104 protein-coding genes, 1 pseudogene and 3 other annotated features (1 of these 108 running past the window's edge) are annotated in these 115,343 nt (G+C 43.4%); of the genes and pseudogenes, 11 read left to right on the top strand and 94 right to left on the bottom strand.

The features are described from left to right. Positions 1-137: 137 nt before the first annotated feature. The 17 genes from trxA to FFM77_RS04545 all read right to left on the bottom strand — a co-directional run bounded on the left by trxA (position 138) and on the right by FFM77_RS04545 (position 19,612). Positions 138-452 (bottom strand): thioredoxin, encoded by a 315-nt coding sequence (trxA, locus tag FFM77_RS04460; RefSeq protein ID WP_137634553.1) that lies wholly within the window; start codon positions 450-452, stop codon positions 138-140. 149 nt (positions 453-601) lie between these two features. Continuing rightward, entirely contained in the window at positions 602-2,968 is a 2,367-nt protein-coding gene (locus tag FFM77_RS04465) for an endonuclease MutS2 (protein WP_137634554.1), read from the bottom strand. Positions 2,969-3,021: 53 nt separating this feature from the next. After that, positions 3,022-3,273, bottom strand: a complete 252-nt coding sequence (gene zapA, locus FFM77_RS04470; protein WP_137634555.1) for a cell division protein ZapA — start codon at positions 3,271-3,273, stop codon at positions 3,022-3,024. Positions 3,274-3,498: 225 nt separating this feature from the next. Continuing rightward, positions 3,499-3,996: a hypothetical protein gene (locus FFM77_RS04475; protein WP_137634556.1), complete on the bottom strand. Its 498-nt coding sequence runs from the start codon at positions 3,994-3,996 to the stop codon at positions 3,499-3,501. Between the two features lie 676 nt (positions 3,997-4,672). Then, positions 4,673-5,695, bottom strand: a complete 1,023-nt coding sequence (locus FFM77_RS04480) for an acyltransferase (protein ID WP_171001557.1) — start codon at positions 5,693-5,695, stop codon at positions 4,673-4,675. A gap of 848 nt (positions 5,696-6,543) precedes the next feature. Then, the gene (locus FFM77_RS04485; RefSeq protein ID WP_137634558.1) at positions 6,544-8,118 is read right to left on the bottom strand and encodes a lipopolysaccharide biosynthesis protein; all 1,575 of its coding nucleotides are present in this window, start codon (positions 8,116-8,118) and stop codon (positions 6,544-6,546) included. 568 nt (positions 8,119-8,686) lie between these two features. Further along, complete coding sequence (locus tag FFM77_RS04495; RefSeq protein ID WP_137634559.1) at positions 8,687-9,817, bottom strand: CDP-glycerol glycerophosphotransferase family protein; 1,131 nt, start codon at positions 9,815-9,817, stop codon at positions 8,687-8,689. Next, a complete protein-coding gene (locus FFM77_RS04500; RefSeq protein WP_171001558.1) occupies positions 9,814-11,073 on the bottom strand; it encodes a glycosyltransferase family 4 protein in 1,260 nt (419 codons plus the stop codon). Before FFM77_RS04500 ends, FFM77_RS04495 begins: the two co-directional genes overlap by 4 nt. After that, positions 11,066-11,962 carry a capsular polysaccharide synthesis protein gene (locus FFM77_RS04505; protein WP_137634561.1) on the bottom strand — a complete coding sequence of 299 codons (897 nt, stop codon included), beginning with the start codon at positions 11,960-11,962 and terminating at the stop codon, positions 11,066-11,068. The genes FFM77_RS04500 and FFM77_RS04505 overlap by 8 nt, the downstream gene beginning before the upstream one ends. 55 nt (positions 11,963-12,017) lie before the next feature. Then, the gene (locus FFM77_RS04510; RefSeq protein ID WP_137634562.1) at positions 12,018-13,208 is read right to left on the bottom strand and encodes a hypothetical protein; all 1,191 of its coding nucleotides are present in this window, start codon (positions 13,206-13,208) and stop codon (positions 12,018-12,020) included. Between the two features lie 15 nt (positions 13,209-13,223). After that, the gene (locus FFM77_RS04515) at positions 13,224-14,315 is read right to left on the bottom strand and encodes a glycosyltransferase family 1 protein (protein WP_137634563.1); all 1,092 of its coding nucleotides are present in this window, start codon (positions 14,313-14,315) and stop codon (positions 13,224-13,226) included. Next, complete coding sequence (locus tag FFM77_RS04520; protein ID WP_171001559.1) at positions 14,312-15,403, bottom strand: glycosyltransferase family 2 protein; 1,092 nt, start codon at positions 15,401-15,403, stop codon at positions 14,312-14,314. The genes FFM77_RS04515 and FFM77_RS04520 overlap by 4 nt, the downstream gene beginning before the upstream one ends. Before the next feature lie 102 nt (positions 15,404-15,505). After that, positions 15,506-16,639 carry a glycosyltransferase gene (locus FFM77_RS04525; RefSeq protein ID WP_171001560.1) on the bottom strand — a complete coding sequence of 378 codons (1,134 nt, stop codon included), beginning with the start codon at positions 16,637-16,639 and terminating at the stop codon, positions 15,506-15,508. Between the two features lie 10 nt (positions 16,640-16,649). Then, positions 16,650-17,318: a sugar transferase gene (locus FFM77_RS04530; RefSeq protein ID WP_137634566.1), complete on the bottom strand. Its 669-nt coding sequence runs from the start codon at positions 17,316-17,318 to the stop codon at positions 16,650-16,652. Between the two features lie 49 nt (positions 17,319-17,367). After that, on the bottom strand, positions 17,368-18,138 hold the full coding sequence (locus FFM77_RS04535) for a tyrosine-protein phosphatase (RefSeq protein WP_137634567.1): 771 nt from the start codon (positions 18,136-18,138) through the stop codon (positions 17,368-17,370). After that, positions 18,128-18,844 (bottom strand): CpsD/CapB family tyrosine-protein kinase, encoded by a 717-nt coding sequence (locus tag FFM77_RS04540; protein ID WP_137634568.1) that lies wholly within the window; start codon positions 18,842-18,844, stop codon positions 18,128-18,130. The genes FFM77_RS04535 and FFM77_RS04540 overlap by 11 nt, the downstream gene beginning before the upstream one ends. 6 nt (positions 18,845-18,850) lie before the next feature. Further along, a complete protein-coding gene (locus FFM77_RS04545; protein ID WP_223876779.1) occupies positions 18,851-19,612 on the bottom strand; it encodes a YveK family protein in 762 nt (253 codons plus the stop codon). Between the two features lie 411 nt (positions 19,613-20,023). On the opposite strand from FFM77_RS04545, the gene FFM77_RS04550 reads away from it, so the two are divergent. Continuing rightward, a complete protein-coding gene (locus FFM77_RS04550) occupies positions 20,024-20,587 on the top strand; it encodes a tyrosine-type recombinase/integrase (RefSeq protein WP_137634570.1) in 564 nt (187 codons plus the stop codon). A 146-nt stretch (positions 20,588-20,733) separates the two neighbouring features. Here the strand turns inward: FFM77_RS04550 and FFM77_RS04555 are convergent, their stop codons facing one another. The 16 genes from FFM77_RS04555 to ruvA form a co-directional block, all read right to left on the bottom strand. After that, entirely contained in the window at positions 20,734-21,450 is a 717-nt protein-coding gene (locus FFM77_RS04555) for a CpsD/CapB family tyrosine-protein kinase (RefSeq protein WP_137634571.1), read from the bottom strand. A 9-nt stretch (positions 21,451-21,459) separates the two neighbouring features. Further along, positions 21,460-22,224, bottom strand: a complete 765-nt coding sequence (locus FFM77_RS04560) for a YveK family protein (protein WP_137634572.1) — start codon at positions 22,222-22,224, stop codon at positions 21,460-21,462. Positions 22,225-22,983: 759 nt separating this feature from the next. Further along, positions 22,984-23,493, bottom strand: a complete 510-nt coding sequence (locus tag FFM77_RS04565; RefSeq protein WP_137634573.1) for a hypothetical protein — start codon at positions 23,491-23,493, stop codon at positions 22,984-22,986. A 60-nt stretch (positions 23,494-23,553) separates the two neighbouring features. Continuing rightward, a complete protein-coding gene (locus tag FFM77_RS04570) occupies positions 23,554-24,471 on the bottom strand; it encodes a serine hydrolase (RefSeq protein WP_137634574.1) in 918 nt (305 codons plus the stop codon). A 194-nt stretch (positions 24,472-24,665) separates the two neighbouring features. After that, on the bottom strand, positions 24,666-24,959 hold the full coding sequence (locus tag FFM77_RS04575) for a DUF1292 domain-containing protein (RefSeq protein ID WP_137634575.1): 294 nt from the start codon (positions 24,957-24,959) through the stop codon (positions 24,666-24,668). 14 nt (positions 24,960-24,973) lie between these two features. Further along, positions 24,974-25,408 (bottom strand): Holliday junction resolvase RuvX, encoded by a 435-nt coding sequence (gene ruvX, locus FFM77_RS04580; RefSeq protein ID WP_137634576.1) that lies wholly within the window; start codon positions 25,406-25,408, stop codon positions 24,974-24,976. After that, positions 25,405-25,674 carry an IreB family regulatory phosphoprotein gene (locus tag FFM77_RS04585; RefSeq protein WP_137634577.1) on the bottom strand — a complete coding sequence of 90 codons (270 nt, stop codon included), beginning with the start codon at positions 25,672-25,674 and terminating at the stop codon, positions 25,405-25,407. Before FFM77_RS04585 ends, ruvX begins: the two co-directional genes overlap by 4 nt. Before the next feature lie 116 nt (positions 25,675-25,790). Continuing rightward, entirely contained in the window at positions 25,791-28,433 is a 2,643-nt protein-coding gene (gene alaS / locus FFM77_RS04590) for an alanine--tRNA ligase (protein ID WP_137634578.1), read from the bottom strand. Positions 28,434-28,734: 301 nt separating this feature from the next. After that, positions 28,735-30,078: a DEAD/DEAH box helicase gene (locus FFM77_RS04595; protein WP_137634579.1), complete on the bottom strand. Its 1,344-nt coding sequence runs from the start codon at positions 30,076-30,078 to the stop codon at positions 28,735-28,737. 2 nt (positions 30,079-30,080) lie between these two features. Beyond that, positions 30,081-31,037 (bottom strand): DHH family phosphoesterase, encoded by a 957-nt coding sequence (locus FFM77_RS04600; protein WP_137634580.1) that lies wholly within the window; start codon positions 31,035-31,037, stop codon positions 30,081-30,083. Positions 31,038-31,129: 92 nt separating this feature from the next. Continuing rightward, complete coding sequence (gene dinB / locus FFM77_RS04605; RefSeq protein ID WP_137634581.1) at positions 31,130-32,263, bottom strand: DNA polymerase IV; 1,134 nt, start codon at positions 32,261-32,263, stop codon at positions 31,130-31,132. A 430-nt stretch (positions 32,264-32,693) separates the two neighbouring features. Continuing rightward, the gene (gene yajC, locus FFM77_RS04610) at positions 32,694-33,125 is read right to left on the bottom strand and encodes a preprotein translocase subunit YajC (RefSeq protein ID WP_223876780.1); all 432 of its coding nucleotides are present in this window, start codon (positions 33,123-33,125) and stop codon (positions 32,694-32,696) included. 72 nt (positions 33,126-33,197) lie between these two features. After that, a complete protein-coding gene (gene tgt / locus FFM77_RS04615; RefSeq protein ID WP_137634582.1) occupies positions 33,198-34,340 on the bottom strand; it encodes a tRNA guanosine(34) transglycosylase Tgt in 1,143 nt (380 codons plus the stop codon). A 144-nt stretch (positions 34,341-34,484) separates the two neighbouring features. Beyond that, entirely contained in the window at positions 34,485-35,519 is a 1,035-nt protein-coding gene (gene queA, locus FFM77_RS04620) for a tRNA preQ1(34) S-adenosylmethionine ribosyltransferase-isomerase QueA (RefSeq protein WP_137634583.1), read from the bottom strand. 21 nt (positions 35,520-35,540) lie between these two features. Next, positions 35,541-36,551: a Holliday junction branch migration DNA helicase RuvB gene (ruvB, locus tag FFM77_RS04625; RefSeq protein WP_137634584.1), complete on the bottom strand. Its 1,011-nt coding sequence runs from the start codon at positions 36,549-36,551 to the stop codon at positions 35,541-35,543. A gap of 11 nt (positions 36,552-36,562) precedes the next feature. Further along, positions 36,563-37,171, bottom strand: coding sequence for a Holliday junction branch migration protein RuvA (gene ruvA / locus FFM77_RS04630; protein ID WP_137634585.1), 609 nt, complete (start codon positions 37,169-37,171; stop codon positions 36,563-36,565). A 177-nt stretch (positions 37,172-37,348) separates the two neighbouring features. Between ruvA and FFM77_RS04635 the strand changes: the two genes are divergently transcribed. After that, the gene (locus FFM77_RS04635; protein WP_137634586.1) at positions 37,349-37,861 is read left to right on the top strand and encodes a DUF1015 family protein; all 513 of its coding nucleotides are present in this window, start codon (positions 37,349-37,351) and stop codon (positions 37,859-37,861) included. A gap of 225 nt (positions 37,862-38,086) precedes the next feature. Here the strand turns inward: FFM77_RS04635 and FFM77_RS04640 are convergent, their stop codons facing one another. The 11 genes from FFM77_RS04640 to yfmF form a co-directional block, all read right to left on the bottom strand. Further along, positions 38,087-41,164 carry a YfhO family protein gene (locus FFM77_RS04640; protein WP_137634587.1) on the bottom strand — a complete coding sequence of 1,026 codons (3,078 nt, stop codon included), beginning with the start codon at positions 41,162-41,164 and terminating at the stop codon, positions 38,087-38,089. 246 nt (positions 41,165-41,410) lie between these two features. Next, positions 41,411-43,438, bottom strand: coding sequence for a DNA mismatch repair endonuclease MutL (gene mutL / locus FFM77_RS04645; protein ID WP_137634588.1), 2,028 nt, complete (start codon positions 43,436-43,438; stop codon positions 41,411-41,413). Between the two features lie 26 nt (positions 43,439-43,464). After that, positions 43,465-46,098, bottom strand: a complete 2,634-nt coding sequence (mutS, locus tag FFM77_RS04650) for a DNA mismatch repair protein MutS (protein WP_171001562.1) — start codon at positions 46,096-46,098, stop codon at positions 43,465-43,467. A gap of 54 nt (positions 46,099-46,152) precedes the next feature. Further along, positions 46,153-46,959, bottom strand: a complete 807-nt coding sequence (locus FFM77_RS04655) for a TIGR00282 family metallophosphoesterase (protein WP_137634590.1) — start codon at positions 46,957-46,959, stop codon at positions 46,153-46,155. Positions 46,960-47,117: 158 nt separating this feature from the next. Continuing rightward, entirely contained in the window at positions 47,118-48,677 is a 1,560-nt protein-coding gene (gene rny, locus FFM77_RS04660; protein WP_137634591.1) for a ribonuclease Y, read from the bottom strand. Between the two features lie 226 nt (positions 48,678-48,903). Continuing rightward, positions 48,904-49,989, bottom strand: a complete 1,086-nt coding sequence (gene recA, locus FFM77_RS04665; protein WP_137634592.1) for a recombinase RecA — start codon at positions 49,987-49,989, stop codon at positions 48,904-48,906. Positions 49,990-50,080: 91 nt separating this feature from the next. Further along, positions 50,081-51,343: a competence/damage-inducible protein A gene (locus tag FFM77_RS04670; RefSeq protein WP_137634593.1), complete on the bottom strand. Its 1,263-nt coding sequence runs from the start codon at positions 51,341-51,343 to the stop codon at positions 50,081-50,083. Positions 51,344-51,452: 109 nt separating this feature from the next. Continuing rightward, positions 51,453-52,037: a CDP-diacylglycerol--glycerol-3-phosphate 3-phosphatidyltransferase gene (pgsA, locus tag FFM77_RS04675; protein WP_137634594.1), complete on the bottom strand. Its 585-nt coding sequence runs from the start codon at positions 52,035-52,037 to the stop codon at positions 51,453-51,455. 22 nt (positions 52,038-52,059) lie between these two features. Further along, positions 52,060-52,953 (bottom strand): helix-turn-helix domain-containing protein, encoded by an 894-nt coding sequence (locus FFM77_RS04680; protein ID WP_137634595.1) that lies wholly within the window; start codon positions 52,951-52,953, stop codon positions 52,060-52,062. 102 nt (positions 52,954-53,055) lie between these two features. After that, on the bottom strand, positions 53,056-54,357 hold the full coding sequence (yfmH, locus tag FFM77_RS04685; protein WP_137634596.1) for an EF-P 5-aminopentanol modification-associated protein YfmH: 1,302 nt from the start codon (positions 54,355-54,357) through the stop codon (positions 53,056-53,058). A 1-nt stretch (position 54,358) separates the two neighbouring features. Continuing rightward, on the bottom strand, positions 54,359-55,621 hold the full coding sequence (gene yfmF / locus FFM77_RS04690) for an EF-P 5-aminopentanol modification-associated protein YfmF (RefSeq protein ID WP_223876781.1): 1,263 nt from the start codon (positions 55,619-55,621) through the stop codon (positions 54,359-54,361). 213 nt (positions 55,622-55,834) lie between these two features. Between yfmF and FFM77_RS04695 the strand changes: the two genes are divergently transcribed. After that, positions 55,835-57,187: an aspartate kinase gene (locus FFM77_RS04695; RefSeq protein WP_137634598.1), complete on the top strand. Its 1,353-nt coding sequence runs from the start codon at positions 55,835-55,837 to the stop codon at positions 57,185-57,187. A gap of 76 nt (positions 57,188-57,263) precedes the next feature. Here the strand turns inward: FFM77_RS04695 and FFM77_RS04700 are convergent, their stop codons facing one another. The 17 genes from FFM77_RS04700 to FFM77_RS04780 form a co-directional block, all read right to left on the bottom strand. After that, on the bottom strand, positions 57,264-57,524 hold the full coding sequence (locus tag FFM77_RS04700) for a helix-turn-helix domain-containing protein (protein WP_137634599.1): 261 nt from the start codon (positions 57,522-57,524) through the stop codon (positions 57,264-57,266). 5 nt (positions 57,525-57,529) lie between these two features. Further along, positions 57,530-57,892 (bottom strand): type II toxin-antitoxin system RelE/ParE family toxin, encoded by a 363-nt coding sequence (locus FFM77_RS04705; protein WP_137634600.1) that lies wholly within the window; start codon positions 57,890-57,892, stop codon positions 57,530-57,532. Between the two features lie 157 nt (positions 57,893-58,049). Then, positions 58,050-58,886, bottom strand: coding sequence for an amino acid ABC transporter substrate-binding protein (locus FFM77_RS04710; RefSeq protein ID WP_137634601.1), 837 nt, complete (start codon positions 58,884-58,886; stop codon positions 58,050-58,052). Positions 58,887-58,897: 11 nt separating this feature from the next. Then, positions 58,898-59,539 (bottom strand): amino acid ABC transporter ATP-binding protein, encoded by a 642-nt coding sequence (locus FFM77_RS04715; protein ID WP_137634602.1) that lies wholly within the window; start codon positions 59,537-59,539, stop codon positions 58,898-58,900. A 12-nt stretch (positions 59,540-59,551) separates the two neighbouring features. After that, positions 59,552-60,193 (bottom strand): amino acid ABC transporter permease, encoded by a 642-nt coding sequence (locus tag FFM77_RS04720; RefSeq protein WP_137634603.1) that lies wholly within the window; start codon positions 60,191-60,193, stop codon positions 59,552-59,554. 163 nt (positions 60,194-60,356) lie between these two features. Beyond that, positions 60,357-60,589 (bottom strand) — a binding site (T-box leader). 47 nt (positions 60,590-60,636) lie between these two features. After that, on the bottom strand, positions 60,637-61,443 hold the full coding sequence (gene minD / locus FFM77_RS04725) for a septum site-determining protein MinD (RefSeq protein ID WP_137634604.1): 807 nt from the start codon (positions 61,441-61,443) through the stop codon (positions 60,637-60,639). Continuing rightward, positions 61,443-62,111, bottom strand: a complete 669-nt coding sequence (locus tag FFM77_RS04730) for a septum site-determining protein MinC (protein ID WP_137634605.1) — start codon at positions 62,109-62,111, stop codon at positions 61,443-61,445. Before FFM77_RS04730 ends, minD begins: the two co-directional genes overlap by 1 nt. Positions 62,112-62,132: 21 nt before the next feature. Beyond that, positions 62,133-62,651: a rod shape-determining protein MreD gene (gene mreD, locus FFM77_RS04735; RefSeq protein ID WP_137634606.1), complete on the bottom strand. Its 519-nt coding sequence runs from the start codon at positions 62,649-62,651 to the stop codon at positions 62,133-62,135. Positions 62,652-62,666: 15 nt separating this feature from the next. Then, positions 62,667-63,512 (bottom strand): rod shape-determining protein MreC, encoded by an 846-nt coding sequence (gene mreC, locus FFM77_RS04740; RefSeq protein ID WP_137634607.1) that lies wholly within the window; start codon positions 63,510-63,512, stop codon positions 62,667-62,669. A 70-nt stretch (positions 63,513-63,582) separates the two neighbouring features. Continuing rightward, the gene (locus FFM77_RS04745) at positions 63,583-64,587 is read right to left on the bottom strand and encodes a rod shape-determining protein (protein ID WP_137634660.1); all 1,005 of its coding nucleotides are present in this window, start codon (positions 64,585-64,587) and stop codon (positions 63,583-63,585) included. 220 nt (positions 64,588-64,807) lie between these two features. Next, complete coding sequence (locus FFM77_RS04750) at positions 64,808-65,449, bottom strand: JAB domain-containing protein (RefSeq protein WP_137634608.1); 642 nt, start codon at positions 65,447-65,449, stop codon at positions 64,808-64,810. Positions 65,450-65,488: 39 nt separating this feature from the next. Continuing rightward, positions 65,489-66,808, bottom strand: a complete 1,320-nt coding sequence (locus FFM77_RS04755) for a bifunctional folylpolyglutamate synthase/dihydrofolate synthase (RefSeq protein WP_223876782.1) — start codon at positions 66,806-66,808, stop codon at positions 65,489-65,491. Positions 66,809-67,236: 428 nt separating this feature from the next. Further along, on the bottom strand, positions 67,237-69,906 hold the full coding sequence (locus tag FFM77_RS04760) for a valine--tRNA ligase (RefSeq protein ID WP_137634609.1): 2,670 nt from the start codon (positions 69,904-69,906) through the stop codon (positions 67,237-67,239). 60 nt (positions 69,907-69,966) lie between these two features. Further along, positions 69,967-70,319 (bottom strand) — a binding site (T-box leader). 39 nt (positions 70,320-70,358) lie between these two features. Then, positions 70,359-70,853, bottom strand: coding sequence for a thiol peroxidase (tpx, locus tag FFM77_RS04765; protein WP_137634610.1), 495 nt, complete (start codon positions 70,851-70,853; stop codon positions 70,359-70,361). Between the two features lie 117 nt (positions 70,854-70,970). Next, entirely contained in the window at positions 70,971-72,215 is a 1,245-nt protein-coding gene (locus tag FFM77_RS04770; protein WP_137634611.1) for a hypothetical protein, read from the bottom strand. 172 nt (positions 72,216-72,387) lie between these two features. Beyond that, positions 72,388-73,161: an ABC transporter permease gene (locus FFM77_RS04775; protein ID WP_137634612.1), complete on the bottom strand. Its 774-nt coding sequence runs from the start codon at positions 73,159-73,161 to the stop codon at positions 72,388-72,390. A 3-nt stretch (positions 73,162-73,164) separates the two neighbouring features. Next, a complete protein-coding gene (locus FFM77_RS04780; RefSeq protein ID WP_137634613.1) occupies positions 73,165-74,067 on the bottom strand; it encodes an ABC transporter ATP-binding protein in 903 nt (300 codons plus the stop codon). 142 nt (positions 74,068-74,209) lie between these two features. On the opposite strand from FFM77_RS04780, the gene FFM77_RS04785 reads away from it, so the two are divergent. Next, the gene (locus tag FFM77_RS04785; protein WP_137634614.1) at positions 74,210-74,794 is read left to right on the top strand and encodes a helix-turn-helix domain-containing protein; all 585 of its coding nucleotides are present in this window, start codon (positions 74,210-74,212) and stop codon (positions 74,792-74,794) included. A 286-nt stretch (positions 74,795-75,080) separates the two neighbouring features. On the opposite strand, the gene thiI is transcribed toward FFM77_RS04785, so the two are convergent. The 3 genes from thiI to ezrA form a co-directional block, all read right to left on the bottom strand. Next, complete coding sequence (gene thiI, locus FFM77_RS04790; protein ID WP_137634615.1) at positions 75,081-76,298, bottom strand: tRNA uracil 4-sulfurtransferase ThiI; 1,218 nt, start codon at positions 76,296-76,298, stop codon at positions 75,081-75,083. Positions 76,299-76,316: 18 nt separating this feature from the next. After that, positions 76,317-77,471 carry a cysteine desulfurase family protein gene (locus tag FFM77_RS04795; RefSeq protein WP_137634616.1) on the bottom strand — a complete coding sequence of 385 codons (1,155 nt, stop codon included), beginning with the start codon at positions 77,469-77,471 and terminating at the stop codon, positions 76,317-76,319. Between the two features lie 623 nt (positions 77,472-78,094). Continuing rightward, a complete protein-coding gene (gene ezrA, locus FFM77_RS04800) occupies positions 78,095-79,804 on the bottom strand; it encodes a septation ring formation regulator EzrA (RefSeq protein ID WP_137634617.1) in 1,710 nt (569 codons plus the stop codon). Between the two features lie 171 nt (positions 79,805-79,975). Between ezrA and FFM77_RS04805 the strand changes: the two genes are divergently transcribed. Both FFM77_RS04805 and rpsD read left to right on the top strand, forming a co-directional pair. Next, complete coding sequence (locus FFM77_RS04805; protein ID WP_137634618.1) at positions 79,976-80,437, top strand: GAF domain-containing protein; 462 nt, start codon at positions 79,976-79,978, stop codon at positions 80,435-80,437. Positions 80,438-80,637: 200 nt separating this feature from the next. After that, positions 80,638-81,246, top strand: a complete 609-nt coding sequence (gene rpsD, locus FFM77_RS04810) for a 30S ribosomal protein S4 (RefSeq protein WP_137634619.1) — start codon at positions 80,638-80,640, stop codon at positions 81,244-81,246. 86 nt (positions 81,247-81,332) lie between these two features. On the opposite strand, the gene FFM77_RS04815 is transcribed toward rpsD, so the two are convergent. Both FFM77_RS04815 and FFM77_RS04820 read right to left on the bottom strand, forming a co-directional pair. Beyond that, entirely contained in the window at positions 81,333-81,953 is a 621-nt protein-coding gene (locus FFM77_RS04815; RefSeq protein WP_137634620.1) for a DUF1054 family protein, read from the bottom strand. A 14-nt stretch (positions 81,954-81,967) separates the two neighbouring features. Continuing rightward, positions 81,968-82,396 carry a hypothetical protein gene (locus tag FFM77_RS04820; protein WP_137634621.1) on the bottom strand — a complete coding sequence of 143 codons (429 nt, stop codon included), beginning with the start codon at positions 82,394-82,396 and terminating at the stop codon, positions 81,968-81,970. A gap of 136 nt (positions 82,397-82,532) precedes the next feature. Between FFM77_RS04820 and FFM77_RS04825 the strand changes: the two genes are divergently transcribed. Continuing rightward, a complete protein-coding gene (locus FFM77_RS04825) occupies positions 82,533-82,994 on the top strand; it encodes a YueI family protein (protein WP_137634622.1) in 462 nt (153 codons plus the stop codon). A gap of 69 nt (positions 82,995-83,063) precedes the next feature. Here FFM77_RS04825 and gshAB read toward each other — a convergent pair whose 3' ends face one another. Next, a complete protein-coding gene (gshAB, locus tag FFM77_RS04830; RefSeq protein WP_137634623.1) occupies positions 83,064-85,313 on the bottom strand; it encodes a bifunctional glutamate--cysteine ligase GshA/glutathione synthetase GshB in 2,250 nt (749 codons plus the stop codon). A 201-nt stretch (positions 85,314-85,514) separates the two neighbouring features. On the opposite strand from gshAB, the gene FFM77_RS04835 reads away from it, so the two are divergent. From FFM77_RS04835 to FFM77_RS04845, 3 genes are all read left to right on the top strand, one after another. Continuing rightward, positions 85,515-86,795 carry a replication-associated recombination protein A gene (locus FFM77_RS04835; protein WP_137634624.1) on the top strand — a complete coding sequence of 427 codons (1,281 nt, stop codon included), beginning with the start codon at positions 85,515-85,517 and terminating at the stop codon, positions 86,793-86,795. A gap of 463 nt (positions 86,796-87,258) precedes the next feature. Next, positions 87,259-87,543 carry a hypothetical protein gene (locus FFM77_RS04840; RefSeq protein ID WP_137634625.1) on the top strand — a complete coding sequence of 95 codons (285 nt, stop codon included), beginning with the start codon at positions 87,259-87,261 and terminating at the stop codon, positions 87,541-87,543. 66 nt (positions 87,544-87,609) lie between these two features. Beyond that, positions 87,610-88,092, top strand: coding sequence for a universal stress protein (locus FFM77_RS04845; RefSeq protein WP_137634662.1), 483 nt, complete (start codon positions 87,610-87,612; stop codon positions 88,090-88,092). 53 nt (positions 88,093-88,145) lie between these two features. Here the strand turns inward: FFM77_RS04845 and FFM77_RS04850 are convergent, their stop codons facing one another. From FFM77_RS04850 to FFM77_RS04880, 8 genes and pseudogenes are all read right to left on the bottom strand, one after another. Beyond that, complete coding sequence (locus tag FFM77_RS04850; RefSeq protein WP_137634626.1) at positions 88,146-89,309, bottom strand: hypothetical protein; 1,164 nt, start codon at positions 89,307-89,309, stop codon at positions 88,146-88,148. 37 nt (positions 89,310-89,346) lie between these two features. Then, on the bottom strand, positions 89,347-90,516 hold the full coding sequence (locus FFM77_RS04855; RefSeq protein WP_137634627.1) for a hypothetical protein: 1,170 nt from the start codon (positions 90,514-90,516) through the stop codon (positions 89,347-89,349). A 35-nt stretch (positions 90,517-90,551) separates the two neighbouring features. After that, on the bottom strand, positions 90,552-91,766 hold the full coding sequence (locus tag FFM77_RS04860) for a hypothetical protein (protein WP_137634628.1): 1,215 nt from the start codon (positions 91,764-91,766) through the stop codon (positions 90,552-90,554). Between the two features lie 21 nt (positions 91,767-91,787). Then, complete coding sequence (locus FFM77_RS04865; protein ID WP_137634629.1) at positions 91,788-92,459, bottom strand: hypothetical protein; 672 nt, start codon at positions 92,457-92,459, stop codon at positions 91,788-91,790. Positions 92,460-92,487: 28 nt separating this feature from the next. Continuing rightward, entirely contained in the window at positions 92,488-93,150 is a 663-nt protein-coding gene (locus tag FFM77_RS04870) for a zinc-ribbon domain-containing protein (protein WP_137634630.1), read from the bottom strand. Positions 93,151-93,177: 27 nt separating this feature from the next. Next, positions 93,178-94,188 carry a PrsW family glutamic-type intramembrane protease gene (locus FFM77_RS04875; protein ID WP_171001561.1) on the bottom strand — a complete coding sequence of 337 codons (1,011 nt, stop codon included), beginning with the start codon at positions 94,186-94,188 and terminating at the stop codon, positions 93,178-93,180. Between the two features lie 6 nt (positions 94,189-94,194). Continuing rightward, a pseudogene (locus FFM77_RS14295) lies at positions 94,195-94,269 on the bottom strand (zinc-ribbon domain-containing protein); the annotation flags it as partial. 9 nt (positions 94,270-94,278) lie between these two features. Further along, on the bottom strand, positions 94,279-94,941 hold the full coding sequence (locus FFM77_RS04880; protein WP_137634632.1) for a DUF805 domain-containing protein: 663 nt from the start codon (positions 94,939-94,941) through the stop codon (positions 94,279-94,281). A gap of 226 nt (positions 94,942-95,167) precedes the next feature. Here FFM77_RS04880 and FFM77_RS04885 point away from each other — a divergent pair, with 226 nt between their 5' ends. Then, the gene (locus FFM77_RS04885; RefSeq protein ID WP_137634633.1) at positions 95,168-95,884 is read left to right on the top strand and encodes a helix-turn-helix domain-containing protein; all 717 of its coding nucleotides are present in this window, start codon (positions 95,168-95,170) and stop codon (positions 95,882-95,884) included. A gap of 64 nt (positions 95,885-95,948) precedes the next feature. Here FFM77_RS04885 and FFM77_RS04890 read toward each other — a convergent pair whose 3' ends face one another. The 19 genes from FFM77_RS04890 to atpD all read right to left on the bottom strand — a co-directional run. Further along, complete coding sequence (locus FFM77_RS04890; RefSeq protein WP_137634634.1) at positions 95,949-96,845, bottom strand: helix-turn-helix transcriptional regulator; 897 nt, start codon at positions 96,843-96,845, stop codon at positions 95,949-95,951. Between the two features lie 456 nt (positions 96,846-97,301). Further along, the gene (locus tag FFM77_RS04895; protein ID WP_223876783.1) at positions 97,302-98,825 is read right to left on the bottom strand and encodes a glycerophosphodiester phosphodiesterase; all 1,524 of its coding nucleotides are present in this window, start codon (positions 98,823-98,825) and stop codon (positions 97,302-97,304) included. A gap of 124 nt (positions 98,826-98,949) precedes the next feature. Next, positions 98,950-100,062 (bottom strand): D-alanine--D-alanine ligase family protein, encoded by a 1,113-nt coding sequence (locus FFM77_RS04900; protein ID WP_137634635.1) that lies wholly within the window; start codon positions 100,060-100,062, stop codon positions 98,950-98,952. A gap of 101 nt (positions 100,063-100,163) precedes the next feature. After that, a complete protein-coding gene (locus FFM77_RS04905) occupies positions 100,164-101,192 on the bottom strand; it encodes a zinc-binding alcohol dehydrogenase family protein (RefSeq protein ID WP_137634636.1) in 1,029 nt (342 codons plus the stop codon). An 18-nt stretch (positions 101,193-101,210) separates the two neighbouring features. Further along, a complete protein-coding gene (locus FFM77_RS04910) occupies positions 101,211-102,185 on the bottom strand; it encodes a DUF2785 domain-containing protein (protein WP_137634637.1) in 975 nt (324 codons plus the stop codon). 139 nt (positions 102,186-102,324) lie between these two features. Then, the gene (locus tag FFM77_RS04915) at positions 102,325-103,260 is read right to left on the bottom strand and encodes an L-lactate dehydrogenase (RefSeq protein ID WP_137634638.1); all 936 of its coding nucleotides are present in this window, start codon (positions 103,258-103,260) and stop codon (positions 102,325-102,327) included. 538 nt (positions 103,261-103,798) lie between these two features. Then, positions 103,799-104,623 carry a MetQ/NlpA family ABC transporter substrate-binding protein gene (locus tag FFM77_RS04920; protein WP_137634639.1) on the bottom strand — a complete coding sequence of 275 codons (825 nt, stop codon included), beginning with the start codon at positions 104,621-104,623 and terminating at the stop codon, positions 103,799-103,801. 39 nt (positions 104,624-104,662) lie between these two features. Next, on the bottom strand, positions 104,663-105,352 hold the full coding sequence (locus tag FFM77_RS04925) for a methionine ABC transporter permease (RefSeq protein ID WP_137634640.1): 690 nt from the start codon (positions 105,350-105,352) through the stop codon (positions 104,663-104,665). Then, positions 105,345-106,379: a methionine ABC transporter ATP-binding protein gene (locus FFM77_RS04930; protein ID WP_137634641.1), complete on the bottom strand. Its 1,035-nt coding sequence runs from the start codon at positions 106,377-106,379 to the stop codon at positions 105,345-105,347. Before FFM77_RS04930 ends, FFM77_RS04925 begins: the two co-directional genes overlap by 8 nt. A 62-nt stretch (positions 106,380-106,441) precedes the next feature. Next, positions 106,442-106,680 (bottom strand) — a binding site (T-box leader). Positions 106,681-106,744: 64 nt separating this feature from the next. Beyond that, positions 106,745-107,041, bottom strand: coding sequence for a glycine cleavage system H family protein (locus FFM77_RS04935; RefSeq protein ID WP_137634642.1), 297 nt, complete (start codon positions 107,039-107,041; stop codon positions 106,745-106,747). Positions 107,042-107,066: 25 nt separating this feature from the next. Then, positions 107,067-108,272: an FtsW/RodA/SpoVE family cell cycle protein gene (locus tag FFM77_RS04940; RefSeq protein ID WP_137634643.1), complete on the bottom strand. Its 1,206-nt coding sequence runs from the start codon at positions 108,270-108,272 to the stop codon at positions 107,067-107,069. A gap of 90 nt (positions 108,273-108,362) precedes the next feature. Beyond that, positions 108,363-108,590, bottom strand: a complete 228-nt coding sequence (locus FFM77_RS04945; protein WP_137634644.1) for a DUF2969 domain-containing protein — start codon at positions 108,588-108,590, stop codon at positions 108,363-108,365. Positions 108,591-108,592: 2 nt separating this feature from the next. Then, entirely contained in the window at positions 108,593-108,847 is a 255-nt protein-coding gene (gene yidD / locus FFM77_RS04950) for a membrane protein insertion efficiency factor YidD (RefSeq protein ID WP_137634645.1), read from the bottom strand. A gap of 6 nt (positions 108,848-108,853) precedes the next feature. Then, on the bottom strand, positions 108,854-109,849 hold the full coding sequence (gene mreB, locus FFM77_RS04955; protein ID WP_137634646.1) for a rod shape-determining protein: 996 nt from the start codon (positions 109,847-109,849) through the stop codon (positions 108,854-108,856). A gap of 693 nt (positions 109,850-110,542) precedes the next feature. Beyond that, complete coding sequence (locus FFM77_RS04960) at positions 110,543-111,097, bottom strand: GNAT family N-acetyltransferase (RefSeq protein WP_137634647.1); 555 nt, start codon at positions 111,095-111,097, stop codon at positions 110,543-110,545. Positions 111,098-111,210: 113 nt separating this feature from the next. Next, on the bottom strand, positions 111,211-112,527 hold the full coding sequence (murA, locus tag FFM77_RS04965; protein ID WP_137634648.1) for a UDP-N-acetylglucosamine 1-carboxyvinyltransferase: 1,317 nt from the start codon (positions 112,525-112,527) through the stop codon (positions 111,211-111,213). A 27-nt stretch (positions 112,528-112,554) separates the two neighbouring features. Next, positions 112,555-112,788, bottom strand: a complete 234-nt coding sequence (locus FFM77_RS04970; protein WP_137634649.1) for a DUF1146 family protein — start codon at positions 112,786-112,788, stop codon at positions 112,555-112,557. Positions 112,789-113,981: 1,193 nt separating this feature from the next. Beyond that, positions 113,982-114,410, bottom strand: coding sequence for a F0F1 ATP synthase subunit epsilon (locus FFM77_RS04975; protein ID WP_137634650.1), 429 nt, complete (start codon positions 114,408-114,410; stop codon positions 113,982-113,984). A gap of 11 nt (positions 114,411-114,421) precedes the next feature. After that, positions 114,422-115,343, bottom strand: the 3' portion of a protein-coding gene (atpD, locus tag FFM77_RS04980) for a F0F1 ATP synthase subunit beta (RefSeq protein ID WP_137634651.1). Its footprint extends 482 nt past the window's final position; the window shows 922 of its 1,404 coding nt (coding positions 483-1,404); its start codon lies beyond the right edge, outside the window — the gene reads right to left on this strand; the stop codon is at positions 114,422-114,424.

Raw genomic sequence — 115,343 nt, forward strand, 5'->3', positions numbered from 1 at the left:
TACAAAAAAGAAACCAATTCGAAAATGAATTGGTTTCTCATAGGATCATTCATCAACAGCCGTTGACAAAGAGCCTATTTTAGTTATGAAAAAAACACGACCGTTTTAAGCGGCCGTGTTTTCATCCTACAATCAATTTAAGCTAAATATTGATCTAAGGTCTTTTTAATTTGTTCTTTGGAATGATAACCAACCAAAGTATCAACCACTTCGCCGTCTTTTTTAACTAATAAAGTTGGGATACTCATAATACCAAAGTTGCTGGCAGTTTCAGGGTTAGCATCGACGTCCATCTTGTTGAAAGTGACTTGGTCACCCATTTCACCATCTAGTTGTTCAACGACAGGTGATTGCATCCGACATGGACCACACCAAGTTGCCCAGAAATCAGTTAACGTGACCCCTTTAGCAGTATCGCTTTCAAAAGTCTTATCAGTAGTTGCTACGACCATTTTGATCGGCCTCCTTAAATTTTATCCATTTACTTATAGTAAGTATATCAGTAAATGACCAAAGCACAAACAATTTGTTCACAATCGATTACCGATTTATTACCTTAAGTTTAACGTGAAACGACACTCACGACCAGCAAAACGCTAAGCTACTTGAACGTCACTTCTGTCGCCCCATTACCACCATGGTTCGGCGCCGCAAAGTGAAAGTCTTTGACTTGCCGATTCGTCTGCAAGTAGTTGGTAATCCCTTCACGTAATGCCCCGGTACCTTTACCATGCACGATAGTAACCGATGAATAGCCTGCCAATAAGGCTGCGTCAATGTAACGATCAACTTGCATCATGGCGTCTTCATAACGGACCCCACGCAAATCCAAATTAGGCGAAACATGGCTGGCGTTGGCACTCTTGACCACGGCGCGAGCCTGTTTCGGTTCCGCTTCAGGCTTAACCCGTTCCATGTCACTGGTTTCAATCTTCATCTTCAAGATACCCAACTGAACTTCCCAAGTATCTTTACCCATTTGCTGCATCAGGACCCCGCGTTGTCCATATGATTTGACGAGCACATCGTCACCCGTATGGAAATCTTGTTTGGCCTTTTCATGCCGCAAAACGCGGTTTTTCTTGAGCTTAGGTTGTTGTTCAAGGGCATTTAACGCGCCCTTGGCATCAATCAATTCATTTTCTTTAACATTAACCGTCCCGCTAGCTAATTGCTTCTTCCGCAAATCACTAATAATGGCATCGGCCTTCGTCTTACTCTTCTCAACAATTGCATTAGCTTGTACTTTGGCATCTTCAATCAATTGATCCTTACATTGTTGATAGGCATTGAATTCACTCTTCAATTGCTTGTGCAACTTGTCCGAATCAGCCACTTCCGCCGTTAAATGCAGTTGTTCGTCTTCGACTTGCTTCCGCTTAGCCACTAAGTCCGCAATCATCGCATTCAAGTCCTGACTATCAGTATCGGTCAGTGACCGCGCTTGATCTACGATTTCAACGGGAATTCCTAGACGTTGCGCAATATCTAACGCATTACTACGCCCCGGAATCCCGACCAATAAGCGATACGTTGGCTTTAAGGTCTGCTCATCAAACTCCATGCTGGCATTAATCGTATCTGGCCGATTGAACCCATACGCTTTCAGTTCTGGGTAATGGGTCGTGGCGACCACTTGACTGCCGTGTGACCCGATTGCATCCAAGATGGCAATCGCTAGCGCAGCCCCTTCTTGCGGATCGGTCCCAGCGCCAAGTTCATCGACTAACACTAAGCTGTGTGCATCAATTTGCTTCAAGAAGCTTTCAATGTTTTCCATATGGGAAGAAAAAGTACTCAAGTTTTGCTCGATTGATTGTTCATCACCGATATCGGCAAAAATCTCATGATAAATGCCGATCCGACTACCTTCATCCACCGGAATAAACAACCCAGATTGGCCCATTAATTGCAGTAAGCCTAACGTCTTTAACGTGATGGTCTTTCCACCAGTGTTGGGCCCCGTAATCACAATCGCCTGATAGTCCGTGCCTAACGTAATGTCATTCGCAACGACTTTTTTTTGATCAATTAAAGGATGGCGTGCTTGCCGTAAATAAACCTGATTCTCCGTCGATACAGCTGGCTCGGTTGCCTTCATATCATGGGCATACCGCGCTTTGGCGTTGATGAAGTCAAAATGACCTAAGATCGCCGCATTTTGCATAATCTCATCTTGATATGGTGAAATCAAGTTTGATAATTCTTCCAAGATACGTTGTTCTTCGGCTTTTTCGGCGACTTGATTCTGCCGTAAGCGGTCATTTAACGCCATTACGGCTTGCGGTTCAATGAATAACGTCTGCCCACTCGCACTTTGGTCATGCACGATGCCGCCAAAACGACTGCGATTCTCAGCCTTGACCGGAATCACATACCGATCATTTCTAATGGTAATAATCGGATCACTTAAATACTTCGCATCCTTACCACGGGTGTATTGTTCCATCTTCGAGCGAATCTCACCCTCGGTCTTGCTGATATGGCTCCGAATGCTGCTGAGTTCTGGTGACGCGTCATCGGTGATGTGCCCATCGCCTTCAATCGCCGTTGCCAGTCGCTTAGTCACTTCTGGCAACGTGACTAGTTCCTGAACTTCATCGAACAAGTGACGAATGCCGTTCTCCGGTGAGTCTTCTAAAAGGTCATCAAAGAACCGGACAATTGCACGGGTGGTCTTTAAAACACGCCCAACTTGCCCTAATTCACTCCCATTTAAAGTCGCCCCAATTGCTAGTCGCTTCATATGCGGTGCAATATCGGCTAACCGGGCAATCGGAATGCCCCCCTTTAATCGGTAGACTTCGGCCCCATCATTGGTTTCATCTAATGCTAATTGGACCGCTGCCACGTCACTCATCGGTTGCAGCTCACTTAATTCTTTTTGACCAGCCGCTGACACTAAGTAAGGTGCCAACTGCTGCTTAACTTGCTGGTATTCTAATGTTTTTAAAACTTTTGGATTCAACTTAACCCTCCTAGTTGCATCGTGTTCGCAAGCCGTAAAAAAAGATGCTGTCGCTAAGCTTCAGCATCATCTGCTTGCATTTTTAATAACTCCGCTTGCTTATCCACCTGATCAGAAATGGCATTGAATGCAAGTAAAATGGCAATCTGCTCATTCGTTAGATCTGGTGATAGTTTTCTTAACTGTTTAATTTGCGTATTCATCATTTCAGTCACGGTCTGCATATGTTGATCGGACGCACTGCCGATAATCGTATATGCATGGCCGTCAATGGTCGCCTTGAATCGGCGTTTACTGGCTGTCATAAGTCTTCAGCTCCTTTTTCGATAACAGTTAATATTTTAGCATGTTGGCGGGGTTTATGCGACTTTTGGGGACGATGTGTCGATTTTGAGCTGCTAAAAATAATTTTTAACAAAAAAAGCCCGCCCAGTTACCATATATCGGTTACTGAACAGGTTGACTATCATGATTTAAATCGATTTTTCTAACTGCCAAAAAGGATTAGCAAGCTTAATTTGCTAAGTTCCCTACTTCATCCGCTTATAGTCGAGGCCTTCCATATGGATACTAAAGTATAGCTGACCACGATGATGCTTCATCGTCTCAATTTGAGCATATCCGACTTGACCATTGCCATCATTTTTTCGATAGTGCTTTGACGGTGTAAACGCATATTGACCTTTATATTTCGTATGATAGACTTTGTTAAAATGCTGCTTATCAAAGAGATGCTGATATGGATGCTTTTTGGTACCAGACCAGTGTTTGTAGTATGATCCTTTACCACTCCGGGTCAACTTCACTCGCCAAGTTACCATACTACCATGCTTTGTTCCCAAGTCCTTGGCCGAATAATAGTGCTTAAACTGCCAAGTACCCATTAATTTTTTAGGTGTTTTAGTCCGTTTGGTGACATTTATATTTTCTTCACCCGCATGGACATTCAGATCAGTCATCGACAATCCGAATAACACAACTAGTAATGCTAGTACCGACATAATTCCAAAACGTTTAAATCGTTTCATTTGTACAGCTTCCATTCCATTTATTTAAACTCAGCCACTGCCGTTACTAAAATACATAACGGCAGGATTCCTAGATATATTTTACTACCAAATTATATGTCTATAAAGTCATCAAAGCTAGCCAGAATTACTATTCATTCGCTCAAATTAATCGATTATTTAGCCTAGATCCATGTACTGTAAAAAAATTTAAACGATAGTCTTCATCCTCACACAAAAAAGACAAGTTAACCATGCTCTACTACCATTGCACCAGAGCTAAGGGCCTTGAACAAATTAGGATATAGCAATCGACTCATTTATAACCGTCTAGTTGCCCAAGGTTACTTTAAGCCTCTTCTTCTATTTCGTTATTTTGTCTGAAAACTACCATTTAAAAAGCCTGGACACTTGGCCGAAAACAGTTCAAACAACTCTGAGGTTGACAAAAACTGCATGGACATTAAACAAGACTACCCATTAATACAGAACTCGATTATATCTCAAAAGTATTCCAATGAAACAAATGCAGGTAAAAAACACGAAGATTAAATTTATTAAACACACCATGTTTGCGACGTAGCTATTTTGATACGCTTAGAGCTAAGATACTTTTACTGAACGTACTTGTAATGATATGCACCAAGAGCTGGAAAGAGAACTTTCAACCATACTCTTGACAAATAATAAACCAAATTCACCTATTTTTAAAATTTAGGACTAAATTAAACAATTTAATTCTGAAAAAATCAAGCATAATAAAAATACTAAACATAGCAACAGAGCATCCTAATAATGAAAAAGTGCCGCTAACTATATTTAGATTTCTAATAAAAGAAAAGTTTTGATATATTATATGATTAAAGAAATATGGATTAGCATCAATTAAATAAACTGCAAAAGTAAATGGCGCAATCTTTTTTAAAAAATTTCTTGCAAATTCAGCTTTTATATTCAATTTACTTAACGCTAAAAATAATGAAATGGATTGTGTTGCTACAATCGGTGAATTATAGTTAATCCAATATTCAACATGTCCAAACTTTACTATAGATAAATACTCTCCAACTAAAGATATCACAGCGCCTAAAATGTATATAGTCCACAACCACACAGAACTATTGAAAATAATTTTTGTGTCATTCTGTTTAATTGTGCCACCAATTAAGTACATCATTAACAACCAAAGAGCTGAATATCCCTTTTCTAAGAATAAATTGTTTATAAATCCAACTGTTACAAATAATATCAATAGTCCAGCGACTAACTTATTTTTTAAATCTCTATCAATTAGATTGAAACCTGCGTTTAAAAAAGGAATTAATAAAAATAGTACTAAGTATGCATTAAAATACCAATACTGCCCAAAGACAACTGGGAAAATAGATTTTACCATATATTTTATTTCAAATGCATGAAGCACTAGCATCGTCACCAATGATGTTACAACTGACCAAAACCAAACAACTATCCATAATCCAAAAATTTTCTTTAAATGAAATTTACGATTTATCATTAGATATCCAGTGATCATTGCAAACATATTTACAGCTACAATCGTTAAATTTTCGATAAACCAAAAGAAAAGGTTATTACCACCCGTACTAGATAGGCTCAGAACTCCCCCATTCAATAAATTATGCAAAATCACTACCATCAGCATTGATAACACTCGTGCTAAGTCTATTCCATAATTCCTATTATGGCTAATTTCACTCATGTTTAAATCCATCTCATTTCAGAAGATGTTTTTTAATCAACAGCGTTTATTTTGCTAGAAGGGTGACCATTAAATCTACACAGTATCCATATAGTATGTCGCGCATGGACTAAGTATATAGTGAATTCGAGCCTAAAGTATGCAAGATACAATCCAGTTCAAGTCTCTACCATGAAATTCTTGCCAATCATCAATGCATATACATAAAGCTGCCTTAAAAGTTCCGATATCATCGTAACTATCATGAGCTGAAGGCTAGTAATCTCGTCATTTTAGCTTGTAAGTTGACTTAAATTGAACAACGAGAGTCCTCCGAGTTTCACTTTTACAAATTAGTAGTGGCTTCGGGCTTTTTCTCAATTCCAGAAAACTGTCGTTGTATCAGCTGAAAGAGACATTGAAACTAATTCGACTCTGGATCTTGAAAAAATTTGTTCATAGATTGACTTATAAAATCATCGACAGCACGTCGATTACATCAGTTTCGGCACGATGCGATTATCAAACGTTGGACTCAGAATCAATGATTGCTTTCTTTTTACAATAGCGGGCTCCTACTTGTTTATAATCAATACTTGACTTATTTTTATCTGATACATACCAACAAGACAACAAATCAAGTTTCCTGAGTAATGTATCTAATCTGGAATTCATCGCTTGTTCCACACCATTTCTTTTAAAAAACTCAAATTCCTTTTAAAAAATGATTGAAAAGACACCCCCATGGAACTAAAAATAGCCCCCGTTTGGCTGAACAAATTAACAAATTCAAGCAGATCAGGAATCCACAAGTCAGTAACATCCCTTACTCAGTTATTTTATTTTTAAATTTCTTTTTTTAGCTAGTATCATATCTTTCGCAATAACTTGCTTTTGACTTTACAGTAGAAGTTTTGACATACATTAAAGAAATAATGAAATTCTGGCAATCCTAAAGTTAACAGCATAAAAATAGTTATACTAACAATTTCAACTATTACGGTATAGAAGAACAACTTAACAAGTCCAGCATGAATCATCAATGGTGAGATAATGGATAATACAACTATTACAACAATTATATAGATTTCATAACACGTATACTTAAAAAGATACATTTTAGGTGATCCCAATCCACCATCATAAAAAACAATATATGGTTCCCAAATAATATTAACTAAAATATTACTCCCTAGAGTTCCCAAAATAACACCCATAATTCCAAAATTGAGAACTTGTACAAAAAATAATGATAAAAATAGATTAATTGCGGCTTCAATTAATGACTTCCATCTAAGAGACCAATATAACCCCATACCTGAAATGAAACATTGAGCAGCATATCGAGACTGAGTTATCGAGTAATTTAATACAATTCCGATCGTTATATTAGTTGATAATAAATAATCATTACCTGCCCAGACACTTATAAATCCATTGATTGCAAATGATAAACCGACGGAAACAAATAAATTAATCAACATATTCATATACAATAACTGGTATAAAACCGCTTTTTGTCTTTCCTTTGGAGCAGTAACATGCAGATTACCAATACTACCAACTATAGAACCCATTACCTGAGAAAAGACACTACTAATACTTTGTACAATTAACATATAATTTGAATATTTTGCAACGGCCATAAGACCAACAAAAGTAGATAATATCAAGTTATCTGTTCCGAACACAATAATACTTCCTACTTTACTGGAAATTGCACCAACCACATTGTGTTTGATTGACTTCATAGTTACAGAGTCTAAATGATTCTTCCATATTAAATTGTTTTTAAGGAATACATTAGGATATCTACTATCAGCCACTTTAGAAATTTGCCAATTTCCAAGAATTGCTACACCAACTTGTAAAATTAAAAACCATAGAAATGAATGAAAAAATACAAGCACTAATATTTGTAACGTTTGTTGAACAGCCTTAAAGACAAAATCGTTCAAAGAGTTTAAATACCCTTGCTGAGTAGCCATCAGAAATGATCTTTTATTAGCACTAAAGTACGTTGCTAAAGTACTTAACAAATATAGTAAGAACCAACTAGTCAACTGAAAATTGGAAAACACAGGTTTCTTTATAAAAAGATAAATCCAAGGTGAAATTCCCAAACCAATTATAAAAACAACCAATATTATAATTAGATACGTTTTACGGTAGAAATTAATTAGTACACGGAGTTTTTTAATATTTCTATCTGCGATAGGTTCGTATAATGCAACCGTGATTGCCGTGCCAATTCCCAAATCGGCAAAGCTTAAAAAACTAATTATGTTAGAAAATAATCCATTCAACCCAAGATAATTTTGAGATAACTCATGAATAAACGCCGTTTGAACACCAAATCTTAACAACAAGCTCAAAATTTGCGTTACCAATATCGTTACAGCGTTCAAAGAAGCCGCTTTCGTCCGATTCGATTCATTCTTCATTTTATTTCCTCACATGTCTAACAGCCCTAAATTTTACTAACAAATCAGCCGATTATACACTAAAGTATTTATTGTACTAAGGTGTCTTCAAATCATATGGATAGCTCAAACACTACCAATCCTTTTATCATAAGTTTAAAAAGTTGATAGTCATCACAGCCTATTTCAACGAGTTGACTGACGAACAACGATTTCAAATTAAGCATTGCTTTACTAAAAGACATGCTGGTCACCCTAACAAGCGTATCTCGAACCATATTTATATAGTGTCATGCCACGACGAGGTTTAAAAAAACGCTACGGTAATTGTAAGTCAGTTTACATCTTGAAGAAAATGGCGGTAGTTACACAATCCCACCTAAGGCCAACACTAAGAATCCTTGGGAAACTGACTAGTAGCTCTATAAAGAACGCCATTTAATCGGGTGTTATTTCAATAAATTAAAGCATTTTAGACATATTGCGACGCGTTTTGATAAGTTAGCGTCGTCGTTTTTAGCATTTGTTCAAATTGCGACTATATTTTTACTCACAAAATAATTTGAAGACACGTACTAGATGATTAAATTCAAAAAATATACTTTCTCATAATATCCACAACCCTATTACTTGCAAATCCATCCTCTAAAATATTTAGCTTTTTGTAAAATTGTTTAATTAACTGTTTGTATCTTTGATCATCAAAATTCTTTATATTTAAACTTAATCCTTGTAAATCTTTATTACTACTGAATGGTAACTCATCCATTTTAAAATATGTCGGTCTATTCAATAAATACTCCTCTAAATCTGGAACATACAAAAATACAGGCTTACCAGTTAAGGCAAAATCAAACATTGTTGAAGAATAATCAGTAATTAAAATTGAACAAAGCGCATACAGTTCCATAATATCAGGGTATTTGGAAGCATCAATTACACTATCAGATACAACAACTTTCTCCTTTTCGATATTGGGATGTAACTTTAATACTACTTGCCACTTCCCACCAAACCGCACTTCAGCCGCCTTAACTATCTTTTGAAAATCAATGTTATATACTTGAGTATCTCCGTTGTCTCTAAAAGTTGGTGCATATAAAATATATTTCTTAGTTGAGTCCAACCCCAATCGATCCAGTGCGCTATTTGCTAACAGTGGGTTTTTTCTCACCAATTGGTCTAATCTTGGTGAGCCAGTCACAACAATTTTTTGGGGATTCCAAAAAGCACTCTGATAAACAACCTGTGCAAATTTACAATTAACTAATAAAAAATCAATCATCTTCGAATCATTCTGTGCTGTATGGAGATATGTTTTACTTAAATATGATTCAATATCTTTTTCTATCTTTTTAAACGCAATCGATCCATGCCAAGTTTGTATATATATCTGGTTTTTACGTTTAACTACAAAATCTTGCTTTCTAGTATTGTCTACCCATACTTTTGAAGTTGCTAGTTCATACAGATATCGAAAACTATTATATTTAACAAGTTTAATACCATTTGGAACATGTGTATTCTCAGGATTGCGAACAACAAAAATACATTTTACCTTTAACTTATGACTCAATACCTCTTCAGCTATATACTTTGGATTATCTCCATATACTCGCGCCGAAAAAGCTGAAAAAAGGATTTTATTTTGAATAGGTAATAATCCCAAAAACCGTATAACTAATGTTAAAAGTGGCTTAATACATTGCTTTAAATTCAATTTAAATTCTCCACATCTATTTTATTCAACAAAGTCAACAATCTCACTGCATATCCATCTTGATTATATGAACTGCTAATCAAATTTAGGCCATTATTTACATACCATTCGTACAATTCATCATCATCAATCAGTCTTAGAATAGAATTTGCAATATGCTCCGGTAATCTCTTGTCACGCTCCAGTACTATTGCACAATCACCAACATACTCTGGAATCCCACCGGCATCAGTTGTAATCACTGGTGTACCACACGCCATTGACTCTAGCATAGTGAGACCAGCAGGCTCTTCCCACATGGAGGGTAGTACAGTTAACCTCGCAATTTGATAGTAATATTTCAATTCCAGTTGATCAATATAACCAGTAAAAATCACTGCATTTTTAAGGCCATTGTTTAACTTTTTTAAAGATGTTTCAAACTCAGTATTTTTACTTTTTTCACCATGTATATAACTACCAACAACGAGTATTTTGAATTTTTTGCTGTGAGATATTATTTGCATAGCTTTTAATAGTTGATCTACACCTTTTTCAATAGAAATTCTTCCCGAAAATAATATGACTTGATCGTCATCTTTAATTCCATACCTAGATTTGATTTCTTCTATTTTTACATCAACTGTATTTATATTAAAAACTGCAGAATCTATACAGTTTCTCAAAATTTTTACTTTGTCTTTTGGTATCGGTCCAATAGGGTTTTTATTGTCTTCTATCTGCTCTGCAACATAATTACTTACACATAAGTATCCACTTGCGGAATTCAATATCTTTCTAGCATAACCATTCACTCTCGGTACATTATGTAGATGATAAAAATATTTTCTCGATTTTGATTTAAACAACCCTTTTAATGCCCACGATAGTATGATATTGTTTTCAACTAATACCGTTGCGCTAGTGTGCTTTATTTTTTTCCTTGCTTTAACTACATAGAACAGTAACGAAAAAACACTCCTATATGATATCGATTTTTTAGAAGGGAAAAAAGCTCTTACAATATTGAAAAATAATTTATCTAACCATTTAATCTCTACAGGTACTTTTATCCATTGAAAAACTGTATTTTGATACTTTTGCGCTTTCATCTTAGCTTTTTTATTGTATAGCGATACAAGTTCAATTTTAAAACATTGTCTATTTTCGTTATCGTCGATAAGGTGCTCAACCAAGGTTGACACTGCCCCACCTCGAACCGCTGGAACAGGATATCCACCATTAGAATCTGCTGTTAAGATGATCAAACTATCCATATTTACTATCTCCATTCAATATATGGTATAAATTCGTACGTTTATCATTAATATCACAACCATCTAGCTTATACGTTAATTTTTGAATACTAGAAACATTAATTATCTGCGTAAACCTTTTATACTTATATGGTTGAAATAACTCATGTTGTAATATGTGTGGACCAACATTACTGTAATAGGGAATGCCATCCCAATACTCCTTGTATGCAGGGGTATCAGCTAAAACAGTTACAAAATCATGGAATAGATAATAATCCGGGTTTTTATCATTAGCTCTCCAATAGTTTAATAATGAATCCCGTATACCGCCAATAAATGGATGCTGCGATTTTTTTACAAAGATCAACCAACTAGATATACTTGGAATTGAATCATCCAAGAATGAACTTTTGAACAAAAATAAAGACGTATCACTGATAAATTCTGGTACTTGATCAAAAATCATAACAGTCGCATCAAGCCACCATCCACCAAATTTGTATAACAATAAAATTCTTAAAATATCAGAAAAATGGGCATCTCCCATTGCACCGCTCTTCCATTTTGCTAAGATGTAGTCTGGAATGTCTATATACTTACCCATATTTTTCTTAGTAATCACTACAACATCTTTATTTGGAAAACACCTACGTATCGAATCAATACATTTTTTCACAATCGCTGGTGCTTGATCATAACCCTGAAACCAACAAGTAAACACGTATTCTTCCGATGAATTGACTTTATTCTCATGTACTTTTGATAAATCAAGTGTATATCGTTTTAAACTAGTCCGATACTTCCTACGCCACAATTTATTTTTCTCATCTCGATCTAGCATTAACGGCGCACAATAGGCATAAATTAATGCTTTCCTTAAAAACTCATGAAATGTATACTTTTTCACCAATAGACCTCCTCAAGCTATATGATGTTATTTATTCAAATATTAGAATCGACAATTAAAAATTCAGTTGTTGATATGTGTGACCACCAAAATAGTAAATCAAGCTTACAATTGCCATGATCCAATTTGCAAACACAAATAGATTTACTCGTTTTATGGATAAAACATGTAGTTTATTGGACTTTGAGATTACTAATAATACTATTGGTACCACAAACAACATAAACAAAACACTTCGATTAAAAATATTAAATGACCAAAGCGAGCCAAGCGAAAATGCAATTAATAGCTTTCCGAATACTAAAAGTTTTTCCACTGGCAAACTTTCCTTTATTCTCGGCTTCTTTTGAATTATTCCATTTGCCCAATAAATTAGCAAAGCAAAATATAAGATCCTAATCAAGTCTATAATTACCATCTCTTTATTTGCTATAATTGCACTCATTCCTACATCTTGACTTGTAGAATATAGATTTACCTTTTCTAAGACACCACTAATAATCGAGCCCACACCACTAAACTTCGTTAATAAAAAAATAACTGGGTTTACCAGCATGGAACTAAACAACATGACTGGTATGAAAAAATTAGCAATCTTTTTTGGAATCACAGTTACCAAAATTTTTATACATAAGTAAATAAACATTCCATTGTGTAATAAGCAAATCAAAAAATATGCTGGGAACATCCACATTTCAAGCTTCCCCTTGTATACCTCAACACACCAGACAAGTATAAACAGTGCAATGGCTAGTGGCATTCGAATATTCGCTATCACTCGAGAATAATCATTGATAATCACAAAAAAGACAAATATTGAAGTTGAAACAAAGTTGCTTATCTGCATTCTCTTTCCAACTAAAGAAATACCTACAGCTATCGCCCCATTAGTCAATAACACATTGGCTAACACTAACAAATGATTATTACTTGTTACCGTTGCAAAAACGTACATATATAATTTTGCAACGATTATAGGATTATAATTAGTCGTAAATAATGTTGAATCATAATAGCCTGGCTGTATGGACCAACCGTATTTTCTAAACACATCAAGTTCATTAAAAATTCTGAACAAGTCCGTATAACCTTGATTTAGCAAATGTGAAGTGATTGGATCATATGCCATTCCAAGTATGCCTAAGCACAAAACTAAAATAAAAATAAATACTCTTCTGAAATTTGCAGCTGTTGTGAATGAAAAAAAAAGGCCACCAAACAGTATTGCTGCTAATACTACATCCATGACAACCTCTTCCTCCTAATTACCATACATTTTTTCTATCTGTTTTATAGTGGATTTTATTGAATATCCATTTACTTGAAATGCAGCTATTATATCTTCACGTTTTTCCCTAACTTTACTATGCGTAAAAGTTCTCCATAAAATTTTCGCCCACACCAAGTTACTTGCGCTTAATGAATGAAAAATCATATTGCCAGTAATATTACTCATTTTATCTACTGTATCTGAAGCAAGAACGGGTAGTCCAACCGCCTGTGCCTCTAGGGCAACAAATGGGAGTCCTTCATATAGTGAGGGCATTAATAATACATCAAAGAGCTGTAGCAATTCAGATATATCGTTACGATTATGTAGAAGAATAACCCTATCTTCTATATTTAAGTTTCGAATCTGACTAATAACTTTTTCTTTTAAAGTTCCCTCTCCAATCAAAATTAATATCGAATCTGGACATATCTTCAAGTATTCCATAAAAATTTGTATTAAACGCTCATGATTTTTTTGCTTCTCAAACCTTGCTATGCTCCCAATCACACATACATCAGAGTTTATGTGAAAGCGTTTCCGATATTTAAGCCTTACACAATTTGAAAAGAAGTACTTATCAATATCAATTCCATTTTTAACTATTCTTATTGGTTTGGACTTTTCATTACCAAACATCCACCTACTTGCTTCTTTTGAGCAACTCCATAACTCCGTGGCAAACCGATTCTGAATTGGAGCAAGAAATCTATGTGTAATGCTAAACTTCCCATTACCATTGTGACTGTGTATTATTAGCTTCGTTTGTCTCTTAAAAATCACCGGCCAACAATATACAAAAAGTTTCGCAGTACACTCATTAACATGCACCACATCATAATCATTATCTCTGTAAAGGCAAATTATATCCTTTAAATATCGAAATGGACTTTTATTTATTGCATTCACATGATACACATGTGACGCCTCTCGTAAAATTGAATTATACTTAATATTAGCATCCTGAAAAAGTAATACATCTACTTGAAATCTTTTGTGATCAATATTATGAACAATATTCGTTATAAAAGTCTCTACCCCACCAACACCAGCTGTCATACCAATCAGCAATACTCTCTTCATCTTCGTCTCCTATCACAAATTTGGCCAATTATCAAAAAGACTATTGCCAACCGTAACTTACCGGTTAATGCAATGAGAAATTGTTTTCTGTTTTTTAGCATTAATGAAGCTTGCTCAAATGCTCTCCTGTAAATATCCTGTTTAAGCAGCTTCCTTATTTGCTTATACTTATTGCATTTATTAGCTTCTGGATTAGCGACGATTCCAGAAATAACAGATCTCCAAAAACATTCGATAACTTTGAAATCCACAAATTGATGAAAACTATCGTCAAAATCATTTTTAAAGGACGTAAGTCTCTTTGACAATTCTAGATTGTCTTTTACAGCTCTAGGATTGAAATTTTGATGAGTAACTGATTTATCATTATTATAATAACGATAAAAAATTTCATCAGATATTATCATTTCGTTTACCTGATTAAATAGCATGTACACTAAAACCAAGTCTTCACACATGCCCAACTTTTCATCAAATTTCAAATTATCAAAAAGCTTCTTTTTAAAAAACTTCGAACATACTGATCCTATCCTTAATCCATTCATATTTGCTTTCCCATTAATTAATATTGGGGCCGGAAGTTCTTGAAACATGTTGGGATTTCTTTCAAGAGTCCATCTTTTCAATAGGCAAAGATTTTCATTAGAATATATATCAAAACTTTTCGTCGTACCAAAATCAGCAGTTTCAACTCTTACTGTGCTACCTAATATTTCTTCAATGCCACCCATAATGATGTCAAAGCGGCCATATTCGGATAATCTCATAGCCGTAATAAACGCGCTAGGTAAATAAGTATCATCAGCGTCTAAAAAACAAAGATAATCTCCCGTCGCTAAACCAATTCCTCTATTTCTAGAGGCAGACACTCCTTGATTATTCTGTGTAAACACATTAATAAATTCGTATTTTGTAGCAAATCTTTTACATATTTTAAGGGTATTATCCAATGAACCATCATCAACAATAATCACTTCTACATTTCGATAATTCTGCTTGACTATGCTCATAATACACGCATCTAATGTATCCTCATCGTTATATGCCGTTATTATTACAGAAATCTTTACTCTCTCTTTTAATCCCACTTTCCCAAATCTCCTTGATTTTACACATAACAAAAACATCTTGATTCTTCATCATACTCAACGATAACTATACATTTCTTCACAAAATAGATAATTGCCAATTCATTGTTCATACTTTTCACTACTAATTATAGTATAATCTCGTTTTCCAACCGGATTAAGCTTGTATATCTGCATCAATCGTGAATGCAGCTCTGAGAAGTTGTATTTGCTGGAAAATATATCTTTACCATGATGCCCCATTAATTTAATTTTAGGGTTACCCATACCAGCAAACTTTGCAATTGCTTCATTTAATTTTTGAGGAGAGCCAGCTTTGAAAATTAAACCACTATAATTATTAACAATAATTTCAGATAAGCCACCTGCATCTGAAGCAATCACCATTTTTTCATTTTTCATTGCTTCTACCGCTACTAGACCAAATCCTTCCCATTTTGAAGGAACAATTACTGCGTCGCAAATAGATATATACGAGTCAATATACTTATTATCTATCCAACCTAAAAAGGTAACATTAGTAACATTTGATGCTATTTTGCTACTTTCTAAAACATTTGAACCTATCACTACTAATTCCACGCCATAATTTTCAAAATCTACATTTTTCAACAGAAACTTGAGTCCTTTTTGCTCATCAAACCTACCCACAAATAATAGCTTCTTTGTAGGTAGATTACTAAAGGGGCTAGGTATTGGAAATAGTTCACGTTTATTTGGAATAGTATTGTAAACTAATTCCATTTTATCCTCGGGTAAGTCATGTGCTACTGCTGCTTGCTGCTCACTTCTCGAAATATTAATTATAGTATCTGTCTTTAACGCGGCCAGTCTTTCAATTACTTCATACACTTTTTTCTGTAATCTTGATTTGTTTTTCTGAAGAAAGCTCCATCCATGTGCACAGTAAACTACTTTATAATGACTAAGCTTCACTAAGTATGTCAGTCTAATTATACCTGCAAAGCTACTATGAAAATGTACTACATCAGGGTCTAATGAATCGATTATCTTCCTAACTTTAAGCAGCCGAATTATACCGCTAATGGAACGACTATAATCAAATGTTATATGTCGAAATTTGTTTGAATTAAAATCTAATTTTTCAGAATTCTTCTTTGAATTTATTAACACTATCTCATCGACTGAGCTGTCTTCTATTTGACTTGCAACAATGTTACGTAAATACGTAGCCACTCCTCCTGAAGCATACTCTGCAACATGAACTATTCTCATATTTATCCTTTCAATAAGCACTATTCGGTCTCATAAATACAATACAAGTACGTAAAATTATATATATATCCAATTTCCAACTACTCCGTACTATATATTCCAAATCTAAATGTACCATTCCGCGAAAACCTACATCATTTCTCATAGTAACCTGCCACAGTCCCGTACAACCTGGCTTCACAGCTAGCCGTTGCTTGTCATATTGCGTATAATATTTAACTTCTCTTGGCAACGGTGGTCTTGGACCAACTAAACTCATATTTCCAATAAAAACATTCAATAACTGCGGTAATTCATCAATACTATATTTTCTAATGAACTTTCCAATCTTTGTGACACGCGGGTCTTTCTTGATCTTAAACATTGCTCCATCGACTTCATTCTCTTTCAGTAAGGTCGGCAATAATTCATCTGCATCTGACACCATTGATCGAAATTTAAACATTCTAAAGGGTTTCTCATTTTCACCAATTCGTGTTTGTGAATAAAAAACTGAACCTTTTGGATCCTCCACCTTTATTGCAAAAGAAATAATTAAGAACAAAGGAGCTAGTAACACCAATCCAACACTACTAAAAAAGAGATCAAAACAACGTTTGCATGAATGATAAATAACTCGTTGTTGCTGTAAATGCTCATCTATAATTATCTTTTTTGTGTCATAACTAATGTATTCCATTAACCCAACATCCTTTACCTGGTAACTAAACCTGAATATGCCAACTAACTTAAAATAGACTAAACTTTCGTTTCTTTCGTGGCATTTCGATAGTCTCCACACTAACGTCGCCACCATTCAACAAATCCCGTGCATTGTTCGCAAATTGCTCGGAAAGTATTGGATCAATTTTTGTTAATTCATGATAAGCAGCCGTCATTGCAAATTGACGTTTCGGAAGATGATGTGCATCCGAAGCGACCACTTGTACGAGACCGCATTTAACCAACTCTTTTGCCGTTCGTTGAACTTGCCGACCAAAAGTACCGACTAAGCTTGTCGCCGTTACTTGCGCTAATGCACCCTGCTTTACAAGCTCATATAGACGCTGAGGCTCAGCGATAATCTGAGCATTTCGCTCCGGGTGAGCAATCACTGGCGTAATCCCTTCACATGATAGTTGAAAGATAACTTCATCAACATAACTAGGTACCATTTCATGTGGTAGTTCTAGTAATAAATAACGACGTCCAGTATCAATTCCTAATAAATCGTCCAAATGATCCATTAAATGACCATTCAAATGGACTTCCTGGCCAGGAAAAATTTTTAAATCAATCTGTGCACGATCAAGTTCGGCTTGAAACGCTGAAACAGCTTGTCGAACTGTTTCAGCCGAATTAACATAATGCCGGTCAAGATGATGCGGCGTCGCCAAAATATAGCCAATTCCATCCAAAACCGCTTGGCGTGCTAAATCCAATGACACCGCTAGTGATGCCGAACCATCATCTAATGCCGGTAAGATGTGACAATGCAGATCCACATAATTAGCTTTCATCACTGTAGTACCCATTACTATATCCGTAATAACCATTTTGATGATGCTTACTTTGTACATCATTCAATACAGTTCCCAATATCGTAGCATGTGCCTGCTTCAACGCTGCCACAGCATCACGAACTGCCACTTTTTGCGCAACATTTTGGCGAACTACCAACACCGTGCCATCAATTTTGTTAGCTAATAACTGTGAATCGGTTACTGGCAGGATTGGTGGGGCATCAACAATCACAACTCCAAACTGCTCACCAGCAGCTTTCAAAAAAGCACCCATCAACTTACTTCCTAGTAACTCGGCCGGATTCGGTGGCTTAGGGCCGCTTGGCATCACAAACAAATTACCTACAGCAGGATGAATCGCCTTATTCACATCTTGAATCTGGTGACCTAACCAAGAACTCAAGCCACGCTGATTTGAAATACCAAACGTTTTATGAACAGTTGGTCGTCGCAAATCGGCATCGACTAACAGTACCTTCAACCCTTCGTTAGCATATTCAACGGCTAAATTTGCACTAACCGTTGACTTTCCCTCACCTAATGTTGCTGACGTCACCATTAAAGTTTTTAACTTTTGGTCAGTCGCTGCAAAATTGATGTTGGTTCGTAACGTCTTAATCTGTTCTGTTATGACAGAACTTGGATCATTAATTGTTGTTAAATTAATTGGTGCCGTTAATGTTGTCTTTTTTCGTTTAAACATCTGAAATCACACCCGCCTTTCAGCTGACTCATGATGATGTTCACGTTTTTTTCGTGAATTTTGGCTCGTCTGTATATTTTCAATCTGATCATGGTGCCGATGATGATGCTGATGATTGACTTGACCAAGATTCGTCAAACCAAGTTCATCCGTCAAAAAGTCACTATCATGGACCCGCCGATCCGTTAGCATCCTGATGCTGGCGTAGAAAAAGCCCAATAATAAACCAGCAACTAGCCCCGCTGCCAAATAAACTGGTTTTCGTGGTGAAACAGCATTAGTAGCCGGAACCGCCGCAGATACAATTGTCACATTATTGACTTTAATAATTTCTTTTACTCGCTTTTTAAATGTCTGGGCTATTTGATTAGCAATCATCGCAGCCTGTCGTGGATGGGAATCTAACACATCAATGGAAAAGACTTGCGAATTCTGTGTACTAGAAACACTAACCTCGTTTTTTAACATTCCTAACGTACCGTCATAACCTTTACGTTTAGCTAAAGCTCGCTGGGTAGGCTTCAAAATCACCTGGTTCGTAATCAATTCCTTATAAGTGGTGATCATCTGAACATCCGCCTGTTGAGTTGCATACTGAGTCGCAGCATTTTCGCTATGGCGACTGACTAATATCTGAACACTCGCTTTATACTTCGGCGTTACTACAAAGAAAGCTAAACTACCGGCAACTAATACCCCTGCGATGGTCCACAGTATGATGCCGCGCCAATACTTTCGAACTAATCGAACAAAAAAAGTAAAACTCACTGCCTGATCCATCATTCACGCTCCACTCAGTTTCTTTAAACGACACTTAACAGATTTAACTGATACATATATTAAGTATTAATGTCACTTTTTTGAAAAGAATCGTTCCATAATAAGTATTTTGCTGTTAGTTAAAGGCTTACTCCAAATAAAATGGGACGAAATATGACAGTTCTATAACAATTTTATGATTCTATATTGACAAACATCACATTCATGGTAGGTTTGAATATAGATTTATTTATAAAACGGCATTATTTTTTTCAAAATAGTGCCGTTTTGTTTTACTGAGATCGGCGTTAAAATAAAATTAAAGAAATTTAGTTTCTCTTGATAAACTTTTCATATCATATAAAATTTAAGTGTTGATATCACTTTATTTAGCATTAAATTTGAAAGCAGGCATTTTAAATGCAATACAATGTAGAACCATTACGTACAAGCCAAGATATAGACACTTTTTTACATCTGGCTATGACTGGTACTCATGGCGCAAGAAATCAGTTACTGATTTTGATTGGATTAAATACAGGACTACGTATGAGTGATATTTTAGGTTTGACGGTCGGTCAAGTTAAAAATGATGACCTGATCGTTATTATTGAGAAGAAAACAAAGAAACGACGACTAGTTCTCCTAGCTAAACTACGGTCTCAAATTAACAACTACATCGTCGATTTAAACGAATCCGACTACTTATTTACCGGAAAAGATACGACACGTCCACTTAGCGTCAATGCAATTTATAAAGTGTTCCAGACAATTGCGCGTAAAATGCATCGCCAGGACATTGGAACCCATACACTTCGAAAAACGTTTGGTTATCACTATTACCAAGAAACCCACGATATCGCCACATTAATGATGATCTTCAACCATTCTAGTGAAGCCGTCACCAAACGTTATATAGGACTCAATCAAGATGTCATTCTTAAAAGTCTAGCCAACTTTTCTTTAGGGTTAAGTTCAAGTTAAATTAATAACTAATCAACCATTGTTTGAATAATGCTAATCAATTTATTACAGACAAATCATTTTATTACAATTAATTACTGCGTTATGTATCATACCGTAGCTAATGTAAGCTACATTCAGCTAAAAACTGATACTCCCCGATTCAACTAATCTGACTTAAATTCATAACCACCACTATATCGATAATATTTATTCGATGACTGTTTGCTTTGAACATCATTTAAAACCGCGCCTAAAATGACCGCATGTGACCGTTCCAAAGCCGCGACTGCTTCACGAGCAACGGCTTTTTGCGTCATATTTTGACGAACAACCAAGACCGTCCCATCCACTTTATTTGCTAATAACTGTGAATCCGTAACTGGCAAAATTGGCGGTGCATCAACAATGACAATGCCAAACTTTTCACCAGCTGCGGCTAAGAACGACGTCATCAGTTCACTACCCAGTAACTCAGCGGGATTCGGTGGCTTTGGACCACTAGGTAATACATATAGATTGCCAACTGCCGGCTGAATAGCCTGATTAATATCCTTAATTTGATGACCTAACCAAGAGCTAAGCCCTCTCTGATTAGTAATCCCAAAAGTTTTATGCACCGTTGGCCGCCGTAAATCAGCATCAACCAGTAGTACTTTCAACCCTTCATTGGCGTACTCAATGGCTAGATTGGCACTAATAGTCGATTTACCCTCACCCAAAGTTGCTGATGTCACCATAACAGTGTTCAAATCACGGTCAGTGGAAGCAAAATTAATATTCGTTCGCAAGGTCTTGATTTGCTCAGTAATCACCGAACTGGGTTCATTAATCGTCGTTAAATCAATGGCAGTCGTCGCATTTTTCGTCTTTCGTTTAAACATAAGGTCCTCCTAAATACGTTTGGGAGTTCGATGAACGTCCAGGTTGCTAGTTTGCTTAGATTGTAAGTGTCTGAGCTGCTTATCAACGTGTAAATGTTTTGTTTGATGATTAACTTGCCCTAGATTGTTCAATTTCAATTCATTGGTTAAGTCATAACTACTATGAATGCATCGGTCAGTTAACGCCCGCATACCCGCATAAAATAACCCCAATAATCCACCAATTAACAGACCAGCAGCTAAGTACACTAATCGACGCGGTGAGACGGCACTTTGGGCTGGAGTCGCCGTCGAAACAATCGTGACATTATTAACCTTGATAATATCCTTAACACGATCTTTAAAAGTTTGCGCAATCTGATTAGCAATCTTAGCCCCGCGTTGTGGGTCCGCATCCAAGACATCAATTGAAAAGACCTGCGAATTTTGATTACTCGTAACACTAACTTCTTTTTTTAATAGCCCTAAAGTTCCATCATAATCAGACCCAGCCGCCAAAACTTCTTGGACCGGCTTTAAAATAACCTGATTCGTAATTAACTCTTTATAAGTCGTAATCATCTGGACATCCGCTTGCTGCGTCGCGTATTGAGTCGCTGCATCCTGCGCATGGCGACTAACTAAAATCTGAACGCTAGCTTTATACTTAGGTGTGACGACATAAAAAGCCAATCCACCAGCAACCAAGAGTCCCCCGATAGTCCACAATAGAATCCCCCGCCAATATTTACGGACAAACCTGATAAAGAAAGTGAAATTTACTGCTTGATCCATTACTCACGCTCCACTCAATTACTGTAAGTTCCAACCGACCAAATTATTTGATTTAAAAGTGACTACAGACTAATCAAAACGACTTTCAGAAAACGTTTAGTAGTTTCTTTCCAGGTATGTACATTTCAAATAATAAATAAGCAATTTGCTTGCACCTATAATCACCATTAATTTCTAGTCTACTTTTTTATTTCAAGTTATACTAAACCAAATTCTCAAAGCCATGTCAATCAGCGAGTTTCAAGCCTTTTAGCAGTTTTTTTATATTTAAAAATTGATTTGTGCAAGTCCTAAATTGGTCCAAATTGATTAAATATAAACTTTTTTTGTGTCTCAAGTAACCCTGGTTAGTTGACATAAATAATTAACATGAATATTTTTGTATCAAGTCTTTTAACTAATTTTGAAACAAAGTCCGCCTGTTTTCATAATTCAATCTATTAACTCGTTATAACAGCACAATCAATAAAAAGGGTAACTTCAAAATTTATTTAACATTTAAAAATAGATTTTTTATAGCAAAGCTCACTATTGCTTTATAATCTAAAACTATTTTTGTATTCGGTTCTTATAACTAATCAGGCTTGAAGCCACTAAAAAGCAGGTTAAAATAAATTTCAACCTGCCACTATCAATCACTATTAAATTGTCTATCAGATCAATCAAATTAAGTCAGATTACGTAAAAAAAGTCAGCTTGGAAAATAGCTACTTTCCAAGCTGACTTTTACTAGCCGCGTCTATAACCCGCCGCTATTAACTACCGAATCCCTTTAATACTAACTTTCTTAGTGTAAACCCGTTTGGCCTTCTGATGCATCGCCATATTAAACTTAACTTTTTTCGGCGCATAGCCAACCCCAATACTACCCGTATACAAAGCCACCCGTGACTTGCCGTTTACCTTATAAGCGCCACGTTTGTAATTCATTGCCATGTTACTTTGTGTCCAGTCCATCGTATACCAACCATGCTGGTGCCGTTCAAGAATCACCGCATTAGCTTTGTTAAAATTAGTTGTTAACGCAACCCGTGTGATACCTTGTGACTTGCCACGATACCAAGTCGTGAGCTTAACCGTCTTTTTTGCGATGACTGTTTTATGTTGATAATGATCACTATCACGATAATACCAAGTCCCCCGTAAAGCTTTCGGTATACTTGTCATCTTGTGACTAGCTGCTTGTGCGCTTGTTGTCGTCATTGGCATCCCAACTAACAACACTAACGCTGCCATCAATCCAACCCGTAAAATTAGCTTGCTCTTCATCATAAAATCCCTCCAAAAATAACTCATCACACCATTTAATCCAACACACATTACTATTCCCTATTTACCTAATTCAACATTCGTCGCCTGTGCAATCCGATTAACCAATCGAATCCCACTAGTTTCATCAGAATCATCGTTCGTATAAATTGCCATCAAGTATCCCTGGCGCGCACCCTTAGACTCAACCACATGCCCCACGCTATTCACGGCCCAATGACCGGCATCGTCAGCATCCAACCAGCCGTTTTTTAGCTCAAAATGCTGGGCGCCTTTCGAGACACCCCAAGCTTGATCACTTGCCACCGTCCCCATCAAACGTTGCGCATATCGACGCGATGCGGAAGACAGATAATGATTCGGATAAAAGATCACTTTCAACAATTGCAACTGATCAGCTGCCGTTGTCGTCGACAAACCCCAGTTAACCGGCGCAGCGTGGCTATGGGTCATGCCCAGATTTTGATACAAGCTGACCAAGGCCGCACTGCCACCTAAACGGTCAAATAACAAATAATCGGCAGAATCGTTATCACTTTGTTGAATCATCTGCGCCGCTTGTTGCTGGTCATTGCCCGACAACGTCACGACACCTTGGTCACGTTGATGTAGCAATTGCACCAAGATGCCCACTTTAATCGTACTAGCCGCACAATACGTCGTCGGCTGGCTTTGGTTCGTATAGTGGTAAGTCTGCCTGGTCGTTGGCGCAAATACCGCCACATCAACTTTAGGGTGCTTAGTCGGCACGGCTGTTTGCCAGCGATGCGTCAAACGATGTTGTAAGCTTACTGGGCGTACTTTTTTGGCCATCTTAGTATCTTTAGGATGACTCGCGATCACTGTTTGCTTGGCCGTTTTTTGACTCGCCTGACTTTGCGGATTTTGCCACAGCCAGACCGCTCCGCCGCCAACCACAGCTGCGATCACCACACCAATTACCCACATTTGCCACTTTAACTGTCGTTTTACTTTCAAGACCTGCACCTCTTGATACCCGACCCCAACGCATCCCCCAATCCGTCACTTAGGCATTTCATTTTTTTATAATCTATCAATAAGCTTAGCATAAACAAGAATTCATTTGTTAACTTTCTTTTCAATTATTTTGACCCACACAAAAAGCGCGACCTAACCAGTTGGTCAGATCGCGCTTTTATGAAGTCCGTGAATTACTGCATCCCGCCATCATCGGCTAAGAAGGTATTCAAGACTTGTTCAACCATATCCCATTCATCATCGGATTCGATCAACTTCAATTCACCGTTGTCACCATCATCGGGATCGAAGATGTAGGCTTGAATGTCTACTTCTTCGTCCGCAGCGGCGTCAGCTGGGTAAATTAAGATATATGAATGACCGAAGTCTTCAGAATCGAACGTAAATAAAATGTTAAATAAGGTTTCATTGCCGTCATCATCAACTAAGGTGATCACGTCATCTTTTTTATTTGGTTTTTGACTCATTGATTAGTTCCTCGCTATCCTTGTGTGAGTTTGCCGTGGCGATCCAAGTAGTTTTGCAAGATCAGGCTTGCTGCTAACTTATCGATCACCTTTTTGCGTTTCTTTCGGGACGTATTCGCTTCTTCCACGAGCATTCGTTCAGCTTCAACCGTTGTCAAACGTTCGTCTTCAAAGTCAATCGGTAAATGGAACCGTTCCGTCAGTAAGTCGCCATAATGCTTAGAAGCCTCTGCCCGCGGACCCAAGCTATTGTTCATATTCTTAGGCAATCCGAGGACAAAGCCACCGGCATCATGTTCTTTAACCAGCTCGGCAACGCGGTCTAAGCCGAATTCTTCTTCATCTTCATTGATGCGAATAATTTCAACGCCTTGCGCTGTCCAGCCGAATACGTCACTAATCGCTACGCCGACTGTTCTGGAACCAACATCCAACCCCATTAACTTCATGCATTAACATCCTTATCTGCCTTCAAATAGGACTTGACAAGTTCTTCAATAATTTCGTCACGCTGGTGCTTACGAATTAAATTCCGAGCATCCTTTAAACGTGGGATATACGCCGGGTCTCCAGATAGTAAGTAACCCACAATCTGGTTAATCGGGTTGTACCCCTTTTCTTGTAGCGCTTCATAGACTGTCGTTAACGTGTCATGGACATCCTTAACGTTGTCATTATCGAAGTTAAAATACATTGTTTTGTCTAACGTACTCATAAAAAAGCACCTCCCGCTAGTTTCCGCTTCTAGTCTATTCTACTAAATGCTTATATGAAGTACAATCAATCCACTTTGATGTAACACATTCGTAATAAAGGGACGCAACTGATAACCTACTTTTCAGCTAACCAAGTATGCGCTGCTTTTAATGCGGCTGGCAACCCAGCGGGCTTCTTCCCACCAGCTTGAGCTAAGGTTGGCCGACCGCCACCGCCGCCACCAACTTGAGGGGCAATCGCTTTGATCAAGTCACCAGCTTTAATGCCGGCCTTAACTTTATCATCACTAACCGCAACTAATAAGTTAACCTTATCGCCGACGACAGCGCCAAGCACTAGCACATCTGAATATTGCTTGGTCTTCCAAGTGTCGGCCAATTGCCGCAATTGATCCATGCCCGAAACTTGAACGGCGGCGGCAATTAAGGTCGTCCCATTAATATCAGCCACATTTTCGAAAACGGCGCCCGCTTGTTGACTCGCTAACTTGCTTTCTAAGCTGGCCGCTTTTTGTTGGGCCGCTTTCAAGTCTGCTTGGAGTTGGCTAACCCGAGCAGTAGTTTCAGCTAATTTTGGTGCTTTAACTTGCGCCGCAATCGTCTTTAACCAGTTTTCTTCATGTGATAATAATTCGAAGGCTTCCTTAGAGGTAACGGCTTCAATCCGCCGAACACCCGCGCCGACCCCGGCTTCAGAAACAATCTTAAAGAGCCCGAGTTCGCTACTGTTCTTAACGTGGGTCCCGCCATCGAATTCGATTGAGTAATCGCCAATCGAAACGACCCGGACAATCTTCCCGTATTTCTGCGTGAAGACCGCAATCGCGCCCATCTTATGACCGGTTTCTTGGTCAGTTTGGATGGCACTAACTGGCAAAGCTGCCCAGATCTTATCATTCACAATCTGTTCAACTTTCGCCAATTCGTCATCGGTCACTTGACCAAAGTGCGTAAAGTCAAACCGCAAGTAGTCAGGTTCAACTAATGAGCCGGCTTGTTGCGTATGGGGTCCTAACACATCGCGTAAGGCTTGATCCAACAAGTGGGTTGCTGTATGGTTCTTTTCAACCTTCGCATGAAAGGCTAAGTCAACGTTTAAGGTGTAAGTAGCGTCTTTATGCATTGGCTTTAAGACTTCAACCGTATGCAAATGCTGCTTATTTGGCGCATTTTGCACGTCAGTCACTTTAGCGACCGTTTGACCATCGGCATCCAAAATGACACCACGGTCAGCCACTTGACCACCCATTTCGGCATAGAATGGGGTCTTGCTGAAGATCATTTCAGCCGTTCCGCTCGTCACATCATCAACCAACTTTTCATCAACGATAATATCGTTTAAAACGCCTTGCACGTCGGTCAATTCATCGTAGCCCACGTAGTCACTCGGCGTTTTTAAGTTGATTAACAAGCTTCGTTGTACGCCCATTGATTTGGCATTACTCCGAGCATTCCGGGCCCGGTCACGTTGGGCTTTCATCTCAACTTCAAAGCCAGGTTCATCGACCTTTAAGCCTTCATCACCCGCATATTCCTTCGTTAATTCGAATGGGAAGCCGTACGTATCATACAACTTGAACGCATCCACACCTGGCAACGTATCTTGACCAGCTTGCTTCGTATCCGCAATCAATTGGTTCAATAAGCTTAGGCCATCATTCAAGGTTTCGTTGAAACGACTTTCCTCAGAACTGACAATTTTGGCCACGTAATCGGCATTCTTCAAGACATCCGGATAATGGGACTTCATGATTTCCCCAACGATTGGCACTAATTGGTCTAAGAAAGCATCCTTTAAGCCCAACTTTTGCCCATGTAAAATAGCCCGCCGAATCAAGCGCCGAATCACATAGCCACGGCCTTCGTTTGACGGTAAAGCGCCATCACTAATGGCAAAAGTAATCGTCCGGGCATGATCAGCAATAACTTTAAAGGACACATCGTCTTGCGCGTTGTCGCCATAATGCTTACCAGCACTTAATTCCTCTGTCTTATGGATAATTGGTAAGAATAGGTCGGTTTCAAAGTTAGTTGGCGCATTTTGGAAAATCGAAACGACCCGTTCGAGGCCCATCCCCGTATCAATGTTTTTCCGCGGTAGCGGTTCGTAAGTGCCTTCCGGCGTATGGTTGAATTGTGAGAACACAATGTTCCAAACTTCCAAATAACGTTCATTTTCCCCGCCAGGATAATTCTCAGGATCGTCGTCAGCCAAGTTATTGAAGCTTTCACCACGATCGTAGAAGATTTCGGAATCTGGCCCAGAAGGCCCTTGACCGATATCCCAGAAGTTATCTTCAACCTTAATAATATGATCCGGTTTAACCCCAGTGGCTTCCCATTCTTTGATAGCATCGGTATCTTTAGGGTAGACCGTCATATAGAGCTTTTCAGGATCCCAGCCAAACCATTTTGGTGAGGTCAATAGTTCCCAAGCCCAAGCAATGGCTTCTTTCTTGAAGTAATCGCCCACTGAGAAGTTCCCGAGCATTTCAAATAACGTATGATGCCGAGCAGTCCGCCCAACATTTTCAATATCGTTGGTCCGAATACTCTTTTGCGAGCTGGTCATTCGTGGATTATCAGGCACAACGGAGCCATCAAAATACTTCTTCATCGTGGCAACCCCAGAGTTGATCCACAATAACGTTGGATCATCGACTGGAACTAATGACGCACTGGGCACGATGGTATGGCCTTTTTCGTGGAAAAAGTCCAAGTACATCTGCCGAATTTCACTACTGCTTAATTTTTTCATGTAACCTATGGCACCCTTTCTAAACTGTCGTTTTAAGGCAAAAAAACACCGTTGCTAGTAAAGACGCTGTTAACGCGGTACCACTTTACTTGCAACGATGTGTTCGTTTACCTCTTAAGCTCATTAACGCTGAGACACGGACTGGTTAGCCAGTCATTGAATCATTCGGTAGCATTTTATCGACACCGCACTTTTCACAGCGACCAAAGTGTTTCTGAACTGATATGCCGATAAAATATATCCTTACTCTGCAAAGTATAGAAAAATTAAGGGACATTGTCAACCGCTAACGCGCGTTAACTTAACCTTTCCGGTCTTTACGCGCTTTACGAGCTGAAGCCCGTTGCTCAATCCGCCGATCCATCCGGGCCTTATCAGAAATCTTAGTCCGAATCCGGCGTTTGTAACCTGGTTTGACTTTCTTCTTGGCATTCTTCACGTAACTAATCAAACTTGGATCGAGCTTGTCTTGATGTTGTTTCCGTTTGTCACGCCGGTTCCGGTCATAACTATCCACGATTTCGCCATCGCGAATGGCTTTGGGCTTGAACTTAATCCCTAAGGCTTCAACGGCACTGACCTTGTCTTCTTCACCAGGGCTATAAAGCGTGATCGCCGTCCCCGGCATCCCGTTACGGCCAGTCCGACCAACCCGATGAATAAAGAATTCCAAATCAGTTGGAATATCATCATTAATGACGTGTGAAACCCCTTCAATATCAATCCCACGTGAGGCTAAATCAGTCGCCACCACAAATTGATACTTCAAGTTTTGGACATCACGCATGACCCGTTTGCGTTCCCGTGGTTTGATATCACCATGGATCATCGCCACCGTTAAGCCTTGCCCCTTCAAGTAATGGGCGATTTGTTGGACCCGTTCCTTGGTATTGGCAAAGATCAAGACCAAATAAGGTTCCCCAATCGTCAATAAACGATAAATGATACTGTTCTTATCATGACTCTTGGTCGAAATCAACCAGTTATCAATGGTTGGACTAATCACCGATTCCACTGGAATTTCTTCCATCACTGGATTATTCATATACTTCTTCAAAAATGGCGTCAATTTTTGTGGCATTGTTGCTGAGAAGACTAACATTTGTAAGTCCGCTGGCATCCGCCCGGCAATCTGGTCAACGACATTTAAGAAGCCTAAGTCTAACGTCATATCAGCTTCATCGACAACTAATTGGGTAGCCGTATGAATATTCAACGCTTGGGCGCGAATCAAGTCTAAAATCCGCCCTGGGGTCCCAATAACCAATTGCGGCTGGTGCCGATTTAACTTCGTGACTTGTTCTTGCTTATCCGTCCCACCAACGTATAACCCAATATGAATCGCTTTAGGGCTATGTTGGACTAATTGCTTCGCCGCGGCTTGAATCTGGTAGGCTAATTCACGGCTTGGCGTGGTGATCACAGCTTGTACGCGACGTTCATCTGCATTCAATTGGTTAATCATCGGTAATAGGAACGTATGCGTCTTCCCACTCCCAGTGGCAGATTGACCAATGACACTCCGGCCAGCCGCAATTACTGGAATTAATTTTTCTTGCACAGTTGTTGGCTTGCGGAAGTTAATCTCTTGCAACGCCTGCATAATAAATGGTTGTAACTTAAAATCATTAAAACTTGCGGTCATTATTAAACCTCTTTCTCGTAATCCCGGGCAACTTGGTCGAGTTCACGTACGACCGTTTCAATTTCGGCCTGGTCTTTAGCTTTGGCCCCACTTGCCATGGGATGGCCGCCACCGCCATGCAACTTGGCAACGCCGTTGATCGATGGGCCTTTTGAACGTAGCCGAATCCGGAAGTCGCCTTCCTTTTGTTGAACAAAGATGGCCCATGACTTGACCGTATCAATGCGGCCAGGTAATGGCACAACGCCAGCCGTGCTGGCATCCCCAATTTCAAACGAGTCCATGATGTCGTTGGTCAAGATAACATACGCGGCCCCTGAGTCTAATTGGGTCAAATGTTCATAGACATAGGCCGACAATCGGGCAACCGGCAAGGTAATCGTATCTTCAATCCGGTTAACGGCCGTGGCATCGGCGCCAGCTTCCATTAAAGCTGCCGCAGCCCGCAACGTACTTGGCTTAGTCGCATCATATAAGAAACGACCGGTATCCCCAACAATCCCGGCATACAGCAACTTCGCCGCATCGGCCGTTAAGGTCAATTCTGACTTGAAAGCCGCATAGAATTGATAGATCAATTCACTGGTACTAGATGCATCGACATCGACCCATTGGGGATCACCGAAGGCATCGTCATTAGGATGATGGTCAATTTTGACCAATGCATTCCCAGCTTGATAGAATTCCCCATCAATCCGTGGTTGATTAGCGGTATCTAACACCATGACTAAAGCATCTTGATAATCGGCTTCCGTTACGGTATCCATCTGGCCTAACCAGTCAAAGCCATGGTATTGTTTTCCAGGTGCTAAGACCTTTTTATCTGGAAAGCTCGCTTTAATAATTTCGGCCAACCCTAATTGACTCCCAATCGCATCGGGATCAGGGCGTTGATGGCGTTGAATGATAATCGTTTTTGCTTGTTTGATTAAATTTAAAATTTCTGTTTGGACGGTCATAATAGTCCTTCCTGTTTGTTCAAGATTTGCTGATGGCTTAAAACTGCCATAGTACCCTAGTATACCGAAGTTTTAGCTGAACGCCAAATGAATTAGTTATCGTGCGGATATAAGGGTAACGTTAAGTTTTCAAAAGCTAACGGCGCTAAGCCCGTCAAAGTAATCCCTAATAACCGAATCCCGGTGTCAAAATGACTGTCGACAACTTCATCGAAAATTTCTTCAGCATATTGATCCAAAATAACCGGATCATTTGGCAAAAACTCACTAAAAGTCCGGCGTTTGGTAATCGTCACAAAGTCCCCATAGCGTAATTTTAAGACTAATGTTTTGCCATGCCGTTGATGATCTTGCATCGTCGTACTGACTAAGTTGGCAATCGTTTTTAAATGCGTATTAACTTCCGTTTGAGTTTGCAGAAATGGCCCAAACGTCCGCTCCTTACCAATTGACTTCCGTTCTCGCAAATACTCGACTGGCCGATCGTCACTTCCCCGCACACGGCGGTACAAGATATAGCCCAGCTTACCAAAATGTTGAATCAAATCCATTTCAGTCCGCTGATAAAGCTCCGCCCCTGTCAAGATCCCTAAATCATGCATCTTAGGGACGGTCTTCTTCCCAACACCGCGAAACTTTTCAATCGGTTCGCGTAATAAAAAGGCTTCTGCGTCTTGTGGCAACACAATCGTCACTCCAGCTGGCTTACGGTAATCGGACGCCAACTTAGCGATAAACTTGTTATAGGAGATTCCCGTCGAACACGTCAGGTGGGTCTTATGCCAAATCTCTCGCTGCAACTGGTGCGCCAATTGCACCGCACTACGAATGTGCGGCTTGTTTTCGGTCACGTCCAAATAAGCTTCATCAAAAGCAATCGGTTCGATCTTATCGGTATACTCATGGAAAATTTCATGAATTTGGGCTGAAACTTGCTTATATAACGGAAAGTCGGGCGTCTTAAAAACTGCTTTGGGGCAGAGTTCTAAGGCTTTTTGCGCTGGCATCGCGGAATGGACCCCATACTTGCGGGCCACGTAGTTCGCCGTTGTAACGACGCCCCGCCCACCCGTTTGACGCGGATCATGTGCAATCACCAGTGGCTGGGTCTTATAAGCTTCGTGCTCGCGTTCTTCAATCGAGGCATAAAAGGCATCCATATCCACATGAATAATTTTTCGACTAGTATCAATTTGAATCGGCGCCTCAATAATCGATTGAGCCATCGCACAGCACTCCCTTCATTCGTTTCGTTAGCTTTAATTATAACTGAACATACGTTCATTAGGCAACTTTAACGCCGTTGATAGCCGCTTTGGTTGGCCTGGAGTGATGCTGGAACGTGGTGGCCACGTTTGTGAGCCAAAGAGTGGTCTCATAAGCCGGGCTTTGACTAACCCGGAAACCCACCGGCTAAGTCAAACGACACCCCTGAGCCAATACTGGCCCGCCCGGCGTTAACTGACCGTAAACTCACCAATTTAATCAACCAACTCAACTAAAAACGACCCACTCATCAGCGCAATTAACTTTCCAATCCTAGTGCTTGGGTTCATGAGTACTAGCTAACACGCTGCAGTCCTTCCTTTAATGACCACTTAAGCCTAAAAAAATAAGCCCAAGTCCAAAATTGGACTCAAGCTTATGATTAAGGCATTATTTTGCTTCAGAATCAGCACTATCAGCTTCACTAGTGACTTCTGCATCAGCACTCGTGGCACTTTCAGCGTCAGTACTAGTCGCGGCAGCAGATTCAGCTGCCGCCCCACTAGCAGGTGCGACCGTTTGGCCAGCATCAGCAGGGGTCACTTTAGCTAAAGCAGTCATATCGAAGACCAAGAAAATACCGTCACAATCTAAAGTAACTGTCTTTTCAGCTTCGTTGACTTCATCAACGACACCATGTAAACGGCCAATCGTAGTGACTTTGTCGCCGCGTTTAACTTTACTTAACATGTTTTGGTGTTGTTGTTGTTGTTTCCGTTGTGGCCGGATCATGAAGAAGTATAAGAATGCAAACATCACAACGATGAATACAATCGACATGGTTTGACCGCCAAAAACGCCGGCCCCTAATAAAATGTTCATTTAAGAATCGCTCCTAATCTATGTTTGACTATCTTTAACTTTAACAAATTACACTAAAAATTACTAGCATTGCTAGAAGTTTTTGGCATTTTTCTCGTTAAAGCCGTACATTTCGAAAAAGTTTTCGCGGAATTCTAGTAAGTTATCGTCCATGATGGCTTGCCGAACTTGCTTCATCAGGTGCAACAAGAAATATAAGTTATGATAACTAGTTAACCGCAATCCGAACGTTTCATCTGCTTTGATCAAATGCCGAATATAAGCCCGCGTGTAATTGCGACAAGTGTAACAGTCACAATTTTCATCCAATGGCGTAAAGTCATGCGCGTATTTGGCATTCTTCACCACTAAGCGACCGTGTGACGTCATACAAGTCCCGTTCCGGGCAATCCGTGTTGGCAAGACACAGTCAAACATGTCAACCCCACGAATGGCCCCGTCGATCAAGGCGTCAGCTGACCCGACACCCATCAAATAACGGGGTTTCGTCTCAGGCAATAATGGTGTCGTAAAGTCGAGCACGTGGTTCATCTCAGCTTTAGATTCACCAACTGACAAGCCCCCGATAGAATATCCAGGGAAGTCCATGCTCACTAAATCTTTGGCGCTTTGTTCCCGCAGATCTTTAAAACCGGCCCCTTGAACGATCCCAAATAAGCCTTGATAATCAGGATGTTGATGGACCTTCAAGCCCCGTTCAGCCCAGCGACTCGTCCGTGCCACAGACTTCTGCACGTAATCGTAGCTTTCAAAGAAAGGTGGACATTCATCCAAACTCATCATAATATCGGGTCCCAGGTCATTTTCAATCTGGATGGCCTTTTCTGGTGATAAGAAACGTCGATCACCACTCAAATGATCCTTGAAGTGGACCCCTTCTTCAGTAATATCACGGTTTTTAGCCAATGAGAAGACTTGGAAGCCCCCCGAATCAGTTAAAATACCCTTTTTCCAATTCATGAACTGGTGTAACCCGCCAGCTTCTTTAACAATCTGTTCACCCGGCCGTAACCAGAGGTGATACGTATTCGATAAGATCACGCCAGCCCCCATCGCATCGAGTTCTTCGGGTGCTAGGGATTTGACACTTGCCTGCGTGCCGACTGGCATAAACATGGGTGTTGGAAACGTCCCATGTGGCGTAATCAGCTCACCGAGCCGTGCACCAGTGTGTTTCTCTTTTTTAATTAAGCGGTATTTAATTGCCGGTTCCATATAATTCCTCCGTAGTGTCCGTTTTGCTTTGAATATGATAGCACGAAATCTATCCATGAGCTAGCGTTGACCATAGGCTAGCCCACGGGTTGGATAATAAAAGAAGACCAGCACTAAGTCTGATCTTCTCCCGCACTTGTCTAATTAATGAATAAACATCGCATCGCCAAAACTAAAGAAGCGATACTTTTCGTCAATGGCATGTTGATAGGCCTTTAAAATCATATCACGGCCAGTAAAGGCGGCCACTAACATGACTAAAGTTGATTTTGGCAAATGGAAGTTGGTAATAAATGCGTCCACGACTTTCCATTGATAGCCCGGTTTAATAAAGATGTCGGTCCAGCCAGAATCCGGCTTGATCTCACCATTAAACTTCGAACCGATCGTTTCAAGTGTCCGAATCGAAGTCGTCCCGGTCGCGATAATCCGACCACCGTTAGCGCGAACGTCATTAAGCGTCTTCGCAGCATCTGCATCTAATCGATAAAATTCACTGTGCATTTTGTGGTCTTCAATGTTATCTTCTTCCACTGGTCGAAAGGTTCCTAAGCCAACGTGTAAGGTCAAGTAGACTAACTTAACGCCCTTGTCTTGAACTTTCTGCAGTAAGTCCTTCGTCCAGTGTAAACCGGCAGTTGGTGCGGCCGCTGAGCCATTTTCCTTCGCGTACACCGTTTGATAACGGTCGGGATCATCCAACTTGGCTTTGATGTAAGGGGGCAATGGTGTTTCGCCCAAGCTTTCCAGAATTTCCATGAAGATGCCATCATAATGAAATTCAATCAAGCGAATGCCATCTTCTTTTTCAGCTGTCACCGTGGCCGTCAACTTGCCATCACCAAATGAAATGACTGTGCCGACATGGGCGCGCTTGGCTGGCTTCATTAACGTTTCCCATTCGTCGCCTTCGGTATTATGCAGTAATAAAACTTCAGCATGGCCGCCAGTTTCGGGTTTAACCCCGTATAACCGAGCCGGCATCACCCGCGAGTTATTCATGACAACCGCATCGCCGGGATTCAATTGATCGATAATATCGTAAAAGTGCTTATCTTGCATCTCACCGGTGTGACGGTCTAGTTCTAATAACCGCGACGTATCCCGTTCCTTAATTGGGGTTTGGGCAATTAATTCATGGGGCAAATCATAGTCAAAATCTTCAAGTGTTAAACTCATTCCTGTGACCTCTAATCTAGTTTATTTCTGATCTGGGTAAGGTACGCCCAGATGTTGATACCCTTTCATCGTGACGACTCGACCGCGTTGTGTCCGCTTTAAGTAGCCGATTTGTAACAAATACGGTTCAACGACTTCGGCAATCGTATCGGTTTCTTCCCCGATATTGGCCGCAATCGTGGCTAAGCCCACCGGACCACCATCGTAATAATCCAGCATAGTTCGTAAAAGCTTGTTATCCGTTTCATCCAAACCAGCCTCATCCACCCGTAAGTAAGTCAACGAGCGACTAACAATCGCTTCATCAATCGCATTTTGATCCGCGACTTCGGCAAAATCTCGAATTCGTTTAAACAAGCGGTTTGCAATCCGTGGCGTGCCACGTGACCGCCGCGCAATTTCATGCGCCCCGGATGGCTTGATCGACGTTTGGAAAATATCAGCAGTGCGCTTAACGATAGCTTCCAAATCATCAACTTCGTAATAAGCCATGTGTTCAACAATGCCGAACCGATCCCGTAACGGCGCCGACAGCATCCCAGCACGCGTGGTAGCCCCAATTAAGGTAAACGGCGGCAACGGAAAATGCACCGGATGGGCAGTCGGTCCTTGACCAACCACAATATCGACATAGAAATCTTCCATTGCGGAATACAGCATTTCTTCAACAATTTTAGGCAGTCGATGAATCTCATCAATAAATAAGATATCACCTGGCTGCAATTCATTCAAGAGTGCCACCAAATCGCCGGGCTTTTCAATGGCCGGACCACTAGTTGTACGAATCTGAACCTGCATCTCATTAGCAATCACCATCGCTAACGTTGTCTTCCCTAAACCTGGCGGCCCATATAGTAAGACGTGATCGAGGGATTCTTCACGTTTACGGGCTGCCTCAATATAGACCCCTAATTCATGTTTAACCCGATCCTGACCGATATACTGTGCAAGCAGTTGCGGACGTAGCGACTGTTCAAGTGACGCTTCCGCATCATCGGTCTTGTCACCGGATAATATGTTGTCATCGGCCAATTAAATCCCTCCTACTTCGTTAATAATCGTAAGCCTTCACTTAATAATTGATTCGTATCCGCGGCATTGGCGGTCGCAAAGGTCGTTAACTTCGACGTGATCCGCTTCACATCACGGGCAGAATACCCTAGCGCTTCTAACGCTGCTAGTGCATCAGCTAAGGCGCCATCAGCGACTGGTGCCTCAACACTCAATGCCGTCTGACCAGTCACGTCAACATTTAAATCTTTTAATTTATCTTTCAAGTCTAACACGATTTGTTGCGCGGTCTTCTTACCGACCCCTGGAAAACTCGTCAAATACGTGGCATTGCCTTGATTAATGGCTTGAATCAAACCCGAATGATCATTATTGGCTAAAATTGCCAAGGCTGACTTCGGCCCGATTCCCGAGACATTTAATAATTTTTCGAATAAGGCTTTTTCATCGGCATCATAAAACCCAAATAATGACATTCCGTTATCGCTAACCGCCTGATGAATAAACATTTTAACGGCGGTTGCGCCGACTTCATACCGATAGGGGTTGGCGGTTAAGACCTTATAGCCAATCCCGGCCACTTCAATCACGACGAATGCCGGCGTTACATCCGTAATCTGGCCTAATAAATATTCATACACAGTCATAAACTCCTTTAATAAAACGTATGTTTGCTCGCTAAATTGTACCATAAAACCCGGGTCACTTAATAGATTAGGGTCACGAAATCCCTTTGATTTTTAATAAAAAACAATCGTTACAGCTTGCTGATTCAGTCACCGACATGCTATGCTCATCTTCTGAGGAGTTGAACAATCATGCAATTAAAGCCTTTTACCGCAGTGTTACCCACAACTAGCGGTCTTGAAAAAATCACTACTGGCACCACGGCAGACTGGACGGCCGCCGATGAACAGATCCAGACAGCCCCAGCCTACTATTGGTATGAACTAACAAACCACGGCATTCATCAGTGGCGGTTAATCGCCAATTGGACCACACCAGCTACGGTCACGACCATGGCCCCGGCCGCCATCAATACCGTTTTATATTCCCAACAACCCGTCATCGAAATGTTAATCGACGACTGGGTCGGACATTTTCCTAAAGCCTGTGACGTCACCGATCCAACAGGAACGACCCACCGGCTGTGGCAGATCACCGATGCCGATGTGCTAGCTGACATTACGGAAACGATGGCCACCGTGACGCCGCGCCAAACCTGGCTCACGACCACCCCGACACCATTAGTCATGCTAATTGCGGAACCGGAATGGGCCAAGTTTGAGCAACCATTGACGATGCCAGCACACTTGATTCGCTTGGGCTAACATCGGATAACTTAAAAACAGATATGCTTGGTGCTAGTTGGTTTAAATTGCCACTCTAGTTGGCCCAGAATCGGCTGGAACGTGGTGGCTGCGTTTTCGGGCCATAGTGCGGTCTCGAAAGCCGGGCTTTAATTAATGGAAATTAAAAAATGAGCGTTTAAAAAAAGTCGGTACGACCTGGTCTCCACCAAGTCATACCGACTTTTTTTGTTCATTAATGTCAACTTAGTGTGACCGTCGTTGCAGCGGTCGGCGCCACCAAACTTGCCAACTAGCAATGACAGCCGTTACGACTAAACTCAATACGGTTAAGCTCCCACCTAAGACTAACCCAGGCGTGCGGTAACGTAGCTTGATATCGTGCTTACCGGCAGCTAATCGGGCCCCGACAAAGCCATCATTGACCTGTTGTGTTTTGACTGAGCGACCATCAACTTGCAATTGCCAGCCCGTCGAATATGGAATCGACGTGGTCAAAACAGTTGGCCGCTGACTAGTTTTAGTCTGACCAGTCACTTGGTTATTAGTGACCTTTAAGTTAGTTAAGCCCTGCTGCTGTAGCCGCGAAGTCTCCGATTGATAGGTTGCCCCAAATGGGACTGCGACCAGCTTGGCATGTTTGAAATGAATGCCTTGCATATTGGTAAAGTCTAGCGTAATCGTCTTTCGCAACCGATCGCTATAACCTAAATTAAAGACCGCCGCATGCCGTTGCTCATAATCAGACATATTGGTTGTCCCTAATTGATCGAAATCTACCGAATTGTCAACGGTTTTGGCCGTTAACGTGTACCCGCTGGCGCTCAGACTATCCTTGATGCCATCCCGAAATTGATTAACTTGATCTAGTTTCGTATTGGGCCGGGCATTAAAGACCGTGCTAGCATCACTTGTCTGCAAGCTTTGACCAATCGAAGATCGATCATAAGTGATCCCCGTCAACGATAAATACAATTCTGACTGCCGATACTTTTCAGGATGCTTGATTTTTAACTGATACGACAGCTGGTTACCTTGCACATCACTTGTCAGACTCGTTAACCGTTGCCGATTTGCCGTCGTCGTGCGATCAACGATGGCTTGATTGGTTTTAATTAACTGCTGAACCGCCGCTGACGGCCGCGTCATTTTGGTTGCCGGCGCCAAAGCTTGTCGCTGCTTCGTTGTTAACGTCGTCGCATCGGCTTTGAGACCAGAAACGCCATTCGACGTCCCCGCCGCATGTTGCATCCGATAAATGATGACTTTATCAGTCGTATCCAAAACACTACTGTCATCAACTTGTACTTGATAATCAACTGGTTGACTACGTTTGACTGGCGTGATGGTTGGCACCCCCGCCAGCTTAGTCGTCGTTAACGCCCCTTGTAGCATAGCTTGTTCCCGGTCGACCGGCGATAATTGCTGATAAGCGGCCGTAGAGAACTGTTGTGCTTGGGTATAGACCAGTGGCAACGTCTGGTTCGACTTTAGAATCACCGTTCCGGTATGATTACTCAGGCCATAAACAAATTTATCCGGATAAACTTTGACCTGACCATTAGCTGATTTAACCGGAGTATAGCCCGCCGGAATTGACTGATTAGTCAGTTGATCAGCCCGCGCAAATAAATACTTGACCCCTAACAAACTATTTAAGGTTGTCCGTTCATTTAAACTGCCTAAAGGCGCATTCATGGCATATTCCACATTGCCAACGGACTGACTCAACTGACCAAGGGCGGCACTTTGAACTGAGAAGTAAGACCCCACTGTATGGGTGCCTAAAACCATCGGAATATTATTACCGGCTGAACGAATCGTATAGTAATTTGGCATTAAGTTTGTTCGATAAAACCCACTTTTGGGCAATCCTGTATTCGCATCGTCCAAATAGTGTTTGACCCAAGTCAGCGCCGTTCCCCGGCGAATCTGTTCACTAGCGCCGGAAGTTGTATTAATACTGAGCCAGCCCAACCCATTAGTCATCAGGTTAAGCATCACCAGCCCCATTAATAGCCCACGATATTGCCATGGTGGCAAGCTAAAGATCCGTTGTAGTAACACAAAAATCACCAATGCCAATATCACTAAGAAGGTGGCAATATCATGTTTACGAATATTTAAATAAAAACCGTTGACGACCCAAATAACGGCAATTAAGCCCAAGCTGAACCCCGCCAACCATTTCAAATCGTCACGCGTTAACGTTGGCAATTGATCCACTAAAATCATCGTCACATAGGCAAAGACGAGGGTCGCCATCAATAACCAGCGATTGGACGGTGAGGAAAAAACATTGAAGACCGCCGCAAAAGCGGGCACCAAGATACCAATGGCCATGCCGACAATAACCACGTTAATATAAAAATACTGTTTAAAGTGACGTAAGCTGTAAATCAACCCCAGCCAGCTAATCCCACTTAAACCTAAAGTAACCCAATATTGAACCCCACCACCGTTGGTCAGCAGGCAGTTTGGCAGATTAACGTAATAATTAATTGGATAGGTCCACAGCCCGTTTGCAAAATCAAAACTGGTCCGCGTTGCATGCAGCATTGCTAATAGCGTCGGTACTAAGATCACGCCAGCCATCGCAACGCCTAAACTAACTGCCCCTAAGAAACGGCCTAATAATTGTTTAAAAGCCGGTATCGGCTGCTTTTCAGCAATCAATTGCCAATAACGGATACCCACATAAATCAAGCTACCTAAAGCCAATAAATAAGCAAAATAAAAATTACTCATAATGACAATACCCGTCAGCACGGTCAATGGCCACCAAGCGCGGCCATGCAAGACCCGTTCAATCGCCCAGCATAGTAGTGGGAACCAGATCATCGGTAATAAGAAAAAGGGATGGTGCATACTGACATAGAATGTGTAGGCCGTAAACGTATACGTTAAAGTCCCAATCAAACGGCTTAATCGACTGAACTTAAACTGGCCACTAAACCCTAAGAACGCTAGCCCAATCGTATAAAAGCGGAGAAAAATCAAGCCCTGGTAGCCGGCTTCCAGCTGGGCATGTGGGATCAACGCCACGAGATAGTTAAACGGATCACCGACCACATAATACGCAAAGGTCGTTAGTTGATCCGCCCCCAAACCGAGATTCCACGACCAGCTAAATAACCCTTGTTGGCTAGGATGCTGTAAGATCTTTTGAAATTCAACCAAAATTGGAAAGTGTTGGGCAATTCCGTCGACTTCCCAAATCAAGGTCCGTCCCGCTAAAAATAAACTGCCAAAGGTCATCGTCACAATGATGACGAACCCCAGCGAGTACCAGCCCCATAGCGGTAGTCTGCGTAATTTAGTCAACTGAACCCCCCTCTTTTTTCGGTGGTCACCCACCAGTCCCCATTCATTTCTGAAAATAAGTATAAAAGTAGTTTACCATGAATTCAGCCGTTAACTGGGCTTCATCACTAACCTTTAACCTAACTTTGCTAATTTGTGACTTAATAGTTACACAAAACCAAAAAGTCTGCTAACAGTTACACACCGTTAACAGACTTTTTACAATAAAACTGATTTTTAGTTAATTAACTCGCCCAACGCGCAATCTTAATTGTGACTTTGCGCCGTATGGCTATCTTGAATCCGTTTGAACATCTTTTCCATATCAGAATTCGTAAAATGAACCGTCACCGGCCGGCCGTGTGGGCAATTAAAGGGATTCTCACAGGTCGGTAACTTTTTAAGCAATGCCCGTGCTTGTTGATCATCCAAATGATGATTGGCTTTGATGGCACGTTTACATGACATCATAATCGCCGTTTTCTCCCGAAATTGGGCCACGGTTAACTTATCATCATTCAAGACCCAATCAATCATTTCTTTAATCGTGTCTTCCTCTTGTCCCGCCTTAAACCAAGTCGGATGCGCGTGGACAATAAAGCTATTACCACCAAACGGCTCCAAGTGTAGCCCTAATTCGGCTAGTAACGGCAACTGCTCTTTAATTTTCAACACATCACTGGTGGGATAATCCAGAATGATTGGGACTAACAAGTTTTGTTGGTCCGCACTGACTTCGCCAATGGCTTGGCGATAATATTCATAGTTAATCCGTTCTTGGGCCGCATGTTGATCCAAGATATACATGCCATCATCGGCTTCCGCCAACAAATAAGTGCCATGCATCTGACCTAGATAACGTAACGTTGGAAAGCGCTCCGATGACTCAGTGGCGTCAGCCGGTGCAGATTCCGCTGGCATCGCCACCCTAGCCGGTTTAGCCGCTGGTTGTCCAAATGGCAACGCCGGCGTCTCATGTTGATACTTTGCATCAAATTCAGCAACCATGGGCGTCTTTAACTCATTGCGGGCGGCAATCATAATCGGTTCAGTAGGCGCCGTGCTGGGCTGTTGATCCGCTAAATGTGCGGCTGACTTAGCCGGCGTGGCGGCCATTGAAGCCGTCGCAGGTGCAGGTGTCACTTCAGCGGCAGGCGTTGCCATTGATGCCGGTGTCGCCCGCGTTAAAGCTGGGCCAACTGGCAACGGTTGATGCTGCGATGACGCAGCATTTAAATCCATCGCTAACTGATCCGTATTCAAACGTTCCCGCCGATGACTGCCCAGATTGGTCAGTGCCGATGGAATCAAATTGACGTTCGCTAACCGTGCCGTAATCGTGGTACTGATCAGTTTCGCCAACTCGGGTTCTCTGCTTAACCGGACTTCTTGTTTTGTTGGATGCACATTCACATCGACCAAAAGTGGATCCATTTGAATCGCCACCACAGCAATCGGGTAACGACCGACCATCAACTTGGAACCATAGCCTTTAATCACTGCTTTGGTCAACTGTTGATTCTTGATAAACCGGCCATTGATCAAAAGTGAGATATACTGGCGACTCGCACGGGTTAACTCTGGTAACGCCACATAACCCGTCACCTGATAATCATCTGACTCACCAGTAATGGCGACCATCTTGCGTGCATTTTGCACGCCGTAAATGCCGGCAATAACTTGCTGCAGGTCGCCACGACCAGCTGTTTTCAGCAATTCTTTATGGTTATGAACGAGCCGAAATGCCACTTGCGGATAGCTCAAAGCTAAGCGATTAACGATATCTAAAATATTAGCCAATTCTGTTTGCGCTGACTTCAAGTATTTTAAGCGGGCCGGCGTGTTGAAGAACAAGTCAGTCACACTAATATCGGTCCCTTTACGTAAGGGGGCCGGTGCTTGCTTCAATAATTTGCCGCCGCGATAATGAATACTGGTGCCAGTCGTCCCGTTACTCGTATTCAAAACGACATCGGCAATAGACGCAATACTAGGCAACGCTTCACCACGAAAGCCCAACGACTGCACACGAAATAGATCAGCTCGTGACGTGATTTTACTCGTTGCATGTCGTTTAAAGGCAATCAAAACGTCGTCTTCGGCAATCCCGTCACCATCATCGATCACTCGAATCGACTGAATACCGGCTTCCGCGACCATCACATCAATCTGGGTGGCATGCGCATCCAACGCATTTTCAACCAGTTCTTTAACGACTGACGCGGGCCGTTCAATCACTTCGCCCGCGGCAATTTGATCCGCTAATACGGATGATAATTCATGAATTTTACTCATCACGTTCAGCCTTTCTCACTTAAACCTTACTTCGTTAACTTTTGTTGCCATTTGTAGAGTTGATTCATCACGTCCATCGGGGTCATCGCCATTAAGTTCAATTGTTTCAACTGTTGAATGACCTTTTCACTCTTGGTATCAGTCACAGTCGGCTCTGCAAATAACGATAATTGTTCTTCTGGTGCGGGCGTTGCCGCGACTGCCGCTGGGGCACTATCCGCCGTTTCATCGGGGACAATCGTTTCAGCAGGTTCAACCGGCGTACTTGCGGATGAACTAACTGGCGCTACCTGCGTTGAAACTGTACTCCCTTGTTCTTCTAAGCTGGCCAAGATCTTATTGGCGCGCTTTAATAAGTCCGCTGGCATGCCAGCTAATTTAGCCACGTGCACCCCGTAAGATTTATCGGCAGCACCGGCTTCAACTTTATGCAAGAAGACCAGCTCACCATTTTGCTCTGTCGCCCCCACATGGACGTTTTGCAGTCCGGCCAATTCTTGATCTAGCGCGGTTAATTCATGATAATGCGTTGAGAATAATGTTTTGGCATGAATATTGTTATGCACAAATTCAATAATAGCTTGGGCTAACGCCATCCCATCGTAAGTCGCCGTCCCCCGCCCAATTTCATCAAATAAAATCAGACTATTGGCGGTGGCATGCTTCAACGCATTGTTGGCTTCCTGCATTTCGACCATAAACGTACTTTGCCCTGAAATCAGATCATCAGTCGCCCCAATCCGGGTAAAGATTTGATCAAAGATCGGCAACTGGGCTTTTTTCGCCGGCACGAAACAACCAATCTGCGCCATAATGACCGTTAATGCTAATTGTCGCATATACGTACTTTTACCAGACATGTTCGGCCCAGTAATCAGCATGACCGTCTCATCGGGAGCCATCTTCACGTCATTGGGCACATAGCTCTGGTTACCCATCACTTTTTCAACGACCGGATGCCGGCCATCAATTAGCTCTAAGTCATGTGACTTCGTTAGCGTTGGTCGGACAAAGTGGTAGTCTTCACTAACGACCGCAAAGCTTTGCAACACGTCAATCGCAGCAACGGCCTTAGCTAACGTTTGAAGCCGTTTAATCGCCCCTTTAACCGTTTCTCGCACTTTTGTAAATAAGGTATACTCCAACTGTGTAGAATGGCTCTCAGCCTCTAATATCAAGCTTTCATGTTCTTTTAACTCTGGTGTGCTAAAGCGTTCAGCGTTCGTCAACGTTTGCTTCCGTTCATACCGGTCCGCTGGTAATTGGGCTAAGTTGGCTTTCGTCACTTCGATATAGTAACCAAAGACCCGGTTGAAGCCGATCTTTAAGTTCTTAATCCCCGTCACTTGGCGTTCCTGTGCTTCCAAAGCCGCAATCCACTTTTTCCCATTATTCATGGCATCCCGATACTTATCGAGTTGCTCGTCATAGCCATCTTTGATAACCCCACCATCGGTCACCGATAAGGGTGCTTCGTCAACAATGGCCCGGTCGATCAGATCCGCCACATCTTCCACGGGATCTAGCCGACTGACTTCATCCTTAAAGACGTCAGCATCTAATTCCGCCAAAATATAACGCAACTTCGGTACTTGGCGTAAGGACGTCTTTAGTTGAATCAAATCGCGACCATTCACACTGCCAAATGCGACCCGGCCAGCTAACCGTTCGAGATCGTAAACTTTGGTGAGTTCTTCTTGTAAATTACTACGTTCAAAATAATGTTCTAATAATGCCGCAACTTTATTTTGTCGCGTCTCAATATCAGCTTTCACGATCAACGGCCGATCTAGCCATTGCTTTAATAATCGGCCACCCATCGCCGTTTTAGTCTCATCTAGCAACCACAATAAGGTCCCTTGCTTTTTACCAGTCCGAATCGACCGCATTAATTCCAAATTATACTTGGAATTATGATCGAGCTTTAAGAAATATGAGGGCTCATAGGCAATTGCCTTTTGTAAATGCGCCAGACTCCGCTTTTGGGTCACGTTGATATACATCAACAAATGTTCAACCACTTGCTGCTCTAAAGCGACCGTTAAATCTTGCGTTAAATAGCTGAGTTCCGCTTGGGGTTCAACCTTATTTTGCTCCGAAATTAAGATGCCGAGTGCTTTAATCTGGGTGCGTAACTCGGTTGGTACTGTCTCATCAACGACAATTTCCTTAGTTTGCAGACTCGTTAATTCATTAACCAACGCGTCATTAGTCGTTAACAAGCTCGTTTTGAGTTCCCCCGTCGACAGATCGGCGTAAGCAAATCCATATTGACCGGCGGCTTGAACTAACGCGGTCAAATAGTTATTCGACTTCGCTTGTTCCGCCCCACGTTCGAGTGTCGTCCCAGGTGTGACCAACTGGATGACTTCACGCTTGACCATCCCTTTAGCCAGTTTAGGATCTTCCATCTGCTCACAAATAGCGACCTTATAGCCTTTATCAACTAAAATATCAATATAATTTTGAACCGCTCGATGTGGCACCCCACACATAGGAATGGGATTGGCGGCGGAATGGTTCCGCGTCGTCAAAGTTAATTCTAAAAGTTGCGCGCCTTTAATGGCATCATCAAAAAACATTTCATAGAAATCCCCGAGCCGATAAAACAAAAAGGCATCGGGATATTGATTTTTAACTGCAAAATACTGCTTCATCATTGGCGTTTCTTTTGCTTTTGTTGACACTTTGGTTCCTACTTTCTATGACCTAAATTAATCGTCAAAATAAGGGTGATCAGGGTTAATTAAGACCCGTTGAATCTTCTTAGCATGACCAGTCTTGCCATCTAAATCAATGACACAACCGGATAAGACTGCCGGACTGTCTTCTTGCACATTGAACCGCGTTGGCATCTGATCCAGAAAACGACTAATGACGTTTTCACGTGTCATCCCTAAGATACCATTATATGGCCCCGTGAAACCCACATCCGTTAAGAAGGCGGTCCCGCCAGGTAAGATCCGATTATCACTCGTCTGCACATGCGTGTGCGTCCCGACCACAGCGCTGACTTGACCATCTAGATACCACGCCAATGCTTCTTTTTCGCTGGTGGTTTCGGCATGCATATCAATAAAGATATTCGCCGTTTGCTGACGCAATTCATCGACCACGGGTTTGACCGTGGTAAATGGGTTCGCTAAGTTTTGACCCATGAACACGTTACCTTGCAAGTTAATCACAGCTAACTTTTCCGCATTAACCTTTAAGATCGTATAACCGACACCCGGAGTCGTTTCGGCTGGAAAGTTCAACGGGCGGACTAACTTCTTCGCGTCCCCAATAAAATCAAAAATTTCATTGTTATCCCAAGTATGATTGCCCATCGTAATCACATCGGCACCAGCTGTTAAGAAATTTTTATAAACTTCTTGATTAATCCCGCGACCTCGCGTGGCGTTTTCACCATTCACAATCGTGACTTGTGGCTTATAGCGCCGCTTGAGCTTAGGTAAGTACGTTTCAATGGCGTCTTGGCCAACGTTACCCATGACATCACCAACAAATAAAATTCGCATATGTTCTCCCTTGTTTGACTGTTATAACAATTATTTTAGCATTAATCACCCGAAAATGCGGTGTCCGGCTTGGTATTATTTTACTTAACGGCCCTGACCAGATCACCAATCGTAAAAAAATAAGCCTAAGACTTTTCAGTCCTAAACTTATCTCTTGTTTATTTAGCGTAGTCAACTGCTCGAACTTCCCGAATAACGGTAACCTTAATGTGTCCAGGATATTCAAGTTCATTTTCGATTTGCTTTTTAATATCGTGCGCCAAAACGGTCGCCTGTAAATCAGACACGTCTTTCGGCTTAACGATAACCCGAATCTCACGACCAGCTTGGATAGCATAACTCTTCTTAACGCCATCTTCCGCATTCGCAATCGTTTCAAGTTTTTCAAGTCGATGAATATAATTCTCCAACGACTCGCTCCGAGCACCTGGCCGAGCTGCAGATATCGCATCCGCAGTTGCAACCAAGACGGCAATAATGGATTTCGCTTCAACATCACCATGATGTGACGCAATCGTATTGATTACCACTGGGTTTTCTTTGTACTTCGTTGTTAATTCCACGCCAATTTCAACGTGGGAACCTTCGATCTCGTGATCAACGGCTTTACCAATATCGTGTAATAATCCTGCGCGTTTCGCGACAGTAACATCTTCACCAAGTTCAGCGGCCAAAACGCCCGCCAACTTCGCAACTTCAATTGAATGATTTAAAACATTTTGCCCATAACTAGTCCGATAATTCAAGCGACCGACTAACTTGATCAAGTCAGGATGCATCCCGTGCAACCCTAAATCAAAGACCGTTTGTTCACCGGTTTCGCGAATCTTTTCGTCCATTTCTTTACGAGCTTTTTCAACCATTTCTTCAATCCGAGCCGGATGAATCCGACCGTCTTGAATCAACTTCTCTAACGCAATTTTAGCGATTTCACGCCGAATTGGGTCAAAGCCACTCAAAACGACGGCTTCCGGAGTATCATCGATAATTAAATCGATCCCGGTCAACGTCTCTAAGGTCCGAATATTCCGACCTTCACGACCGATAATCCGGCCTTTCATGTCGTCATTCGGTAAGGAAACCACGGAAACCGTGGTTTCGGATACCATATCCGCGGCACTTTGTTGGATGGCTTGAACGATTAAGTTCTTCGCTTCTTTTTCAGACTGCGACTTAACCTCGTCCGTACTTTCTTTGATCATCACGGCTCGCTCATGCGTTAATTGATCCCGCGTTTGCGTTAAAATCCGTTCCCGCGCTTGATCTTGCGATAAGGCGGCGACCTTTTCTAATTCAGCTTGACGTTGCGTGATTAGTGAAGCTGCACTTTGTTGCTGTTGTTCCACACGTTTTTGCTCGTTGGCAATTTTATCTTCCTTTTTGCCTAAAGCATCTTCGCGTTTTTCAAAAGTATTTTCCTTATGATCCAAAGTCTCTTCGCGTTGTAACAACCGGTCTTCTTGCTTTTGCACTTCATTCCGGCGTTGCTTTAACTCGTTTTCAACTTCAGTTCGGTAACGGTGACTCTCTTCTTTTGATTCAAGAACTTTTTCTTTCTTGTGAGTCTCCGCTTGCTTCTTGGCTGAAGCAATAATACCCTCAGCTGTGTGCTTGGCCGCGTCCAATTCTTTTTCATGGATATTCTTACGAACGACATAACCAATCCCATAGCCGACAACAATTGCGATGACTGCGAGGATTATACCGAAAACATTCATGTTTCCACCTCCGCATCACCAAAATCCAGTTAACATAAAATCAACTACAAATTTTCAGATGTTATATTTTGATTACTTACACACTTGTTATTCTAATGTTTGAAACTAGTAGTGTCAACTTAAAGTCTTATGTGAAGCCCATCGTTAGCTATCAAACGTCCCTTAACTTATGCAAAAAATATGTATAAAAACGCCCAAAACCACCGTTTTGGACGTTAACAATCATTTATTTATCTTTTTCAGTCTCGCCTAAATCTAATTCACTCGGATCGTCAACCGTTGGCGCTGGCGTATTCTCTGCATCAGCCTCGTCATCATCGGCGCCGTCCATGCCATAAGCATCCCGAACCTTTTGACGAATCTCTGCCATGACATCCGGATGATCAGCCAAGTATTTCTTCGCATTCTCACGGCCTTGACCAATTCGGTCTTCGCCGTATGAGTACCAAGACCCACTCTTCTTAACGATATCCTTATCCGCAGCCATATCGACCAATTCACCGGTTTGAGAAATCCCATAACCGTACATGATATCAACTTCGGCCCGCTTGAATGGCGGCGCAACCTTGTTCTTGACCACTTTAATTCGAACACGGTTCCCGATAATATCGGTACCATCTTTAATTTGTTCTGCCCGCCGAACTTCCAAACGAATCGTCGCGTAGAACTTCAAAGCCCGACCACCAGGAGTCGTTTCAGGATTACCAAACATAACCCCAACTTTTTCACGAATCTGATTAATAAATAACGCAATCGTCTTAGTTTTATTCAACGTCCCGGAGAGTTTCCGCAGCGCTTGTGACATAAGTCGTGCTTGTAGCCCAACGTGCGCGTCACCCATTTCGCCTTCGATTTCAGCTCGCGGCACTAATGCCGCCACTGAATCGACAACTAAAATGTCGACCGCCCCACTGGAAACTAAGGCATCAGCAATTTCCAAGCCTTGTTCACCAGTATCTGGTTGCGAGAGCAATAAGTCGTCAATATTAACGCCTAAGTGTTCTGCATAAACGGGGTCCAAAGCATTTTCAGCATCGATATAAGCAGCCGTTCCGCCTTGCTTTTGCACTTCAGCGACAGCGTGCAACGCAACGGTTGTTTTACCGGAACTTTCAGGACCATAGATTTCCACGATTCGGCCGCGGGGATACCCGCCAACACCAAGCGCGTCATCTAAGGCTAAGGAACCACTTGAAATGGTTGAAATTGCCGTATTAGCGGCATCCCCCATTCGCATAATGGAGCCTTTACCAAAGTTCTTTTCAATCTTTTTTAAGGCAGCATCTAGTGCTGCTTGCCGTGCATCAGCCAAATTATTTCCTCCTTTGGGTCTCGCTCTTAACTCTTAATATCATAGCTGTTCACCTTCAGAAATGCAAGCAAAAAGCGAACAAAAGTTCGTGCTATTTTTCAATTGGTGCTTCGGCCGCTAATTTGCGGCGTAACCAATCAAGCCCCGCCATCACACTACGCTCCCGAATCCGCTGCCGATCGCCAGCAAAGTGGTATAAACGGCCCTCAGTCGGCTGATCACGATACGCTAGCCCAATCCAAACGGTCCCCGCTGGCTGGCCTTCTAGCGCATCTGGGCCCGCAACGCCAGTGAAACTTAAGGCCGTATCGGTAGCTAACTGTTGGCGGGCACCATCAGCCATGGCAATTGCCGTCGCTTCTGAAACAACCCCGTCATGATCAATTGTCGCTTGCGGCACGTTGACCAATTGATGCTTAGCGGTATTGGCATAGGTCACAAAGCCACCCGGGAAGATTGCTGATACGCCGGGCACCCCGCCAATCGTACTTTGAAACAACCCGGCCGTTAAACTTTCGGCACCGGTAATGCTTAATTGTCGGTCTATCATGGTCTTAATCACCACGGCAACCAACGAATTATCATCGCCATAGCCATACAGATAATCCCCCACTTTAGCCTTAATCTGTGCTTCCACAGTATCTAAAGCTGCAGTGGCCTCAGCCTTCGTTGCTGCCTGAGCACTTAAACGTAACGTCACTTCATTAGTCTTGGCATAGGGCGCAATCGTCACGGCTTGCTGATCATCAATCAAGGTCTTAAGTTCCGTCACCAATTGCGACTCACCAATTCCAAAGAACCGCAAGACCCGTGAATAAATCTGGGCTTGTTGACCATAAGCCGCTTGTAATTGTGGCTTAGCTTCAGTATCAAACATCATCGTCATTTCCCGGGGTGGCCCTGGTAACAATAAGAAGTCTGCGGAATCAGGTGACTGATAAAAGGCCCCGACTGCTAAGCCATTATGGTTCGTTAAGGGGGTAGCGCCCGCCGGATATAGGGCCTGCAATCGATTATTGGCGGTCATCGTTTTGTGCGTCTGGGCAAAGCGGTCCGTGATCACCTGCATCGCGGCTGTATCTTCAACCAAGGGTACATTAAGATACTTCGCGAGTGTTTGCTTCGTCAAATCATCTTTAGTCGGTCCTAAGCCCCCTGATAAAATGACTAAATCGTTACGTTGCGCTGCAATCTCAATCACAGTTGCTAACCGCGCGGGATTATCCCCGACAACGGTCTGATAGTAACTATCAATCCCTAATTCGGCTAACCCTTGGGCAATGTGGGTACTATTCGTGTTCGTAATCTGACCGAGTAAAATCTCGGTCCCAACGGCAATAATTTCTGCTTGCATGCTGAATGACATCTCCTTGTGACTTGCTGCGCGTTACGTTAAGTATATACGAAAACAAATTGTTCAAGCACTAAAAAAGTTCCACCAATTGGCAGAACTTTTTTTAACGCTATTTAAATCCATCTGAAAAGACGTTGCGATTTTGCACGAAGTAATCAATCCCCGAGTAAATCACGAAGAAGAGACAGATGTATAACATGATGCTGGCAAACGGCACGTTAATCGCCGCAAACAACACATTGTTCAAGAGTAAAAAGATAATCGCAATCATTTGCGTGGTGGTTTTGATTTTCCCAGGCATCGCTGCCGCCATCACTTCACCGTTATTTTCAACAATCAATAAGCGTAAGCCCGTGACCGCTAATTCCCGGCACATAATAATCGCCACAACCCAATCAGGCGCCATATTTAGGCGAACCAAGATAATGAACGCCGTCATGACCAACATCTTGTCAGCTAACGGATCAGCAAATTTGCCGAAATTCGTCACTAAGTGCTGCCGCCGTGCAATCTTGCCATCCGCTAAATCGGTTAGTGACGCCACCGCAAAGATCACGGTCGCCACAATCTGGGTCACTGGAATCGTCGTACCAGCCCAGACCACTTGGCCCCAACTCAATGGTAAGACCATAATCAGTAGAAAGACAGGAATCAAAATAATTCGAAACACCGTTAATTTATTAGGTAAATTCACAGCCATAACTCCTTTACAACGTTTATTTAATGGTCAACGTAATCGTCCGAACTTGGCTCGTGCTGTTCTTCGGATTGAAGTCAAACTTTTTGCCATTAATGGTTGCACTGGTTGCTTTGGCATTCCCAAATTGGAATTTGACCGTCGAGGCATTGCTTGGCAACGTCACCGTATGTGAACCATTAGCAGTCAACGTCCCTTGCCAAGTTTGCGTCCCGTTAGTAGTGACAGACGTCCAAGCGGCACCGGTTGCCTTTAAGACAACTTTATTCTTCTTAGCCCCGTTCGTTAACGTGTAGGCCGTATCACTAGTCCCATCGGCTTTAATCGTTTGGTTAGTCTTCTTCTTGTCAGCAGCCTTTTTCGAACTAGCTTTAGCCGCACTGCTGCTAGCTGCCTTCTTGGAACTAGCGGCACTGCTTGTTTGCTTAGAACTCGAAACTTGTGTGCTTGAACTGCTGGCACTGGTTGCTGAACTAGAACCGGTATGCGTTCGAACAGCCATAAACCAGATAAACAACAAAATTAAGACAACGATTGCTGTAATGATAATCGTTGGCAAATAGTTGCGGACCCGACTTGTTGGACTGCTAGGCCGTTCCCGAGTTGCTGCCCGGGTTGGTTGCGTATCATCGACATTTTGAACATAGGTTTCCGCATGGGTTGCAGGTAATTGGTCACTGTATTCTTTCAGTAACGCATCCCCATCGAGATCAACGGTGTCCGCATATTGCTTCACAAACGCCCGCACGTAGAAATCACCAGGTAACTTATCGAATTCTTCATCTTCAATCGCGATCAAATACCGCTTTTGAATCTTGGTGATCTGTTGCAAATCATCAATGGTTAATCCTTTGGCTGTCCGCGCAGCTTTTAGACGCGCGCCAATGGTACTTTTTTCTTCATTTTCACTCATTTGACTTTTTCTCCACCCTAAGTCTATTTTCAAAATCTTTCGATTCATAGTATATCACAGCCGGCGTAGTGTCGGTACTAGTGATATGAACTTAAAACTTCTTTAATGCTTGCTAGTTGGTCGAATCTGATACTCACTAATCGCTTGTGAGGTTAACAGTTGTTGGGCGATGGTTTTAACATCATCCAAGGTCAGACTCGCAATCGTAGCCGGTTCATCAAACAGCGTGGTATTGCCAAATAAACGTTGGTCAAAACGATTGGCAATGGCTTCTAGCGAGTTTGCCATGAAGACACAGCGACCAATCATTTCCTTTTTCACCATCGCTAATAGGTCTTCTTGCCCCTCAACGGCTTGGGACCAGTTTTCCAAAACGGCGATAATCGCGGCATCAAATTTTTCAGGTTGGTTAGTTTCCCCACTAAACGTGACAAAATTAAACCCATTTTGTAATTCAAAATCATAACCAAAGGTATCGTCAATAATGCCCTCATCATATAACCGCAAATAGTTCTTAGAGGTATCGCCAAATAATAATTCTAATAAGACGTTAACCCCGGCACGATACTTCAACGCAGCTGGACCAGCTTCAATTGGTGCCAACCCTTTGACCCCAATAATCGACTTCGCCCGATTGACGGGCATATCAATCATCCGATATGGCATAATATCATGACCATCCGTCGCAGTAGCTGGAATCTTACGTTCAATCGGTTGGAAGGTGTCAAACGTTTTGGCGGCTTGATTTTTAGTGACCCAGTCCAATACTTCATCAGGGTCAAGCTTACCGACTACAAACAACGTCATGTTTTCGGGATGGTAGAAGGTCCGATAAGCCGCATACAAATCATCAGCCGTAATCTTTGCAATCGACTCCGTGGTCCCGGCAATATCATACTGTAAGGGATGATTGGGATATAAGTTGCCAATCATGCCAAAGTATAACCGCCAGCTCGGATCATCGTTGTACATCTCGATTTCTTGACCAATAATGCCCTTTTCTTTTTCGACCGTCGCCGGTGTAAAGTACGGGTCTTGGACAAAATCAAGTAAGGTCTCTAAATTCTCACGCAAATGTTGCGTCGCTGAGAAGAGATAGCTGGTCCGCGTAAAGCTAGTAAAGGCATTGGCGCTAGCCCCATATTTACCAAACGTTTGAAACGCATCATGGTCCGCCTTTTCAAACATCTTATGTTCCAAGAAGTGCGCAATACCATCCGGAAAACGTCGCATTTCTGTCTCACCAGCAGGCACAAAGGTATTGTCAATCGACCCATAATTAGTCGTAAAGACCGCATAAGTTTTATGGAAGCCGGCTTTAGGTAAGAGCGTGACCGTTAGCCCATTATCGAGCTTCGTCTGATAACTTGTTTCATTAAATTGTTCATATTGTTTCACTTGCATCTTAAGCCGCGCCTCCGTTCAAAAAGAAGCCGTCATTCAATGTGACAAGTTGCGCCACTGCTTGAATCTGTTCACGGGTAACCGCCTGAATCTGTTGCAACCACTCGTCATCACTGACCTGGCGTTGCGTCAAATCATCAATCAAGGCCTGAATGGCAAACGTCCGTTGACTATCCAAACTAGATTCAAAATCATTAATCAACCCTAACTTCACCTGAGTAACGAGTTCATCGGTAAAGTCCCCGTTTTTAATAGCGGTTAACTGATCGTCAATAATTTGTAAGACTTGATCGTGATTCTTGCCATCGATCCCGGCTTGCACTTTCAAAACGCCGCGGAACGTATCCAATGAACTGCTAGCGTAATAAGCCAAGCTGGCCTTTTCACGCACGTTCATGAATAGTTTTGACAATGGCGAACCGCCGAACAATTCATTGAACACTAAGGCCGCATAGTAATGATCATCTCGATAAAAGACCGGCAGATCATAGCCTAAGTTCAACTTAGCTTGACTCAAGGCTTGCTGTTCACTAGTTTCAACATAGTGTCCCGTATTTTGATGCCGATAAAAGGCCGTTAACTGGCTAGTTGGTCGGTCGGTAAAGCCAACTTGCCGCCATTGCGTCGTCACTGCTTCAACATCGACATCACCCATCACGATAATATCGATCTGGTTAGTCGCTAAGACCGTCTGATAATAGGCATATAAGTCAGTCGCTGACAGGGTGCTTAAATCAGCGACCGTTCCAAAGCTCGGCACTTGTTGCGCCGCATCGGCCACGAATAACGCCTCATTTAATTTTTGGGCAGCATAGTATTGTTTATCATCCGCCAACGATTCAATCGACGCTTGTAAGTTCGTCACTTGCCGATCAAAGGTTGGTTGATCAAATTGCTGATTGTTAACCAATGGTCGATAAATAATTTTTTGTAAGAAGTCAATCGCACTCGCTGTTAAGGCTTGATCAGTGGCTAAATAACGTTCATTTGGCACCGTAATGGCTAATTGCAGACTATGCGTTGGTCCCTTGCGACTAACGCCTGCCCCAAAGGCCGCCCCGAACATGGCTGCTAACGCGTGGGCTAACGCCCGTTGATCCGGATAATCGGCCGAACTGGTTTCTAATAAATTCGATAATAACGCTCGTTTTGTAATTTCGTCCCGCTTAAGCGGCGCCCGAAAATTAACGATAATTTGGTTGGTTTTGAATTGATGACTCGTAACGGTCGTCAATTGAACCCCTTTTGCTAACTGAACTTGCAAATTGCATCCTCCTTGCACTATGTATAAATAATAAGCGAAAGACTATGTTGACGCAACTTTACACGTCGCATCAACCTATAAACCATTTTCCAGTTGACCACAGTTTGATGAAAAAGTTATAAAATGAGATTCTTATGAGGTCACATTAACATTGCAAACTCGCGGTTTGTCTGCTATTCTTTTCAGTATTGATAAATTGAGGAGCGATTTAATGTGAAAGTAATTAAATTTGGTGGCAGTTCCCTTGCCAGCAGTACCCAACTACAAAAAGTACTGTCGATCGTCAAAGCCGACGACCAACGGAGATATGTGATTGTTTCCGCGCCAGGCAAACGGTTTGATGGTGACACCAAAGTGACTGATTTGCTCATCCAGTATGCTCGTCAAACGATTCACCGTCAAGACACGACGGCCATCGTGGACACGATCATCGACCGCTATGCCGAAATTGGTCATGGCTTTAATGTACCTGATGACCAACTTGAACCCATTTTTGACATCATTCGCAACTTGCCAAAACAACCTTATGCGGATAATACCTACTTAATGGCCGCTTTTAAAGCCCATGGTGAACGGCTCAACGCACAACTTGTTGCTGCCGTCTTCCAAAAGTCCGGCTTAAACGCCCGTTACCTAGACCCGAAAGACGCTGGCATGGTCGTCACCGATGTACCTGATGATGCCCAATTTATTGACAGTAGTTATCAAGCCCTCGCCAAGTGGGCCAATAGCGACCAAATCTTGGTCATCCCAGGATTCTTTGCTTACAACCGGAACGGTCAGATCTGTACGTTCTCTCGGGGTGGTTCTGACATTACTGGTGCGATTATCGCACGCGGCGTCAATGCTGAACGCTATGAAAACTTTACTGACGTTGATGCAATCTACGCGGTCAATCCATCACTAGTCGCACAGCCAGCCGCAATTGCTGAAATGACTTTCCGGGAAATGCGTGAACTTTCTTACGCTGGCTTCTCCGTATTCCATGACGAAGCCTTGATCCCTGCTATTCAAGGCAATATTACGGTGAACGTTAAGAATACGAACCATCCCGAAGCACCCGGTACCTTAATTCAATCGACTAAGGCGACAAGTACAAAATATCCGGTCACCGGGATTGCCAGCTCCTCAAGCTTTTGTTCCTTATACTTACGAAAATATCTCTTAAACAAAGAAGTCGGCTTCGGTCGTAAAATCTTAACGATTTTAGAAGACCATCACGTTAGCTATGAACACATGCCATCTGGGATTGATGACTTGACGATCATCTTTGATGAACATCAATTGACCCCTGAATTGGAAAAGGAACTAACGGCTGAAATTTCTGCCGCCGTTCATCCTGACGAGCTCTACTTCACACACGATTACTCGATCTTAATGATTGTTGGTGAAAACATGCGTAACCGGGTCGGGATCATGTCTCGCGCCGCCACGGCTTTAGCTGATAATAACATTAAGTTGATTATGGTCAACCAAGGAGCCTCCGAAATTTCCATTATGTTCGGGGTACACGATCGTGATGCTGATCAAGCAGTCATTGCCTTGTATAATGAATTTTTTAAATAACTAAACACAAAACCGCGCTAACAGCTGACATCATGTCAATTGTTAGTGCGGTTTTAGTTAGAACCCTTTCAAAACATCAAACAGGTTCCAATGACAGCTTTATTTCTAAACCAAGACCATGAGCGTATCGATTGAGGGTAGCCAACGACGGCATCGAGTCTAAGTGTTCAATTTTGGCAAGCTGAGGCTGCGACATTCCAATTTGCTGTGCAAAATCTTTCTGAGAAATTCCTTGTTTAATTCGCTCAGCATTTAAGTTTGCCATTGTCTCAATAACAATCATTTCATCTTTTGAAATAGAATTTAACTGTGATTTAAAATCTTCCCAAGATGTCATATTACTTACCCCTCTCTTCGTTTCCAATCTTCTAAAAACTTTAATGCCTTTTTAACTTCACGATTACTTGTACTATTTTGACGTTTTAAATAGTGATGTAACAATATATAATGATTCACTTGTCCAGTCGCATAAAAAATCCGTTCGGGTATCGGACGCAGCTCCATCAAAGGATATCGAAGTCCCTTTAAAAACTTTGAATGCGGCTCCCTAAGCTGTGGCCCTAGAGCCCTCAAACGACTAATCTGGTAAAAAATCTTGCGCAATAAGACCTGATCACTTGGCTGATGACTATTATCAAGTTCTTCCAAAAAATCTTTCAATTCACTATAGCCACTAACATCCTCATAAAAATCAATTTTATACATCCCCCAAATACCTATCCTCTTTAATATTAGCAATTTTGCTATAGGTTGTATTATATGCTAAACCACTGTACTTTACTAAAAATAAGCTTTGAAAACGAATAAATAAAAATGTTATTCCAGATTTCGATCATCTCTAGAATAACACCATAAAAATCGCTTAGTTTTCAACCTGCTGATTACCAAACCACTTCTTATTAATCTTCGCTAACGTCCCATTCGCCTTTAACGTCTTCAAGCCGGCGTTAATCTTGGCTTTCATGGTCGTATCACCTTTACGCAACCCAACCGCAAAGTCTTCGGAATCGAACGTCCCTTGCGTTTCCGTATAAGCGGCGGAATTAGCTTCATGCTTGATATAATAGTTCGCGTAGACGCTATCAATCAACAAACCTTTAATCCGGCCAGCATTCAAGTCTAAGAACGCATTCGTGAAGGTATCATATTGAACCGGCGTCTTCTTTGCAATCTTATCTTTTAACAGCTTGGGATTGTTTTCCAGTGATTCATAGCCAGAAGAACCTGATTGCACCCCCAATGTTTTACCCGTCATATCGTTAAATGAATTAATGTGATTCTTCTTTAACGAAACCAAGACTTGCTTATTCTTTAGATACGTATTACTAAAAGCCACCACTTTCTCCCGTTGGGGGTTCTTCGTGTAGCCGTTCCAAATCAAATCAATCGTTCCGTTACGCAGCTCGGTCGCATTCATTGACCAGTCAATGGTTTGGAAGCTAACTTTGACGCCATACAGCTTAAACACTGCGCGTGCCAGGTCAATATCATAACCGACTAATTTACCGGACTTTTCCCGAAACCCCATCGGTACAAAGCTATCATCCAAGCCAACGACAACGGTGCCACGCCGCTTGATTTTGGCCCATGTATCTTGGGTATCAGCACGAGTGGTGACATTTTCACAACCACTGAGTGTCGTCGTCAAACCGACTAAGACTAAGCCGAGTAGCAATAATGATAATAAGCGTTTCTTCATCCTGCCACCCCCTATTTGGTCTGGTTCGGTTCAACGTGTAACATCTCATCAGCAATATTTTCTGCAAAGGTCAAATCATGGCTAACCACGATCTGCGTCATGCCATCCGCCTTTAAACCAAGAATCAACTTTTCAACTTCTTGCCGCAAGTTCGGGTCCAAAGCCGACGTTGGTTCGTCGTAGCATAAAACATTGGGTTTCATTGCTAGAGCCCGCGCAATCGCGACCCGTTGTCGTTGCCCACCGGAGAGTTGGTAAGGGTATTGATCACCGTGGTCACCAAGATTCAAGCGGTCGAGTAACTGTTGCGCAGCAGCTTTAGCATCAGCGGCACTTTCTTTTAAGACCATTGTGGGTGCCAACGTGATGTTCTGTAACACCGTTAAATGTGGAAATAATTCAAAGTTCTGGAACACGACCCCAATCACACTGTCATTTGTCCGGTTCGTATAAGGATCAAAAGCTTGGCCGTCCACTAGAAATTGACCACTATCCACTTTTTCTAAACCAGTAATGCAACGCAATAAGGTCGTCTTCCCAGCCCCAGAAGGCCCGACGATACTTAGAATCTCACCGTCTTTAACCGTCAAGTTCAAATCTTTAATGATGGTACGGTTACCAAAACTTTTGGTCATATTTTTAAGTTCTAACATCGGCGTTCCTCCTTATTTCCAATAACTGTAACGTTTTTCAATCTGCCGTAGCACAAACGTTGTGACGGCAGTCAACAACAAGTAGAGCACCGCAACTAAGACCAATGGGACTAAGGTGACATCCCGTGCTGTGGCCACGTTGCCGGCTCGTAGTAAGTCGCCCAACCCAATGACGTAAACTAAGGACGAGTCTTTAATCAAGTTAATTACTTCATTACCAACCGATGGCAACACGATCTTAACCACTTGTGGAATCACGATTTTACGAATGGTTTGTGCATAACTCAACCGCAATACCCGAGCACTTTCATACTGGCCATTATCGATCGATTGTAAGCCACCACGGAAGATTTCAGCGAAGTAAGCTGCGTAATTTAAAATAAAGGCAAATAACGCTGCTTCATATCGTGGAAAGACTAGCCCAATCAGTGGCAAGCCGTAAAAAACAAAAATCAATTGTAGTAATAATGGGGTACCTCGCATCAACCAAACATAAAAATTAATTAGCCATTGCAAGGGTTTAATCTTCGAAATTAAGCCTAAACTTAAAATCAACCCTAACGGTAACGACCCCACTAACGTCCATAAGAAAATTTGTAGCGTCATGCCGGCGCCGGATAATAATGATGGCAAAATCTCAGTAATATAATGCATAAGCGTTCCCTCCCAAATTCGTTAACAGCAACAAAAAAGTCCCCTTGAGACATAATCTCAAGAGGACGATTCGACGCGGTGCCACCTCAGTTCGCAGCAACTTCACAGCTACTGCCTCAGGGAGTTTAGTGATAATAAAAAAATCGTCCCTAGGTCTAAAACCTAAGAGGACGATTAATATCGCGGTGCCACCTCATCTTCATCAATTACTCACGCAACTGAACTCAGCGAGTTTATCACTAAACTCCGCCGCTAACGAGGCCAACCGGAACAGCTTACTCATTTCAGCCATTCAACTCACAGATGTGGTTCGTCATTTAAACGCGACTGGCTTTCCAGCACCGCCAATTCTCTGCCCAACGTCTAATCAACTACTCTTCTGTTCTCTGTCTTTTAATGTTGCTCTCATAATAACCAAAAACTGGTTACCCGTCAAGCGTTTTTTACTTATTTCGGTGAAAAATACTGGTAATTCGCGACCAAACGCCGACCTTTTGATGCTCAATGTTCATCAATGGGACGGTTTCGCCTTCGATACGCCGGGCAATATTACGGTAACCCTGCGCCGCTGGATTTTTAGGATCCAACACAACCGGTTCCCCGTTATTGGATGTCCGAATAACCGCATCATCATCCACGACGATCCCTAACAGGTCAATGGATAAATGATGGGTAATTTCATCAATGTCCATGGTTTCGCCATCTTGCATCATCCGTTGCCGAATCCGATTAATGACTAATTTAGGGGCTTCAGCTAATGGATATTGTTCCAATAAGCCAACGACCCGATCAGCATCACGAATTGCGGAGATTTCTGGTGTCGACACGATAATAGCTGCATCGGCGCCCGCAATCGCATTCATAAAGCCTTGTTCGATCCCAGCTGGGCAATCTAATAAGACATAATCAAAATCCGGTTTTAATTCGTCAACCACTGCCCGCACTTGATCCGGATTCAATGAATTCTTATCGGCATTCTGTGCGGCTGGCAATAAGTAAAGTAAGTCGTCAAAACGCTTATCTTTCACTAAAGCTTGCCGTAATTGTGCACGATTTTCAACGACATCCACAATATCATAGAGAATACGGTTATCGAGACCTAAGATGACATCTAAGTTGCGTAAGCCGATATCAAGGTCAACTAAACAGACTTTTTTGCCCATTAAGGCCAAAGCGGTCCCTAAGTTGGCGGTCGTCGTCGTTTTACCGACACCTCCTTTACCAGAGGTGACGACAATTGCTTTTCCCATCAAATATGTCCTCCATTCTGAATAAATAATTTAGGTCGTACTCGTTTTAATTGATTTAAAGGTTGGTAATCTAAAGCCTGAATGTCATTGATATACACGACATTTGTCCCGGTCGCCATTTTGGCCGGATCGACTAACTCTAACAGCTCACCGACTCGTACCCGTGGGACCGTCGACAAATCACTGACAATGACGGCCTCATTATGATCAGGATAACCCGCTTCTAGTGCACCGGCGACGTCACCCATCACAAAAATACTGCCAGTTGCCCGCAAGACCCCACCTTCATGAATCTTACCGAAGAACAGGACATCTCCAGTAATCGTCACGACTTGGCCATTGCGAATGATCTGATTAATCAGGTGAACGGTATCTCGTTCGATCATCGTCATCGCATCCGCCGTCAAGATAACATCCGCGGCTAGCTTATGGATACTGAATAACGAATAACGCTGAATCAACTGCGTCACTTGTTGCGTTTGTTCGGCCGTCAATAGCCGGTCTTCAGTACTAATATCAAACGCAATCTGTTTGTTAGTCGTATTGTCAACTTGCAACCGATCGAGCAAGGTCTTTAAATCGACCATAATCGTCTCGAAACTGGCGGCTTGCCGAAAGATTAATTCATAGCCATCATTACTGGCCTTTAAAACCACACTTTGCTGCATGTCTGAATTCCTTTCCACCGACTAACTCACTTTAAGATATAACTGCCGTACCGGATAATACAAAATCACAAACAACGCCAAGTTGACGGCAATCGTTGGGCCTAATGTATAGACCGCAAAGTCGGCTAAATTACTCGTCATTACTTTACCAATCAAATACCAAATATACACAAATGCTTCGACGATCGTTAAGTTAATAATATAGACCATCAGCATCGTCAAAAAGTTCAAATCAAGCCAAGGCTTAATCTGACGACTCAAGTAAACTACTAATGGCAAGGCCACCATATAGACACCCAAGATGCCTGTATAGTACCAATCAAACACTAGCCCCGCAAAAGCCGACCAAATGCCGATTGAGAGATCATTGCGGTCGTCTAAAAAGACCGCAAAAATAATCCACAGTAACACTAAATGCAAGACACTAGAATAAGGATATTTAAATAAATGCGCTGCAAACACATTTGATAAGGACCCATCTAAAAACAAGGCTAAAAATAACCCGACTGGGAAGATAATTCTTAAACGTGATACTCTCACAATCATTAGCCTCCCTTATTGCACCGCTACAGTGACAACGGTTAAGTCAGTTAAGTTAGCTGCTGGTGTGATCTCAACTTCGGAAGCCAGCCCATAATCATCTTGTTTGACCTTAGCGACCGTTCCCACGTATAAGCCTTTAGGGGTCACACCACCTAAACCACTCGTGACAACCTTGTCACCCTTTTTGATCTTTGTCTTAGACGTTACGGAACCCATTTCGATTAAATTCGTACTCTTATCGTAGCCCGTCACAATCCCATTAACAGTACTACCAGCCTTATTCGTCACTTGAATCGCGAACTTATCGGCTGACGAACTCGTGCTCGAAATTAATTCAACCTTAGAATTAGTCTGATTAACTTCAACCACCCGACCAATCAACCCAGATTGTGACATGACTGGCATGTTTTTCTTAATCCCAGCTGTAGCCCCTTTAGAAATCACCAATTGGTTCATCCATGAAGAAGGTGTCCGCGTTAAAACGTTGGCGGTCACTGCTGTGTAAGCCGTCAAAGAGTTATTTAACTTCAATTCTTTACGTAACTGCTTATTTTCAGCGGTTGCGGTTTGTGCGTTAACTTTAGCTTGTGCTAATTGGTCAACTTGCTTCTTTAGCTTTTGGTTTTCTTGATACGTATTCAAGAGATCCGAAACCGAATTAGAAGCCCCTTGCAAGCCATTTACTGGCCAGGCAATGACTCGGTCAACAGCGCCGGCGACATCGTTTCCAAACTGCTGAAGCAATGGCGGGGTCGACTTCTTATTGCGGACCGCAACTGAAACGCTCATCAAGCCGAAACTGATAATTAACACAATGATCACGATAACCAATTTACGGTTGGAAAAAAACTTTTGCATACTGAACCCCCGGTCGAAAATTCAATTAGTTAACAATAAATAAGCGGGAAGTCATCTTCCCGCTCACCTGTTATCGCTTTTTCATAACATCGATGCTCTTGAGTGATTCCCCAGTCCCAACGGCCACACAATCAAGGGGTTCGTTAGCAATAAATACGGGTACTTTCGTCGCATCAGCAATGACTTCGGAAAGATTCTTTAATAAGGCGCCACCACCGGTTAAAACAATCCCATGATCAATCACGTCAGACGCGATTTCAGGTGAAGTTTCTTCCAAGGTTTCCTTAATTGCCGAAATGATTTCTGAGACGATTTCTTGAATCGCTTCAGCGACATCGACTGCTGAAATTTCAACTGTTTTTGGTAAACCGGATAATAAGTCCCGGCCACGAATGGTTGAGCTTTCAATGTCTTTAGCAGCTTCAAGTGAAGCTGAACCAACATCGATCTTTAATTGTTCAGCCGTCCGTTCACCAATGAGTAAGTTGAACTTTTGACGAACATGATAGATGATTGAATCATCGATCTTATCCCCAGCCATTCGGATTGACCGACTAGACACGATCCCACCTAAGGAAATCGTGGCGACATCGGTCGTCCCGCCACCGATATCAACCACCATGCTACCAGTTGGATCCATGACCGGCAACCCGGCCCCAATCGCTGCAGCAAATGGTTCTTCAATGACATAAGCATCCCGAGCGCCGGCAACCCGAGTCGCATCAATCACGGCTCGTTTTTCGACTTCAGTAACGCCGCTTGGTACACAAACCATGACATAAGGCTTACCATTAGAACGGCCTAATGTCTTTTGAATAAAGTATTTCATCATAGCAACGGTGGTATCGTAATCCGCAATGACCCCATCTTTCATTGGTCGAATCGCCACGATACTTGCTGGGGTTCTCCCAATCATATCCCGTGCATCTGAACCAACGGATACGATTTCACCAGTCTTCGTGTTCTTCGCAACTACAGATGGTTCCCGTAGCACGATTCCCTTGCCGTCAACGTACACAATTGTGTTGGCAGTACCGAGATCGATCCCGATATTCTTTGTCCCAAATCCGAACACTACATTCATCCCTTCATCATAAACATTTTAATTTTTTATATTAGTCATAATAGTTAGTATTATAGCATAATAGCCCGGCATTAAAAATCTGCCTGAATCCTAGCATACCGTAATCTATTAAAAAATACAGTTCCACTATTTAACTTAGATAAAATTTAACAAAAAACGCGATTAAGCGGATTATTAATCCGTCCTAACCCCGTTATTTTACCACATTCTTTTACGATTCGATATTACAATTCAACAACCCTTGTTCCGCAAAACTAAAGTAATCGGTTTCACCAACCACAAAACTATCCAAAAGTGGTATACCCAATAACTCACCACAGTCTTGTAGCCGCTTGGTAAAAGCCGCATCCCGTTTTGACGGGGTCGCGTCCCCGCTCGGATGATTATGGGCAATCACCACGCGAGCCGTATTGGTTAGTAAGGCCGCCTGAAAAAGTTCCCGCGGATGAACCGGGCAGGCATTCAGCGTCCCCTGAAAGATCACTTGGCGTTTCACAATTTGATTCTTCGTATCTAAGCATAATAATAAGAGTTGTTCTTGTCCCAGACCAGCAAAGTCATGTTGAAGTTGCGCGCCAGTCTGCCCGCTACCATAAATTTGGCCTAATCGGACCCGCGGTTGTTGCTGCAAAAGCTGTCCGCAGCGAATCGCCATTAACAAACTGTTCCAAAGCGGATTGGGATTAACTTGTTCCGACCACTCATGCATCTGTGCTAACGGATAGCTCTGCTCAAAAGCTTGCGCCGCCTCATCCGCCGCACTGGGCGTCATAAAATCACCGAAAAAACGTTGGATCAAGTGCTGAATCTGATCCAGCTGATTATCACTCGTGCTCGTTACTAATAAACTCATCGATAGTTTCCTCCCTACTCAAGAGGCAACTCCGTAAAGCTAATCCGTTTCCGTTTTAAAATATGCCCGCACATCTGAAATAAAGTAAAGTGATCCTGTCAACAAGATCACATCGTCACTCGACATCTCACTCGTCACTTGCACTAACGCTGACTGCCAATCATCAAAGACGGGTGCTGACGTTCCGGCTGGCAATTCAGCTTCCAACATATCTGGATCAGTTACCTGCCGTGTATTTGGCCCCGCAAAACGCGTTAGTAATAAGCGGACATTCGTCAATTTAGCCAGCGTTTGAATCATTTGGTCATGCTGCTTATCCGCCAAGACTGCCAAGATTAGGTACACCGTTTGCTGACCGAAACGTTGCTTTAAAGTCGCGGCTAATTCCGTCATCGCCGGTTCATTGTGCGCCCCATCGATCATGATCAACGGGTCCTCGTTCAACCGTTCGAAACGACCAGGCCATTGCGTCTGAGCCAAGCCTTGCCGTACGTCCCGGGCTTGGATTGGGGTTCCTTGCAATTGATGATAGGTCAAGTAAGCTGCGATCGCCACCGCTGCGTTGTCCACCTGATAGTCGCCTAGTAACGGCGTCGTTAAGTCCTTAAAATGCTGACTGATCCCATCAAAGTTAAACCGCTCCTGCCAACCTTTAGGTGGTAAGAGCTTTGTTGTGAAATCCACTCCTAACGTCAGTAACGGCGCTTGCTGGTCTTTAGCCGTTGCCACCATCACTGCTTGCGCTTCAGCGGGTAATTTACCGACAACCACTGGAATTTTTGGCTTAATAATGCCGGCTTTTTGGGTCGCAATCGCGGTTAACGTATGACCAAGGATCTGCATATGATCGTAACCAATTGTTGTAATCACACTGACTTGCGGCGTAAAAACATTCGTCGAATCATATAAGCCGCCTAAACCAACTTCAATCACGGCCACGTCGATCGGCTGAGTCGCAAAATAAGTGAACATCATCGCCGTTATGATTTCAAATTCAGTTGGTCCGCCCGTTGGTAATTCAGCATCCAACTTGGCAACGACTGGTTCAATCTGTTGGACTAGTGCCACTAAATCAGCGTCACTAATCGGGGTACCATCAACACTGATACGTTCATTGAACCGGGTAATAAACGGTGAGGTAAAGGTCCCCACCGTCAACCCATCGGCCATCAATAAATCCCGCAAATCCGCGACCGTTGAGCCTTTGCCATTCGTACCGGCAATATGAATCCCTTGGACCTTTAATTGTGGATCACCTAGTTCTTTTAGGAACCGCCGCATCCGATCAAGGGTCGGAATCTTTTTAAACTTGGTACGGCCATGGATAAATGCCAAAGCCTGATCATAATCTTGAATCACGTTGGTGGTGCTCCTCTCTCTTATGGGTAAATTGATATTGCTTGCCACTCTGGTTGGCCCAGAATTGGCTGGAACGTGGTGGCCACGTTTTTGAGCCAAAAAGCGGTCTCAAAAGCCGGGCTTTATCTAAGTCGAAACCCACGACTAAGATAAATGACACCACTGAGCCAATTCTGGTCCGCCCGACGTTAATTACTTGACATTTGTATATGACTGATTACATTTTTTAGTCAATCCGTTGATTTCTGAAAGACCTAGTCTGCTTTCTATTTTAGCCATTTCAAACCAACTACGCTACTCTCAAACACAATATTTTGATAGATACTAACTAACGCTTAAAACAATTTAAGTGTAGCCAGATTGGCCTACAGAAGCCGTATAAAAAAAGCCTACCGACACTAAATGTGTCAGATAGACTTTTTAAAAAATTAGGCTTGGGCTTTAATATCCGCTAAACGTTGCTTAGTGGCCGCAAGCTTCGTTTGGTTATCAGCGAGTTTTTCTTTTTCACTGTTAACGACGGCTTCGGGTGCATTGCCGACAAATCGTTCGTTACCGAGCTTCTTAGTGGCCCGCGTAACTTCACTTTCAAACTTCGCTTGTTCTTTTTCAAGCTTTTTAATTTCTTCGTTCAAATCAACCAGCTCAGCTAACGGAATATAAACTTCCGCATCGCTGATCACTTGCGTCATCGATAACTTCGGTGCCGTCACATCGGCACCAATGGATAACGTCTTCGGATGAGCAAACCGTTGAATATAATCTTCGTTGGCCTTGAAGACCGTTTGTAACCGGCTGCTGTCGGTCTTGATCAATAAGTCAACAGCGGATGACATCTTAGCGTTAGCTTCGGCCCGAATACTCCGAACCGCTGTGATTAAGTCGATTAATGACGCCATATCAGCTTCAGCATCGGTATCGTCGAATTCAGGATGATCCACTGGATAGTCTGCAACGACTAAGGACTTGCCAACGTGTGGCATCGATAACCAAATCTTTTCTGTGACGAATGGCATGATTGGGTGGAGTAACCGTAACGTTTGATCCAAGACATAGGCCAAGACGTTTTGGGTATTGGCTTTAGCTTGGGCATCGTCGCCGGTTAAGACTTCCTTACTCATTTCGATATACCAGTCACAGAAATCATTCCAGATAAAGTTGTACAAGGCCCGGCCAGCTTCACCGAAGTCGAACTTATTAAAGAGGGCCGTTACTTGTTTAACGGTGTCGTTCAAGCGACTTAAGATCCATTTATCAGCCAAAGTCCAATCCGCTTGCGCTGGTAAGGTTGGCTTGTCCATGTCGCCTAAGTTCATGATGACGTAGCGGCTGGCGTTCCAGATCTTATTGATAAAGTTCCAAGCTGAATCCATCTTCGTGTAACTGAAGCGGACATCTTGCCCAGCGGTAGAGCCATTTGATAAGAACCACCGTAAAGAGTCAGCCCCGTACTTCTTGATGACATCCATTGGATCAATCCCGTTACCTAAGGATTTACTCATCTTACGGCCTTGTTCATCACGAATCAAGCCATGTAATAAGACGTTCTTAAATGGCCGTTCGCCAGTAAATTCAAGGCTTTGGAACATCATCCGTGAGACCCAGAAAAAGATGATATCGTAACCCGTGACTAAGGTGTTGGTTGGGAAATACCGCTTAAAGTCAGCCGCATTTTCATCAGGCCAACCCATCGTTGAAAATGGCCATAGTGCACTTGAGAACCACGTATCCAACACATCGGGATCTTGTTCCCAGTTTTCAATATCCTTGGGTGGTTCGACATCAACATACGTTTCGCCAGTCTTCTTGTTATACCAGGCTGGAATCTGATGTCCCCACCAGAGTTGCCGTGAAATGACCCAATCATGGACATTTTCCATCCATTGATTGAACGTATCTTCAAACCGATCCGGCACAAAGTTAACTTTGTTGTCTGTCTTTTGGTTCTTCAACGCTTGTTCCGCTAACGGTTGCATCTTCACAAACCATTGCGTGGATAACCGGGCTTCAACTTGAACCCCCGTCCGTTCAGAATGACCAACACTATGCACGATTGGGTCGATCTTGATCATCAAATCTTGATCTTGTAAATCTTTGACCATCGCTTTACGGGCTTCAAAACGATCTAAGCCTTCATACTTACCAGCATTAGCGTTCATCGACGCATCTTCATTCATCGTGTTGATGCGCTTCAAATCATGACGATTACCAACTTTAAAGTCATTCGGGTCATGTGCGGGGGTAATCTTAACCATCCCAGTCCCAAATTCAGGATCAACGTAAGCATCGGCAATAATTGGAATTTCCCGGTCAGCTAATGGCAAGATGACGTTTTTACCAACCAAATCCTTATAACGATCATCACTAGGGTTAACCGCCACCGCCGTATCACCCATCATCGTTTCCGGACGAGTCGTCGCAATTTCGATGTAGTGCTTACCGTTGAACGTATAATCCTTATCAGCAAATGGGTATTTAACATGGTAGAACGCACCTTGGTCATCTTTATGAATCACTTCAATATCAGATAACGCGGTCCGAGCTTGCGGATCCCAGTTAATAATGTATTCGCCACGGTAAATTAAGCCTTTTTTGTAGAGGGTGACAAAGACTTTCTTAACTGCGTCAGACAACCCATCATCCATCGTAAAGCGTTCGCGTGAATAGTCGAGGGATAAGCCTAGCTTAGCCCATTGTTGCTTAATAATTGACGCATATTCGTCTTTCCAATCCCAAACTTGTTGGACAAACTTTTCACGGCCGAGGTCGTAACGACTAATGCCTTGTTCGCGCAACTTGGCTTCAACCTTCGCTTGGGTCGCAATCCCGGCATGATCCATCCCTGGTAACCAGAGCGTGTCATAGCCTTGCATCCGCTTTTGGCGAATAATAATATCTTGTAACGTGGTATCCCAAGCATGGCCTAAATGCAACTTACCAGTAACATTAGGCGGTGGAATCACGATGGAATAAGGTTTAGCTTTTTGGTCGCCCGAGGGCTTAAATAGTTCTTCATCCAACCAAGTCTGATACCGACCTTTTTCAACGGCGGTCGGATCATATTTGGTTGGCATATCAGTCGTTAATTCTTCTGACATGAAGGGCACATCCTTTCTTTGACTGGGTACTAAAAAATCCATTCGTGCTAGTAATTGGATTACTAGGACGAATGGATTCGCGGTACCACCTAATTTTAAAGAGCGTAATCACCGGCGCTTAGCTACCGAGCATTGCCTAGCTAACTAATGATGCGGCGGTTTTTCCGCATCGTTAGTTGGCGTAGCAAGCACAGGTCGCTGCCGGAGATTGCGCGTTTCGACTAATTAGCCAAACACGCACTCTCTACACTTAAACATTATTGTTAACGAACGGCGTATCCGTCCGGTCAGCCCTACTGCTTTCAGGCTAACAGCTCACAAGGTACCTTCACCTAACCACCGGCAAAAACTTCCAGCACCGTTTTCTCTCTAAAACCGGTCAGTTAGGTTACTCACTTGCTCATCGCTTGAATGTTTCTATTGTAATGAATTTTTAATTAAACGTCAATTACTTATTCGAATTGTTTTAACGCATCTAAAGCAGCCACGTAGTTTGGTTCGTGGGTCATTTCAGGGACAATTTCATGATAAACAACCTTGCCATCTGCATCCAATACATAGATTGCCCGGGCTAAAGTCCCGTTATTTGGCAAATATAAATTCGTCGCATAACCAAATGAGAGTTCTTCATCGGAAGCGACCGTTAAATTCTTGACGCCTTCCTTAGCACACCAGCCAGCTTGATCGGCAATTGAGTTGTTGGAAATGGCTAAAAAACGAACATGTGGATATTGGTCAGCTTGTTGATTGAACTTGCGCGTTTGAATCGAGCAGACCCGCGTATCGATATCGGGCATCACACTAATTAAAACTGGCTTGCCTAATAAATCCTTCGTTTTGAGCTTTTCGTTATGCGTTGTAAAGACTTTGAACTTTGGCAATTGGTCGCCATCAGCGAGTGGTTCGCCAACCAAATCTAATTCCTGATCATGAAATAATACTTGCACGTCAAACACCCCTTCAAAGAATTAATATCGATTATGATGCTAGCGCTTGCTAGCTTGTGTCAAATTTACCGCAAACTAAGTCCTATCGCAACTGATAAACTTTTAAATTGCCAGTTGTTATGCTTGATAATGTCGCGCTACTTGTAGGGCGGCAGCTGTTTGACCAGCGGGTTGAATTAATTGCCACCATTGGGCCGCTAAAGTTTGTTCAGGGTGTTTTAACTGCCTTTGAGCCTGCCGGACCGCCGATCGACACTGAGTGAGTTGGAACCGATCGACTATTTGTGCCAGCATCGCTAATAAGTCCGTTCCTTCAGTTAACCTTACAGGCATGGACCACGGTCGTGTTAGTGCAGTCGCTTGATTGCGAGCCGTCCCACTAGCCACCCATAGCTCAGCCGACTCAGCTTCAGGTAACGTCAGCATTAATAACAAAAAGAGCTGCATAAATTTCAATTGCTCAATCGTAATGCCAACTGGCGCTAACGGATTCAAATCTAAATGTCGTAACTCTAAATACTGTACACCCGTTTTGGCTAAGTCGGTCATCTGATGACCACCACGCAAGCGAATGTGCCCATAAAATTCTTTAACCGCGCTCAATTGGCCAGTAGCGACCGCCGTCCGTAAATCGGCTAAGTACCGCGTTAACGAGCCGTATGAAACCTGGACTTGTGTCGCGTTCGTATAACCATAACGACTATTACGCAGACTACGCACCGGTTCTTGTGGATGATCTGTCGTGGTAAAGAAGTGTGCTTCACTGACCGGCGTCGCACCAAATAAATACGTGATTAACCAGCGATAATGTAAATAATTACGCGCAATCTTAAAGTAAGCGGCATTTTTAAAATCCTGCCAAACCGCAAATTCAGTCTGATGTTGAAAGAGTTCCACCAACAACTGCGGGGCCAATTCAATGTTTAGATGCACCCCACTCAGCATTTGCCGGCGCCGACCATAAACTTTAGCTAGCTGTTGGCGATAACGAACGGCCAACGGGTCAGCTAAGCGGGCAATCGGAATCTGATTAGCGGCGCGAGGTAACGCTGGCGGCATGCTCAGTGGCCAGATTAGTTCGTTTGGCGCTAAAACGCGCTGGACCGTTGTTTGTAAGTTCTGTAACGCAGTAATCGCCGCTTCCGCACTCGTGGTAATCGACGTCACGAGTTCCAATTGGGTTTCAGCAAAGTCCCGTTGAATCGGACTGCCCGGATAATTAAATACCGCTGGAAACGCCGTGGTTGCTAGCTGTCCCGTTGGCGTCACTCGCTGCCCTTCACGTTCCAAGCCAAAGTTTGCAGCCACTAAATTAGTGGGTGTCGCATATTGATCTAATAAGGCTTTAAAGTCGATAGTCACCGCTCTCCTACCGCAAAAAGATAAATGATTGTCATTATCTTAGCACAATTTTCCAGGACCATCTCGCACTCCTCCCTGTTATGAGCCCAGAAGCTACCCTTGGTAGGATTGTCGCCGTAATGCCTGTTGTCATGACTAGCCAGCAAAATACGTTTCCGGCACCCTTCTCAACCTAAATTCGCCGCCTTGAAAAGATCACTGCACCTACCCCGACAAAGAACAACGCCCATACAAGATTTCCGACACCCAACTGCTGAATCGTCAAATGGGTCACATTCTGCTGGTAGCTGGGATTGCCATACTCCTCCTGCAGGAAGAACATATTAAACGGATTCCATTTCATCACTGGCAGCAACGACTTAAACGACTGCAATAATAGACTGGACACACCCTCCCCAACGAAACAAACACCAACACCAATCGCAATCGCCGCTGCGCTGTTATGACTGCAACTCGCCAGTAAGAAGACTAGCCCAACAATCATCACGCCGCCATACATATCCAATGCGGCATTTGTTACTAAATTAGCCAATAAGGATTGATGGTAGAGATAGATGTTTTGCCACGAGAAGTTTCGCCCACCGCGCTCCTTGAGTAATAGTGTCATGAGGATGACTACCCCATGGAGTAAGACGCTATAGCCAAGGACTAAGGCATACTTCCCCACAAAGATCGTCCAGCGATGATTCACTTGAATCGCCAACTGCTTGATGGTCCCGTACTCAAACTCCATTGTCACACAGCTGGCGCCAATCACAATAATGAGTATTGTCAGCCATTGGAACCCGCCATACGCCGATGAAACATAAAATTTCTGATCACTGACCGATGTCCCATGTGCCGTCATTGCCAGTCCCGCCTGTAAAAGGACCAAGATGACTGGTGCGAGCCATGCCAATCGCTGATGTCTGAATTTAAAAATCTCCTGTTGCAATAATTGTCCCATGCACTATGCCTTCCTCTCCGCCAACAAGCGTAACAAGACTGTCTCTAAATCCTCCTGATACTGGTTCACCTTTAAAATCTGAATATGGGCGTCGAGAAGGGTGTGCAGTAAGGGTGTCAGCGCAACCGGCTTGTTCACAATTAAGTCGCTGCCCCGCTGTACCACTGGATAGTCCGCCCGCAAAAGCACCCGTAACCCCCGCGCATTCTCCATCGTTCGTATCATCAAAGATTGCCGCGCCGATTCCTGAAACTGAGCCATCGTCCGTTGCAATAATACTTGTCCTTGATCAATTAGAATCACTGTATCAATGATCTTTTCCAACTCACTCAAAATATGACTGGAAATTAGAAAAGTAGTCCCTTTCCGTGCCAATTGAACGATCAAATGGCGCAATCGCTTAACTGACTGTGGGTCCAACCCATTCATTGGCTCATCCAATATGACTAACCGTGGTCGGTTCACTAATGCCATGGCGATTCCCAGTTTTTGCTTCATGCCTAACGAATACCGTTTGGCCGGTCGGTGGATATAATTTTCCATCTGAAAGGCCTGCACGACCCACTTCATTTGTACCACAGAATTCGTTATCAATTGCAAATGTTGCCAGCCACTCAGGAAAGGATAAATCGCCGGACGTTCGATGAGCGCACCTACCTGTTGTGTCACAACTGTATGGGTAGTAACCGACACTGGCTGACTCAAAATCCGAATGTTCCCGGCATCCGTCGCCAGCAGTCCCAGTAATGCTTTCATAATGGTCGTCTTCCCCGCACCATTGGGACCGACTAAACCGACAATTTTGCCAGCTGAAAATTCAAAGTTTACATCATGTAAGACGGTTCGGCGGCCGAAAGTTTTCCGTAACCCGACTACTCGAACCATGCTCTCTTGTATACGTTGCATTAGACATCGTCTCCTCTACTCCCTTTCAGCGTACCCGTTCAAACCGCCGGATGACACGGATGCTAGCGAGAATAGCTTGCTATTTTCTGCTGATTCCCTATGCTAGAGTTAACAGCAATTATTAAGAAAGTGAGGTGCCCCCATGGCATCAACAGAACTAGGCCCGCGTTTGAAACAGTTCCGGCAAATGCAACAATTAACCCAAACAGCATTGGCGGATCAGCTTCACGTCTCGCGCCAAACCGTTTCCAGCTGGGAGACCGGACGGAACCAACCGGACATCGCCACCATTACCCAATTAGCCACTCTATATGCTGTCCCAATAGATGACCTCTTACAGGGCACAGCAGCAATACCCGTAACAAAAACAGTTGCTGATCCAAGTCCCGTCCTATTAGTGGTCCTGTTCGGCATTCTCTTGGTGGAACGCATCACCCAGTTTTCAACCTTCCCCGGCCTCTACTGGATTGACTTTCTCATCCTCTTGCTGATTGGCCTGATGATTAATTTAGGCATTGCTCGTCACCACCCGAACATTTGGACAAATCGAGTACATTGGATCGGCTTGTCAGTGTTTGCCATGCTTAGCCTCATTAGTGGGAGTATCAATGCGTTTAACATGGGCTTTGGCCTCATGACGACCTGCCAATTCAGCGGCCTAGTGGTTGTCATCGCACTAGTCAGAAAGTGCTGGCAATCTCGAGCAGTTAAGGTTAGACAACCCTAAGGTCATTCGGACGTAAAGTTTAATTTTTCGGTTCTCGGCGATATTTCGCCTGGAAAATCTGGGGATTATTCGGTGGGTGTTTAAATAGGCGTGATGACTAAAAAACAGCGGTGGCTAGTCAACTGAAAATGGTTGGCTAGCCGCCGCTGTTGTATTTTGTTTTGCTGAAACGTGTTCGGCTCAACTGCTCCCTGCGCTTGCTACGCCAGACAACCATGTCGGAAAAGCACCGACATCATTGTCTGACTAGGCAATGCTCAGGAGCAACCCGTTGAACCTCACACTCTTATAACAGTTCCGCGAAAACATCTTCCTGAGCATTCATATAATTCTCGCCCGGTTTAATTTCGCTAATCTTAATCCCGTCTAAGGCCCGTTGCATCAAGCCTTCAACGTCAATCCGTTCTTCATAAGAACGTGACCGATCAAGCTTTGGATGGGTCTTCGGTGCGGGTGGGGCAAAGATGGTACAGCAGTCCTCGAATGGCATGATCGATAAGTTATACGTATCAATCTCTTCCGCAATCTTAATGATTTCAGTTTTATCCATCGAAATCACTGGTCGTAAGACTGGCAAGGCTGTAACATCGTTGATGGCAATCATACTATCCATCGTTTGTGACGCCACTTGGCCTAAGGATTCACCATTAAAGATAGCTTTACCATGCCGTTGCCGCGTAATGGCATCCATCAAGCGCATCATTAACCGGCGTTGAACCGTCATCAGATACCCTTCTGGCACCTTTTCCTTGATTTCTTCTTGGATTTCGGTGAATGGAATCTGGATAAACTTCACGCTACCCGAGTAACTAGCTAAGGTTGAGGCCAATTGTTTGGCCTTCGCTAACGCTTGTTCACTCGTGTATGGCGGACTGAAGAAATGGACCATTTCCATATCAACGCCACGCTTCATGCCTAAGTAACCGGCAACTGGTGAATCAATCCCACCTGATAGCATCAACATCCCTTTACCAGCAGTCCCAACCGGCAAACCACCGGCACCTTGGATGGTTTCAGAAGATAAGAAGATCCCATTAGGCCGGACTTCAACCCGTAACACGATATCGGGGTGCTTCATCTTAACTTGAATCCCATCAACGTGGTCCAAAATCTGACCACCGAGCATATCGTTAATTTCATTCGTATCGTATTCATATTGATGATCTGAACGTCGCGTATAGACTTTGAATGTCATCCCAGGCTTAAATTGTGCCTTCATCATGGCGATCGCCGTTTCATAAACCGCGTCCATATCTTGTGGAACCCGGATACTTGGTGAGAAGTTTTGAATCCCAAAGACCAATTTCAAACGATCCATGACTTTTTGCGCATCATCGCCGTTTAACGCAATATGCATCCGGTCACGATCAGCATGAACTTTGAGTTCAGTAAAATCGTGCAAAGCTTTGCGGACGTTGCGGCCTAAACTATCAATAAAGTTCCGTTTATTCTTCCCTTTAGTTGAGAGTTCCCCGTAACGCACCATAATTTCAGTGTATTGCATGAACAGGTTTCCTTTCAGTTAGGCGTCAGCGTTGATTTTTGAGAATTTTTGATATAGGTCATCAAAGACTCGGTTAAATTCATCCGCTTCAGCTAATGTGTTATTTTCATCGAGACTAATCCGAATTGCACTTGTCGCAATCGCTTCCGGCGTATGCATCGCCGTTAACGTGCTTGAAGCGGCATGTTTTTTAGATGAGCAGGCACTCGTCGTTGAGATGTAGATGCCCTGGTCTTCAAACGCATGCACAATGGTCTCGCCCCGCACGCCATTAATCGTAAAGCAGAGAATGTGCGGCGCAAAGCCATCAGTCGGTTGACTAAAAATCGTGACTTTGTTGAAGGTCTTAATGTGATCGTAAACCCGTTGCTTAATAGCGCGTTCACGGGCGACTTTTTTGTCTTCATCAGTTAATAATAATCGTAAAGCCTTGGCCATCCCAGCAATTGCCGGTACATTTTCAGTTCCTGAACGTAAATTATCTTCTTGCCCACCACCAGTCATCAGTGGTGCTAGCTTCCGACCAGTCCGGGAATAAATAAACCCAATTCCACGAGGGGCATGGAATTTATGCCCAGAGAAAGTCACAAAGTCCACCCGATCGTTCATAATCATCGACTGAATGCCCTTACCAATCCCTTGGACCGCATCAATATGAAAATGAATCTTTGGATATTGCTTTAAGACTTCCGCCACTTCAGTCAGTGGTTGGATCGTGCCGATTTCATTATTAACGGCCATCACGGACACTAAAATCGTATCTGGACGAATTGCCGCCTTTAAATCATCAACTGAAATCCGACCCTCTTTATCAACTGGCAAGTAAGTAATGTCAAAGCCTAAATCTCTAAGTTGTTCCATTGAATTGTGAATCGCTGGATGTTCAACGGCGGTCGTAATCAGATGCTTGCCAAAGCTCCGTTTTTCAATGGCCGTTCCTTTAACAACCCAGTTATCACCTTCCGTACCACCTGAGGTAAAGAAGATTTCTCGGGACTTTACACCCAATAACGTGGCAATTTGATGACGAGATTGTTCCAACAAATGAAACGCATTTTCACCAAAATTGTGCAAACTAGACGGGTTCCCCCAAACTTGTTGGGAAACTTTCGTATACGTCTCTAATACTGATGGTGCAGCTTGCGTGGTTGCACTATTATCAAAATAAATCATCTTGAGCCTTCACTTTCCTAAAAAGCAGCACATCATGCTTACTTTCGATAAGAATTCTTTGCAATTATACCAAATATTAAGGTTGAAACAAGTTTTTTTGTTTTCAAGCTGGCGTTTTCAGCCTATTTTAACCGTGACACAGCAGCTTTATTTAAACTAGCTGCTAATTGGCCGTCTCCGTTGACCAGCAAGTTCGCGGTGGGGCAGACCTGCAGCCAAGAAACGGTCTGCAGGGCACTTGTTAGCCGAAAAAATACGTCTAACAAGCTGGCCCAATCACTAAGACCGGCAAATCACCGGTCAAGTGATTCGACACGGCGAACTTACTGGTCACTACGACTAAAACTAGCCATGACCATACCATCAATTAACGAAATATTCTGAACATGATCAACTACAGAATCAACCAATTATTTAGCGCAGGGCGGGCTGGATGATGCTCAGTGGTGTCGTTTGACTTAGGTTGGATATCTTTCCAGCCTTAGTCAAAGCCCGGCTTGGAAGACCGCTCCTTGGCTTCCAAACATGGCCACCACGTTCCAGCATCAATCCAGCCCAACCGAAGCGAAAAGTATCGCCTATCAAAAAAACGACACCCTCATTGGTATCGTCTCTCATTAATCCTATTCAGCATCGTCTTTCTTTTGACTATAATAACTGTCTTCAATCCGTTTGTAAGACCCCGGATTGACTTTATCGACCGCCGATGCAATCACTTCTAAGCTACGCGCATAATCAAAGTCTTCATTGAACAAGCGTTGGGCTTCTTCACTGGCCTCCTGCACATCGTCATGACTGTTCTTATAACGGTTAGCATATTGCAACAGTTGCTCCGACAAGACCGCCGCATCCGTTAAATCAGTCGTCTTTTCCTTTAACGTTGCCATATCAGCTTGAATCACAATTAATTGTTTAGTGATATCTTCCATATTAATCACTAGCTTGTTAATATCATGATCCAGCTTCTCGATTTCCTTACCGACCACCATAAAGTAATCCAAGTAGTCTTTCGGCAACCCTGGTAAGTTCATATTCTCAACTTGCCGCTTAATGGCATGAATCTCAAAGTCAAAGCGTTGCAGCGTATCATGAGCTTTGGATTCCTCCGCTGCCAAACCAGCCACACCTTCGTTGATGGTCACTTGTTCTTCTTCGATCCCTTTTAATTGCTTATCTTGGTCTTCATAATGGGCCGCAATCTGACTGTAAACGGCTTGTTTGCTCGTCAGGGCAGTCATATCGGCTTGATAGATATCTTGAATATTCTTTAATTGCTCATTGAGTTCGCGGGTCCGTTCAATCTCGTGGTTATTCAAGGTATAACTCTGGGCCAACCGATCTAATTCCACTTGTAACCGGTGATTTTGATTCATCGCATGCGTTAAGAACTTGCTGATCTCATCTTGGCGCGCATCCACGACTTCTTTGGCATCGATTTCTGCTTGCATCACGTCATATAAGTGGTCAATCCGTTTTTCAATCGCGTGATTGCCAGTTTGGGCTGCTTCAACTTTTAAGTTACCTAACAAGTCTTTATTATCGTCGATGGCCTTGTTCAATGACTGAATTTCCGGTTCAATCGTGGCCACTTCAAAGTGAAAATGCCGATCAATCAACTGATGATAACCCGATTGTAATTCAGTTAATTGATCTGGAAAACCACTGACCAAATCTTTATAAATTGGTGGAATTTGGTCAATATCCGTCTCTAAGGCACTGGTATCATGTCGAAGTTGATCCAAAACTTTTTCAGCCGCGTCATGGTCCCCGGACTTAGCTAATTGGGAGAAGTTATCAAAGTCACTCTCTAAGTTAGCTAACCGATCTTCCAACTTGTCGATACTTGGTCCAAATGAAAAGTTTTGTGATAACAAGACTTTGCGTAAATCTTGATACTTCTTTTCCAAACTAGCTACGGCCGCGCGATGGGCCTGATCCGCATCATCTAAAGCATCTAATCCGGATTGAATATCGCTAAGTTGTGCTTTAATGCCATCTAACTTAGTGTCAACCTTTTTTAAGTTCTGCCGCGCATCGACGAACTTGACACTATGAGCTTGTTGTTTAATCTGCGTCAATTGTTCACTCACTGCGGGTAACTGATCATTTTGAATGGCCTTGGCCGTCGCCTGCAAGTCTTCGAACTTGGCTAACGAACCACCGGTCAAACTTAATTGCTCAATTTTTTCAAAATCAGTCGCCTGAGCTTGATCGACGATGGCTTGTTGGCGGTCCGCTAATTGCTGAACCTGCTTATCTATGTATTTTTGGAAGCCAATAATCGCAATGTAAATCACGACTGCGACGATCACAATACCGATTGCTACTTGCATACGAATACCCCTTACTTATTAAATTGCTTATTTTTTGCTAGTGACCGCGATACCTTGCCGAACCGCTGCCTTGCTTTTTCTTGAATTTCCAATTAAAATCTAACCTAAATTATAGCATAGTCGCAATTATCAGACAGTATCAATTTGCTAACTTTCTAGGAGGAATTTCAGATGTCAGAGACCCAAACTTCACTGATGAACCAGCAACTCGACGCCCTACTCTATCAAGAAACTAATTTGGTAGCTAACTTAGCAAACGCTAGTGCGCTGATCAATGATACATATACCGACCTTAACTGGGCTGGTTTTTATTTATATAATTCAGACACGCAAGAACTTGACTTGGGTCCCTTCCAAGGCAAAGTCGCCTGCATGCACATTAAAGTCGGCGCTGGCGTTGTCGGAACCGCCTTTAAAGATCAACAAACGCATCGCGTGGCTAATGTTCACGAATTTCCTGGACACATCGCTTGTGACAGTGCCAGCAACTCCGAAATTGTCGTACCCTTAACTAAGGGCGATCGTCAAATTGGTGTAATGGACATCGATTCCCCATTATTAGATCGCTTTACGGCTGAAAATGAAGCCGAATTGGTCGAATTTGCGAAAATTCTCGTGCAATACATTGACTAAACTAGGTTTTCCATGCTATGCTACTCTTTGTGTAAAATAATGCAGCAGTGAGTGGGTAAGCTCGTCAACAGATTGGTGCCACTTATTGGTCAGTTAGTAACCTGCGGCTGCAATGGCGAACCCTGCAGTTCAATCTGAACGAATATCGAACTCACATCGGATTATTTTACTCCAACTAAAATTATTGGAGGATACAACATATGTCTCGTTATACAGGTCCAAGTTGGAAGATCTCCCGTCGTTTGGGAATGTCTCTTTCAGGTACTGGTAAAGAATTAGCTCGTCGTCCTTATGCACCTGGTGATCATGGTCAAGGTCGTCACAGCAAGCTTTCAGAATACGGTACACAATTACGCGAAAAGCAAAAGTTACGGATGATGTACGGTTTAACTGAACGTCAATTCTCTAACTTATTTATCAAAGCTGGTAAAATCCGCGAAGGTAAGCATGGTGTTAACTTCATGATCTTACTCGAACGTCGTTTAGACAACATGGTTTACCGTTTAGGTTTAGCGACTACTCGTCGTCAAGCTCGTCAATTGGTAAACCATGGTCACATCACTGTTGATGGCAAACGTGTTGACATTCCTTCATACGAAGTTAAAGTCGGCCAAGTTATCTCAGTTCGTGACAAGTCTAAGAAGTTAGTCGTTATCACTGGCGCTGTTGAAGCCGTTGTTTCACGCCCTAACTTCGTTCAATTCGATGCCGACAAACTTGAAGGCTCATTGATTCGCTTACCAGAACGTGAAGAACTTGAAGCAGATATCGACGAATCACTTATCGTTGAATACTACAACAAACTTTAATTTCCGGTTTATTAAAAAGTCGCTTGCATTTGCAGGCGACTTTTTTTGTATCCTCGTTTTCATTAGGTCAGCCTCATCGTTAACAGTCAATCTTCACTCAGCCAGGCGGTCATCATTGGTTGGTAAATCGGCATTAACGCTTTAAATGTCGCTAAAATATAAGCGTTTAACTCAGTTGGCTTCGCAAATAACTCATCATCCGCCATCACCGCACGACCAGCCACTAACTCGCTGTGCTTGTATTGACCAAACTTCGTCAGTGCAGCGTCAATATTGGCCGAGGTCGCAGCTTTAGTTCCCGGTATCCCATGATTATTGCTAATCACAAAGCCTGCGGGTAACTGTTGATACAGCTTCTTCAACTCAGCCGGTGACACTTTGGCCTGCACGGCTGCTTTGCTTTCATCTAAAATATCAAAATAAATAAACAAGCGATCTGGCCAAAAGCCCAGTTCAAAATGTGGTAAAGCTTTGTAACTGCGAGCGTTCTCACTAAACGCCACCCAAGTATCCACTGGTGGATTCTTAAAACGCCGCAAATGTTTCGCCACATGCGCATAAAATTGATGGGCCGGTGGCGTACTCAATTGATCAATGATGGTCGGCGCAATGGCGTCAAACTTCGGATCAATCACTGTTTTGATTAAATGCATGCGCCCAGCTAACGTCGGGTCATTGAAAATTTCAAAATCACTTCGCGTAAACATGCCGTCACGTCCTCTTATCGTTTAAAAATTTTAGCCCCATAATCAGCAGTCCCAGCGTAGGCCTTTTTCGAATACTGAGTTCCCAGCTGATGCTTAGAAATAATTAAGAATTCCTTTTTACCAACCAGCTTAATCTTCACTTGATCATGATTACCACCGCCATAATTCACATGCGCGTAATAAACCTTGCTACTGTGCTTCTTCACTTTACTGAAGCGCCACGTATAAGTCCCCGCACCGCGCATATGTAGCCGCAAAGCATTCTTCTTGAATGTGGTGCGTTCATGGAAGCCCCCTTCAGTCCCAGAAGCTGTGTAATACCAAGTATGACTCCGAATCGTCTTCGGCAAATAGGTCGTCTTGGCACTAGCCGTGGCCGTTGACCAACCTAGGCCGCCCCCTAAACTCAATACCGCCAGTAATGCCCAAACTTGCTTTTTCATTTTTTGTCGCACCCTTCTCTATTTGATTAACCCGCCTCAAGTATAGATGATTCCAAACTTACTGGCTAGGACTTTCATCGCCTTTCACTTAAGAACATGCTACAATTAAGTGATTACCTGAGAAAGGATGTTTTCAATGGCTGACACAGAAAAGCAACCCGTTGATCGTTTACAAACCGCCATACATGGGACACCGAAGTTGCATCCCGATGAACAGCGCAAGTATCTTGGCACCTTTCGTGAACGGGTCGAGGTTGCCGTAACCGTCTATCAGATCAAACGCCATCATTACGTTGATGAGCTGAACCGCGCGTTTGCCGCGCATCCCGACTACCGTTTACTCATTAACGGCAATTTGGACGAAGATATTCTCGGCCCGTACATGGCGGCCGTCGCTAAAGCGGGCGTCCAATTCACCTTAAAGACGGATAACATGTATCATACTGGTGATGATGACTATGCCCTAGTCTTTGCGACGAACACGGCGATTAATCAAGACGTGATTGATATCGAAAAACGGTACCAACCAACTGTTGACCCCAACGTTAAACCTGAAAAGTCAGGCGGTTTGTTTGGTAAATTAAAAAAATTACTCTAACTTAAAAAAGTTCGCTTAACCTGAAAATGGTCAAGCGAACTTTTTAGTTTACCTTATGCTTGTAATGGGCTATTTTTCTGGAAATAGTTGAGCCAACAATTGTTGCGCGACCGGTTGCGCATCACCAAACATTGGGAATTGATGCGGGTACAAGAACGGTGCCGCATGAACCCCAAGATAAACCGCCATTTCTGGATGTTCCGGGGTGAGCTCGGCATAGAGATTAGGAATCATCACGTCAAAGCCAGCCACTGACAGCTTCAACTTGGCTGCTAAGTTCTCAACCGCATCAATGTAAGACTGATGCATGTCACTCGTCGCATCTAAGACATCTGCCCCACTGCCAAAGGTCGCATCTTCCCGCAATAAAATCTGCGTGCCACGACCGACTACCGAATCCAAATCCAGATGATAAGATTGGAGCCGATAGCGTTCAATCGTCCCGAGCTTTACTTCAGATTGCGGATAGGCAAACGCCGTGCCCCGCAACTCACGGCCATTTTTACGATCAAGTAACGTTTGGACCGTCGAACGACCATCCCCCACAATATTAGCTGGCAAGCGTTCCACAATCGCTTGCACTTTGCCACCAATTACTAAGAAGCGGTAACTAGACGCCACAATCAGTTCTTCAGCCATCACACTGCTCGTTTGTTCAAAGAGCTGGCGCACGACTTGTTCAAATAACGCGCGCTTGGGCATGATCCGAAATGCCACGACCGCCTGATTACGGTCAGTCGCTTTAAGGACAATGCCACCAGCCGCATACCGATCGTAATCATCGATCAACTGGTTCGCTGAACGATACGTTTGTGAGGCTGGCACTTGCACGCCATGCTCAGCCAATACTTGTTTGGCTGCTACCTTATGTGTCAACACACTCGTCAAGGCTTGCGGATTCAAGTCCGTTCCGCTCCCATGGACTACGAGTTGGGCCTGTTGCTGGCGAGTTAAGCGTAAGATGCTGGCATTGGTGTCAACGACATCGACCTTGATACCACGTCGTAAGGCTTGTTCAGCCAACAATTGACTGGATAAATCAACGCCCTTAAAGCCCGGTAATTCGAACGGCTTAGCTAAAGCTGTCGTCTGATAGGCTTGCGCTTGTTGGTTCGCCCAAGCTAATGGGTCCGCCTGCTGGGCAACTTGCGCGCTTAAAGTCTGCTTGGGGTCACTGACCCGTGTCTTTAAATGCGTCAACAACACCGCATCACTAGCTGGCAAGCCTTGCTTAGTGACAAAATCACGCAACGCATCCAAAACTTGCAAGGCCGGTTGTACTTGGGCACTAGCCGTCGTTGGATTCTCCGTGGTCACTTGAGCAGTCAAGGCCGCCGCTTGCGCACTAACTTGGGCGACCATTGCAGTTGGCAAGGCTGGCATCATCACAAAGTAACTCGCCAACAACCGTAAGAACGCCACCGCATTTTGATCAACGCCAGTCGAACTAGTCGGATCTAAATCTAGTCCCTGAAATTCTAAATAATACACGCCTTGCTTCGCGAGATTAGTGAGCTCACCTTGACTCCGAAACCGGACCGGCCCATCAAAATCACTGATTGACAGCAGCTGATGTTTACGCACCGCTGCTTGTAATGTCGCCACATAGGCGTCAATCGACGTATAGTCACCCGTCACGGCACTATAGCGACCCGCGGGACTGTGTACACTACTGCGTTGGCGTTTGGCCTTAGTAGCTTGCATTGTTAACGTTGGCGTGGCGCCAAACAAATATTGAATCAACCAATTCATCCGGACAAAGCCTTGCGCCACTTTTAAATAAATGGCATTCCGAAAATCAACGTAACTCGAATACTGCTGATGGAATGTTTCCGTGTATAAGCGCATAAATAATTGTTCATTAAGGCTTAAATTAACATGCGTCCCGGTAGTCATCAGCTTCGTTATATCATACTGCTTAGCCTGCTGTTGACGTCGTTTCAGCTCGACTGCATCGGTACTGCTTAACGGAATCTGGGTCAAATCAGCTGGCAACACTGGCGTACTAGCTAACGGCCACAAATAATCGCCGGCTGCCAACGCCCGGCGCGCCGTGGTCGTTAATCCGGTTAAATAGGCCATTAAAGCGGTCAAATCTGGCATAGCCGGTGTACTAACTTTTAGTTGTGTTTGTGCAAATCCCTGATGAATTTGCTGGTTTTTTCGTTGATTACTGAAGGCTTGTGGTGTTGGCTGGGTCGACAATGTGCCATGCATATCGACACGTTGCATGGTGACCTCCAGCCCTAAATTCGAGTGACTCATCAGTGGTACTAAATGATACTGCTGAATTGCTTTCCCAACTGCATCTAATTCCATGACTATCCATCCTTATCGTAACTTTAATTGATACCGTTTCGTGCTAATTAAACCAGCTGCTAATTGATTAGCCAAACGGCACTGCCAACTAACTAGCACAAACGGGTAACTGACTTACGTACTTGAACCGATTGCTCGGTCCAACTCCTTCTAAATGCTATAATAGTTGGGACTAGTTTTGCAAGGGAGGAATTCAAAAACATGCAACAGCCATTAGCTTATCGCATGCGACCACAGACGATTGAAGAAGTCGTCGGCCAGACGCAATTAGTTGGTCCCGGCAAGATCATTGCGCGGATGGTCAAGGCCAAGCGCCTGTCATCCATGATTCTTTATGGACCACCGGGTACGGGTAAGACCAGTATTGCCAGCGCCATTGCGGGGTCGACCAAGTATGCCTTTCGCATGTTGAATGCGGCTACCGATAGTAAAAAACAACTCCAAATCGTCGCTGAAGAAGCCAAGATGAGCGGGACCGTCATTTTACTATTAGATGAAATTCATCGACTCGATAAAACCAAACAAGATTTCTTACTGCCCCATCTAGAAAGCGGCCGAATTATTTTAATCGGGGCAACGACTGAAAATCCATACATCAGTATTAACCCAGCGATTCGCAGTCGGACGCAAATTTTCCAAGTCCACCCGCTACAACCGGACGACATCGAAATTGCCGTTAAACGGGCCTTAGCCGACGAGCAACGTGGCTTGGGCTCCTATCAGGTCGACTTGGAACCAGCCGCCTTACACCACTTATGTACGGCAACTGACGGTGATTTACGGAGCGCGCTCAATGGTTTGGAGTTAGCCGTCTTATCGACCGCGACCTCACCGACTGATCACGTTAAGATTACGCAAGCCATTATTGAAGAATGCCTGCAGAAAAAAGCCTTATCCGCGGATAAAGACGGCGATGCGCATTATGACGTCATTTCGGCGTTTCAAAAGTCGATTCGGGGTTCCGATGCCAATGCCGCCTTACATTATATGGCGCGGTTAATCGAAGCTGGCGACCTCAAGAGCATTATGCGGCGATTGCTAGTCATTGCCTATGAAGACATCGGCCTCGCCAATCCGCCTGCGTGTACCCACGCTGTCGCCGCCGTCCAAGCAGCCGATCAACTAGGCTTACCGGAAGCCCGAATTCCACTGGCGAATGCCGTGATTGAGCTGGCATTATCACCGAAATCCAATTCAGCGATGGCTGCCGTTGACAGTGCGTTAACGAAAGTTCAGGCGGGGCATTTTGGTGACATTCCCGCTGACCTCAAAGACGCCCACTATGCTGGGGCAGCCAAGTTAGGCCATGGCGTTGGTTACGACTTCCCTCACGATCATCCCGGTGATTGGGTCGCCCAACAATATTTACCAGATGCGATTAAAGGCGCCGAATATTACCAGCCGAAAGCTAACGGCCGCTACGAGACGGCGTTAGGTGAACAATACAAAAAATTATTAAAAGCCAATTCGCGAAACCGTTAACATCGTGATGACTGCGTGAATCATTGCAACTTTTATTTTTATATGCTAGACTAATAGTCGAAATTACTAAGGTGTACGCGTTGCTCTAAACAAAGTGTTGCCGAACAATTAATACTACTTTGGGACTGACTACAGGTAGTCATCATAACATGCCTTATCATTTGGTAGTTAGGAGGCTATACAGTCGGTCCCACCTGCCTTGAAGCGGGTCAATACTGAAGGGTGATTAACGGCACTACTAGTTTTTCCGGAAGCTTGCTTCCGTGAGTCAGGATTCTTCCTGGCTCTTTTTTTGTAGAGTGTTCGGGGCGACGGGTTGCCAGCGAGCATTGCTTAGCTAGTCAACTGTGCCGGTGTTTTTCCGGTATAGTTGACTGGCGTAGCAAGCGGAACTGGCAGTCGCCCCGAACACGTTTCAGCTACAAAATCTTCCCACACCAACAAAACGGAGGTTCCATAAAAAATGATCACAGTCCTACTAGTCCTATACACCCTAATCGCCGCTTTACTCGGCTATTACTTAGTTAGTCATCAGTCGAAACCATTTCTAACTTTCGACCCAACTAAGACCCCCGCCGTCCACACCATTGCCCGCTATGGGGGCAGCTTAATGTTAATTGTCGCGGTCGCCAGTGCCATCACCATTTTTATGCAAAGCACGGCTTTTATCGCGCTAACTTTGGCGAGTGGGTGTATCATCATGATGGGCGTTGGCCTATTTTTAATGAGTTTTATGGGGGAATCGTAGAAAACGCTTTTTATTTTTTACGAAAACCTTTACAATATAGTTATAAAGTATTGAGGGGTGAGAATGATGTTACAACAATACCAACACATCTTAGTTCCCGTTGATGGTTCTTATGAAGCGGAATTAGCATTTAAAAAGGCGGTCGCCGTTGCCAAACGGAATGGCCCCAGCGCAGCAGTTCATATGGTGCACGTTGTCGATACCCGGGCCTTCCAAAACATTTCAAGTTTTGACACGACCATGGTTGAACAAGTTACCGATACGGCTCAAAAGACTTTAGACAAGTATGTTGCTGAAGCCAAAAAGGACGGTCTCGCTAACGTTGATTACTCAATCGAATATGGCGCACCAAAGACGATTATCGCCCGCGATGTTCCTAAGGATTTGGGCATTGACTTGATCATGATTGGCGCTACTGGTTTGAACGCCGTAGAACGGTTACTCATTGGTTCAGTAACCGAATACGTCACTCGAATGGCGGTCTGCGATGTTCTCGTTGTTCGGACTGATTTGGAAAACAAACCAGCACCGAAACCTAAGAAAAAGTAAATAAGTGTTAAAAAAACGTTGTCTGCAAAACTGTAGACAACGTTTTTTTTAATCTAATGGTAATCCGAACTTGTATAATCTGAAACAACTCCTAGTCTATCCCAGTTGCCGTTTTTTACATTAAGTTGCCACGTGACATAATCATTAGACTGCGGTTGATATTGAAACCAACTCCAAGATGCTGTGCTATTATGTCTAGAATCTGGATTAAATCCGTCTGAAGGCGCATTCAGACTAAAGAAGTCATCATCGTCCCCCTCAAGAACATCACCATTAGCTGGCGTTACGGCATCTACTAAATCTGAAGATCCGACCGCTACTAACTTTCCATTTGATTCACCCATAAAAGTTGTATAATTATATTCATCATAAACATTATGAGTATTAGTATACAATTGACCGTTTATATATACTCCTGGTACATATGTTCCTTTACTCCACCAAATTCCTCGTAAAGAATCGATTTTTATAATATTTGATTCGCTACTACTAGAACCCTTATTGGAATCTGCATTAGAGTCAGTTAATGACGTATCATCATTAACTGTGCTATCTTTCTGAGAGGAACTATTCACATCCGTCTTTGTATCTGCGCTACTATCTGCCTTCAAATAACCATGCCAAGTCCAACCACTAACTTTCTTATCTGCACTAGTTACAAAATAGTACAAATACTTCTTACCAGCTTTATAAACATAACGTTGCTGCGTTTGTGTATAGTTTTCACCAGTTTTTAAAGCTTGACCGTTACTAAATTTAACATAGGTGTTGTCACCACCAAATGTGTAAACCTTACCCGCTCTAGCTGGCGTATAAGTTGTAGTGGTCACTGTAGTTGCAGTCGTAGCTTGGAAGTTCTTCCCAGCCTTTAGATACTTGCTGTAAACCCAACCGGTTGCGCCATTACGACTATTTTTAACGTAATAATACAAGTATTGCTTACCGTTTTTAGTAACTGTGGTCTTCTTAGAAGCTTGCCAAGTTGTTTTTGTATAATTCTTCAACGCATGGTTAGCTTTAAAGGCTAACTTCTTAGCTGTGCCTTTGAATTGGTAAGTCTTCCCTGTTTGCCGTTGTGAATAATAAGCTTTTGATGAAACTTTAGTAATTTTGCTCCGTTTGTACGTCGTTGCGGCATTCGCGTTTAGTGTGGTTGCGCCCATTGCTAACGTTACTAAGACTGTTGCCGATATGGTCAGTAAGTTTTTTATCTTCATAATATCCTTCCTAAGATGCAATTATTTGAGTAACACTTTAGTAGCCAAACGGATCATTTACTGTAATACTTTTATCCCATTGTTTAGTCTTCAGATTAAAACGCCAGATAACATAGTTATTTGTGTCTGGCATATATTGAAAGTAGTCAGCACCGCTTAGCTCGCTACCACTCTCAGGATTAAAGGAAGGTACCAATACGCCGGTATATGCTCCATCTTCAATAAAAAGGACATCACCATCTATTGGAACATATATATTTACGCTACCATGCTTCATCGCAGTTAATTTTCCGTCGTTCAAACCTGAAAGCTGTTGCCCATATTGATACGGATTTGACGTATCATAAACATTATGGATATCAGTGTAAGCTTTTCCATTATAATAAACACCTGGCCCATAAGTATGACCTCCTGCTAGAAATGAGCCAAAATCGTTACTATTGATCACTAGTTGACTACGTTTTCCATCGTAAGTTGCCCACGCTGGCGTGACGTCACCAGTAGACGAAGCTGTTGATGAATCTGTATGATTAGTATCAGTGATCGTTGTATTATTAGCATTCGTCACTGTTGATGAATCCGAACTACTATCTTCCTTCAAATAACCATGCCAAGTCCAGCCATTAACCTTCTTATCAGCACTTGTCACAAAGTAGTACAGATACTTTTTGCCAGCTTTATAGACATAACGTTGCTGCGTTTGCGTATAGTTTTCATCGGTCTTCAAAGCTTGACCGTTACTAAACTTTACATACGTGTTATCACCACTTAAAGTGTAAACCTTACCCATTTTAGCTGGCGTATAAGTTGTAGCGGTTGTCGTAGTCGGAGTCGTAGCTTGGAAGTTCTTCCCAGCCTTTAGATATTTACTGTAAACCCAACCAGTTGCGCCATTACGGCTATTCTTAACGTAGTAATATAAGTATTGCTTACCATGTTTAGTAACCGTCGTTTTCTTAGAAGTTTGCCAAGTTGTTTTCGTATAATTTTTTAAGGCATGATTAGCTTTAAACGTTAGCTTCTTAGCTGTGCCCTTAAATTGGTAAGTCTTCCCTGTTTGCCGTTGCGAATAATAAGCTTTTGATGAAACCTTAGTAACTTTACTCCGTTTGTACGTGGTTGCGGCATTTGCAGTCAGTGTGGTTGCGCCCATTGCTAGCGTTGCTAAAACTGTCGCTGATAAAATTAAGCCTTGATTGTGTTTCATAATCATTGTCCCTCCAAAATAAATTTAGTTAACCCCTACTTAAAGCTTTCCCATTGACCTTTATCCAGGTTGTATACCCAATAAGTATGCGACCCATCTAACTTATATTGGAACCAGCTAGGACCATACATCTTGTATGCATCTTTATCACCAGTAGCATATTGCGTTGTAGCTTCTGGTTTATTCAAGCTAACGAAAAACATTGCAGTACCAATCTTTTGAAACAAGGCATCACCATTGGCTGGTGCTAACTGTACAATATTGTCTGAATCTTCCAAGACATAAGCATGCCCATTAACAGTCCCTTGTAAAGTATCATAGCGTGAATACGCGTTGCTTTTATCTGGGCCATAAAAAACATTGGTAGCCAACAGTAACGGATATGGTGCTGACGGATCATCTGACTCTTCAGCATATAAGCCGCTATTATATTGATGGCCAGCCTTTAAATAAGCTTTTAAGTCACTCATTGGAATGCCGACACGTGCCCGCTGTCCATCATCGGTTGCCCAAACTGGCGTACTGTTATTTACTGAAGAATCAGTCTCTGTGGAATCCGTGTTATTAGTGTCAGTTGTGGTTGTATTATTAGTATTGGTCGTAGTCGTTGCTGATGCTGAACCTGTACTACTATCTGCCTTCAAATAACCGTGCCAAGTCCAGCCACTAACCTTCTTGTCAGCACTCGTCACAAAGTAGTACAAGTATTTCTTACCGGCTTTATAAACATAACGTTGCTGCGTCTGCGTATAATTTTCACCAGTCTTCAAAGCCTGACCATTACTAAATTTAACGTAAGTATTGTCGCCACTTAATGTGTAAACCTTACCCGTCTTAGCTGGCGTATAAGTTGTAGCGGTCGCTGTAGTCGCAGTCGTTGCTTGGAAATTCTTCCCAGCTTTTAGATATTTACTGTAAACCCAACCAGTTGCGCCATTACGACTATTCTTAACGTAGTAATACAAGTATTGCTTACCATTCTTAGTAACCATCGTCTTCTTAGAAGCTTGCCAAGTTGTTTTTGTATAATTCTTCAACGCATGGTTAGCTTTAAAGACTAACTTCTTAGCTGTACCTTTAAATTGGTAAGTCTTCCCCGTTTGCCGTTGTGAATAATATGCTTTCGATGAAACTTTAGTAATTTTACTCCGTTTGTACGTCGTTGCAGCGTTTGCGGTTAGTGTGGTTGCCCCCATCGCTAACGTTGCTAAAACTGTCGCTGATAAAATTAATCCTTGATTGTATTTCATGACTTTTCCTCCAAATTAAACTTAGTTTGAACGATATGCAGTTTCCGTATTTTTACTGCCGTAAATTTTTTGATGCTTAGGACTTAGCTTCCAAGTTGCAGTATAGTGCCGACCATCACGTGGACAATAAACATGCGTTTTGTACTTATTTTTACTTAGTCTCTGATAGGTCACATTAATCCAAGGATGGGCAGTTGCGACCCACCCAATAGTCCGATCCCAGGTAACTACATGGTTCTTATAAAAATGCCAACCATACGTTTTACTGACCCATTTATGCCGCAATACTTTTGGCGTCCCGGTATGCCAAGCAGGCGCTTTTGCCAGCACAGTCTTGTGAGTTGGCAATCCCGTATTATTATATTTAGTAAAATGACCACCATCTAACGTTCCAAACAACGCACTAATTTTCACGTATTTACCGTGTCGCACCAAAGTGAATGTGTCCTTACTTCTAGCACCCGGTAACGTTGTAATCACCGTGCGTTTAGCAGACTCAGACTTCAAATGCGGCAATTGTAACTCATAGCCATAACCACCTCGCTTTAAAATCGACTTAGCTTGTTTGAACGAAATGGCTTTAGTTGCGGCTTGAGCATTCATACTAGTTTCAATTGAACTAACAGCTGGTACTAATAAAACCACTGCAACTGGTAAAACTAATCCCCGTCGCAATCCTTTTAACCTTTGCATTTGCTTCAAATCCCCCTTTATTCATTAACTAGTCGTCATCCTTAGTAAAGTCGTACGTCACCTCCCCATCCTGCCAAATATAAAGATAGCGATTTGTATTTGCTGGATTCATAAAACGAACATGAACATCGCGCAAATTAGTTGGCATTTTTTCAGACATGTCAATTGAGATCTCCTCGAAAGCACTGCGAAACGGCTTTAATTTACTTACATTTGCAAACCCATTAACCACATCATCCGCACGGTTATATAGCTTTGTTCCCGTCTTTGCAACTAAATCCAACTCATTAGTTTCTTTATCATAATAAACAGTAACTTGACCCTCCCCTAAATACTTATCAGCAATATCGCTACCAATATTGGCTAATTCCTGCTCCGTTAAATGATTCCGTTTATATGTTTGATAGCCCCGTATACCAAAAAAGCCCGCAAACAACAGTAAGATAAACCCAATCACAATCAGGTTCATCTTAAGGCCACTACTATCATCAGCCTTAGCAGTTACTTCAGGTGCAACTCGCTGGGCTTGATTCACATCATCAGTTGATGCTGGCTCAGTTGGCTGTGATTGACTGTCAGCCGCAACTGGTTGGCTCATCACTTCACTATCAACTTGTTGTTCAGCGCCGCAACGCGTACAGAACTTAGTACTTGCCGATAGTCGCTGACCACAATTGGTACAATATTTCATTCTCAACACCCCTAAAAGTTTTCTAACTTACGCTCCCGCGCGCAAGGTCCGAATTTCACGTAACCCCGCATTAATCAAGACCAATACCGTCACCCAGGCCACAATGATCAGCAAACCGATTCGCACCCATTCAAATGGCAACGGCATGTCCCAGAGTGCATGCAACACGATTGTTAACCCGAAGAACCGTAAAAATCGGCCATCACGAAACATCGGCCCCGCTAACGGTCGATCCCCTTTAACCATCACCAAGGCAGCGCCATTAATCGCGCCCCATAGTGTATGAGTTCCTAGTGAACTAATACTGCGCACTAACAGCACTGACAGTCCTAAGTCCTGGGCATATCCAGCCGTTTCAAATGCTGCAAAGCCAGCCCCAATTGCCGCGCCAATCAGTAGCCCATTTAAAATAAACCGGGCTTGAATTCGTTTAACATAGTACGCAATCATCACTAATTTACCGGTCTCTTCAATAAATGCCACTAGAATCGCCGTCAGCACCGTTAAATTTTGAATACTCACTAATTGGTAAAGGACCATCGTCGTCAACACCGAGGCCACCCCGCCAACCATGAAGATTTTCGTCACTTTAAAAATACTGATATTTCGAAAGGTATTAATTTCAAAAAACATCATTAATAATGAAAACGGTACGGCTAAAGCACTCATAAAGATCAAACTGATGTACATCTTTTCGCCATCGAACAGAAAATAGCTCCCTGCTAAAATGGCAATCGTTAAGGCAAAAATTAATAGCACACGAGCGAATAGCCAAGGCTTGACCGGTGAATCGCTCACGGTCGCCAAAGATGGCGTTGTGGTTTGCGTCCCACCAATAAATAACTGCTCAGCTGCCGCTTCACTATGTGTCTTGAACACTTCACTAAACATACTACCTAACTTAAGTGGTACCTTCCGCCGCTGCCCCGTCCAACTATTTAACTGGGTCGTCGCTGAATCCAATAGATTCGGATTCACCGGTGCTGCTGATTTTGGACTGGGTTCGGCTGGTGTGACAGTCGGTTGTAATTGACTCACATCAAACCCGCAGTGCGTACAAAAATGAACGCCCACCGTTAAAGGTAGTCCGCAATTTGGACAAAATAAATTTGTTGGCATCTATCTGTCCTAACCGAAACGATTGGCTTGAGTATCACCAGGTTTACTGGCCAGATATAAAACATAAAATGCACCAGCACCAGGAAGCAATACGAACCAATACCACCAGAAAGAACGATTGCTATCATGGAATCGCCGACTGAAACTGGTAAAACTTGGCAAAACTAAAGCATATCCCACTATCTGCATGATTATATAGTCATTGGCAGCCCAACTGATCAAAAAAGAAGCTACATAAATAATTAAATATCCCAGAAAAGACCACCAGAAGTTAGCCCGACTCATGCGTCCATTAAAATTAATATAATTCTGGAAAAACTGTTTAGTTGCACCAATCAAGCCTAAATTACTCTGATAATCAATTAGCGCGTCTGGCGCATCATTAGTCGTTGCTGCCTGACTACGCATGGGAGTTGGTGTCACCGGCGTTGGGTTAGTTACTGTTTCATTGCTAATTGGTGCCGTTTGACTATGTTGTGCCGTTGGTTGAGCAGTATCAGTCGTGGCTGATTCCCCCGCAGTACTGAGATCAAATCCACAACTAGGACAAAAATGGGCTGGCGCCTTAACCGCCGTACCGCATTTAGGACAAAAATTCATATAAAAGCCTCCAAATTTTGTTTTACTTTTGTGAACAGTGCAAGATAAATAACCGGCATTAGTCATTAACATCGTCCAACGTCCTGCTGTCACGCCTAAACGCGTCAGCGATTAATCAGAACGCTTATTACTGATATGACAGTCTTATTCCAGCCTAAATTCACTAAACTTACTTAGCCATAAGTATAAGTCACCCGTTTTACTTTTGCAATCACTTTTAACACCGTTTAAGCCCTGAATCCTAGGTGACACCGGGGTTTCGTTGCTATACTAGTTAGATACAAGCGGGGTGAAATCGATGCAAGATGCAACATTTGGTGATAGTTTAAAAAAGATCCGACTTAGCAAAGGCGATTCTGTTCGTAAAGTTGCCCTCTACGCCGGGATTTCCGCTTCGTACTATTCCCAGATTGAAAACAACAAACGTCAGATTCCTAAACCAGCAACGCTACGTAAAATTGCGACCGGCTTACATATTTCAGAAACTGAAATCTTCAAATTAGCCAACTTAATTCCAGCCGAGTCACCAGCAGCCAAACCAGTTATTCACGTCAGCGGGCTAAGGATGCCAGCTGATGTCGACTCACCAAGGCGCAGGCCAGCTCAATCAGCCCAAGCTAATAAAATCGGCTTAACGAACTCACGGCAACAGTTGCACTACCCACTCAGCACACACGTGAACACGCAACTGCCACCTTGGCAGGCCCAGGCTGAAACAATCCAGTGGCTTAAAATCACGGATACCAATCTCGTGATGCTCGGGATTTTAAAAAGTGACCTGGCTGTTATTAGTACCGCTGCCAAAGCGTGCCGACTAATTCCTGAATCGCCTAAATTAATGGCGTTTAACCTAACAACCGCCAAAACGACCGTCCGTCAAACCTTGATGACAGCCGATAAGCAGGTAATGTTGACCACTGGATTACCAACCGAAAAACCGTTATTTTTAACCCTGACAGAATTTAAACACCAATTGGCCGGTGCGGTAATCAATCTCTACCGCGACCTCCACTAGAAAAAGCGCCCGTAGTACTAGTCTTTAAGTAGACTGGTACTACGGGCGTTTTCATTTCATTTAGCTAAGCTTCCTTAGCCACTTGCAACGGTGCAATATGATAAGCCGCCATTTCTTTAATAATGGTTTGCGTTAATTTCGCGTTATGGGTCACTAGGCTCAGCGCATAGGCCACATAATAATGGTCATGAGCCGACTGCACATCGTTTAAGACAACTTCATTGGCTGCCTTTTGCGCATATAAGCGATCCAGCAAGTACAATGACTGACTATCCTGGGCCTTTTGTAACGCCAAGTCAATCAACTCTAGGGCTTCTTGTGGGAAATTGATTTTTGCGTACAATTGGGCCGCAGACGCATAAATCAAAATCTCGTTTTGTAGGTAGTCATCGTCACCCATCGGCAAGGCCTGAGCGTCCATCGCATGTAGCGTGCCGACCGCTTGCTTCACGAAGATCTCCGCCTTGTCATACGATTGCTTGCGTTCATACGCCAACCCGGTGCCAAGTGTCGCTAGAATGGCGTACATATCATGGCTCGACTTAACGAATTGGTTGAGCAGCATGCCAAAGTTAAAGATGGCCTCATCAGGATTATTATTGAGTTCCAGTTGAATGTAGCCTTCATAATAAAAATACTGCTTTTTATCGTTCGTGCTTCGCAACTGCTTAGGCCGAATCTTCTCAAACACCGCCGCCGCCGCTTCTAATTGTTCATGTCGAATTAAACTATCAATTTTTTTGAACGTCCGATATAACTGATCATCATTTTCAATGATAACTTCTGATAATCGAATCCCCAAACGATTACAAATTTTCATCATAATCTTCATACTAGGAATTTTGCTTTTCTTTTCAATTAAACTAATCGTGGCTTGCGTACAAATCCCCTCAGCGAGTTCTTTTTGCGACATGCCTTTGCGCTTACGGAACTGCCGTACTTTTTCTCCCAATATTCTCATGTTAAACCCCTCTTTTTAATTGCCTGTTAAACCTAACCGCTAACTTAATCACCGGTCGACCCGACCCCACTCGCAAGCCGACCGTCGCTTGTCACCTAATCAATCCTCTCAAAGATCAAAATAATCAGTTGTCAACCATCAAATTGGACAATACCAATTACACATATTATTATATTCAGATAAAACATAATACGCAAGAAATAAGATTAATTCTTATTTAATATTAAGTTATATCATGGTTTATAGTTCAGGTCACTCATTAATTATCAAGGAACCCGATTAGTTATCCAAACTAATTTAACCTGGGTTAGCTAAACCACTAGGGTCACTAAAATCAACGAAGATAAGGGATTAGCTCCCTTATCCCCCGTCAAGTAAAGCCACTTACGAATCTAATTAAGCCTCGGCGACCACTCAAAAAGGCGCAACCAATGATTAGTTGTGCCCCTCATAAAATTATAATAAATTAAACAGCCAGTTAATAAGTTGAACAGTATAAACCTGACGCGTGTGTGTCAGCAAATGACGCAACTGACCGGGTTGATTAGTAATAATCCCGTTAACGCCCATCACCGCTAACCGTTGCTGGGCCAACTTGCCATCTGGTGTCCAGACATAGACTGGCTTATGTTGGCGCGTCGCCGCTGCCAACTGCTCACGTGTCAACGTCAAAGCTTGCAATGAATAAAAGTCTGCCACGTTGTCACTAAAGCTGGTTAAATTAAACGGTGTAATGTAGCCAACCCGCAATTTGGGATCATACTGCTTCAACCGCGCAACCACTTCATAGTCTAAGGAATGGACTTGACTATGAGCCTGCCGCAATTGACGTGCATAGGCATGACCAAACGGCGCCATTAAATCGGCAGCCGACCCAATCGCCTTAATCTCCACTAACAACGGCTGGTTCAACTGGCGAGCAGTCCGCAGATACTGTTTAAACGTGCTTAATTGGCCGCGTTCGCCGTTTTCCCATAATGGCAACCCAATTAACTGTTGTAAGCGATAATCGCGGACGGGACCCTGACGTTGGCTCAGGTGACTTAGCGTTGGATCATGCATCACAACCCAATGTCGATCTAAGGTCGGTTGAATATCCATCTCGACCGCTGCCGGATGGGTGGCCTTAACCGTCCGTTTTAAAGCGCTCGTCGTGTTTTGGACACCATTATGGCCATCAACCCCACGATGCGCAATAATCGCTGGTGCGGTCGTTACCGTTCCACTGAGCCACCAGCCTGCAAACCCTAAACTGACGCATAATAATAACCCACTAACTAGCCAAATCGGCCGCTTGCTGCCAACTGGTCGCTGCACTTGCGTCGTCAGACCATCTAAGATCAAAACAATCAGTTCCCATAATAATCCGGCCAAAACTAACCAACTCGTCAGTTGACCAGCCATCGGGTTCAGCCGCTCGATACTAAACGTTAAGCCAACCCCAATTAACGCCGAAATCACCCAACACCCCAGCCAGCGTAGTAGTTTAATCAGCTGCCAGACGACGCGCCAAAAGGACTGGTGCCAGCCAATTAACCACCACTGGCGCCAACTCGTCGGCTGTTTTAATTGTTGCCAAGTACTCGGTAGCCACTTAAAACTGCTTAACCAAAGCAGCCCCCAGATCGCACCAACCATTGGCCCCCATTGATAACGGATCGTAAAGATGGCGTTTTGTAGCGGTGCCGATAACGTTAGTCCGGCTTGCAAGGTCGCCGTATAGCCACCCCACCCCAATGGTAACCAAATGAGCCCTAACAATAGTTGTAGGCTCCAAATCAACCAGAACGAGCGATTGAATCGCCAATGAGTCACGATCAACGGCAAACAGAGACTCAGCAGACCCAAGCCGACTAATGCCGACCAACCGCCAAAAGTCACCCCGACAACTTTGACCAACAATGTTAGGCATACTAAACCTAGCCACGGTCCTGTTAGTTGCCGTCGTCCCCGCATTAAAATCTGCCAATACCGTTGCATCAATGCTGCCCCCTCAAGATACGTTTCAATACCCATTATATCGGAAATGCTCACCAACTTAAATCCAATCAAAAAAAGCGGTGCAGATAGCTAACTATCCACACCACTACTAAACAACTGCTTATTATTCAGCGTCTAACGCCACAAAATCATAATGAATGGCTGCTTGCCGCTTATATTCATCGAAACCTAATTCAATCAACTTATCAATTAAATCAGAATAGCCAATCCCTGAAACTTCCCAGAGCTTTGGATAAAGACTGATATTGGTAAACCCAGGCAACGTGTTAATTTCACCTAAATAAGGTTCGCCATCTTCCGAAACTAAGAAGTCGACCCGCGCCATGCCTTTTAAGCCGAGTGCTTTAAAAGCACCCAGTGACATATCTTGAATCCGCTTCGTTAAGTCCGCTGGTAATTCCACTGGCAATTCAAATGAAACGCCACTAGCATCAACGAACTTGTTGTTGTAGTCATAAAAGGTATCTGACTTCGGTACATCGATGGCCCCAAGCTTCGAAGCTTTGGCGTCTTCGTTCCCTAAAATCGAACATTCGACTTCCCGTGGATTGTCGATAGATTCTTCAACTAAGATCTTAAAGTCATACTTGAAAGCATCGGCTAAACCATCGAGATATTCTTGTTCCGTCTCAGCCTTGTGAATCCCGACTGATGAGCCTTGGTTCGCTGGCTTGATGAATAAGTGCGGCCCAACTTGTTCACTAACAGACGCATACGTCATCTGGTCACGATTTTCTGGGGTGACCACGACGTATTTCGTATTTTGAATGTGGTGATGCGTCAAGATTTGTTTGGTTATATCCTTATCAAAACTTGCAGCGGAGGCTAAGACCCCACTACCAACGTAAGGCTTCTTCAACAACTTAAACAAGCCTTGCAACGTTCCATCTTCACCTAAGTTCCCATGCACAACTGGATAGAAAATATCAATATCCTTAGCGTGGGCTAAGTTCTTGATTGGCGCCAATGGATCACGCATATCGATAGTCGGCATGACTTCGGCAACGACTTTGTCTTCGGGTTCCCCCGCAAAAATGCGTTGGGTCGTGGCGTTATCTAATACCACCCCGTCTTTAGTCAACAAGAATAAGTCAACGTCATATTTACTTTTGTCCATGGCATCATAAATGTTGTGTGCTGAACGCTTTGAAACATCATGTTCCGAAGAGTTCCCGCCAAACAACAAGCCAACGTGGATCTTTTTTTGTGTCTCCATTATTAAGTTCATCCTATCAAGATTTATTTCATATTACGGCTTATCTAATTCTACAATATCTCATCACAATTGGAAACATTTTTGCAATCTTGGTAACGCTTTTATCCATTAAATGGCGCGGTTAAGACTAATTTTCCAAGCATTTGGCCCGTTTCCACGATTTCGTGCGCTTGTTTTAAGGTCTGCGCACTAATCCCAGTTAAGACCCGTTGTGTGGTTGGCTTGATGATGCCAGCATCCGCTAACGCCGCAACCCGGGCTAACATCATTCCTTGGGTCGCCATTTCTGGCACTTGGTAATTAGCCTTCGTGAACATAAATTCCCAAGCAAAGTTCAAACTCTTCGGCTTTAATAAGTCCATCGGTAAAGGTTTCGCGTTGGTTACAATTGCCGCTATCGTACTTAATGGCCGCATCAATGGCACGACTAATGGTAGATACAAATCAGTCGAATGTAGCAGTAACGCACTATCGACTTGCTTCATTCCCGCATCGGCCAGTTGGGTACCTAAATCATCATGATAATCCAAGACGATATCGGCACCTAGATGCTTAACCCAAGTCGTCGTTTCCGGACGGCCGGCTGTGGTCACGACCGTTAACCCCGCCCACTTAGCCAACTGAATCGCAATCGAACCGACCCCACCAGCGCCGTTAATAATTAGCACACTATGGCCACGATTAGCGTCTTTTTTAGGCGTCCAACCTAACTTTTCGAACAAGCCTTCCCAAGCCGTCAAAGCAGTTAGTGGCAGTCCGGCTGATTCCGTTGCCGCCCACTTTTTGGGAGCTAAGGCGACTAAACGTTCGTCGACTAACTGGTACTGCGCATCACTGCCGGGTCGATCGACCGCGCCCGCATAGTAGACGACATCATCCGTCATCACACTTGTGACCCGTTCACCGACTGCCAACACTTGTCCGACCGCATCAAAACCCAAAATCCGCGGTGTCGTCGTTTTGGCTTGAACTTGGCGCTGCTTGGTATCAATGGGATTAACCGAGATGGCTTGAACGGCGACTAAAATATCACGTCCTGTTGGTTGGGGCACCTTAACGGTTAAGTCTTGCAACGACTTAGGGTCACTGAGTGGTAATCCTTGATATAATCCGACTGCTTTTGCTTCCATCAAAAAACTTCCCTTCGACTAACCTAGAAATTCTAATTCTTCATCTAAATAATCTGACACCACAGTTGGGAAATCATCATGTAACGCCATCGCTTCCAATAACCGATTCCGATTAAAGATTCGCGTCCACATCAGGGCCGAATCTGGGGCTGGTTGCATAACGAGATCCTGATGCCAATTTTTAAACGCCATCAACAAGTAATCCGTATACAGGTCATCCTTACTCGTAATCATCGCCAAATAACTGGATAAGCGTTCCGGTTCCCCAAAGATCAGTGGTGTAGACAAGCGTTCATAACACTCGATCAAAGTTGCCAACATCATCAATTTATCAGCCCGCGCCAAGCGTGGTTCTTCGCCAAGCTCGTCTAATAAATTGCTGACATGGGTATAGGCATGGGCCCAACCGTGATCAGCGACGTAACCGCGGGTATCTTTTTCCATCACTAAATAAGCACACACTTGCTGTACCAATTGTTCCAAACGCGCCGTCGTCATAAAGTGAAAGCCCGCGTGATCCGCATAAACTAACACCGATAAGATTAAGATTGAAAATGACCGTTTAAAGACAGCATCGTTCTCCGGTTCATCAATATGGTCAAATAATTGGTCATCTTGAATCAAAGTGTCAAAAATCAGCCCTAACTGATCTTCACTTAATAATTGTTGTTGTAACGCTTCATTTAATAAATAATAAACGCCATGGTCCCGAATATCCGGATTAAGTGACCCAATATGGGCTAATAATTGTTTAATCTGATCATCAGTCACCGTGGTTAGTGAACCATCTTGAAAGCCGTCGCGCATACTTTTGATCAATGCTTGAACATCGCCATCCGGCACATCAATAACCGTACTGGCGGATACCTGGGCTTGCTGATCGATCAAATAGCCAATTCGTTGTGGTAACGATTGGTAGAGATCGCCGGCTCGCAAATGCTGGCGCAACGTCAATATGTCTGCTTTTAAAGTTGCTAATTTTTGTTTGTCCATACATGACTCCTATTGCTCAATTTAATCTCTATTTTAGCATGCTTAGCCTGACTTTCACATTGCTTACACACTCAACCAACGCAAAAAACGGCGCCTGGCAAGCGTTGGCCGCTCCCCAAGCGTCGATCTAAATTATCATTTAATTTTTAACTGGTTGTGGTAAAACATCCACATTCTTTTTAATAAACTCAGCTGAGGCCGTCAAAGACGCCTTTTCTGCAGTAGTTAAGTCCAACTGGATCAAATGTTCAATCCCGTTTTTGCCAATCACGGCTGGCATCCCAACATAAGTCCCATATTCAGGATCAAATGCAGATACCGGACAAGCGAGTTGGGCATCGGCACTGACTGCTTCGGCCAAACGAACGCCACAGGTGGCAATCGCAAAGTTGGTATAGCCTTTACCCGCCATCACTGCAAACGCACCTTGACGTGCATCTTCTTCCAATTGATTAAGATCTAAGTTTTGCTTAGCCTGGAAGTTCGCAATCGGTTCACCATTGACCCGCACTGTTGACCAGGCCACGAATTGAGAGTTCCCATGTTCACCATAAACGTAACCGTCCACATTTTTACCATTCGTCCCTAAGGCTTGGCCAACGTACTTTTGCATCCGCGCCGTATCCAAGAACGTCCCGGTCCCAAAGACCCGGTTATGTGGGAAGCCGGTTAAGCGTTGCAAGTAATCAGTCATCACATCACATGGATTCATAATATCAATCAAAATCCCTTTGAAACCAGAAGCCACAATTTTCGGCGCAATATCACGCACGATGGCTTGGTTAGACTCATACTCGCCAAACCGACCTTTAGAACTAGTCATGTCAATCGCCTTAATATTACCGGATGCAACGATCAACACTTCGGCATCGGCCAAGGCAGCGTAGTCGTTTAAAATAATCTTAGTGGTTGAGGCTAACCGCGCGGACGCATCTTCCAAATCAATCTTCTGAGCTTGCGCCAAGGCTTCATTATGATCGATCAATACCAATTCATCGACCGTCCCTTGTTGAACTAACGTATACGCGACTGTCGCGCCCACTTGGCCTAAGCCAATCACACCATATTTACGCATGTTTGCTAACTCCATTCTGAGATGTATTTAATCAGTCCATTTTAAATGGATCGTTGCTTATCGCCGACCGGTTGGCCCCAGCAATGCTGGAACGTGGTGGGCACGTTTTTGAGCCAAAGTACGGTCTCAAAAGCCGGCCTTGACCTAACCTGAGCAACCCACTCAGCTAAGGCCAATTTCACCACTGAGCATTGCTGGGGCCGCCCTCACGGCTAAAATTCAATTGATTCTTAACTAGCCGTGAGGTCATCGAAAAAAATACTCAGCCGTGTCGTTGGTCTTGGTACGGTGGTTTACCGGACCTAGACCAAGGTCAGTTTTGAAGACCGCTGTTCGGCTTCAAAATGACCCACCGCGTTCCAGTATTTTTTTCGATGACCGGTAGGCGAAAAGCAACCATCCAATCCCACTGATTTAACCCTCAATAGCGTACCTTGCAACCGCTACAAAGTCAAGCAGGGCGCGGTCTCATTAGATTTTAATGTGTAAAAAAAGCCAGCCATTAATTTGGCTGACTTTTATAAACGATAATCAGTTATTAGTTACTTGAAACTGGTAAGATGGCACCCTTGTACTTCTTCTTAATCCAAGTTTGGGTACTCTTTGAACGCAAGGCCTTCATTAATTTCTTAATAGCGGGCTTATTTTGATCACCTTTACGAACCGCGATAATGTTAGCATATGGTGAGTCTGATTTTTCGAGGGTAATGGCATCCTTGCTAGGATTCAAACCAGCTTGAACGGCATAGTTGGCGTTGATAACAACCGCGTCCCCTTCGTTGTTCTTGTAGAATTGAGGCATTAACTTTGCTTCGTATGAGTGCTTGAACTTCAAATGCTTCTTATTCGTCTTGATATCATCGAAACTAGCAGCCGTTAACTTGGTCCCCTTCTTCAAGGTAATCAAACCAGCGTCTTTAAAGATAGTTAAGACCCGACCGTAATCGGCCACATTGCTGCTGACCAAGACCGTTGCCCCATCTTTTAAATCCTTTAAGTTTTTAACTTTCTTGGAGTAAACACCAATTGGTTCCAAATGTACAGCGCCGGCTGAAACTAAGGTACCGTGGTTTTCCTTGTTCCAGTTATCTAAGAATGGAATATGCTGGAAGTAGTTGGCATCTAATTCCTTAGATGCTAATGCTTTGTTTGGCAAGACGTAATCTTGGAAGACTTTGATCTTCAAGTTGACGCCTTCCTTTTTCAATTCAGGTTGAATATGCTTCAAGATCTGTGCGTGTGGCACAGCTGAAGCACCAACGGTAATGGTGGTTGTCTTACTTGATGATGACTTGCCACAACCGACTAATAAGAATGCGGTCGCTGCAATTGCCAATAACCCTAAAATTCCCTTTTTTCGCATTGAAAATGCCTCCTATGTGGTTTTGAATCCTAACTTAATTCAAGCGCGTTTATCAATATGCTTGACGGCTAAGTCGCCTAAGAATTGGAAGATAAACACGATGATGACGATAATCACGGTTGCGACTAAAGTAATCGCATTGTTGTTCGATTGGAACCCATCTTGGTAAGCCAAGTTACCAAGGCCCCCAGCCCCAATCGCCCCAGCCATCGCGGTATACCCGATTAACGAAATCGTGGTAACGGTGATTCCGGAAACTAACGCTGGCATACTTTCTGGTAACAAGACCTTGCGAATAATCTGCCAACGGGTGGCCCCCATTGATTCGGCCGCTTCCACGACCCCATGATCAAGTTCATGGAAAGCTAATTCGACCATCCGTGCGTAAAACGGTGCCGCGGAGATAATCAGTGACGGTAACGCGGCGCGGGGGCCGATAATCGTCCCAACTAACTTCTGCGTAATCGGCAACAGTAAGACGATTAAGATAATAAATGGAATGGACCGAAACACGTTCACGAACAAGGCCACGACCCAGTTTAATAATCGGACCAATGGATTGTGACTGTCAGTGGTTTCGAATAATAGCAAGCCTAGTGCAATCCCTAGAATCGCCACCACAATCATCGATACAATCGTTAGCCACAAGGTCTCCCAAGTGGACGTGACCATGTTGCCCCAATCGACATTGGAAAATTTGAAATAAGAACCTAACCCTTGATCATTCACGATTGAGGACCTCCGTTTCAACTCGTAGTTTTTGTAAGTAAGCTAGCGCGCCATCGATATCAGCCGGATCGCCGGTAATTTGAATGTAAAGCGACCCAATCGCGCCTTCTTGCGTTTGATGAATATTACCTTCAATGATGTTCAAATCTAAATTGCCATATTGCTTCAACATCTCGGAAACAATCGGTAGTTTAGCTTGATCGCCGTGGAACGTCAACTGAACGATGGTGCCTTTCGGATACTTGGCCACCAACTGTTCAACGACCGCGGTCGTATCATGCAACGACGGCGTCACTTCTTCATTCACGAAACGTTTTGTGACAGCTTGTTTTGGTCGTTTGAAGACTTCTAAGACGGGACCTTGTTCCACAATCTTGCCATCTTCCATGACCGCCACGTGATCCGCAATCTTACGAATCACATGCATCTCATGCGTAATTAGGACGATGGTTAAGTTTAATTTCTTATTAATATCTAATAATAGATCTAAGACTTCATCGGTCGTCTGTGGGTCTAACGCACTAGTCGCTTCATCTGAAAGCAAGATTTGCGGATCATTAGCTAACGCCCGGGCAATCCCGACTCGTTGTTTTTGACCACCAGATAATTCAGATGGATAAGCTTGTTCTCGGCCAGCCAACCCAACCAAATCAGCCAAATGTTCGGCTTTCTTTTGGGCATCGGCTTTACTTTGACCGGCAATTTCTAATGGAAACATGATATTTTGTAAGACTGTCCGCGACCAGAGTAAATTAAAATGTTGGAAAATCATGCCAATCTTATGGCGCTGCTCGCGTAACTTCGTCCCAGTCAAGCCAGTAATCTCGACACCGTCAATATCGACGCTCCCACTGGTCGGGGTTTCTAGACCATTGAGCATCCGCACCAGCGTACTCTTCCCGGCCCCGGAATAACCGACGATGCCGTAAATATGACCGTCTTCGATGCTTAAATTAACATCTTGAACGGCATGAACCGTGCCTTGCTTGGTCTCAAATGTCTTGGTCACATCTTTAAATTCAATCAATTTATCTCCTCCTTATGCACAAAAAAACTGCTCGTCCTATTAACAATAGTTTGCACTATCATTAATAGGACGAGCAGCTGGGTCTCGCGGTACCACCTATCTTTACAAGTCGCTCACACAACTTGTCTCAAGAGTTAGTTATAACTCCGCACGATAATGGGTGCACCCAAAACTGGCTAACTTGCGCTCACCAATTTACATTGATTCAAGACCATCTTCTGTCGTTCGTTTAATCTCATTTCACCAACCTGAGACTCTCTAAATAAACAAAACCACATACTCATCTTTTCAAAATGACATTTTTTAATGATTTATTAATGTGTCGAGTATACCGAGCAGCCCACTAATTGTCAAGCGTTCACTAATTAGTCAACGTCAATTAACCAAGCAACCCCGTCTTCAACACTATTCAAGGCCGCACAATCCGCCTTTAACGCTGGATTAACGGCGACAACCGTCCCATTAATCGGGCAGTTAAATTCTGAAACAGCCTTGGTGGCTTCAACACTTAGAAAGGCATCTTTTTGAGTGACTTTATCACCAACTGCTGGTAATTCAACATACTTCACTTCGCCCAAAGCTTCGTGAGCGGCGGTGGTCAACCCAATCCGCGTATGACCGTCAGTATCCTTAGTCCAAAAATAAGTTGCGTCTTCACTCATAGCTAACACCAATCTTTCCTTGATTTTATTCGAACCGATCGTTTCGGCTGAACATGTAAGACTTGTAATGGAACCGCATCGACATCATTAAGCCGATCCCGGCCATATTGGCAATCAGCGCAGAACCCCCTTGACTAATAAACGGCAACGGAATCCCGGTCATTGGCAATAGCCCAATACTCATCCCAATATTTTCAAACACATGGAACAAGATCATCATAATGACCCCAGTAGAAATATAAGCATAAAATTCATTCTTGGTATCAAAGGTCACCCGGATCATTTGATAGATTAACAAGAAATATAATAAAACGACGACGGTACAGCCGATGAAGCCAAAGTTTTCCCCGATCACTGAGAAAATCATATCGGATTCACGCACTGGCACGGTGACGTGTGACACGTTAAACCCACGACCAGTAATTTGACCGGAACCAATTGCCTTCATACTTTGCCAGACTTGATAAGCGTTATTTGACGTATCAGTCGATGGATTTAACCAAGTATCGATCCGCGCAAATTGATACGCTTTAAAACCAATGGCTTCCAAGATATGCCGACCACTTGTAGAAATCACTAAATATAACGCCGTGCCGGCAATCCCGAAGACAATCGCAAACGTTGGGGCTAATAATTTCCACGAAATCCCAGAAACTAAGATGACCCCACCTAAAATAGCAAAGAACACCAACATCGTCCCAAAGTCATTTTGCAATTTTAACAAGACCGCCACTGGCACCATGTAGGCAAATAGTTTACCGATTAATAACCAGTCACTCCCCGGCGTATGTACCGGATTTTCAGTGTTATGCATCGTCACGACTCGGCCGAGCATTAAGATAAAAGCCGGCTTCATAATTTCCGAGGGTTGGAAGGTTAAGCCTCCAACAGCAAACCAACTTTTAGCCCCGGTACTGTCAAACATCGATCGACTATACAATAATAGGACCGATGCTAACAGGAAGATCCCGAACCAATAAGCAATCGGGGCGACTCGCCACAACTGTTCGGAATCAAACTGCATGATAATGACCGCTAGTGCTGTCCCAATAATGAACCACATAATCTGGGTAATGACTTGTTTCGTGACATTCACGGAACTCGAATCATGACTCGCCGCGACATAGATCGACGCGAGGCCAATCAACCCTAACATCATAATTGAAAAGATGATACCGTAGTCAATCCGTGATTCGGCTGCTTGACTACGCAATCTGGATTCTTCTGCCACAATCAATTGCTCCTTATTTACTTAAGATATCCTTGATTATACAACAACCTGGCTTCGATTAACGACGCCAGGTTGAAGGTTTACCAAAAATTAGCCTTTGTGTAAATGATACGCAGAAATGACTTCCTGCAAACTTTCATCAAACGACTTAGTATGAGCAAATGGTTTTGAGTCACTCACCATTTCAGCTTCATACCGTTCGCCAACTTGGGTCACTTGACCAATCACTTTTTTACCGATTAAAACTTCGGTCACCGTTTGGCCGTTGACTTGCGTCTCATTTAAATCAACTGAAACACTTTTATCTTTTTTTGACACGACTAGTTGTCCTCCTCAGAGACCGGATTACGTCGAAGTGAAAAATGGTCAGGCACTGGATCAAAGCCACCTTTGACAAGCGGTTGGCAGCGTAAGATACGTGCCGTGCCCATCAGGCTACCCTTGAGTGCCCCGAACCGATCAATCGCTTCGAGCGTGTACGTGGAACAGGTTGGCCAATACCGACAATGAGCCGGTGTTGCCACCGAAATTTTTCGTTGATACCAACGAATCCCACGCATTAAGATTTGTCGCATGGTCACTTACTTCTTACCTGCTTTTTGCATATGTTCAAGTAAAATGCCAGCACCTTGTGCGACGTTGTTCAACGGATGTTCCGCTACCACAACGGGCACTTTTAAGTTTTCGCTGATCAATTGATCTAACCCACTTAATAAGGCACCACCACCAGTTAAGGTAATCCCACGATCGATAATATCGGCCGCAATCTCAGGTGGTAAGGTTTCCATCACATGATGCGCCGTGCTGACAATTTGCATTAAGGTTTCATGAATAGCTTGTTCAACTTCATTGGAATCAATTTCGAGTGAACGTGGCATCCCGCTGACCGTATCACGGCCACGAACTTGCATTTGCTTGTCCGCATCGCCTTCTTGTTTGAAGACTTGCGCGATTTGAATCTTAACTTGTTCAGCACTGCGTTCACCAATCAACAGATGATGCTGATCTTTGACATAGTTGACGATATCTTGGTTCATCCGATCGCCAGCCATCCGCAATGAGCTGCTGGCCACAATGTCACCTAATGATAAGACGGCAATATCACTCGTCCCACCACCAATATCGATGACCATGTTCCCACGTGGTTGGAAAATATCCATGCCGGCACCAATCGCCGCCACTTTTGGTTCGACTTCCAAATATACTTTGCTCCCACCAGACTTTTCAGCCGCCTGTAAAATCGCCTTGCGTTCGATTTCAGTGGTGTTCGTTGGGGTACAAATCATAATACTTGGCCGTGACATAATCCCACGGACGTTTAATTTTTTAATGAAATAAGACAACATTTCCTCGGTTACATCAAAATCCGAGATAACCCCGTCTTTCAATGGCCGGATTGCCCGAATATTGCTAGGGGTTTTCCCAACCATCTGGTAAGCTTCTGACCCCACCGCTAAAACTTGATTCGTATTCGTGTCAATTGCGACAACGGATGGTTCATTCAACACAATCCCCTTGCCAGACACATAAATCAAAACATTGGCAGTACCTAGGTCGATACCAATATCTAAAGCCATGTTTTTCTCCTCTCAAACATACAATTATACGTTTAGTTAATCTGAATTCGTCACGCCGTTTGAGCTGATAATACCCCATAAATACCAGCCAATAACTAGCTGAGATTAATCACCATTATCACCGCACTAAACGTACCGATATACAACATTTAATTATAGCATATTCAATAATCGATTAGAACATGCGTCATTGCCGCTTCGGTTGGGCTGGATTGATGCTGGAACGTGGTGGCCGCGTTTGTGAGCCACAGAGCGGTCTCACAAGCCGGGCTTTCACTAAGCCGGAAAATCACCGGCCAAGTGAAACGACACCACTGAGCATCATCCAGCCCACCCTACGCTAACTAGCGGGCCTAAATCATCATGGTAATTACTGACTAACCAAGACAATCCTGTTAATAGCTATTTATCCTATACTCGGTACTGATTAAAATTACTGCTTACAGTTATGATTACTCATACCATGGTCCATTTTGAAGACTAAACTAACTGGCTAAAAAATAAACAGCTCATTAGTTACAATACCGGTAATTAACGCCGGGCGGCCCAGAATTGGCTCAGTGGTGTCGTTTATCTTAGTCGTGGGTTCCGACTTAGATAAAGCCCGGCTTTCGAGACCGCACTTCGGCTCGAAAACGTGGCCACCACGTTCCAGCCAATTCTGGGCCAACCAGAGTGGTAAGTTTAATCCAACTAGTCGTCTTGACGCCGCGACCATTCATCAACCGTCAACGAATAGATGGCTTCATCGACATAATGATCGTTAATGAGTTCATTTTCTGGTAAGGTTGCGTCCAAATGATATTGACGCCGTTCCGCCACTGAGCGACTGCGGGTATTCGCGACATCGGCCCCTAATTGCAACTTGTGTAATTCTAGTTCAGTAAAAGCGATTTCTTCTAGCCGTTCTAATGACTTGGTCATCACACCATGGCCTTCAAATGTTTCGCCTAACCAGTAGCCAATCTCGCCACGATGGTTTGCCGCACTGATGTTATGAATATCAAGCATGCCGGCAACTTCGCCATCAACAATGATGGTCGTCAAGAAGACTTCGCCACGGGCTTGCTTTGTCAGCATTCCTTCGATGAAGTGACTTTCATCAGCGACGGTCGCAGTCGCATCGACCCATGGCATCCATGGTTTTAAATGCGCCCGATTCTGGTCAACCAAGTTAAAAAGTGGTTCGGCATCCCCAATTTCGGTTGGTTTCAATGAAATGTGTTTGTCAATAATATTAATGAACATTATCGTTCCTCCTGAATATCAGCTTTTTTCCGAAAAAAAACCTTCAAAAACGAGTTTATCGTATTTCGAAGGTTTTTGTTAGTCTAATTCACTAGTTTAGCCAATAATTTTCGTTATTCGGCAGCTTCATCCGCAAAATCGGGATTCAACGCATAGACGGATTCATCTGGTACAGAGATCCGTTTGATTTCAGCGCCTAACTTCGCCAGCTTGCCATGGAAATCAAAGTAGCCCCGATCTAAATACTTCAGATTGGTGACTTCCGTATAACCGCGACTGACTAAGCCGGCAATCACTAACGCTGCTGCGGCCCGTAAATCAGTCGCCGCCACTTGTGCACCACTGAAGTCAGTTGGCCCATACATAATCACTGAACGGCCCTCAATCTTAAAGTCAGCATTCATCCGGCGTAATTCTTCCAGATGCATGAACCGATTCTCAAAGACGGTTTCCGTTAACAAACTTGTGCCTTGCGCACATAACTGTAAAATGGTCATTTGCGGCTGCATGTCCGTTGGAAATCCTGGATGTGGCATCGTTTTAACAGAAGTCGGCTTCAAGTTCGTTGGTCCGATAATCCGAATCCCAGCCTCTTCTTCACGGACACTTACACCCATTTCACGCATCTTAGAGATTAATGGCTTGTTGTGTTCCGCGATGGCATCTTCAACTAAAACATTTCCTTGGGTAACCGCCGCCGCGACCATAAACGTCCCAGCTTCGATCCGGTCTTGCACGATACTATGTTCACAACCGTGTAAGGCTGATACGCCTTCAATGCGAATGGTTTCCGTCCCAGCGCCCATGACTTTAGCCCCCATCTGATTTAAGATGTTTGCCAAATCCACGATTTCTGGTTCGCGTGCCACATTTTCCATAATGGTCGTGCCTTCTGCTAAGGTCGCGGCCATCATGATATTTTGAGTGGCCCCCACACTTGGAAAGTCTAAATAAATCGACGCGCCGTGTAACCGTTCCGCTGAAGCTTCAACGTAACCATCATGGCGTTCAATCTCTGCCCCTAAGGCACTTAAACCTTTCAAGTGTAAGTCAATTGGCCGTGACCCAATCGCACAGCCACCCGGCATTGCTACCTTGGCATGACCTAAACGAGCCAACAGTGGTCCCATGACCACGATGGAGGCCCGCATCTTCGACACATATTGGAACGGTGCTTCTGAAGATAAAGGATGACTAGCATCGATATCAATCGTTTTGTTAATTTCATCAAAATCGACTTCCGCATTCAAGAAGCGCAAGACATTGTTCATTGTGAATACATCCGATAGAACTGGCACGTTGGTTAAATGTGTGGCTCCATCGCTGGCTAACAGTCCGGCTGCCAAAATCGGTAAGACCGCATTTTTGGCACCCTCAATATGAACCGTTCCTGTCAAACGTTGACCGCCATGAACTACAATTTCCTCCATGGATAAACCCTCCATCACAAACGATTATTAACGTACAAGATAAGTGAGATTTCGGACTGCATCGAAAAAGCTCCAGAAGAACTGACTAGCCGTGTAGCCAATGACAACTGCCAACAGCACGATTAATGCCCGTGCTTGTTGCGGTGCTCTGGCATCCATTTTGCGATCAAGCCGCAATGGTTGTAATGCCCAGAAAGCAATCCAAATAAATAAAAATTGACTAACGAGGTTTAATAGCGCTTGAACTCCTAGACCGCGCATTAGCTCAACTCCTTGTTGGTTTCCTAATCATCATACCATAATTAGAATGCCGAGAAATATTACATTTTACAATTTCGTTACATTTTAAGCATTTCGCTATTCACTAATGGTTAGTTAAGTGAAAACTTAGTGATAGCTAGGCATTCAGTTGATTCACTGGATTAATTAGTTGACTGGTCTAACGATTGAAAATCAGCTTGATAATAACTTGTAAGTTTCATTTGTAAAAGTTTTGGCTTAGGATTTAGTTCAAGTCATTAAACCTTGGTCTTGCTGAAGTTGGTCGTCTCCGCTGACTAGGACGATCGCGGTGGGGCAGACCTGCAGCCACACCCCGGTCTGCAGGGCGCTTCAAAGCCGAAAGCCACGTCTGTAAAGTCGGCCCAGACACTAAGACGGGAAAACCACCCGCCTAACTGTCTCGTCACGGCGTTCATCCTAGTCGCTGCGACTGTGAATCGTGTGCTGATTTGAAATCAAGCGCAGCACTATTTACAGGTAGATTACAACTGCTTACCTGATAGACAACCGCTTAACTAGTGTCACTCGCTTTGATGTCTATTCTTGAATCAACAGTTACTATCTCCATCAGCTTACCAAAGTATTGAAACACCATGAACCATTGCGAAACCAACCTCACAACTAAGTTAACCAATGAAAATAATCGCTTATTCTTCTTAGATACCTATTCATTAACGGCGGGCGGTCCAGAATTGGCTCAGTGGTGTCGTTTATCTTAGTCGTGATTTTTGCGACTTAGATAAAGCCCGGCTTTCGAGACCGTCCTGTGGCTCAAAAACATGGCCACCACGTTCCAGCCAATTATGGGCCGCAGCGTAATCTACGCCCCCACACAAAATTAGTGTGTAGTCGGAGCCAGCCAGGGATGACCGCCGTGTCGAGTCAGTTAGCTGGGGTGGTTTTCCACAGCTTACTGACTGGGCCGACTTTACAGACGTAGGCTAGCGGCTGTAAAGCGCCCTGAAGACCGCTCCTCAGGCTTCAGGTCTGCCCCCACCGCGGTCACCCCTGGCTGGCGGAGACGGAACTAACTCACCCAACACAAAATTACCAACACCAAAAAAAGCACCAACAACCATTTGAGTGGTTGCAGGTACTTTTGCTGTTTTGCTTAGTTGTTTGAACGTAGGTTGCGCTTTTGAAACGTGTTTGGTTCCGTAGAACCGCCCACTCTAGTGATGCGCCACGTTCAACCGGTTCATCGCCCGCCGCAACGCGACACGCGCCCGGGCCAACTCAGCATCATCATGCTTTTGTTGGGCCGCTTGAATCCGGCTTTCCGCCCGTTTTCGAGCGTTTTCCGCCCGCGCAACATCGATATCATTCTGACGTTCAGCACTGTCCGCCACGATAGTCGCGACGTTGTCACTGAATTCTACGAAACCGCCGTTAACGGCAATTTCATCGTCTTCTTGATCAGTTTCGATTTGCTTGATACGGACCTCGTCAATTGCCAATGATGCAATCACGGGGATGTGATTAGGCAAAATCCCGAGTTCACCGTTAATCGTCCGGACGATCAACATCGGTGTCTTGTTTTCATAGACCTGACCGTCGGGAGTTACGATGCTAACGGTTAATGCAGTTGCGTTTTCCGCCATGCTAACCCCTCCTAATCAGTGACCATCGATTTCGCTTTTTCAACGGCATCTTCGATCTTACCAACTTGACGGAAGGCGTCTTCTGGTAGGTCATCATATTTACCATCAAGGATGTCTTTGAAACCCTTGACCGTATCTTTGATTGGCACATAAGAACCAGGTTGACCCGTAAAGTTTTCGGCAACGAAGAAGTTTTGTGACAAGAAGAATTGAATCCGCCGTGCACGAGCAACAGTGGTCTTTTCTTCGTCAGATAATTCATCCATCCCTAAGATTGAGATGATATCTTGCAATTCACGGTACCGTTGTAAGACCCGTTGAACTTCAGTCGCAACTTCATAATGTTCTTCCCCAACAATTGAAGGGTCCAAAGCAATCGAAGATGAGGCCAATGGATCAACGGCTGGATAGATCCCTTGTTCCGTTAAAGAACGTTCCAGGTTGGTCGTCGCGTCCAAATGGGCGAAAGTCGTGGCAGGTGCCGGGTCGGTATAATCATCGGCAGGCACGTAAACGGCTTGAATCGACGTTACAGACCCCTTCTTAGTCGAAGTGATCCGTTCTTGTAATTGACCCATTTCAGTAGCTAACGTTGGTTGATACCCAACGGCTGAAGGAATCCGACCAAGTAAGGCGGAAACTTCAGAACCGGCTTGGGTAAACCGGAAGATGTTATCAATGAATAACAAGACGTCTTGGCCGGCAACATCACGGAAGTATTCCGCAATCGTTAACCCAGTCAAAGCAACCCGCATCCGGGCACCAGGTGGTTCGTTCATTTGACCATAGACCATGGCCGTATTCTTCAAAACACCGGATGCTTTCATTTCAAAGTAAAGGTCATTACCTTCACGAGTCCGTTCACCAACACCGGTGAAGACGGAAATCCCGTTATGTTCTTGGGCAATGTTATGGATCAATTCCTGGATTAAG

The sequence above is a fragment of the Lactiplantibacillus songbeiensis genome (assembly GCF_005405125.1).
In the GTDB taxonomy this organism is placed as follows: Bacteria; Bacillota; Bacilli; order Lactobacillales; family Lactobacillaceae; genus Lactiplantibacillus; species Lactiplantibacillus songbeiensis.

Bases quoted from the DNA above. Each gene is read 5' to 3' on its own strand.
- trxA (WP_137634553.1), bottom strand. From the start codon at position 452: ATGGTCGTAGCAACTACTGATAAGACTTTTGAAAGCGATACTGCTAAA.
- zapA (WP_137634555.1), bottom strand. From the start codon at position 3,273: ATGACAGCCAGTAAACGCCGATTCAAGGCGACCATTGACGGCCATGCA.
- FFM77_RS04475 (WP_137634556.1), bottom strand. From the start codon at position 3,996: ATGAAACGATTTAAACGTTTTGGAATTATGTCGGTACTAGCATTACTA.
- FFM77_RS04480 (WP_171001557.1), bottom strand. From the start codon at position 5,695: ATGAGTGAAATTAGCCATAATAGGAATTATGGAATAGACTTAGCACGA.
- FFM77_RS04485 (WP_137634558.1), bottom strand. From the start codon at position 8,118: ATGAAGAATGAATCGAATCGGACGAAAGCGGCTTCTTTGAACGCTGTA.
- FFM77_RS04500 (WP_171001558.1), bottom strand. From the start codon at position 11,073: ATGGATAGTTTGATCATCTTAACAGCAGATTCTAATGGTGGATATCCT.
- FFM77_RS04510 (WP_137634562.1), bottom strand. From the start codon at position 13,208: ATGGATGTAGTATTAGCAGCAATACTGTTTGGTGGCCTTTTTTTTTCA.
- FFM77_RS04515 (WP_137634563.1), bottom strand. From the start codon at position 14,315: ATGAAGAGAGTATTGCTGATTGGTATGACAGCTGGTGTTGGTGGGGTA.
- FFM77_RS04525 (WP_171001560.1), bottom strand. From the start codon at position 16,639: ATGAGAATAGTTCATGTTGCAGAGTATGCTTCAGGAGGAGTGGCTACG.
- FFM77_RS04530 (WP_137634566.1), bottom strand. From the start codon at position 17,318: ATGGAATACATTAGTTATGACACAAAAAAGATAATTATAGATGAGCAT.
- FFM77_RS04535 (WP_137634567.1), bottom strand. From the start codon at position 18,138: ATGAAAGCTAATTATGTGGATCTGCATTGTCACATCTTACCGGCATTA.
- FFM77_RS04540 (WP_137634568.1), bottom strand. From the start codon at position 18,844: ATGTTTAAACGAAAAAAGACAACATTAACGGCACCAATTAATTTAACA.
- FFM77_RS04550 (WP_137634570.1), top strand. From the start codon at position 20,024: ATGCAATACAATGTAGAACCATTACGTACAAGCCAAGATATAGACACT.
- FFM77_RS04555 (WP_137634571.1), bottom strand. From the start codon at position 21,450: ATGTTTAAACGAAAGACGAAAAATGCGACGACTGCCATTGATTTAACG.
- FFM77_RS04560 (WP_137634572.1), bottom strand. From the start codon at position 22,224: ATGGATCAAGCAGTAAATTTCACTTTCTTTATCAGGTTTGTCCGTAAA.
- FFM77_RS04565 (WP_137634573.1), bottom strand. From the start codon at position 23,493: ATGAAGAGCAAGCTAATTTTACGGGTTGGATTGATGGCAGCGTTAGTG.
- FFM77_RS04575 (WP_137634575.1), bottom strand. From the start codon at position 24,959: ATGAGTCAAAAACCAAATAAAAAAGATGACGTGATCACCTTAGTTGAT.
- ruvX (WP_137634576.1), bottom strand. From the start codon at position 25,408: ATGAAGTTAATGGGGTTGGATGTTGGTTCCAGAACAGTCGGCGTAGCG.
- FFM77_RS04585 (WP_137634577.1), bottom strand. From the start codon at position 25,674: ATGAGTACGTTAGACAAAACAATGTATTTTAACTTCGATAATGACAAC.
- alaS (WP_137634578.1), bottom strand. From the start codon at position 28,433: ATGAAAAAATTAAGCAGTAGTGAAATTCGGCAGATGTACTTGGACTTT.
- FFM77_RS04595 (WP_137634579.1), bottom strand. From the start codon at position 30,078: ATGACCGCAAGTTTTAATGATTTTAAGTTACAACCATTTATTATGCAG.
- FFM77_RS04600 (WP_137634580.1), bottom strand. From the start codon at position 31,037: ATGACCGTCCAAACAGAAATTTTAAATTTAATCAAACAAGCAAAAACG.
- dinB (WP_137634581.1), bottom strand. From the start codon at position 32,263: ATGGCTCAATCGATTATTGAGGCGCCGATTCAAATTGATACTAGTCGA.
- yajC (WP_223876780.1), bottom strand. From the start codon at position 33,125: ATGAACATTTTATTAGGGGCCGGCGTTTTTGGCGGTCAAACCATGTCG.
- tgt (WP_137634582.1), bottom strand. From the start codon at position 34,340: ATGGAACCGGCAATTAAATACCGCTTAATTAAAAAAGAGAAACACACT.
- queA (WP_137634583.1), bottom strand. From the start codon at position 35,519: ATGAGTTTAACACTTGAAGATTTTGACTATGATTTGCCCCATGAATTA.
- FFM77_RS04635 (WP_137634586.1), top strand. From the start codon at position 37,349: ATGCAATTAAAGCCTTTTACCGCAGTGTTACCCACAACTAGCGGTCTT.
- mutL (WP_137634588.1), bottom strand. From the start codon at position 43,438: ATGAGTAAAATTCATGAATTATCATCCGTATTAGCGGATCAAATTGCC.
- mutS (WP_171001562.1), bottom strand. From the start codon at position 46,098: ATGATGAAGCAGTATTTTGCAGTTAAAAATCAATATCCCGATGCCTTT.
- FFM77_RS04655 (WP_137634590.1), bottom strand. From the start codon at position 46,959: ATGCGAATTTTATTTGTTGGTGATGTCATGGGTAACGTTGGCCAAGAC.
- rny (WP_137634591.1), bottom strand. From the start codon at position 48,677: ATGAATGTTTTCGGTATAATCCTCGCAGTCATCGCAATTGTTGTCGGC.
- FFM77_RS04670 (WP_137634593.1), bottom strand. From the start codon at position 51,343: ATGCAAGCAGAAATTATTGCCGTTGGGACCGAGATTTTACTCGGTCAG.
- FFM77_RS04680 (WP_137634595.1), bottom strand. From the start codon at position 52,953: ATGAGTGAAAATGAAGAAAAAAGTACCATTGGCGCGCGTCTAAAAGCT.
- yfmH (WP_137634596.1), bottom strand. From the start codon at position 54,357: ATGCAAGTGAAACAATATGAACAATTTAATGAAACAAGTTATCAGACG.
- FFM77_RS04700 (WP_137634599.1), bottom strand. From the start codon at position 57,524: ATGACATCTTGGGAAGATTTTAAATCACAGTTAAATTCTATTTCAAAA.
- FFM77_RS04705 (WP_137634600.1), bottom strand. From the start codon at position 57,892: ATGTATAAAATTGATTTTTATGAGGATGTTAGTGGCTATAGTGAATTG.
- FFM77_RS04710 (WP_137634601.1), bottom strand. From the start codon at position 58,886: ATGAAGAAACGCTTATTATCATTATTGCTACTCGGCTTAGTCTTAGTC.
- FFM77_RS04715 (WP_137634602.1), bottom strand. From the start codon at position 59,539: ATGTTAGAACTTAAAAATATGACCAAAAGTTTTGGTAACCGTACCATC.
- FFM77_RS04720 (WP_137634603.1), bottom strand. From the start codon at position 60,193: ATGCATTATATTACTGAGATTTTGCCATCATTATTATCCGGCGCCGGC.
- minD (WP_137634604.1), bottom strand. From the start codon at position 61,443: ATGGGAAAAGCAATTGTCGTCACCTCTGGTAAAGGAGGTGTCGGTAAA.
- FFM77_RS04730 (WP_137634605.1), bottom strand. From the start codon at position 62,111: ATGCAGCAAAGTGTGGTTTTAAAGGCCAGTAATGATGGCTATGAATTA.
- mreC (WP_137634607.1), bottom strand. From the start codon at position 63,512: ATGCAAAAGTTTTTTTCCAACCGTAAATTGGTTATCGTGATCATTGTG.
- FFM77_RS04750 (WP_137634608.1), bottom strand. From the start codon at position 65,449: ATGAGTTTATTAGTAACGAGCACGAGTGATAATCAGCTGGATCAGATT.
- FFM77_RS04760 (WP_137634609.1), bottom strand. From the start codon at position 69,906: ATGTCAGAAGAATTAACGACTGATATGCCAACCAAATATGATCCGACC.
- FFM77_RS04775 (WP_137634612.1), bottom strand. From the start codon at position 73,161: ATGGGACAATTATTGCAACAGGAGATTTTTAAATTCAGACATCAGCGA.
- FFM77_RS04780 (WP_137634613.1), bottom strand. From the start codon at position 74,067: ATGCAACGTATACAAGAGAGCATGGTTCGAGTAGTCGGGTTACGGAAA.
- FFM77_RS04785 (WP_137634614.1), top strand. From the start codon at position 74,210: ATGGCATCAACAGAACTAGGCCCGCGTTTGAAACAGTTCCGGCAAATG.
- thiI (WP_137634615.1), bottom strand. From the start codon at position 76,298: ATGCAATACACTGAAATTATGGTGCGTTACGGGGAACTCTCAACTAAA.
- FFM77_RS04795 (WP_137634616.1), bottom strand. From the start codon at position 77,471: ATGATTTATTTTGATAATAGTGCAACCACGCAAGCTGCACCATCAGTA.
- ezrA (WP_137634617.1), bottom strand. From the start codon at position 79,804: ATGCAAGTAGCAATCGGTATTGTGATCGTCGCAGTCGTGATTTACATT.
- FFM77_RS04805 (WP_137634618.1), top strand. From the start codon at position 79,976: ATGTCAGAGACCCAAACTTCACTGATGAACCAGCAACTCGACGCCCTA.
- rpsD (WP_137634619.1), top strand. From the start codon at position 80,638: ATGTCTCGTTATACAGGTCCAAGTTGGAAGATCTCCCGTCGTTTGGGA.
- FFM77_RS04815 (WP_137634620.1), bottom strand. From the start codon at position 81,953: ATGTTTACGCGAAGTGATTTTGAAATTTTCAATGACCCGACGTTAGCT.
- FFM77_RS04820 (WP_137634621.1), bottom strand. From the start codon at position 82,396: ATGAAAAAGCAAGTTTGGGCATTACTGGCGGTATTGAGTTTAGGGGGC.
- FFM77_RS04825 (WP_137634622.1), top strand. From the start codon at position 82,533: ATGGCTGACACAGAAAAGCAACCCGTTGATCGTTTACAAACCGCCATA.
- gshAB (WP_137634623.1), bottom strand. From the start codon at position 85,313: ATGGAATTAGATGCAGTTGGGAAAGCAATTCAGCAGTATCATTTAGTA.
- FFM77_RS04835 (WP_137634624.1), top strand. From the start codon at position 85,515: ATGCAACAGCCATTAGCTTATCGCATGCGACCACAGACGATTGAAGAA.
- FFM77_RS04840 (WP_137634625.1), top strand. From the start codon at position 87,259: ATGATCACAGTCCTACTAGTCCTATACACCCTAATCGCCGCTTTACTC.
- FFM77_RS04845 (WP_137634662.1), top strand. From the start codon at position 87,610: ATGTTACAACAATACCAACACATCTTAGTTCCCGTTGATGGTTCTTAT.
- FFM77_RS04850 (WP_137634626.1), bottom strand. From the start codon at position 89,309: ATGAAGATAAAAAACTTACTGACCATATCGGCAACAGTCTTAGTAACG.
- FFM77_RS04855 (WP_137634627.1), bottom strand. From the start codon at position 90,516: ATGAAACACAATCAAGGCTTAATTTTATCAGCGACAGTTTTAGCAACG.
- FFM77_RS04860 (WP_137634628.1), bottom strand. From the start codon at position 91,766: ATGAAATACAATCAAGGATTAATTTTATCAGCGACAGTTTTAGCAACG.
- FFM77_RS04865 (WP_137634629.1), bottom strand. From the start codon at position 92,459: ATGCAAAGGTTAAAAGGATTGCGACGGGGATTAGTTTTACCAGTTGCA.
- FFM77_RS04870 (WP_137634630.1), bottom strand. From the start codon at position 93,150: ATGAAATATTGTACCAATTGTGGTCAGCGACTATCGGCAAGTACTAAG.
- FFM77_RS04880 (WP_137634632.1), bottom strand. From the start codon at position 94,941: ATGTTAATGACTAATGCCGGTTATTTATCTTGCACTGTTCACAAAAGT.
- FFM77_RS04885 (WP_137634633.1), top strand. From the start codon at position 95,168: ATGCAAGATGCAACATTTGGTGATAGTTTAAAAAAGATCCGACTTAGC.
- FFM77_RS04890 (WP_137634634.1), bottom strand. From the start codon at position 96,845: ATGAGAATATTGGGAGAAAAAGTACGGCAGTTCCGTAAGCGCAAAGGC.
- FFM77_RS04895 (WP_223876783.1), bottom strand. From the start codon at position 98,825: ATGCAACGGTATTGGCAGATTTTAATGCGGGGACGACGGCAACTAACA.
- FFM77_RS04900 (WP_137634635.1), bottom strand. From the start codon at position 100,062: ATGGAGACACAAAAAAAGATCCACGTTGGCTTGTTGTTTGGCGGGAAC.
- FFM77_RS04905 (WP_137634636.1), bottom strand. From the start codon at position 101,192: ATGGAAGCAAAAGCAGTCGGATTATATCAAGGATTACCACTCAGTGAC.
- FFM77_RS04910 (WP_137634637.1), bottom strand. From the start codon at position 102,185: ATGGACAAACAAAAATTAGCAACTTTAAAAGCAGACATATTGACGTTG.
- FFM77_RS04915 (WP_137634638.1), bottom strand. From the start codon at position 103,260: ATGCGTAAATATGGTGTGATTGGCTTAGGCCAAGTGGGCGCGACAGTC.
- FFM77_RS04920 (WP_137634639.1), bottom strand. From the start codon at position 104,623: ATGCGAAAAAAGGGAATTTTAGGGTTATTGGCAATTGCAGCGACCGCA.
- FFM77_RS04935 (WP_137634642.1), bottom strand. From the start codon at position 107,041: ATGAGTGAAGACGCAACTTATTTTTGGACTAAGGATACTGACGGTCAT.
- yidD (WP_137634645.1), bottom strand. From the start codon at position 108,847: ATGCGACAAATCTTAATGCGTGGGATTCGTTGGTATCAACGAAAAATT.
- mreB (WP_137634646.1), bottom strand. From the start codon at position 109,849: ATGGCTTTAGATATTGGTATCGACCTAGGTACTGCCAATGTTTTGATT.
- FFM77_RS04960 (WP_137634647.1), bottom strand. From the start codon at position 111,097: ATGTTCATTAATATTATTGACAAACACATTTCATTGAAACCAACCGAA.
- murA (WP_137634648.1), bottom strand. From the start codon at position 112,527: ATGGAGGAAATTGTAGTTCATGGCGGTCAACGTTTGACAGGAACGGTT.
- FFM77_RS04970 (WP_137634649.1), bottom strand. From the start codon at position 112,788: ATGCGCGGTCTAGGAGTTCAAGCGCTATTAAACCTCGTTAGTCAATTT.
- FFM77_RS04975 (WP_137634650.1), bottom strand. From the start codon at position 114,410: ATGGCGGAAAACGCAACTGCATTAACCGTTAGCATCGTAACTCCCGAC.